Origin of the sequence: Flavobacterium zhoui (genome assembly GCF_042787235.1) — a bacterium.
Taxonomy (GTDB): domain Bacteria; phylum Bacteroidota; class Bacteroidia; order Flavobacteriales; family Flavobacteriaceae; genus Flavobacterium; species Flavobacterium zhoui.
Map to the genome: position 1 here is coordinate 1 of NZ_JBHZPY010000010.1, position 115343 is coordinate 115343.

Sequence of the window (115343 nt, forward strand, 5' to 3'; positions counted from 1 at the left end):
TCAAAGCAAACAATTTCATTTTGAATTCAGAACGCCTAAATATTACGGATCATATTCCCCTCTTCAGAGGGGTTAGGGGTGTGTCCTTTTTTCAAAGCAAACAATTTCATTTTGAATCCTAAAACACCATTAATTCCGGGACCGTATTCCCCTCTTCAGAGGGGTTAGGGGTGTGTGAATCGAAGATTCAACGACTCCAAAATTAAATAACAACTGGAGTTATAGGGGTTAAGCGTGTGTTTTTTTAGTCCTAAAAACAGCTGTAACTTGCAATTTTGATTAAATGATGATGGGAATGCGTTTCGTGTTTTGAATGGCCAGTCTCACTAATAATACAGTACTTGTAATTACAAGAGGCAATACAATCCATAAATGCGCTTTGTTTATCAGGATCACCAGATAAATAGCTAACGATACAAGGTTGAATAAAGCCAAATTGTAAAGACCTTTGGTGTTCTTGCTATGGTAAAAATACAGTAGTAACAACAAGCTTGGATTAAACAGCAATATGTTATAATTGTATGCCAGTTCTTTATGAAAGGAATAAAAGCCTGCAAAGACGAAGAAGAGACCCAATATAGCCATAATGGTAAGATAAAAAGCGGCAACAGACTTCTTGTTTATTGCGATAATGAATCCTAGGAATAAAATATAGGTATAAACATTATTCCACCAGGATCCCGGAACTTCTGTGGAAAACTCCAATATCGTTTTGTTTTCCCCAGCCAACGGGTGGTTCTGGTAGAAAACCTTTTTTAGACTTTTCTGTAATTCAAAAGGCAGGAAGATTTGCGTTCCCAGGCCATCTACTTTTTTTCCAAAAATGATACTGGTGCCTAATTTCTCATAAAAATGATGGTCGAAATAAGGAAAAAGGATCGTTCTGTAGGTGATATCAGTATCTGCGTTTTTTACAATTGCTGTGGTGTCCAAAGTTTTATTGATCATATCGACAACCATGGATGTACAGTTTTTATCGATAAATTTATAGGTATAGTGGCTTTCTCCCGAAGCTAAAGAAGTATTCAAATTATCAAATAATTTTTGTTTTAGCGGGTACGAAATATTTAATTCTTGTTCGTAAACGGATCTCCTGTCGTACTGATATTCATTGATGAAATCACCGTACGAATGAGCCACTGCAAAATACTGCAAATCTCCTTTGATGAATTTCAAAACAAAATTAGGCGTGTTAAAGTCAAAAGCACCATAATTGTATACGACATCTATATTATTGAAAGGATCGCTGATTCGGATTGCGGTATGTCCAAAAAGCGAGTAGGATTCATTGCCTGTTCCGCAAGTCAAGACACTGACTTTTGCTTCTTTGGATAAAAGAAGGTTTTGGGCAAAACTTACAGGTATAGTTAAAAACAAGAATAGAAAAAAGGAAAATTTCTTTAAAGAAGATGTATTCATTTAGGATACTATTAAAATATGGAACACCGATTGTACAGATTGAACAAATTTACACGGATTTTTTTGTTCAGCATATAAAAGTGAAAAGGAATTGTATTAATTTTCTTTTTTAGCTCACTTAACAATTGTGTTTGCTTCAGCTGTTCACTTCGAAAAAGCAGCAAAAATAGTCCGTGAGCTCTTTTGTTTTTTGAATAATCCAGAATAGTGACGAAGTCTAATACGAAATCTGCGTTGAATTGTTACTGTGATTTTCTACTCTAAGAATAGAAGTGCGGTTGTAGCTTGTCATTTCGACGAAGGAGAGATCACACATGTAGTCATAATTGGAGGTAATTTGATTTATTTCTTCTAGAAAATTTCTTATTTTACCTTGATTATTGATGAATCACCGATTTCAAGCCGCCATATTTTCATTCCAAAAATCATTGGTCGTATTTCGCAATCTAAACCCAATCTGCTCCTGAATAGATCTTTACTTTTTTCCTTAATGAAAACAGCAATAAAAAATATTCATGGTTTTTAGTGTTTTAATCTGAATAGCAGTTTAATTTCTAAAAAGACTCAAATCTACTTTTAACGAAAAAATATTAGAGTATAAAGCAGCACTTTGATTGCCTAAATCAGTCAGGGCATAATCTACCTGAATACCTTTGTATTTAAAACCTAATCCGATATTAGGTTGGAATCCTACTTTTTCGCTGTTGTCTAACTGTTGCACGTTTTGAAAATTCCCCACACCAGCGCGTAGGAAAACCAAGTCGGTGTAGCCAAATTCAAACCCTATGGCGGGATCGATACTCACAAAATCAGTCGAAATCACATCATTGGTTTTAGTGAAACGCATATTCATATTCGCTGCAGCCAAAATACTGTAGTCGTAATGAATAATGATTTTTTTTGCAATTCCCAGCTGTGCTTTTGGAGCGGTAATCTCCGTGCTTTCCGGTAATTCCTGATTTTGATTTGGATTGGCGTTGGCTATTTTTTTGTATTCTTCCTCATCAATGTTCCACACATTATAGGTGGTGGTAATATCACGAAGCATCAACCCGAATTGCCAGTTGTTTTTTTCGAATTGCAATCCTGCATCAAAACCAAATCCCCAAGAATTAGCAAACTTTCCTATAATTCTTCGGATGACCTTAGCATTTACGCCATATTGAAATCCCGGAACCGGCAATTTGCGGGCATAGGAAAAGGTAAAACCATAATCAGCAGTAGAAAAAAGACTGATTCTATTATAGTCAATATTGCCCTGGCTGTCAATTAATTCCGTCGTATTTAAAATATCATCCACCCCAAAACGGATTAAAGAAATCCCCCAGGCACTTCGGTCGTCTATTGGACTTGCATAAGCCATGTAATCGTATTGCGCAATATTGGCAAAATAGTTAGCATGCATTAACGAAACCTGGTTGTCTTCCAGATGGATTAGGCCCGCTGGATTCCAATAGCCGGAATTGACATCATTGGTAGATGCCACCACTGTATTTGACATGCCTAATGCAGCAGCATCAACGCCAATATTCATAAACTCGTTGGAGTACTTTCTAACGGCCTGACTGTAATTAAAAGTACAAACCGAAAGTAATAGAAATAAGAAAGCTTTTTTCAAATGGACTTTTTTTACAAACCGAACGTCTGTTTAATTTTTATCAAAAATATAATTTTTTACTGAGGTTATTTCTTCCTTGGACTAAATAAATTTAGTAATGGAATAACACCTATTATAGTGAATGCGATTTACTTTATTCTATTATTACTATTATTTCGACTTATTTACTTAATAAACAATTAAAAGTTAAATGTTAACGGGGGGAGAATTCCCCTCTTTAAATCGAAGATTCAACGACTCCACAATTAAATAGCAACTGGCGCTATAGGCGCCCGGGGTGTGCTCCCTCGATTCCTAAAAACAACATCGATTCCACAATCACATTCCCCTCTTAAGAGGGGTTAGGGGTGTGTTTTTTTTTTTTAAATGCAAATGTTTCATTTTTTTAATCCTACCCTAAAGTATTCACTGTCGTTAAAAACTACAACAAACTTTGAATTTATTAGACTTACTATTGGTATTTAAGTAAATAACTCGATTATTATTAATTTGAACAACCCTTTAAGGATTTTAAACCCGCAAAGGCTTATGCAAACCGTAGCTGTTAAAATCTCTAGTAGAAAACGTACATTTCCTTCACATATTATACTAAATTTGCCAACTTAAGATCACTAAACGTTATACCTATGAATATCAAAAAACACATTCCGAATTTAATTACCCTACTCAATCTCTTCTGTGGCTGTATAGCAATCGTTTTTGCCGCTAAACTGGATTTCGAAATGGCTTTTTATTTTGTTTGTCTGGGGATATTTTTAGATTTTTTCGATGGTTTTTTTGCCCGGTTATTTAAAGTGTCCAGTCCGCTGGGTTTGCAATTGGATTCTTTGGCCGATATGGTAACCAGTGGCGTAGTACCTGGATTTGCTATGTATTTTTTGTTGTCAAGTAGTCAACACGAGCTGTCCGCTAGCCCTATGATTCCTTATCTGGGATTCATTATTACGCTGGGCTCTTGTTATCGTTTGGCTAATTTTAATATTGATACGCGTCAAACGGATTCTTTTATAGGCTTGCCAACACCTGCCAATGCACTGTTTATTTTGAGTTTGCCTTTGGTTTTAAAATATTCAGATTCCCTATTCACGCTGGAGATTTTGACTAATCAGTTTATATTACTTGCCATAACGGTTTTAAGCGCTTATATCCTTAATGCCGAAATTCCATTGTTTTCATTAAAATTAAAGAAGTTTAACTTTAAAGACAATGCACTTCAGATTGTCTTTTTATCGCTTTCAGTATTGTTATTGGTTTTCTTCCAATATTTAGGAATTCCTTTGCTGATAATTCTATATGTATTGTTGTCGGTGGTGAATAACAAAAGGTTAATAAAGTAGTATTTGAATGAGAAAAAAAGTGGTAAGGCGAAGAACGACTATGGTTCGTAAACCCAAAAAGAAAGCGAGTATTTTCTCTGGGAAGTTTTTGCGCTATTTACTGGTTGCTTTTTTTGTCGTACTTTTTCTTGGTGTTGGTTATCATTATCGCAACGGATTAGCCTATTATTTCAGTTTCAAATCAGATAAAGCTTTAAAAGAAAAAGCCGAAGCCAAGCGTATTTCTGACGTTCGTAATTTTCAAGTTTTAGAAAATCATGAAGGGAAAAGTATCGGTTTGGATGTTTCTGAGTATCAGGGAAAAATTCAGTGGTCTTATGTAGATACTTTAGAAAAAAAATATCCTTTAGACTATGTGTTCATTCGGGCAACTGTAGGAAAGGACAGGAAAGACCGTCAGTTTAAACGGAATTGGCTTGGCGCCAAAGAAAATAAAATGATTCGGGGGGCTTACCATTACTACCGTCCCAACGAAAACTCACTCGAGCAGGCAGAACTTTTCATTAAAACCGTTACACTCCAAAAGGGAGATTTACCGCCCATTTTAGATATTGAAAAACTGCCTAAAAATCAGTCGTTAGACAGCCTGAAAGTCGGCTTGAAACGATGGTTGAAGGCTGTGGAATCCCATTATAAAGTGAAGCCTATTATCTACACCGGCGAAAAATATTACGATGATTTTTTAAAGGACGAGTTCAGCGATTATCTCTTTTGGATAGCCAATTATAATTTTTATCGAGAAAAAATGGATGCCGACTGGCTATTCTGGCAATTCACAGAAAAAGCTTCCGTTCCGGGGATAAAAGGGAATGTAGACATCAATATTTACAATGGCGATTTACAACAATTGCAGTTCATTACTGTGGAATAATTTGCAGTGGTCAGTGTTCAGTGATCAGTATGCACAGTAGTCAGTGGTCAGTGATCAGTTTCAGATATCTTTATAGTAATAAGTTTGCAGGTTTCATTCGCATTCTCAGTATTTAGTCTCAGTTTTCGGTCTCAGTTTACAGTTTTCGGTCTCAGTTTACATAATTCTGACTTAGAAATGCTAGCCTGTTAGGAATTTAGTTACCTTTCAATAATTTCTCGATTTCGATTTTTAATTTTGGTAAGTGATTGGTGAGGATAGCCCAAATGGTTTCATCTGATATATTGTCGTACGCATGAATAACTTGGTTTCTTAAACCAACAATTGCAGTTGCATCAGTAATTTTTGAAGTATAAGAATTATCAATTTTTAAAATTCTATTTATGGCTTCTCCTATGATTTCAAGATTTCGTTCTACCGCTCTTTTTCTCATTAAGTTTTTTCTATATTCAAAAAAATCCATTCTTTCATCAATAAAATAACTGTTAATCTCATCGATTGATACTTTAACATCGTAAAGCCATTTTAGGATTTTTTTATCCATAAATCAATTCTTTATTTTCTTCAATAGCACTAATTAAATAGGGGTTTTTTAACGTTTGCTCTTCCACTAAGTCAATTTCTCTGTGCAGTAAATTTTTGAGTTTGTTTTTAAGATCGATATAATTTATGAAGTATAGTTTAAGATCAAAAGATTTAAATTTTACTAAAAAATCAATATCACTATCTTTATTAAATTTTGTTGTAGCAGCAGAGCCAAAAAGATATAATTTTTCAACATTATGTGTTTCACATAAATTTCTGATTATTTCTTTATTTTGGTTTATTAAATACATAAAAACAAAGATATAGATTTTTTCTTTAGATGTTGTACGTTTCTGGAAATGGTTGTTTTTAGAAATATACTTTAAATCTATTAGGTGTTATCAGTAAATTGAGACTAATCACTGTGATTTTTTTTTGATATTGAACACTTCTTTTAAAACTAATCACTGTCAGCTTTTTTCGAAACTGAACACTGACCACTTCTTTTATATCTGAACACTGATCACTGAACACTGACCACTTCTTTTATATCTGATCACTGAACACTAAAAAAGACTGAACACTGACCACTGAACACTGATCACTCTTTTAGAACTGACCACTGAACACTGAACACTGAACACTGAACACTAAAAAGACTGACCACTGACCACTGATCACTGAATACTAAAAAACCTGAACACTGACCACTGACCACTAAAAACTTCCTACACCCCTGCACCAAATTTCTGAGGATTTAAAATCATATAATTAATTAGCTTCCCAACCTCATTACTTTCGTTTAATAATTCGTTGTAAACACTTTCGTTTATATAGTTGCATTTAAGTGAAAACTCAAGCCAAACCTGAGTCTCTGAATTTTCAGCATCTGAATCGGTTAATTTGCTATGAAAATTTTTGGGATAGACTCTTTTTCTATAGGATTCTGATATATTAGCCGATACACTTCTGGAAGAACGTCTAATTTGATCCGTTAGTGAATACATTTCTTCTTTTGGAAACCGTTTTGTTATTTCAAAAATTTTCATAGCTAATGAAAATGATTTTTGATACGCTAATAAATCTTGGAATTTCATATTTACTAATTTAAAGCTGATTACTAAAAAACCTGAACACTGACCACTAATCACTGACCACTGATCACTGAATACTGATCACTAAAAAACCTGAACACTGACCACTTTTTTTAGAACTGAACACTGAACACTGAACACTGACCACTGACCACTCTTTTAGAACTGACCACTGAACACTGATCACTGAACACTGAACACTGAACACTGACCACTTCTTTTATATCTGACCACTGACCACTGATTACTCTTTTAGAACTGACCACTGATTACTCTTTTAGAACTGACCACTGAACACTGACCACTTCTTTTATATCTGAACACTGACCACTGACCACTGACCACTTCTTTTATATCTGACCACTGACCACTGATCACTTCTTTTATATCTGACCACTGACCACTGACCACTCTTTTAGAACTGAACACTGACCACTGATCACTGATCACTTCTTTTATATCTGACCACTGACCACTGACCACTCTTTTAGAACTGAACACTGAACACTGAACACTGACCACTCTTTTAGAACTGACCACTGAACACTCTTTTATATCTGAACACTGATCACTGAACACTGAACACTGAACACTGAACACTGAACACTGAACACTGACCACTGATCACTGAATACTAAAAAACCTGAACACTGACCACTGACCACTAAAAAGACTGACCACTCAACACTGATCACTGATCACTAAAAAAGACTGATCACTCTTTTATAACTGACCATTACTCATCCTTCTTAACTCTATTAGCACTCCCCAGCTGCACATTCAACAACGACAACGAATACACAAAGGCAGGCGCCGCTGTCCGCATAGCGGCGTGGTTGATGGTCAACAACCAGAACAGTACAAAACACAACAAGTACATATTAAATTTATTATCTAAATACAATACTAGCGGGGTAAAAAACAAAATCAGTAAGGCTATGATACCTAATGTACCATGCTCTGCCAGCATCCGGGTAATTTCATCATGGGACAACACCTTAACACCCGTTTCGTCTTCTCGAATCTCAGCCCCTTTCCCTACTCCCACCCCAAAAATAGGGCTTTTTAAAAAAGTATTAATTTCATCCTCCGCTATTTCTGCTCTACCCGTCAACTGACTTTCTCTAACCTTTCCCTTTGCATCTTTATTGGCATAACGCTTATCGATTAATCCGCCGGTTTGAAAAGAAGTGTAAGCCCAAGTTGTTACCATAGCTAAAGTGACAAATGCAACAATATAATTGAGTTTTACTCGGCCTCTATAATTAGATTTAAAATAAAGGAACAACAATAACAAAATAATCATCAGAAAACCAGTGACCATTCCTCCTCTGGAAAAGGTAAGCATCCCCCTATAGCTGATGTTAAGCGCAATAATCAGATTGGTTAGTAACAAAAATTTTGTTGGAGACTCTAAGATAACCCTCGAAAAAAAAATAAACATCCCCAACCCCATAAAAGTGGCTACCTGATTCGGCCCATAGCCTCCCGAGGTTTCAAAATTAGATTGCGTACTGGTAATCACATCCCGAACGTTAGGCGTATATAAGGTTAAATAAACCATACAGGCAATTATAGGAAGCCCCATACTAAGTATGATATTATTGATCTGATCCAAGCCGATTTTGCGCCTGTAAGTATACAAGGAAGCTATCCCTAAACAGACGGGGCCTGATATATTAAAAGCAATAGCTTTTCTGATGTTAGTATCAAAATTCAAAACAAAAGTGGAAAGTATGACCCCTGGAACCAATAATAATAAAAAAATCCAATAGGGCGCAGCACCCTTGGAAAATCCGCTAAAATACATACCCATAAAAAGAAAAACCATTACCCCATATTTAGAGATTTCGTATAAAGGGTTCCCTCCTGTCATTCTCAAAAAAACTTCACTGCCCACCACATAGGCAGCAACGACGAGGGCTTCGTTATTCCGGTTTTGTTTTTTTATAATGTAATAGGCTCCGAATATAAAAATGGAATACCCATATATTTTAGTGGTAAAAGGCAATATATATCCCAATGCTCCAATAACAACATGAGACAGTATTAAATAAAGATAAAATTGCTCTTCTTTTTTCATTTTAAATAGTTTGTAACCAATCCAAATAATTTTTTAGCACTATTTCTTCTGAATAATTTTCGCTAATGGTATGGTAAAGTAAATTCCCAAAATCAATTTGTAAGGTATCATTTTTTATTAATGTAACTAGTGCTTCATAAAATAATTGTTCCTGATTGGCAAGGATGATAAAACCATTTTTTCCATTTTGGATTACAGACGAAATTTCCCCTACATTAGTTACTACAGCAGGTTTTTTATGCAATCCATATTCTAAAATGGCCATGGGTAAACCTTCGGATTGAGAAGTTAGTATGGCGATGGTGGATTGATCGAGAATATTTTTTACGTCTTGTTTCGTGCCGTAAAGAAACACATTTTTTTCAAGATTATTTCCAACTATAAAAGACTTAATCTGTCTGGAATAAGCATCTTCAAAATCCTTTCCAACCAAATGAAAAGTCCATTCAGCATGCGACACTTTTAACTTTTTAGCCACTTCCAACAATAAAAAATGATCTTTTTGTACTCTAAGATTTGCTAGAGACACAATCCGTTTTCCGGTACTCCCTTCCAATACCGTATGTTCGGTAATATTTTTTTCCTCAGATGGAAAGTTCGGCAAATAAATAGCGTTCCCAAAAAGTAAATTTTCCTGTGCCCAAACTTTTAGCTTTTGATTGACCGCTATAATCCCACTAAAAAAAGGAGCAATCAGTCGCAAAGTCAATAAGGGCCTTTTATTTAAAAATTCACTATCCCCGTAGTGGTCGTGCCAAATTATTTTAATCGAAGTACAAAGCAACTTCAGAAGAAAGGCAAGAAAAAAAGAAGTACTATGCGCATGAACTAGAGTAACTTTATGCAGTAATACATAGTTTCGCAACGTAAAAAGAGCTTTAAAATCAAAGACACTTTTTCTATTCAAAAACAAATAGGAAACACCCTCATCAATCTGATTGACAAGCGGCCCTTCTTTACGACTAACCACTAATCCGGAAAACTCAATTTGTTTAGCCAAGGCATTCGCATAATTGACCGCCATGCGTTCGGCACCACCTGCTTCTAAACTATCTATTAATTGCAGTATCCTCATTTCTTTAATATCCAATTTTTTAAATCCAAATAACTCCATTTTAGTGGTCCTCTAACATTCAGATGTTTAGTAGTATTCTTTAACCGATTCCCATCATAAACATAATAGTAATGATTGGCATCTAAACGCTGTATATCCAACTGATGCATTCCCGCATTAAAAGCGGCTATATTTTCATTTGCCTTTAAATAAAAAGGACTTTCTCTTTTCACATCATAACTTCCGCTATGAAAGGAAAAACGATACAAAGACAACCCATAGCCATAGCCGTTGGTGCAATTTTGTACCGGTAAAAGCAATCCTTTTTTGTCGGCAAAAAAACGGCCGCCCGCTCGTGCCTCAGTTCCTATCAAAGCTATTGGTTTTTGATGTAATTTCCATTTCCCAAACAGAGAGTCGGCTTGATAGAGGTACATATTTTTTTCATAGTCTGTCGCTACTAAAATATTTAAGGAGTCTGACAAATAGATAGAAGGATCTACGAGCACAACATTAGCAATCAAAGTATCACAAATCCGCCAGTCAAAAGGAAAACGATGCGCTTTATACAGCAACACCGCATTTGCCTGTTTGGACTCCGGTACCATATAATAAGCATCCTTATATTTAAAAACTTGGGGATAGGACAAATGAAATTTTTGAGTTAAAACAGTGCCCCGATACTGATACTCTTTTCCGTCTGTCGAAGTCAATAAACCAACATCCGCGCTGGTTTTATTTTTTTTATGTTCAAAAAACAGATAAAAAGTATCTTTTTCTTTAACAAAAAAGGGATCGGCAAGAAATACGGTACTGTCATTTTGAGCCTTCAATTTTTCGATAGAATAAATAGAGTTTTTACTGACATCGATACGTTGAGGATAACTAACTGACTCGCCATAACCTACAGACCATCCACCTCCTTCTTGTTGAAAAAAAGGAGTTCGATAGTTGATTATAGCTAGCAATGCAACCACACCAAAAAGAAACCCAAATAGGTAGTACTTTTTCATTTATTTTTTGAATTTGGAATCATGTTGTAATAAATCCCCAATTTCTCTTTCAAAAACATCCATTGTATAGTTCCGGGACCAATCCGAGGCATTTCGACTTTTAGTATCAAAATCAGTTTGCGTATTCAAAAGCGATTCTAACTTTACAACATCTTTTTCCAAATCCATAGCTAGCAAAATACCTCTACTTCCTTGGTCAAGCATAAAGGGCACGCAAGAAACTGCCATTGCTAGTGGTATACAGCCCCAAAACATTCCCTCTGCAATCGCTTTGGGCCAGCCTTCACTCTCGGAAGGCAGAACCACGAAATGACTGTTTTGATAGGCTTTTTTAACCGTATCTTTGGATTGATTACCTTGTAATTCAATTACGGCTTCTAATTGATTGGCTATAATATATTGCTCTAACCTAATGCGTTCTATTCCTTCTCCATACAAGCAAAGGTGTACATCATATCCTTTTTCAGACAAGAATTCTACTAACTGAATCGCGTACAAAGGATTTTTACCCTTCGCTAAAGTTCCCACAAAAACAAAAGCAATACGTCCTTTCAACTCTTTTTTAGAAATAGGTAATTTATCTATTTCTTGATAGGTCGCAGTAAAAAAAGGCTTAATATTTTTGGAACTCCCCTCCCAATCACCATACACCAACACCTGCATATTTCGGGTCAGAAACGTATTGTTGAGTATCCACTGTTGCAATTTATACGTCCAGGGCTGTTTAGACATAGGATCCCAATTACCGGCGTATTTAGCAGTTTTGGGAGTATTAGGGAAAAGTATCTGAATTAAACATCCTAATAGTCCCATGTTCCCAGGGCAACGCAAATGAATGTGATCCGCATTTTGCATCGCTTTAAAAATTGTCCGGCTTATTTTGGGCATTTTTAAAACGGTACCAAAGAAACCTTTTAAATTCAAAACATCAAAGCCCTCAATAGGTATAAATTGAATATTTTGATGTTGATACGGTTTATCTACAGGAGTTATTTCTGTCGTTACTGCAGGAGCCACCACTACCAATTCCTCTGCATACTTTGCCCATACATTTATTTCGCTAACATAGGGAGCATAAGCAAAATAGTTATTATCCTTAATGATATGAGGTACATGAGTTATGATTGCAAATTTCATAGTATCAAATTAGAGATAGCATTACAGTAGGTATCTATACCAAATTTATCTAAAAAAGTAGCTCTCGCATCAAAACTCATTTGTTGATAGAGATTGAAATTATTTTCAATTTTATCAAATAAGGACACCATTGAATCTACATTGGGTTCAAATTTAAAACATTCCTTTCCATCAATTAAATAAGAGGCCAAACCAACAGTATTAGAAAGTAACAAAGGGGTCTGATTCATCATAGATTCTAAACCAACAGTTGGCAGGTTATCAAATTTAGACGGTATTATTACAAAATGACTGCTATTCAAATAGTCATCAATAGCATCATAAGGCAATCCTCCAAGGTAATTTATGGCCAAATTATCCTTTATCATTTCTTTTATTTCTAATTCTTGACTCCCGGTTCCGGCAATATTTAAAATAATTTTTGAATTGGGCACTTTATTTTTATATACTGTAAAAGCATCAATTAAATCAACCACCCCTTTAGAAGGATCCAATCGTCCAAGGTAACAAATAGTGATTATCTCTTTATCAATAGCTATTTTATTTTTAAATCGATCTTTAATCGGATTGAGCAGTACCAATCCCTTATCAATGAAATAAAAGTCTTCTAAATCTTTTTTTGCTAATGCGGAGGGACAAATAATCACATCACAGAATAATTTGTAAAATGACTTTTTTCTAAAAAACAACATCTTTTGTTTTTTAGAAGTCTTTCTTAAGTCAGCCAAAAGCTGATCGGTCAATGTGTGATAATATTCGAATGTTTTTACTTTTCCAAAGGACAATACTTTTGAAATACTAAGTGAAATATTGCTTCCTACAAAATGACCAATAATAACATCCGGTTTATACTTAAAATAGATCGAAACATACCAAATAAAATCTCTTATTAAAGTCGGCCGTTCCGTTGTAGGCCAGGAACAAATACTAATTTTACCTTTTCCTTTATTTATAACTTTTTCTTCCAAAAAATAAGGATGATGAGAAACAAAAATAACCTGATGACCTAAATCAGCCAAGTGATGGGCTAAATGATAACTCATTGCTGAAAACGAGACTTCACTGTAATTATGTGCAATAAGAATTGTTTTCATTAAGCTAATTTTGTTTTATGCTTTTGTTACTTCTAAATAAATAGTAGAACCATGATAATTATTAAATAAAGATTAAAAAAATAAATATTTTTTATTGCTTCTAATCCCTAAACATGAAAATTCATTTACCGTAGCCTTACATTTAGCACTTGAAGATTCTAAATAATTTTCATAAATTTATGAAGGATACTATAAATACCTAAAAAAGAAAAACAAATTAAAACTAAATAATTAGCAATAATAAAATTGTAATTAATCTTTTTCTCGACTTGATATTGATTGTAAAATACAATGGCACTTATAAAAACTGCAATATACCATCTAGGCTCAATAAAAGAAATTATAATAAGTGAAAAAACACAAAGCATTACTATTAAAGAATATGGAATGAACATTTCTGGATTCAAAATATTCTTCTTTTTTAAATTTGTTAGAATAAAATAAAATGGAAATATCAGTATTAATCCTAACTGTCTTAATCCAAAAAACATGGAATAATAGAAATCTTTTAAAAACTCCTTTATAGTCAAGGAATAATCAAAAGTTAACCCCTCAACTATTCCATCAGGTAGTGACTTTGTTCCATTTACAATTAAATATTCCTGGGTTTGTTCCCAACTTGGATGACTGAAATTTTGAAGTTCACCTTTATTCACCAGTAATTGTGCTAAATATTGACGCTGTGACCAACTTGCTTTAATTTCAGTAGGCGGTGTTTTAGCATCATACGATAATTTGTTATTCAATTTCAGACTGGGAATATTAACTGTCAAAAAAAAGAAAAATAATAGCATAGGAAATACCATTTTTTTATTAAGAAAAGAAAACCCTTTTATATAAAGAAAATAAAGCCCTAACATCACAACTGGCAAGTAAACCACAAACATTTCCCGGGTAAAAAACGATACAATCAAGCCTGAAAAAGCAAGTACCTGGCTATTCATTTTCTTTTTCTCAATAAAATAAAAAACCTCTGTCATGAAAATAACCAGTCCCGTAAAGAAAAGTGCATCATTAGTCCCTGCAAAAAAATATTTGGATGTGGCCAGGAAAAAAAACAAATAAAAATAAAATAGAGATGTTTTTATTTTTACAATTTTAAAAAAATACAGCAGTAACAAGAATAGTAATAAAATATTTACTGTTCTTAATGCCACGTATCCTTTGAAAAAAAACGAAAACGGATAGACCAATATCATATAAGGTATCGAAATGCTTTTTTCAATTGCTGCAATCCAACCATACGTTTTAATAAAAATCAAATCATTAACAAATAAGAATTCATCACCTCCGCCTCCATTAGAAAGGAAGAAAAAATAATAAAATGAAAACAGGAAATAAACCGAAGCCAAAATTTTGAAAGTCTTTTCAATATTTGGACTGTATCGTAAATATAAATTCTTCATAATGCGTTTATTATTTCTTGAACATCCAATTCATAAAACATCGGTAATCGCAACAAACGATCAGAGTATCTGTCAGATTCTGATAAATCTCGGCCAATGTAACTGTTTTTGTAAAAAGGGCTTCCATGAAGGCTTATATAATGAAAGACCGAAAGTATTTTTTTACTTTTCAACTTTTCAATAATGCTTTGTCGCTGCTCAATCGACTTACATACAATATAAAACATATGCCCGTTATTGGTAGCAAATGACGGTAGTATTGGCAATTGGATTTCATTTTCCAATGCCCAATTTTGCAATTTATTATTGTAATATTCCCAATGTGATTTACGAACCTGCTGAATATCAACAATATTTTCTAATTGAGCCCAGAGAAAAGCAGCAATAATTTCGGAAGGCAAAAAACTGGAACCCACATCTACCCATCCATATTTATCAACTTCTCCTCTAAAGAAGGCAGAACGGTTCGTTCCTTTTTCCCAAATAACTTCAGCTCTTTCTGAAAATCGCGTATCATTAATGGCAAGCATTCCCCCTTCTCCAGATATAATATTTTTAGTCTCATGGAATGAAAAAGCTGCCAAATGGCCAATAGAACCTAAGGCTCTCTTTACACCATCTTTCCCTATGTAAAAACTATCAATCGCTTGGGCGGCATCTTCTATCACATAGAGATTGTATTTAGCAGCCAAGGCCATGATTTTATCCATATCACAAGCAACACCGGCATAATGAACCGGAACAATGGCTTTGGTTTTTTTAGTGATCAATGCTTCAATATGATCTTCATCTATCCCCGGATGATCGGTTCTGCTATCTGCAAAAATTATGGTAGCGCCACGCAGTACAAAAGCATTGGCAGTAGAGACGAAAGTATAAGAAGGCATGATAACCTCATCCCCTTCTTTTATATCAATCAATAGCGTAGCCATCTCCAGCGCATCCGTACAGGAAGTAGTCAACAAACATTTATTGAATCCATAGCGACGTTCAAAAAAATCATGACACAAATGGGTATAATAGCCGTTTCCTGAAATTTTACCTTTCTTAACAGCATCTTCAATATAAACTAATTCTTTACCTGTGAGATAAGGCTTATTAAATGGAATATCCATAATAATTAATTATTCGTAAATTGGCGTAAATTTACCTTTAGCAGGAAGCAAATATTTCATAAAACTAATCTCATCATTAGTTCCTCTTTTGGTATAGGTTCTATCTGACACATTAAAATAAGTAACATTTTCATAACTAAAATCTATTTCTGAAATATCTGATACAATTTTTATTGATTTGGAACTTTTATTCCAATCATTAAGATAAAGGTTCATTTTAATAAGTTTATCTTGAATACTCACTTCTTTGAATTGAAATCCTACTTTATCTGAGATTGATTTTGCTGGTGATCCTGCATAAATCTCATTATATTTCATGTCTTTAGTTATAACCGAACCAACCATTGCCATAGATTTATCCTCTGCAACAATAGGAGAAACTATACAGTGTCCTACGAACCAGACATCGTTACCAATAAGCATTCGTTTTTCAGTCAAAAATCGACAACCTTCAAGCGTATCTCCAAATTTAATATGACTCCATACTTGAGAATGTGCACCAATTCCAAAATTATTACCAATTGTTGTACCTCCAATAGAATCAATTATAGTATACTGACCTATCCAGGCATTATGACCAATACTACAAGGAAGATAACCATGTACATTTGTGTCATGCTGAATTTTAGAATAATCTCCTAAAGAAAAATCATCACAAATTATTTGAACATTTTCTCCTATATAACAATTATCGCCAATTACAATTTTTTTTGCTTTTCCATTTATTCCCCTAATTTTTGCAGATGGCTCTATAATCGTATTTTTACCTATATAAAACTCCTCGGCATCAATATTACTATATATCATAATTTGTATTTTTATCAATAATATATGCTTTTCTCCCTTTGGACTGATCAAAAATTTTCCCAATATAAATTCCAACCAAACCTGTTGTTGTAATTATTACCCCTGATAAAAACCATATCGAAACCATCAAAGAACTATATCCAAGTACTAGTATTTCTCCTTTTAAATAGCGATAAATTGTAAGCAACCCTACTATAAATGATATAATTGAGACTACTAAACCAAATTTTACGAAAAGTTTTAAAGGTTTATTAGAAAAAGAGATTATTGTATTAAAAGCCAAACTTATCAATTTTGAAAGACTATAACTGGAACTTCCTTCTTGTCGTTTCGCATGTTCTACTTCAATTGAAGTTGTATTATACCCGACCCAACTAACAAACAAGGGAAATGATTTGATATAATCATTCATTTTGACAATCTCTACAATCACCTTTTTATTATAAATTCCAAAATTAGCAATAGTACTATCAAATTTTGTTTCTGTCAAGTAACTGTAAATGACAGAAAATAGTTTTGAATTCATTTTTTTGAAAAAACTGTCTTGTCTATTTCTTCTTTTTGCCAAAACAACATCAAACCCTTCTTGAGCTTTATTATATAGTTTCAACACTTCTTTAGGTTGATCCTGTAAATCACAATCTAAGACCACTATCCATTCTCCTTTTGCCAGTGTTAAACCAGCCATAATTGCAGGATGCTGTCCAAAGTTTCGACTCAATCGAACACTCTTCACTTCCGGAAATTTACAGGATATCACTTTCATAACATCCCAACTTTTATCTGGGCTTCTGTCATCAATCAGAATAATTTCATAAGGCTGGTCGAGAACCAACATGGTCTTTTGAATTTCATCAACCAATTTGTCAAGTATCTTTTCTGCTTTATAAACAGGGCTTACAAATGAAATAATAGGATTTAAATTTTGCATTATTTTTTAACATTTAACATTAACAATAATCCCTAAAAGTATCAATAATAATCCAACTTCTTTCCCCGTTGCAAAAGTTTCCCCTAAAAAAAGGATTCCAATAATAAAAACTAAGGCTGGCGCCAAACTCATAACAGGATAAGCTTTTGTAATTTCAAAATGAGTAATGGCTGCCATCCAGCAAAGAGACGCGGCAAAAGCAGCAACAAATCCAGAGAAAATAAAAGGATCAAAAAGTGCGTCTATCAGAAACAGTAATTTGTGCTTTATTCCTGCAGGCAAAATACCAAACTGACTCAATCTCCATTTCCGGATAATTTACCAATAGACGGTAAATAATAAGGTTCCGAAAATATAAAAATAGGGATTTATAAAATTAACATTTATTGTAACTTTTAAAAAAATACTTTGAGATTACTATATATTAGCCTATCGTAATTTTTGACTATAAATCTTCTATTTTGGCCTACTCAACCACAATCCCCACCAGCCCACTGTTCTTCCTAACGCTTCGGTAAAAGCTTCCTTTCTTGTAGTAGTGGTAAAAATATTACTATATCTTATAATAGTTAAAAGTATTGTAATGCAATGCCATTTCAGTTTTGCTTCAAGAAGTGGTTTCGGATTCTTTGTTCGCCAAACATACCATCCATTTCGCACTACCATTTTTCCATATTGATACTGGTTCGGTCTTCCGGAGCTGTCATGATAATGATTGAGTTTTGCAGCTGTGTTCAAATACAGTTTCCCAAGCTTAGCAACTCGCAACGTAAAATCAGCATCTTCATACAAACCATATCCTTCAAAATAAGTCGAAAAATTTAGTGATTCAAAAACCTTTTTCCGAAAAGAGGAAACGCCCCCCATCAGCATTTCCACTTCATAGATTTTACCACTCGGAGGCAAAAAACCTACACTACGCCCGTGAGAATACAGCGATGAGTATCCCGGTGGACAATTACTATCCAATCCTAATTTCTTTCTTAGAACAAATCGACTGCCGTCTTTGCGCTTCCAGCCGTCATAATAGTACTCTTCTATTTTGGGAGAATAATCCTTCCCAACAAATTCACATTCTGACTCATTTATGATATAACCTCCAGCTCCCAAAGCTTCGGGATAAATTTCGTACGTTTTTAAGAGCTGTTCAAAATAATCATTATCTAAAACGGTGTCATCATCCAGAAAACAAACTATTTCCATCTCGTTTCCCACTCGCTCGATTCCATAATTCCGTTGTTTGGTCAGCCCACGCTGTTGAGCTGGCACCATAAAATAACTTAAATTTTCAAATCGATTTTCTTTTAAAACAACACCTGTTTCCTCATTTGTTGAGCCATCTATGATTAAAATCTCATTAGGATATACTGTTTGTGCCTCAACCGATTGTAACAATTGGATTAAGGGTTCTGGTCGCATATACGTGCAAATAATTAGAGAAAACTTCACGATGTCTTTTTTAATTGATTAGCCCAAAAAACGCTTTGATTCCATTGTTTTTGAAACATTTTAAAATAACGGAATGGGTTTTTAATATTCTGATGTTTATAAAACTTAAAAAAAAGAGTCGTTTTATACCCCTTAAGTTGTTCTTGACTATTATGCGAAATGATATATAACATGACTGTTGGCGATGGCTTGGGTTGAATATTGTCATTTTTCCAAAGCAATCCCGGTTTTGTTCGAAAACCTCCAATTGGGGCCTTCAAATGAATTATTTCAGGTTCGGGTAAATACAACACATCATACCCTTTATTTCGCAACTGCATCCCAAAATCGCTGTCTTCGCCATACCCGAATTCCAATGAATCATTGAATCTAATTTCATCTAAAAGGATTCTTTTTACAAAACTATTTCCTGCTCCGAAAGTAGGCCACTGAATCACTTTCCTATATTTCTTGACTTCGTTTTTCTGAGGATAAGATGTTGTCGCTACTTCATTACCATATTTTTTTATATTTTTAAAAACTTCCTGAATTAAATCAGTATCAAAACGGTTATCATCATCAGCCAAAAACACCCATTCGCTCTCTGTATTATTCAACGCTAAATTCCTTGCATTGCAAACCCCCGTTTGATGAATGAAAATATGCTTGATTGCAAAAGGCCATTTTTCGCCATGAATATAATCCAATTCTGTTTTACTTCCTTCTTGCGGATTTTGCTCTACAATAATTATTTTAGTAGGAAGAAATGTTTGTCTCGAGAAATCTTTCAATACGTCATACAAATAGTCTTTTCTTCCAATGGTTGGAATAATGACATCTACAGTTCCTTTATCTATAACATTCACCGATGATTGTACTTTTATAGTATCCAGATTTATAGCGCCATTTTTTCTATTTTTATAAAAAAACGAGACTAGTAGAGGTAATACGGGAAATTTTCTCTCATACAAACCCAAATTCAACAACAACAAAAACACCCATCGGGTCTTATAATGCTGTTTTACAAATCGAAAAAGATCATAGATACTAGGTCTAGGGATATTTCTATGTTCTCCTTTTTTTAATAGTTTAGGTTCCGAGTAACAAAGTAACCCTAAAGGCATGCATAATTTTGCCACAGAATTCAAATAATAATCAAAATCAGCATCGCAAAATATTTTGTCCCTAAGTGCATTTAAAATGGATGCATGAATAATACCAACTAAACTGCTCATTTGCCAGGTAGGATAGGATACTTTTTTATTGACATTAATAAATAAGGACTCCTCAACATAGCCTATTGTCGTCTCAAAAAAATTATGTTGTGAGGAGGAAAAAGATAACATCATTTTATCATGATGAAACAACTTTTTTATAGTCTCTAAATCTAGCTGTTCTTTTACAGCTGAATGACACCAAACTATTTTTTTATCTGGAAATTGGCATGCCAATTCGTGTAAACCACTCGCAATAGTTTTTTTATAGTCAAATTCAATTTTTTGATTATCTGAAGTAATTACATCTGTAATTTTTCCATTTATATGGTGTACAATAATCAAAATTTATGGTATTAAAGAGTTATAAAACGACAAACTTTCTTGCGCAACGACTGCTATGCTAAATTTTTCAGTCACTTTTTTTCTCGCTTCAACACCAAATTCTTTTTGCAACTGTACATTTTCCAATAATTGAATAATTCGTTTGGCATATTCCAAATGATCAGTTGGATGCACTAAAAAACCATTTATTCCGTCATCTATCACTTCAGTGGCCCAACCGACATTAGAAGCCACAATTGGTTTTTGCATCGCCATTGCTTCTATCCACGAAACCGGCAGCGCTTCCGCAAATGATGGAAACACGCAAATAGTTGCTTCGTTAATCTGCTTTTTTATATCCTGATAGGATACACTTCCTAAATAGCTGACATTTTCTATAGCTTTAGTTGTAAACAGTTCCTGCATCATTCCCCAAGTCGAAGGATTCCCTGATATAATATCAGAAACATCTTTTCCCACTAGAACAAGTTTTGCATTAGGGTATTTATTAATCACTTCATTAAAAATAAAGGGCAATTCCAACAATCCTTTTTTCCGTATTAAACTGCCAAAATATAAAATAATATCAGTACTATGGTCATTACTATTCGCATTAAACAAACTCATATCAATTGAATTTGGTATGATTGTGAATTCCTTATCTAAACCAAAAACTTCATTCGTTTTATCGGCCGTAAACCGACTTACAGACAACAATGCATCGGCTTTTTTTAAGGCTCGTTTTTCATGAAATTTATTATTCCACTTTACAGGACGATTATCCAGATGACAAAAATAAGTATCCGAACCGTTCAAACGAATAACGATAGGACATTTAGCAGCTATAAAAGAAGTAATTCCCGTCCAATCTGGCGCTTCAACCAAATCAATTTCTTTTTGTTGATATAAAGAATTAATTATTTTCTCAAGTTTTTTCCGGGTAAGATACCATGACAATCCTTTGAACTTTACATTTCTTATTTGTTGGATACAAATACCATTATCATCAAAAACACCTTCTTCGTTCTGACCGTATACCAAAACTCGAACAGAACAACCTGCTGCCAAAAGTCCTGTAGCCAGATTTTTGATACTGGTACCTATACCACCAGAGTTACCTGTTTTCGGGTGTGGATATTCGGGGGTTAAAAAGGCTATTTTCATTATTTATTTATTAAAAAAATCATGTAAAATTATGGATGTAAACTTGCGCGCACCGGTATCGTTCATATGACCGCAGGAGGAAAAATACTGATCCCCTTCCACCGCATTTTCATAATTGTGAATTTCAGGATATACTTTACTTACCTTCTGAAAATAATCCAATCCTTTAACGTTGGAACACATAGGCGTCATGATTGCAATCAACTTTATATTATTCGCTGCACAAATTTGTTTTATTTCTTCGTAATATTTATTGTGCAATGGCTTTAGATTTCTCAGATCATTTTTCATGTTTGCATTTGGATTTTTACCTAAAGGATAATATCCCAAATTACCCAGCAGTTTTGTTGGTTGTCCAGTCGCCGTATTATACATTTCTCGAAAACCAATTTGTGGCTCAAAACCAATATATCTGTAAAAAGGAATATAATAGTTAACCCAAAAATTTGGCTGTTGGGCATAATGGTCTTCAATCAATTTAGAATGGTGTATATAGGGTAAAAACTTAGAAGCCACACTCTCAGACTCCTGCTCATTAGCTAAATTCAAATCAGCTTCCACTATCACATTTTTTATTTTATACTGGCGTTCTACCATTAATTTTAACAATAAAGAAGCTTCAAACAAATGCGCACCACTCATCCCATAATTAAACGTTTTCAATCCTTTTTCTTCAAATAGCGGCGCCACAAAATGATTATTCGCTCGAGAAGATCCTAAAATCACCACATCATAATTCAGAGCCTTTGAGTTGTAAACATACTCTATTTTCCCTCTATTGGAAGATTGCAAATAAACTTGAGTGTAGGCTACATCCAAAACTATCAACAAAACAAGCAGTATTATCAGAGTTTTAAATACAAAAAAAAAGAAATCCTTCATTATTAATTATCGATTAGAATATTTTTAATTATGTATTTAGTAAAATAATTTGCTCCATTTTGATTTAAATGCGAGCAATTTGCAAACATTTTATCATCATTTACTACCCCTGAAAAATCATACAATCCAGGTATTTTTAGCTTTAATTTTTTCATGAACTTTAAATTTTTTGTATGCTTACAAAAAGGGGCACAAAAAAAAACTACCGGCATATTATTAATTTTAGCAAATTCAATTATTTTATTGTAATACTTGTTGGTATCATTAATTTGGAGAGGCAGGGCATTTATATGTTCCGATGAATTCCCATGTAAAGCAACAAATCCTTTACTTTTTATAATATCTGTTTCTTTATTAGCAATATTTAAAACGAACTCTCGTAAACCAATTTTTGGATCAAAATGAATGTACCTATAAAAAGGACAATAGTACATCTCTTTTTCATCTTTGAAATGTCTTTCAAAATATTCCTTTGTGATGTCATTTTCTCTAATAAAAGGCATCAATTCATACTGCATAACATTTGAATACCCGTCTTCACTATTAAAAATATAATCAACTTGTATAAAAATCTTGTCAGATTGAATATTGTACTTTTTTACAAGCTTAAGCATCGTATACAAATCTCCTAATTTTACAGCTTGAAACCCTAGATTCGCAGCACTTTTCCCAGTTTGTTTTTCAATTACACCAGTCACAATTGTATTCTCTACTCGGGAAGAACCTAAAAAAATATAATTGATTTTTCTGTTCTCTAAACTTCTAAAATATTGAAACTTTGTCCTTGGATTTGAATTTTCATACACCTTTGTATAAGAATAATCTAAAAATAATAGTATCACTACAACAACAAAAAAAATAGACCCTAAGTATTTTAAAAATCTGATCATCAAAATTGAAAATAGATAAATTCTTTGTAATCAGAATAGGTTCCTAAAGCAATAATAGCCATGATACACAACGCTACTTTTACCCAACTGTATTTTCCTGAAATGGGCTCAATTTGAGTTCTGCTATTCCATTCAACGAGAATAAAAATAAAAATAAGCAATAGAATTTCATAACTATAACGTTCATTTTCAATATATTGTACCTTAAAATTTCGATCTGTAAAAATACGAAGGATATAATCGAAAGCATCTCCTATCGATTTTGCCCGGAAAAACACCCACGCAAAACAGGTCAGGGCAAAAGTACCCAACATACTGAAGAAAACTTTTACTGATGTTAAATCCCATCCTAGTTCCACCGTTTCTATATTAGAACGATTGGTATCACGAAGCAATAATGGTAAAAAATACAGTGCATTAATAAATCCCCAAGCGATAAAGGTCCAATTCGCTCCATGCCAAAAACCACTCAATAAGAAAATAACAAATACATTTCGTACCTGTTTCAATTTGCTGCCTCTGCTTCCTCCCAATGGAATATAAACATAATCACGGAACCAAGAAGACAAGGATATATGCCAGCGACGCCAGAACTCGGCTATATCCCTGGAGAAATAAGGGTAATTGAAATTCCGCAACAAGTCCAATCCAAATAATTTAGACATTCCCAATGCCATATCCGAATAGCCTGAAAAATCCCCATAAATCTGAAAGGCAAAATAAAAGGCTCCTAATAACAAGGATAACGAATTCATGGATTCATAATGGTCAAAAATAGCATTGGCATAGGTGGCACAAGTATCTGCAATAACTACTTTTTTAAACAGTCCCCAAATGATTTGATAGATTCCTTCCTTGGCTTTTTCAAAATCAAACGTCCGTCTTACTTTTACTTGCGGTAATAAATGCGTGGCTCTTTCGATCGGACCTGCGACTAGCAATGGAAAATAACTGACAAATAAGGAATAATCAACAAAGTTATATTCGGCTTTAATTCTTTTTAAATAGATATCGATAACGTATGATAATCCGTGAAAGGTATAAAAGGAAATTCCAACCGGCAGTATGACATTCAACAATAATGGACTGGTCTGCAATCCAAAACCGTTTACTAATTCCGAAAAGGAAGCCGCAAAAAAATTATAGTATTTAAAAATACCCAAAAATCCCAAATTAACACTTATACTCAGCCAAAACCAAAACTTACGAGCGGTTTCAGTTTTTGCTTTTTCAATTCGAATACCAGTATAATAATCCAAAAAAGTGGAGAAAACCAACAAAAACAAAAAACGCCAATCCCAGCAGGAATAAAAATAATAACTCGCAATGATTAGAAGTGCATTTTGCGTGCTCTTCGTTTTATTAAATACAAACCAATACAACACGAATACAATCGGCAAGAAAACGGCAAAAGATAAGGAATTAAAGAACATATTAAATATCGCTATTGTGAATGTAAAAAGAAGATAGGTCTTTATTTATTAGTATAGGTTTAGGGCTCAAAACGGTTTGAAAATCGGGCACATCATTCGTAACCACTGCATTCGCACCAATAGTTACGTTATTCCCAATGGTTATGTTTCCGAAAACGCAAGCTCCGGGACCTACAAAAACATTATTACCAATTTTAGGGACTCCAATAGTTGCGCCTGCATTACTGACCCCAAAAGTTATCCCTTGAGAAATATTACAATTATCGCCAATAACGGTATCGCCATGTATCACTATATTTCCAAAATGTCCGATATAGAATCCTTTTCCAATTTGAGTTCTATAGGAAATATCATATCCGTACTTCACTTTTAAGTTACGTAACCAAAGAAAGAAAAAATAGAACATAAGCCTGTTTCTTCTCCTAAAGTACTGAGTCAAACGAAAAATAGTCAGGAACTTTAATCCTGGATTGGGCATGATAATAAAGGTTTTGACTAGTGCCATGAAACTTATCTTTTTGATGCCGCATCTTTTATAATCCGATAAAATAGTTTGTTTTAACATATTTCCTTTTTACAAATTTTGGCAATACCCGCCCAAATGCGTTTAGAAGACTCTTCGGCAGGATGCTGATTGATTTTTTCAAACCATTCTTGTGCATTTCCAACTACTTCCTGAGCTTCATCACGCAATATCATTTCAATTTTGTCTGCAATTTCATCCGGAGAATTCAACCAAACTACTGCATCCGTAGGCATATTACGAAAATGAACATAATTGTAAATCTTTTCAACTGACCAATTGTGATCTTTTCTTCCCGGATTATAGTTCATATAAGCACATGGCTTCTTATGAGCCACATAATCAAAAACCATCGATGAACCCAAATTGACAACAAGTTCCGTATGTGTAATGATATTCAACTGCAAAATCGAATCTTCTTTAGTAGGCAGGATAGTATTCCACCCTTCTCCAACTTTATCCCATTTCGGAATAATTGCAGTGACAATATCACTATTCGCCTCTAATATTGTATTGAATCTAGATGAAAAATCTACGGGACATCTGCGGAAAATAATGCCCAAGTGCCAACCTTTTTTATTTAAAATTCTTACCGCTTTAATCAAATCTGATAAATAATGGGGATCATAAGGTGATGTTGTTATATCGTCTCCAGAATAACATATATACTCCTTATGAATATCCAAACCATTTTGATTAAAAAATGTCTCTCTATCAACTATATTATCCAACTGAAAATGATTTTCGAATTGCGGAGTCCCGGTTATTACAATTTGGTTTTCTGTAATATACGGATAATAATATAAAAGTTCTTTTTTCATATGAGAACTCCACACAAAATAATAATCAGTTTCTACAACCATAGTCCCTTTTGGTAGGTTATCCCACGAGAAAATAAAAGTTGCCGTTGGTATTTCTAAATCTTGGGCAGCTAATAATGGTGCTATAGCCAAACTGATTCTCTGATTGGTACAGAAAACAAGAGCTGGTTTCTGAATTTTCAAAAGCTCGTAGGATTCAGAGTAAAAATTGGTTTTTCTTTCTTTCTTTTCTATGAGATTCCTAACTGTTTTAAGCCCTTTTTCCGAATCAAATAATTGAATTAGAAAGCGTATGATAGAACTTTTTACAGAAGATTTTATAGTCGTATAAGAAAAAGGAAATCGATACGAATCATAAACGATATCTTTAGATTTTCTGATATTACAATTGAGTTCAATTTCTTTTCGGGCACTTTTTAAAACTTCTGAAAAAAAGCTTAATCGATTTTGCTTCAGTCTTATTTCATCAAAACCCATTTTAGCCAAATCAAATGGCGTATTATTCAAAAAAACCAAATCCATTCCTTCAGATTTTCCTTTTTTGTAAAAGTCTGTAAAGGCAAAATTACGAAGCCCTACTCCATCGGGTAGTAAAATAAAAATTTTTGTGTTCGCCATTAATTATCTCTAAACTGTTTTTGTTGATTTATTTTCCAAATATCGCTATTCTGCATGGAGTTTAGAAATAAAGCAGTACTATTTCCTTGTCCAAAATCCGTTGTTGTGATTTGTACTTTGTGCGAATCAATCGATTGCAATGCTTTGTTGATACTTTTAATATTATAATCAACATTTATTATATCAGCATGCACAACTCTGTTTTGTTGACGAGTCCCAATATTAATAATTGGAATACCATAGTAGGGAGCTTCTCTAATTCCCGCACTACTATTGCCAATAATGAATTGCGAATTTTTCAGTAAGGTCAAAAAATATTCGAAGCGTAGGGAAGGAAAAATTCTAAAACGAGTATTATTTTTTAACCGTTCATATTCTTTAATAATACATTGACTGCCTAAATCATTGTTAGGATAAATTACAATATAATTATGGGTATCATTCAACAGACTACTTACAAAATCCTTTACATAATGTTGCATTTCAGCAGACTCAGTCGTCACCGGATGAAACATTACGATGGCAAATTTTTCGAAATTTATCTCATAATACAATTTCACGATTTCTAAACTAGGTAGCGAATCCGAAAACATAATGTCAATATCTGGCGAACCGATGTTAAAAATAGAAGTTTCCATTTCTCCCATTTGAAGCAATCGTTTTGCTGCATCAGCATTAGAAACAAAATGAACATGACTTAATTTACTGACACTATGTCGAATCAATTCATCAACAGTTCCTGATAATTCCCCACCTTCAATATGTGCCACTAAAATATTGTTTAAAGAGCCCACAATTGCTCCAGCAAGTGTCTCTACTCGATCACCATGAATTACAATTAAATCAGGATTTACTTTTTTGCAATAACCGGATAAACCTTCAATGGTTTTGGCTAATGTTAAATCCATCGTGGTCTCATGTGTATGATTTTCAAACGTGTACACGTTTCTAAAATTACATCTTTCGATTTCGATAAGGGTATAGCCATATTCTCTCAGCAAATGCATTCCGGTTACAAAAACAAAAACTTCAAAATCCGGATGGTCATCCAGAATTGAAATCAAAGATTTAATTTTGCCAAAATCGGCACGCGTTCCAGTTAAGAACAGGATTTTTTTTATATTCATTTCTTCTTTATAACAACGAATCTCTACCATTCGGCGACTTAGCTCCCTATATACTTCCCGATGGCAAAGTATATACCTTGCTATTTCATCATGTCAACCGCACCCCAAAAAATTTTCACGAGAGATACTATTAATCTATATCTTCCAATCTTAATTGCTCATCATTTGCAATATCTCTAACAGCTACTCTCCCAATTAAATCATTAAAATGTTCTGCCAGAATTTCACCCGTTCCGGGACGTTTAACCCAAATATTTTCTTTGGTAAACGCTTCTCCTTGCTTAATTGCGGCAATAGTACAAACCGTGGCAAAGGCAAAGTCAATGGTGACCTGCTCCTCTTTGGCGGGTTTTTTCGTTCCTCCCCGCATTTGCCACATTTCATCGGAGTTTACAATCAATTCTTTTGTGGCCTGTTCGTCCATACTGCACACAATATCCGGACCTGTTCGTTGCATCGTATCCGTGAAATGACGCTCCAGAATACTGGCACCCAAAGCCACTGCACCCAAACAGGCATTATTATTCAGGGTATGATCGGACAAACCAAAAACTTTGTCCGGAAAAGCTTGGTGCATTTCCATCATCGCGCCAAAACGTACTAAATGTATTGGGGTGGGATATAAATTGGTAGTATGCAGTAGTGCGACGGGCACTTTAAATTTATCAAAAATAGCCACTGCTTTGGTAATGCTTTCAATCGTATTCATTCCCGTGCTTAAAATCACCGGCTTCCCAAAAGAAGCGATGTGTTCCAATAAAGGATAATTGTTGCATTCACCTGAACCAATTTTATAGGCCGGAATATCAAATTTTTGCAATCGATTGGCGGCGGCACGTGAAAAAGGGGTTGAAATGAAAATCATCCCTTTACTCTCGACATAGTTTTTTAACTCGAATTCATCGGTTTCGTCTAATGCACAACGTTCCATAATTTCATAAATGGAAACATCTGAATTACCGGGAATTACTTTTTTAGCAGCACCGCTCATTTCGTCTTCAACAATGTGTGTTTGATGTTTGACTACCTCTACACCTGCCCTTTGGGCAGCATCAACCATTTCTTTGGCCACCTGCAAAGAACCTTCATGATTAATACCGATTTCGGCAATGACCAAAGGTGGATAATCTGGACCTATTTTTCTTCCTGCTACTACTATAAATGGATTCATTATGTGTTTTTAAAAATTTACCATGCAGTCCAACCGCCATCGATGATTAAGTTGTGTCCCACTACGTGACTACTTGCTTCACTGGCAAGGAAGACTATACCACCTCTTAACTCTGATTTATCGCTCATTCTCCCTATGGGATTTAAGTTTTTAAATCGTTCCAGGAATAACCCATCGTGGCCATTCCAAATTCCTCCCGGAGTTAAACTGTTCACTCTGATCCCTTTTTCGGCCCACAATGTCGCCAAGTACTTTGTCAACGCTATTACGCCGTGTTTGCTAACGCTATAGGCTACAGGCTGTGAAATTCCTGTTCCGGGATACATTTTATGATTTGGACTGACCACTCCATACAAAGATGCAATGTTAATTATCGAACCAGATTGTTGTTTGAGCATTTGGCTGCCTATCACCTGACACCCTAAAAAAGCACCTGTTAAATTAACATTCATGATAGCATTCCAATCCTCCAAAGGAAAATTCTCAAAAGTGGCATCAAAATTTTCGGATTTACTTTGGTTGGTAAAACCGGCATTGTTTATTAAAATATCTATTTTTTTGTATTTATCTAAAACATACTGCAATGCGCCTTCCCAGCTTTCTTTTGAAGTAACATCACACTTTATAAAATCAACCTCGCATTGTTGCTCTTGCAAATAACAGGTTATTTCGTTGGCTTTATCTAAGTTGATATCGGCCAAAATAACTTTCGCACCATATTCATTTAAAGCTAAGGCATGCTCGGTTGCAAGCAGCCCTGCGCCTCCGGTAATGAAAGCAACTTTCCCCGTCAAATCAAATAAATTATTTATCATTTAGTAAAAATTCTATTAGTTTAAAATCAAGTTCGGTATCAATATCAATGGCTCTTTCTCTGGGCATTTCACTAATCATGCATTTTGCCTCACTCCAATGTTGGTATTGATACAAGGCTTCTTTTTTAATGACATAAGCCGCAGGGGTCAAACTAAAAACTTTGGGAGCATCCTGCCTTCTAACGATGGGTGTTTCTGTTTTTTTTACCATCTCGGCAAATCCGGAATTATTGATTTCCATCATATTAAAATAAGGATTACGTTCTGGTTCGTAACCCGTTATGACAACATCAATTTCAGGTGATTGCAAAGCTAAAACAATAGCATTATCAATATCTTGAGTTGTTTTTAGTGGTACGGTAACATCCATATCCACAATATAACGAACAGTTTTCCCTGTCAGTTTTTCATACTTTTCGATTGCATGAATAAAAACAGGCCACTTACTGGCAGTATCTGTGGATAAATCATCCGGTCTGACAAAAGTAATGGCAACGCCGTTATTCTTGGAAATATCCAGTATTTCCTGACTATCCGATGAAACGATTAAATCATTTAAATACTTACTTTGTTGAGCAGCATTAATCGTATATGTGAGCAATGGCATACCATTCAAAAGACGGGTATTTTTGCCCAAGACTCCTTTTGACCCCCCTCTGCAACAAATGGTTCCTAATATCATATATTCAATTTATTGCTGTGAATTGTTTAGAAATGGAGGATTCTTTGGCGGCCACAACCATTTTTAAACTCACCAATGCTTCTTCAAAAGTGGTTAAGCTATCGTGAAATTTTGATTCGTCCAAAAAAGCCTTAATGCTATCCATATACCGCTGATTTCTCTCGAAACCAAGATAAGAGAACAGTTCGTCTTCGTGGTCGTGTCGGATAATTTTCACTTCAGACTTCGTTAAATTCCAAAATACAGTACCCTTTTCACAAGTGATCATACAATTTCGCACCAACTTTTTCTGATGATAGTCTAAGTGAATGGTTCCAGAGGAATTACCCTCGAAATGAATCAGTACATCTGCCACGTCTTCTGTTTCTATTGCCAAACTAGGATTATTTTGAAAAATACAGGCAATACTTTTAGGCTTTCCAACCAACCATCGCACATAGTCAAATTCATGAACCAAATCCAACATCACCCCACCCCCTTTATCAATTCGTGCACTCATCCCTTTCAAATAATCCTGATTGGGCCTCCAGTCAGGCAAATATTGCCCGACACTGGCATTGATTGAAAACACTTTACCCATTTTATTTTCGCTGAGCAACTCTTTAATTTTTATCAGACCAGGATCAAAATGCAAATCATATCCCACAACAAGCCGTTTGCAGTTGTTTGTCAAACTACTTATCTCGTTTAAATGAGTAAGATTATGGCTTATGGGTTTTTCCAGATAGATGTTTGCAATATCATTTTTCAATAAAATTTTCAAATCGTCAAGGTGACTGGATGTCGGAGTACAAATAAACCCATGTGAAATTGAATTTTCAGTAAGTGCTTTTTGAGTATCGGTATAAACGGCAAATCGCTTGAATTCAGATGGAATACTCCCAGATTTACTGACTATAATAATGTTGGTGTAACCCAAATTAATAAGATTATTCAAGTGTCTTTCACCAATGGAACCCAATCCAATTATTAAAATAAAATCCATTTATTTGAAAGCTTTTGGTATTTAAAGTAAAAGTAAACAAATAATCGAAATTTCCTTTTCATAGTATTTATGATTCTACTTTCATGTAACGTGTTGAATCTTAAAACACTCATTTTTCTGGTTTCCAATATATTTTTTGTTGCTGCAGTTTTTTGATTGCTGAAGATCAGTTAAAACATCTGTAATAGAGTTTTGTTTAATTCTACCGACGGTGTTAATTCTATTATTTTAAAATTTTAATCCAGACAAACTTCTCATTTTTTTTATTACTTCTTTATCTATTGGTTCTCTATACTTCATGATTCTAGGAAGATTGATTGAAACTTCAAAAATAATTTTAAAAAATATTTTGAAACATCGGTAGTCTGTTAAAGCATATTTTCTAAAGTTATGCCAATATAACTTCACAATGCTAATTAAAGGACATTGGTAATATACCAAAAAATAGTAGGTACTATTTTTTAGTTGTTTTCCAAATCTAAAATAATTCTGTCCCGTGATTTTTCGGACTTCCCTATTTACCCGATGATTCACTTTAATTTTATTGGAATACAGTATTTCAAAACCTTTAGCGATAACCTCTATAGCAACGCAGGACTCTTCACCATAAATATCAATCCAAACCGGAAAACCATTAATAATTTTATATACCTCTTTCCGCATTGCGAAACCACAGCCTATAAAATCGTTAGTAAAATAATCTTCTTGTCGAGATTCACATTTAAGTAATGCTTCTGTATCTGAAGTATAAATCCCTTTGACTTCCTGAAAAGCAATAATACCAACATTAGAATATTTGTCAAAAAGACCAACAGTTTGCTCTATAAAATCGGAATGCAGAGGATGCGCATCATCATCTAAACCAATTAAGAATTCGCCCTGAGCCTTAGGATAAAGAGTATGCCTGGCAGCTGAAGCACCAATGCTTTTGCTTAAGACTGTCCAAATAACCCAATTGAATTGATGGACTAACTCCTCTGAACCATCACTACAACCGTCAAGTAGAACTAATACTTCATAAATCGAAATATCGACTAAAGTTCCTATTCTGTTTAAAGTAACACTTAATTCTTCCTTTCTATTTTTTGATATAATGAGTATAGAAGCTTTCATTTTGGAATAATATTATTATAATTATTTACCATTAATTTTGGTAATTTTTTCCAATTATAGAACAACTTTGAAATTGAGTCGTTAAATAAAAACTTGGTAAATATTCTATTCTTTAATGAAACTTTAAAAGTGCTAGCTAGTTTATAGTGGGCAAAATCACAATCCATTTCAACTCTTTTTTTTGTGTCATACTTTATTTCAGACATCCAATCTTCATATACATTCCCCATATGAAAGGCATAGTTATCATAGGTAGTCACTCTCCAATAATCATATTTCAAAGGCAAAGTATCAAGATAGTCTTCTGAATCTCCTCCTAGTTTAAAAAGTAAGTACGATTTCATTTCCTGAAACATTTGCTTTTTATACGTTGCTACAAAATGCCCAGAACCTATATAAACGGTGCTATTATTCTTTTCTAAGCCTAAACTGTATTTCAAATAATTTTTATTATAACTACTATCCCAACCAATACTGTCATAAAAATGGACTAATGCTTGAGGTGTCTTTACTGGAATGAATTTTAGATTTTTACTAAACAGATTATCAAAAATAGTGTTCCCGCACTTATTTTTAAACATATTAAATTGAGGCACTATACCCACAACTCCTACTTTTGGCAATGCTCTAAATACTTTTGTGGTTTCAATTTGCCAATTATCTAAAAACAAAACATCGGCATCTGTTATGGTTACTAACTCTATAGAATTTCCTGCTAATCCTTTTAGAATTGCATTTAGTTTCCCGATGTTGTTGGTGTGAATGACTTCGTGAATTTTATTTTGAGTATGGAGTTCATTTAGATAATTTTTAATCACATCGCAACTTCCGTTGTTTACAATAGTTATGAAAGTTTTATTGTGAATGGTATTGAAAACAGATTGCAAACATAATTTTAAAATGTCAAAACTATCTTTAAAATAACCTTCAAAATGTGGTATATAAACTGGAATAATTATCTGGTGTAAATACTCAGAACCTTGAATGGGTTGATTTTTATGTGGGTTGTTGCCTATTCGCATTTATTTTTTAATTTTTTGCCAGAATGACTTTAAAAAATTTAAATATTCTTTGGTAGAAAAATATTTTAAATGTAGGAATGAAATCTTAAAAAAATTCATTGCACTTTTTTTTCTGTGAAAGTAACTATTATTTAGTTTCTGAAGCAAAATTTGCCTTTGATTTTCTGTGAAAAACTCATTTTTACAATATAGTAAATAGTAATAAAATTGAAAACTAGCTTTTATTTTTTTTGACATATTATCTGAATTTCCAGAAATACTTTCATCAGAAATTCTAATTTTAACAACTGCTTCATTTATTGAATAAATTTCTTTGAAATCTGACACTTCCAAGACGGCTAAAACATCCGAATACCAAGCTAAAGGAAACTTTTTTATAGTAGTTTTTATTAAATCATCTTTTCTAAAAACATATTCACTCAAAGAACTTCTTGTTTCGCGAAAAAGAAAATCTGCAGAGTTTTCAGTTATCGGATTATAATATATATCTGAAATAAAGTCACCTTTTTGATTAATTTTAATCGTTGAAAATCGCACAACATTAATTGAATCTTCAAATTTATTTCTTTGATTATGAAATTCTTCGACTACATTTTTATCTAAAACATCATCATCCCCCAAAATCATTAACCATTTGTTTTCAGAATTATCTAATTCAATACAACGATTCCACTGTTGAACTAAATCGTTCGAACCAAAATTTTCATCAAATTTAGTATATTGAAATTGGAATTTACCTTTATACTTTTCTAATAATTCTGACGGATTATTTTGACTATTATCATCACCAATAAAAACTTTAAAATTCTTGTTCGTTTGATTGGCCAGCGATTGGATAGTCTTATCAAAGAACGTAATTTTATAATATGGGATAATTATTGAAAGCATTATTTGAGTAAACTTTTAATTTTCTTTATTGGATATAATAACAAATTTCCTAATTTGAATGAATTACTATTATAAATTACACTGCTAACTTGTTCAGAAATAATTTGTGAACCTTCAAAAAGTGATACATCTTGTAAAACATAATCAGCTTCGGATGCAATTGCAATAAGATATAATGCATCAACATTTGTTTGTTGAACATCATTATAATTACCTAAAAAAACATTCAATTCATTTTTATCAGATTCATCTTGAATTATAGAAACACTGCCTAAGTATTTTTGGGTTAAAAATTGACTTTTAGAAAAATAACTATTTACCAATTTAAAAAAATCCTCTTTATAAAGTTCTTTTACATGGTATTCATTTTTGAAATTGGCTTTGTCTGTGTAATACAATTTATCTGGAGTTGACAAAAACATGAGTCCGTCTTTTTTTAAAACTCTTTTAATTTCAATCATCATTTCGTGATGTTTATCGTGATGCTCCAATGTCTCAAAACTTACAACAACATCAATAGAATCATTTTCGAATGGAATTTTAGTTACATCACCAACTTGATAACTTAAATTGTTTTTGGTATATTTTTTTGTTGCCAAGTCAACAGCCTCATTATCAATATCAACACCATAAACACGTTCTGCAGATTGAGCCATTAGATTACTTCCATAACCTTCACCACAAGCAATATCTAATACTATTTTATTTGAAATATAGTTATTTACAATTGAATATCTATGCAAATGCTCAATCGCATCTCTTGAAAAAATATGCGGTTCTAAACGTTCTCCTGTCCAAGTTTTTTTCATAATTAAGCTATATTAAAATAAAAACCGTTTCTATTTGGTTTACTCTTTCAAAATTTTATCCAGCATTCTTTTAAAGCTCTCATCACTAAAATAATCTCCTAATGGATAAACTGGTTCATCTGAATATATTCTATTAATAATTAAATTTTCCAGTTTTTGTTTAATATCCTTCTTATCTAAGCAACTGGCAATATATTTATCGTCAGTTATTATCCTTCGAATTTCACTTTTTTCCGGTGAAACAGAAAGAATCGGCTTTCGTATTGCGGCCAAAAAGGGGGCTTTCCCGACCAAAATATTACAATACAAAGGCCCATTTTCTAAAATGATATTAATATCGGCTTCATGCACCTGTTCATTGCACGAATTGGAGAAGTTCAAGGTTCCCAAAATTATTATATTGGGCGTTTTTGAATATTTTTTTGCTAATTTTTGCAAATCAATTCCTTTTACCCTTATGGCAAACTCGGTGTTTTCTTTATATAAAGAATTTTCCACCATTAATTCTTGATAAGCATCCAATACAATTTCTATGTTTCTACCAAATTGAATTGCGCCGTGATAGGAAATCATAATTTTCTTCTTCTTTTTTAAAATGCTGCTAACATCCGATAAATCAAAAACACTTTCGTCGTACTGATGTGGTAAAGAATGGAACTTTGTTCTAGAACCATATAAATATTGCATATCTTCCGCCAATAATGCTGTCGCCATACAAGATTTTGCTTGAGAAACTACCTCAAACATTTCTTTCAATTTAAAAAGTTCTAAATTTGTCATTGGGCTTTTGGAGCCCGTACACCAAAAAGTGGGATATGGCTCATTGAAGGTAACAATTGCTTTTTTAAGAATGGGCAGATCTTTGGCCCCTAATATAGTTTCGCAATCCAATCCAGCACTTCTTATAAAAATATGATCATACTGATGATAATCTATCTTGGCTATATAAGAACCATATACCTTATATATATACCTTTGTTTTAAGGAAATATGAAACAATCTCCAATAAACTTTATTTAGCCACTTGGTAAAAAAAGGAATTTTTAAATCCAGCACAAATGAATCTATAGAATCTACAGGTAATAAATCTAATCTGTCTTCGCTATCATATTGCTTTAGATAAACTACATCAATAACTGAATTGGGATACGCTATTCTTAATTTGGCCAAAAAGGATCGTGAAATAATTCCTTGACTCGTTCCCGATACTCTTAAATCTTGTTCTATTATTAAAAATTTCATTAAATTTTATTATTGTTTAAATATTCACTGATTTTTTTAGCCGAATCTCCTTTACCATACGGATTTTGTTGAATTTAAAAACCCTTAAAAATATCAAAAAAATTAATTTAACTTCTTAATGCGTTCAAGCCATTTTTATAGTTTCAGTACACGTGCCAAAATAGAGAAGAATTTTAATTAGCTAAATATTTTTTTTAATTACTTTTTTTATTCGATAGAGCAATAACCGGGTAGGTAATGTTTTATAAAACAAATTCCATTTCAATTTTTCAAACCTATTTAATTGAACAGCTGCCAAAATATTTTCATATAACTTGTATTGCTTGTAGCCTATTGATAAAGAAATAAAATAACGTATTAAAGAATTAGAAAGTAATTGTTTTTCCTTCAAATTTTTAATTGCTAACAAAATACAATCCGCATAGGAGGAAGTTTGAACCGCATTATAATTGTAAAACTCTCCCGTAAGTGAGTAACGGTGCTTACGTCCATAAAACAAGCATTTTTCAATTGAGATTCCTTTAAATCCTGCAGATATAATTCTAGAATATAATTCCCATTCTTCGGCATACATCAAATGTTCTACAAATCGATTTTTGACAAAACATTCTCTTTTCCACATCACAGCGCACGAATTAAAAAAAAGCTCATATCTTAGAATCTTTTCCACATCATTTATACCAATGTTAAAAGAAGTATAAGTTGTTGAATAATCAAACTTATAATGAAAATCATCAAAAAAAACATCCCTAATGTACCTACAAAACGAAATGTCGTTTTTTGATAACTCAAGAACACACAATTCTAAATTTTGGGGATGCGCAATATCATCATCATCAAAAAATATTATGTAATCCCCTTGAGCAAGGTCTAAACCGTAATTCCTGCTTCCCGGCAAACCTTTTTGATAATTTTCGGTTCGTGTAAAATATTTAAATCTAGAGTCTTGTTCTAAAATTGGCGCTAAAATTTCCTTTGTATCATCAGTTCCACCATCATCAATAATAAGGCACTCCCAATCCTTGAATGTTTGAGCCTGGATTGATTGAAGAGATTCAAGTATATATTCCGCCCGGTTATAGGTCGCCATTATTATGGATACTTGTGGCATTTCGCTCATCGTATTAAAGATTTGACCCATCGTAAAGGCTTTAGCATCATTTTCCCAATTATAAATTCTAACCGTTGTGTATTTTTAATCTTTTCTATTTCCTCTTTTTCTATTCTAGACAACAAATGTTGCACAAATACATCAAAATATGCAATATTTAAATCTCGATGCTTTCCATAAATATAGTTTAATAATTCATATTTAATTGAATTAGCTTTTGATGTTGTAGAGTCTGTTCTCATTCTATAATTAAACAATGGCTCTTTTATAATATGCAACAACCCTCCATTTTTTAATAATCGAATATAATACTCCCAATCTTCAAACCCTTTTCTCATAGATTCATCATAGCCCCCAATTTTAAAAAAATCTTCTTTACGGAACATTACACTTCCTGTTGCTTGATTGCTCAACATTAATACTTTTAAATCTCCTCCTTTATTATGGTATTCATCAATTTTTTTTTCATCTACCCAACGAACTATGTGGCATGCAACTATCTTTCTATTAATATCTTCTAAAGCCAAAACGGCCTTTTCACAGAAAGAGGGTTCAAAAAAATCATCGCTGTCCAATACTAAAATATACTCGCCTTTAGACTCACTAATACCCGCATTTCTCGCAACACTTTGTCCTTGATTTTCTTGTGTAATCAGTTTTGTTATCGTTGGTCGTAACTTTTGTAGAACAGCTTTCGTTTCTATATTAGAACCGTCATCTACAACAATAATCTCTTTATAAGCGTAAGTTTGGTTTAATGCCGAATTAACTGCTTGCTCAATATATTTTGCGTCGTTAAAACACGGAATTATTATGGATACAAGAATATTGTTTTGCATTAAAGATCTTTTAAAGTTGCTTTTACATTTTTTACGGCTTCTAACCACTGCAATCCATACCTACTGTCTGGCTCCAAATGATTTCCTTCTGCCCACTCATTCCATGATTTGATAATTAAAAAAGGGGGGTTTTTAGGATTTTTTAAAGATTCATTTGTAGCAATTTGCAAATGTTCTTGCCAGGCTTTCGGCGTTGCATTTTTAAAAATTAGGGATTTTTTACCACTTCGTGCAGAATTGTCCCAATTAGGAAAAACACAAGAAATGTATTTCGTGTTGGGAAATTGTATATTGAAATTAGAAGCACCTTTTTTATAATCAAATACTAGTGGTTTAGTACGCACACCTATTTTGTAGGAACCATTTAAATGCATACGGATTCTATTCTCAATTTTTCCCAAAAAGCTTCTATTAACAAAAAAAGGTTTTTTGCTGTAACGCATCTTGAAAAAAATATCTAAACCGACTTGACCGTAAAAATCGTTATTAGCAATAATAAAATTTGGATTTGAAGTTACTGTGGAAATTAAACACATCCCGCCAAAACCTGCTTTAATAGCTAACGAATTAAATGTATTTGTAAATACCTCTAAATCGGGGATATCTTCTATTCTATAAATATGAAACATCAGTTTGTTGTCCACTTTAATGTATCTTTCATCCTTAAAAAAGGGGAGCAAATAATTAAAATAGGTTTTATATCCTGCCTCACCCTGATACGTTTGTTCTATTAAAACTTCAGGATTATCTAATCCATGCCAAATCCCTTTCCAAGTTTCATTAGCCCAACAGAAACAAAATGGTAAGGTAACATCTTTATTTTTCAACATTTGTTCAGCTGGTTGTTGTAATAACATTTTCCCGTTACCAAACCAATATTGATAGTAAATAAATCCATCTATACCATACTCTTGTGCCAATTGTGCTTGTTGACGTTGGACTTCTGGCACCCGTAAATCATAAAAACCTAAATCAGCTGGCAGAATAGGTTGGTAATGTCCTTTAAAAAGTGGTCTTGCTTTCACTACGTTGGTCCACTCCGTAAAACCTTTTCCCCACCAAGCATCATTCTCAGGAATAGGATGATATTGTGGAAGATAATAAGCTAAAAATTTTATTTTGCTTTCAGACATTTGTAATTTTATTGATAAAATAGTTCCATGTAGGAATATTTAAGAATACTATTTTGTAAAATAAATGATAAAATAATTTGCAAAAATATATTAATCTAAATAATTATTTACAATGTTGTTATTTCAATATTATCTATACTTCCCAAAAATTGTAAAACCAAAAAACCTCTTGCAGAAAACATCAATTACAAATTTTTCGCTTTTAAGATTTACTTCATTATTATTTTTCTCTTCCATTAATGCATGATTCATTGAAGCAAATGATCCATACTGTTTCACAAAAAAATCAGCATGTTTTACGCTCAAATAACTTAACATCTTTTTCTCATTTTCTTGATTAATTATCCTAAGCATTGAATTTGATTTTATTCTGTAATAAAACCCGACTTCATTTAACTGTTTAACATTACCTCCATTTTTTAAAATAGCAATCCAAAATTCCCAGTCTTCCCAGCCATAAAGCATATTAATATCATAACCACCTACTAATTCCCAATCCTTTTTTTTAAAAAAAGCAGAACAAAAAATTAAATTATTTCTACTTAGGTTATAAAGTGTGAAAGATGGTAACTCCCATAATCCAGTTTCAATTCCAAATTTCTCCGCTCTACAATATATAACTTTTAAGGAATTATCTTTAGCGAAAGATTGCACAGCTAAATTAAGATAATGCTTTGCAATAATATCATCAGCATCTAATGGCAAAATAAACTCCCCTTGAGCATGACTTATCCCCATATTACGCGCACTGCATAGTCCTGAATTTTCTTGAAATAAATACTTAAAACGTAAGTCTTTAACCATCCAAATCTTAGCTATTTCTTCGGTATTATCTGGGCTACCATCATTTACAATAATACATTCCCAATTATTGTAGGTTTGATCTAAAACAGATTGCAACGCCTCATCCAGATATTCCGCTTGATTGTAACAAGGAACTATGATGGAGACTTTAGCCATTTAGGAAATGATTTAAAAATTTCTTGGTTATATTTATTCCAAGAAAAAAATTTATGAGTTTATAACATGGGGCAGATAATTGCTTATCCAGATAACGACAATTTTCATCTATAACAAAATAAAAATCTGATTTTGTATAAGTTCGTCCACTATATTGTTTTCGCAATATTTTTTTTAAGGCTATCAAAATTATATGTTTTACTTCAGGATTATTTTGGATTAAATCAAAAAAGACCTCAGGAAGTTGTTTACTGGCTATTTTATCTTCACTAGTTGATGATTTATCATGTAGTCTATAAGAGGCCAATGTTTTTTCAGAGCCATAAAAAACACATTCATTAATTATCATCTTCAACCACAAATGATAATCTTCGGCATTTTGAATAAACATTTTTTCAGTAAAACCGCTAACTAAATCTATTTTTTCTTTCTTGGCAAGCACGGTAAGAATTGGAATTCTGTTTCCTTCAAGAAACAATTTCAATGCTTCAACATCTTTTAAACTAAGGTGAAGCGTATTCATCTTCCTTGTTTTGTCTGAAACATTGGAATCCGAAAAAATATAAGAATCCGAAAAAACTAAATCTACATTTTTCTCTTTTATTTCCTGTAATTGAATCTCCAACTTTTCAGGCATCCATAAATCATCTGCATCCAAAAATGCTATATAGATTCCTTGAGCATGGGCTATCCCTAAATTTCTTGCCTTGCCTTGTTTTCCGTTTTCTTGGTGAAAAACCTTTATACGATGATTTTGATTCCTATTGTTCTCTATTATGGACCAAGTATTATCTATAGAACCATCATCAATAATAATGAGTTCCCAGTTAGAAAATGTTTGCGCAATTACAGAATTAATAGACTCCTGAATATAACTCGAAGCGTTGTATGCAGGCATAATTACCGAAACTACTGGCCTATTTATAATTTGATCCATTCTTGAGGCAATAATGTTCGAGTGTTCAACTCTTTTGTTTTAAACCATTTTTTGGGTGCTATTACTGTTTTTTCAGGATTTTCATTCAACCAGGCTGCCCACCAGCTAAAGGAACTATTGGCAATTATATTATGACTGCAAGAACTCATCAGCATCATGTCTTTCCAACTATCTTCTCCATTATTATGGTCAACAACTATTTTTGAATAAGACAAATCATCGAATTGTTCTTTGACCCAATCACTATCATCAGAGAAGAACACTAAAGTAAAATCCTTATTTTTGGAAGCTAATAGTTTTATGGCATCCAAATAATACTCCACACTGCAACTCCCATGATATTCTGCTGTGATTTTGTCACTCACATAATCACCTCTTCTGATGTGGATTGCAATTGTTTTTGAACTCTTGATTGTAATTAATAATTCTTTACTAATTACGTCTAATGTATCGACAGGAAAAGAAAATAGTTTCCTTATAAAATCCTCGTAAGCAATAAAATATTTATAACTCTGAAAATAACCTTTTAGGTACACAGGAGATTTAATGGCCAAAGCATCAGTTTGAAAATCAAAAGAAGGTTCTTCATATATTTTAGGATAATGAAATCCCAGTTTTCTTTTAACTTTATTTATATTCGACAAATGATGAAAGGAAATAACATCTAAATCTGAAGCCATAAAATAAGGATTGTCAAAAATGTCTAGCTCAAATTTTCTTGGCGTAAATCCGGGAGTTTTTTCAATGCGCTTAAAGAAACTACCATCTATTAAGAGCTTTGTCTTATTCTTTTTCGCAAGAATACTTGCAAATGCGTATTGAAACATTTGATTACCAACACCTCCTTGTAATTGTATAATCAGCATTTTATTTCTTTTCGCCACAAACTTTTTCTAACAAAAATTGTATTGATGTTAGTGTCTGCATATGATAAATATCCTTTGCTTTCAATATATTCAATTAGCTTAGTATTTTTAATTCCATTTCCACTTGTGGAAAATGAAATTGTTTCAATGCATATTACAATTGGATAATTATTTTCAAAATCAATATCTCTAATAATAATCTCATCTATACCTTCAGCATCAATACTTAAGTATTGCGGGAAAATACCATTTGAACACTCATCTAGTATACTCTTCAATGTTTTAACCTTTATTTTTTCAATACTTTTAATTTCAAAATCACCTTCTTGAGCGTACTTCACAGCTTCTTCCTCTGAAAAGGTATTCAATGTGGGAGAAGAAATAATATAAAAATCCAATTCGCTATCCCAGTCACTAATGCCAATGTTTAGATTTTTATCCTCTTTTCTATATTTTAAAAACTCCTTGAAAAGTGTGGGATCAGGCTCAATGTTTATTCCTCTGCAACCATTTTTATAAAATAAAGCTGTATTACTAATATAGTGAGGGTGATGTGCTCCAATATCAATATAAGTTGGATTATTTACCCCCAGACAATCAAAAATAAATTTAACAATCAAATCTTCGCCACATTGAGAAAAAGATATATTTTTAAACTTATCATCAGCAGATCTAAGTAATATTGTAATCAATTTATTTTTTATTTTTTTTAATAACATTTTTATATCTCTTAATTTATAAAGCAATAATCTATGATTTTGATGAAATGTTTTTACTTTATCTTAAAAAAGAACATTCTTGAAAAGAATGAAAATATTTTAAAATAATTTTTATTGATATAGAACTGATCTCCAAAACCTCCTTCAACATCCGATTTTACAATTTGAAAATCATTCTTTTTCATATAATTTTCAACATCTACTCTTAATGGCTGATTTTTATATAATTCTATATCTGCAACTTCTAACCAAATAGTCTTAATGTTTTTAACAGCATCCTTTGCTCCCATTAAAACTTTTAATTCTGCCCCTTGAACATCCATATGAACAAAATCAACTTCATTGATTTTATTTTGACGAAAAAAGGAATCTAGTGTAATGGTCTGAACATTTATTTTTTTATCAAAGATTAACCAAGAAGCAAGGCTAGTATTTTTAGGAGGTAATAATGAACTTGATTTATTTCCAAAATCCCAATCTAAATCTATTGGTTGATCTTCTGGATGACCCGATGAAATATAAAATTGAGAAAATCCTTCTTCATCAGAAACGGCCACTGGTACAAGTTCAATATTTCCAGCTTTATATTTTATAATATTCTCTTCAACGAGTTTTTGATTTTTGAGTAAAGGTTCAAATGTATAGATAGACGAAAATGGAAAAATTCTAGAGTATCTGATGGATTCTTCACCTTCACAACCACCAATATCTAAAATGGTTAATTTATCATTTTTCTTAAATAATTTTAAAAGTTCTTTTTTTAATGGTGACTCGGCAAGAATATAATTATCCCTATTGTAAATGGTCATAGTTGTTAAATTTGTTCAATTAATGTTTTCATTTGGTCAACTATTAATCCACTTTTATTATTGATAATAGATTCTTCTTGTTCGTAAACCACGTCAGAAATTGTTAAAATAATATCTTTATCAATATATTCAATCGACTCAGTGCCTCTGGAAATACCTATAATTAATTTATACTGACCTTGATTGAATTTTATTTTGTTTTCAATGAATGTAGCAACAAAATTTCCTGGTTCTAAATCATTAGGTAGTGACCAAGATGTTCTAATGGGCGTATCTATTATATCCGTCATACCCAAACCAATGACTAAATTCTTAATGGCTTCGCTTACCGTAAAATGAATTTTTACTTGCCAGTGTTTACCAATTGGTATTTCATTCATCAAATTCCCGTCAACATCTTCAATATTTAACTTGGTGGCATAAGCTACCTTTGCAACGGGCAATTTTGAATTAAATACATATTCAGAATCATTTAAAACAGACTGGCTTAAATAAAAATTTATGACATCCGTAGTCTTGCCTTTCATCACGAATTTTCCATTGTGTAACAATATCGCATTTGCACATAATTTTTGTATAACTGCCATATTATGACTCACGAACAAAACGGTTCTACCGCCTTCTCTTGAAATATCCTGCATCTTTCCAATAGCCTTCTTCTGGAACTCGGCATCACCCACGGCTAAAACCTCATCTACAATCAAAATATCAGGTTCTAGAAATGCGGCAACAGCAAAAGCCAAACGAACATACATCCCACTGCTATAACGCTTTACAGGTGTGTCAATATAACGTTCGCAACCAGAGAAATCAATGATTTCATCAATCTTAGAGCCTATTTCTTTTTTTGTCATTCCTAAAATGGCACCATTCAGGTATATATTTTCACGACCCGTCATTTCACCATTAAAACCGGTACCTACCTCGAGTAAAGAAGCCACACGTCCTCCAAACTTTATACTTCCAGTAGTAGGTGCTGTAACTCGGGATAATATCTTGAGCAAGGTAGATTTTCCCGCCCCATTCTTTCCTATAATCCCTAAAATCTCACCACGCTCGACTTCAAAATTAATATCCTGCAAGGCCCAAACATAATCACTCTCGCCTTTAGTACTTCGGTCATTGGTATCCCCAATTTTCAAGTATGGGTTTTCCTTACCGCGAATCTGATGCCACCAACGGTTCAAATCGTGTGTTAACGTTCCGGTACCTACCTGTCCCAAGCGATATTGCTTAGAAATATTTTCGGCTTTTAATATAATGTCTTTTTTCAAAGTTAAAATGGATTAATCGTGTAATCGGTTAATTGACAATGTCAATAATAATAATAATAATAATAATTTCAATAATAATGGCGATATCAATTTTTAATCTGTAATTTGATTACTTTCATTCTAAATTTTTCGGAATCACATTTTCTGAAAGCTGTTTGAAATTTTCTTTACTCACAATTTTCTTACCTGACTTTTGTTCCAAATCCTTTCTTGCTTTTCCAGCTACACTTCCGCCGGCTTTGGCAGCTTTATGATTTTCAATAAACCCTTTGGCATTTTTGTTCTTTGCGATTTCTGTCGTAGAGGCTTCGCCAAGCATGGTAAAGATGAGTTCTAAGTCAGTCATGTGATCTCTAGGTTTTCAGATGATTTTGTTAACCATTTTAGCCACTTGGTATAACGCCAAATGTTGCTTTACTGATTTCTGCCGTTAAAATCGAATACTCTTTCCCTTCTTTAACGCCTCTTTGTTTCCATTCATTGGTAAGTTCATCACGAACTAAAATACCACGATTTCGTTTTTCTATCCATTCATCACTATAGCCTTTGGCCTTATAAGTGGCTCTAACACGAGCTTGTGCCAACTCAGGATTTTCAATTTCGGCAATTCTTTCGGCGCCAACTTGTACCAACCATTGTTTGAAAGGTTCAGCTTTTGGAGATGGAATGGATTGAATAATTCTTAATGGATCTTGTTTATTTGCACAATCTGTGCTATCCTTTTTTCCATCCGTAGCTTCTATTTTCAGTTGTCGACAAACTGTCGATAACTCGTAACCCGATAATTTTTCTCGTTTTTTCATCCGATACCAATAATCTTTTGGATCCGAACTGTCTATTAAAATATCAACTACAACAAAAAACCACTCTTGTTCTTTCTCGTCCCATTGACTTCTAATTTGTTTACTTTCGAATAATTTTATTAGACTCTTTTTTTATGTTTTTTACAAAATTATAATTGCAAACGTATCTATAACTTTAGCCTATTTTGTCATTTTCTATAGATACATCTATAACTTTTTTATGTTTTTTAGTAAAAAAGAAGCTGAGTCCAGCACATCATCTATATAATATATTCCCAATCTGTTTTTCATTTTCTAATTTTTCAATGCCAATTTCTAATCTGCCATCTAAAACCTAATTCCTATTTTCGGTTGCAGAGATTTTAAAACTGAATAACTGACACTGGGCACTGATCAGGGTAGTAAAGACCCCTGAATACTGATCACTAAAAACTGATCCTGATCACTGACCACTGAATACTGAACACTAAAAACTGAACACAGACCACTGAATACTGATCACTAAAAACTGATCACTAAAAACTGATCACTGAATACTGAACACTGACCACTGAATACTGATCACTAAAAGCTGAACACTGAACACTGAACACTGAACACTGAATACTGAATACTGATCACTTTTTTTAGAACTGAACACTAAAAACTGATCACTAAACCGTATCTATAAAACTCTTCTCCGTCTTATTAAAAATCAATACACCCACTAAAAATACGATTACAGTCACTAAAAAAGTATAACCCAATCCCCAAATGGAAATGTGCCCTACATCCAACAACATATACCTCGCAGTTTCTATGATATAAGCCAAAGGATTGTATTGAACTAGCCAGCCATAGGAAGGTAATTTTTCTTTTATTAATGCCATGGGATACATCACAGCCGACAGATACATCAATAATTGTACGCCAAACCCAATCAAATTACTAAAATCTCGGTATTTAGTAACCAAGGAAGAGATAAACATCCCTAACCCCAATCCTAAAACGCCCATTAATACAATTAAAAAAGGAAAGAATACAACGGAACCATTCAGCCCAACGGTAGCTCCTTTTAGATAATAGAAAATATAAAAGGCTATAAATATCAGAAACTGAATTCCAAATTTAATCAAATTAGAAATCACGATGGAGATAGGTACAATCAGTCTGGGAAAATAGACTTTTCCAAAAATCCCGGCATTAGCACCAAAGGTATTTGAGGTCCCCGTAAGACAGGCCGTAAAATAATTCCAAACGGTAATTCCTGCCAAATTAAACAAAAATGGAGGTACCGTCCCGGTATCAATACCCGCTAAATTATTAAATATTATCGTAAAAGTAATAGAGGTAAACAAGGGCTGTATTAGATACCACAACGGTCCTAAAACGGTTTGTTTATAAACGGTAACCACATCTCTCTTTACAAAAAGCATTAGCAAATCTCTGTATTGCCAAACTTCCTTAAGATTAAGTGTAAAGAATTTATTTTTAGGTGTTATTTCAAACAGCCACGTGGTATTGGTTTGTTCGGGTTGGTTCATTCGTTTATGCTAAAATTCTATTTCATTGCCCTATCAAAACGCAGTTGAGACAATCTCTTTTATTTATCTAAGAAATGATATCGTAATGAGGCAAATATAAATAATTTGCACTTAGTTTTTCCTTTAAAAAAATGGCGCCGTATTGTATTTATTTTGAACTAAAATATTCTATTTAATTACTGTATAGAATCAGATCCATCATAAAAAACGAAACTTTCGGGTGCGCTTCGCGACTCTAACTAACAGTAATAAGGCGAAGCCCGTTTGTTAATAAGAGTAGTTTGTGAGCGAATATACTATTCCTTAATAAATAATAACAAATAATTAACAATCAATCGACAATATTGATAGATTAGAAGCGTATTCATCTGTTTTTACCTTAATTTAGTAATCCTCATATACAGCATATAGGTTCTGGATTTTCGACTCCGTTTAGTCCTGAAGCTTCGGGAGGGATAAAACTAAAATTATGCGGTTAATTCAATAAATAGCGAATTCTTAAAGTCAATATCATACTTGATTTTTCTACTAATAAAAAAGCCCCAAAAAAGTGAAATTCTTTTTGGGGGCATTTCATGCTCTGTATATTTTATCTCTTTTACGCCTCCACCTACTATTTTTATTATAATCCCTTCTAAACTCATAAATCTTCCTTCTCAGGCAAAGACCTAAAATCCAAAACAAATTAAATCCTATTATTTTATACCATTCCATACTTCAGATATAGAAAGGTAGAGAAATTCAACTTTCATCATAAAGTAGGTTACTCCGTTTTTGACAAGTAATAATCCCGAATTGACATCTTGAAAAGCCAAAAAAAAAAAAACATGTTAGCATCTTTAAATTACTTTTACTAATTATTAAAACATTAATAACTAACAATATAATGTTTTTTTTAGCTAATTTACTACTGAATCAGTCACTATTTATATGGAATCGCGATTTTTTGGATGTATTTTCAGTTCTATGATTTCTTTTTCCAGTTCTTCAATTTTTTCTTTTTGCAATATTAAAAGTTCTGTTTTTACATTAAAATTAGGGATATTATTTTTTTTAATTTCTATACTACCCTCTTCTAAAACCAACCAATTCAAAGATATCTCGGGGTATGTTTTTATGAAACTTCTAAGATTGTCAATAGAAACTTTCTGTTTTTCATTTTTTAAATCATTTAGCTCTGCCTTATCAATACCAAGTACTTCAGCGAGGTCAGCATATGTCCTGATATGTCCCTTTCCTTTTAGAAAATTATAGGCTGCAAAAAAGCGCTCATTATCTGTCATTTTAAAAAAGTATAAAAGTTTAGTACTTATCTTTTATTGTGTTCTACAAGACTTTATCTATTGTTAAATATATTTATTTTTTCTTACAAATCATCCAAGGAATTGCTATTTATTAGAAGCATTTCCAATTTACTTAGATGTAACTTCAAGTAGTTTTACAATAAATTCCTAATTGTAAGGCTATAAAAAAGACACCATCAAAGCATCTTTCATTTCTTTCTCTTGCAACTATCATTGAGATGCCTGGTTCTCATACATTCATAAAATCTCCCTCTCAAATAAAGACCTAAAAACCACACCACAACTCCCCCTATTATCTCATACCATTTCATATATCAAATATAGACAGTACAGCAACTTGGCTATTATCACAACAACAGAAACTCCTTTATTGACAAATAATAATCCCGAATTGACAACTACTAAAAAGCAAAAAAAGATGCTTAGGCATCTTTTTTTGTGTTCGTTTTCAAAACAAAATCATCATTGATTTTAGAACCATATTGTTTTTCAATTAATTTGAAAAAATCGGATAATTCAATTTTTTTGTAGAAGCAAATAATTGCTAGTGTGGATAATGGTATTCGGTAACCATCATCATTTTTAATCTTAGTTAGAACATGAGGATGTATCCCGAGTTCTTGGCTTTGAGATAGATTTGATTTAGCATCTGAAATCCATTCTTTTTTAATGTAGTTACAAACAAATCTATCGAGCAAAAATATTTTTGCTTCATTACTTTTGTTGCTATTACTATTATTATTATTAACCATCACGGCAAAAGAAAATATTATTTACGAATTTTATTGGCACGATAGTGCTAGTTTTGAATAATTTTGTTATATTTGTAACATAATTTATATATTTGCGATTCTTCATACAAAATATTTGAAGCATTCGCTTAGAATCTCGTATCAGAAAATTGGCGTTTTATAACCACGAGATGATAAGTAAGATGCTCACGTCCCATGGCGTGGGCTCACTTATTTGTGGTTAAGGTATGCCAATGCCTCTGATGCAGTAAGCTGAGTTCCATGCCATTTTTTTTGGCCACTATTTAAACAATACTCAACTTACATTCTCAGCACCGCTTCTTCATTTTTCATAGTCTCGCAGCAGTTTAACACGCTAAAACCCGCATGCCTATGAGTAAAATAAAAACACACATTTAAAACAGCTTAAGCTAAACCTTAGCAGTGGTTTCAATCACTAAACCGCATAAAATATCAGTTAAGAAAACGCTCTTTTCGTAACTGGCACAAGATTCCTACGCCTAACTAAAAACTAAGACTGAAAACTTTAAAAAAACGCCTATGACTAAATAAAGACACAACCCCAGACTTTATGACTTTCGACTTTAAGACTAAATAAAAGACACCTGCACCGAAAGGTCCTTTGAATAAAACACCTAGTTAATTTAATTTGAATTTGTTAATAAAAGGTGCAGGCTATTTAGCCGCAACAGCAACTCATAACCCTTAACCCTTAACCCTTAACCCACAACCAATAACTAAAAAAAATGCCTATGAAATACTATAAACAAATACAAATAGGAATAATTATACTTTTTATAGTAACGATGTGCCTGTGGCTTTATAGTTGCCATTGTTTCACCGAAATAGATCTTCCTAAGTAGAACAAAAAAAAGGCCCTCTAACTCTTCTTGGCGGACGAATAGAGGACCATCGCTAACAAAACTAACGTTTCATTTAACTAAACCAATATTATGAAAATTATTTCATTAAACAATGGCTTAGGAGCACTTTGGTATTCGCTTATTTTTGGCCTGTACTTCTGCTGTACCCCTGCTATAGCCAACAAGGTACTGAGGCAAAACCAGCCCCTAATACTACTAACGCAAATAAAAGGCACTATAACCGATGGAAATAACTCCTTACCAGGAGTAACCATTTCCGTAAAAGGGAAACTTACAACAACCATCTCGGATTACTACGGGCAATACACAATTGCGGCATCACCTGACGATACGTTAGTTTTCTCTTTTATGGGATTCAAAACAGTCCTGGTGCAAATAGACGGACGGGAAACAATCAACGTCCAACTAAAAGAAGATGCAACAACCCTAAAAGAAGTACTGGTCAATACCGGTTACTATTCCGTAAAAGAAAGTGAACGCACCGGAAGTATTGCAAAAATAACAGCGGCAGCCATCGAAAAGCAACCCGTTACTAATGTGCTGGCGGTGCTGCAGGGTCGCATGGCCGGTGTTAATATCACCCAGACCACAGGAGTGCCCGGAGGTGGTTTTGACATCCAAATTAGGGGAAGAAACAGCTTAAGAACAGATGGAAATAACCCATTATATATTATTGATGGTATGCCGTATGCATCCGAAAACGTAAGCAACACTCTACTTTCCGGTACAATCCTTTCTGGCACGGGTATTAACCCCCTCAATGGCATCAATCCTTCCGACATAGAAAATATAGAAATCCTGAAAGATGCCGATGCCACAGCCATATATGGTTCTCGTGGTGCCAATGGTGTCGTCCTGATTACCACCAAAAAAGGCAAATCAGGTAAAACAACGTTTACACTAAATGCCTACAGCGGAACGGGTAAAGTCACCCGAACGCTGAATTTAATGAATACCGCCCAATATCTCGAAATGCGCAGGGAGGCATTTGCTAATGATGCCTTCACCCAATACCCTGATTGGGCTTATGATATTAACGGTACCTGGGATCAAAACCGATACACCAATTGGCAAAAAGAACTCATTGGCGGAACAGCGTTGACCCAAAATATCGAGACCGCCGTTTCCGGTGGTACCAGCAATACACAATTTCTCATACGTGGAACACGCTTCAAAGAAACGACCGTATTCCCGGGTAATTTTGGCTATGGGAAAACTGCGCTCCATTTCAACATCAACCATATCGCAGACAATAATAAATTCAGCATCAGTCTTTCCGGTAACTATGTGGCTGATAAAAACAACCTGTTGGGTACAGATCTTACACGGGAAGCAAGTGTCCTGTCCCCCAATGCACCTGAATTATACGATCCAAATGGCAATCTGAATTGGGAGAACTCGACCTGGGATAACCCGCTGCGTCTTTTGGAGGAGAAATACCTCGCCAAAACCAACAATCTTATGGCAAGCAGCGCCATCGGTTATAAAATCATGCCTGGCTTAGAGATAAAAACTACTTTAGGGTTTACAGACAACCGCTTAGAAGAGTCTAAAAAATCCCCTTCAACGGCCTACAATCCAGCTTGGGGTCTCAACAGTTCTGCATCCTATTTCCTATTGAACCAAGCCAAAAAACAGTCCTGGAGCATCGAACCACAACTGACCTATCAACAAGAAGTGGGCTTGGGCACATTCAAAATACTGGCAGGAGCCACTTTTCAAGAGCAGACCAGAGAACAACAGGCCCTCTATGCTTCCGGTTTCTCCAGCAATAGTCTGCTAACCAACATTGCTTCGGCTGCCAATATAGCCATACTCAACAACGACAACAGCACCTATCGTTACAATGCTGTTTTTGGACGTGTAAATTACAACTTGCAACAAAAATACATCCTTAACCTAACCGGACGTCGAGATGGTTCCAGTCGTTTTGGCGCGGATAAGCACTTTGCTAATTTTGGTGCTGTAGGCGCTGCTTGGTTGTTTGGCAAAGAAGACTTTATCGGCGAAGCCCTCCCCTTCTTAAGTTTCGGGAAATTAAGAGCCAGCTACGGAACCACGGGGAACGACCAAATAGGTGACTACCAGTTTTTAAATACCTACAGTTCTTCGGGGATAAGTTATCAAGGAATCACCGGCCTGCAGCCCACCCGTTTGTACAATCCTGATTTTAGTTGGGAAACCAATAAAAAACTGGAATTAGCTTTAGAAATGGGCTTTTTAAGGGATCGTATCTTTCTGAGCACGGCATACTATAGCAATTGCTCTTCGAACCAGCTGGTAGGCATTCCGTTGCCCGGCACAACAGGATTCACTTCTATCCAAGCCAATCTAAACGCCACTGTGGAAAATACAGGGTGGGAACTGGAATTGAGAACCGTGAATTTCCAGAACAGGCAATTCAAATGGAGCACTATGGCTAACGCTACAATAGCCCGTACTAAATTAATCGCGTTTCCTGGATTAGCTGCCTCTACTTATGCTAATCAGTATGAAATAGGCCAGCCGCTGGACATCCGAAAAGTATACCGTTTCACAGGTATAAATCCGCAAACAGGAATATATCAATTTGAAGATTACAATCATGACGGAGCCATAACAGCACCAGAGGACCGTCAGAATATAGTCCACACCAATCCTGATTTCTTTGGTGGGCTGCAAAACAGCCTGACCTATAAAAATTGGCAGTTGGATTTTCTTTTTCAATTCGTGAAGCAGTTGGGAATCAACTTCAATTACACAGGGGTGCTTCCGGGTGTTGGAAATAACCAACCCGTTTCAGTACTGGATCGCTGGCAACAGCCAGGCGACACCAGTGCATTTCAGCAATATACTGCTGGCTTTAATAATGATGCCGTAAATGCATTTTACAATTACAGCAGCAGTGATGCGGTCTTCACCGATGCCTCTTTTATAAGGCTAAAAAACCTTTCGATTAGCTATACTCTTCCTGATTCCTGGTCAAAAATAGGCCGATGCCGTCTGTATTTGCAGGGTCAAAATTTGCTCACGATAACCCGTTTCAAAGGACCTGATCCAGAAAATCAATCGCAAGGCAGCCTGCCTCCTTTGCGTGTGTTGACTATGGGAATACAATTGAATTTTTAAACTTAAAAACAAAATAACATGAAATTCATACGAAATAATTTTATCAATATAGTTGAAATACTATGGCTTATAAGTTTCTTTATAACGTTGACCATATTCTTTTCCAGTTGTGAGAGTTTTGTCGAGGTTGACGTGCCTGACTCACAGTTTACCGGCGAAAGTGTTTTTCAGGATAAGGCCACCGCTGAAGCGGCTTTAGTAAACATCTATGGTAGATTTCGGAACAATGTTCTCGTGACAGGAGATTTGAATGGACTTTCAATCTTACTGGGAAGTTACGGGGATGAACTGGCTTATTACAGTAACGGTAGTCTTCCCGAAGAAGCTTTTTTTAAAAACAACCTATTGCCTTCCAATACAACAGTTACGGGCACCTGGAACGACAGCTACAATTTAGTATTTGCTGCCAATGCAGTACTGGAAGGCGTTGGCAGGTCGACGGGAATTTCACAGAACGATAAAAATCAATTAAAGGGAGAAGCCTTGTTTGTGCGATCGTACATCCACTTTTATCTACTGAACCTCTTTGGAGAAATCCCATATATCACCTCAACGGCCTATCAAGTCAACGCTAAAGCAAAAAAATTGAGCCCGGAAATACTGTACCCATTGCTAATTACTGATCTGAAAACAGCAGAAACACTGCTACCGAAAAATTATATCGGTGGAGAGCGGGTACGCCCCAATCGAACTGTAGCCGAAGCTTTCCTTGCAAGAATACAACTGTATGCTAGCAACTGGGAAGCAGCAGAAACAGCATCCAATTTAGTGATCAACAATACTGCAACATACGCATTAGAATATGATTTGGATAAGGTTTTTCTAAAAAACGGTACAAGCACACTCTGGCAACTAAAACCACAAGGAGATGGACAAAATACTTTAGAAGGGCAAAATTTCATCTTTGCATCCGGCCCCCCTCCCAACAGAGCCTTAACTGTGGATTTAAGCAATGCATTTGAAACAGGAGACCAGAGAAAAAACCATTGGATAGGTACTGTTTCTGATGGAACGCAAAACTGGTATTACCCGAATAAATACAAGCAAAATAATAATACAGGCTCCTCTGCCGAATATTCCATTTTGTTTCGCTTGGAAGAGGTCTATTTAATCCGGGCAGAAGCCCGAGCACAGCAAGGAAACAGCATTGGGGCAAAAGAAGACCTCAACAAAATCAGGAATCGTGCGGGCCTGGCAAATACCACTGCCAACACAAAGCAAGAAATTCTGGAAGCTATATTGCAAGAGCGCCGTGTGGAACTGTTCACCGAACAAGGTCAACGCTGGTTTGACCTCAAAAGAAGCGGGCAATCTAATCCAGTATTATCAGCTATAAAACCAGGCTGGAATCCAACAGACTTATTATGGCCACTGCCAGAAACAGAACTTTTGTTGAACAGTAATCTGCTTCCACAAAATCCCGGATATTAAAGCAATTTCTAAAGTATGGTTATTAAAAACGGTAAAATCTTGAAAGTAATCCCGAACGGAGTCGAAGACGAAATATTTTTTCGTTCCAACATCTCAGGTTTTTAAAATGAAATGAACCAAAAAAGGGATTGAGCGTAAATTTTTAATACTAGACAATCTTGAATCCAATTCATTCTTCGCTCCCTCTTCTAGGAGAGGGCTGGGAAGAGGAAAAACAACACTTATGAAACTACTATACAGAATAAATACGATTACAGTACTCTTTATTGTATTGCAAATATTGCCACTAAAGTGTCATTCGCAACAAAAACGGAAATTGACCCATGATGACTATAAATTATGGAACACGTTAGCATCCGGTAAATTAGCGGACGATGGCAGTTGGATATCCTACACCATCAGTCATGCGGATGATAAAGACACGCTCTATCTGAAGAATACGACAACCAACTTCAAGTACAGTTTTCCATCAGGACATGGCGAAAATTTTACGTCCGACAGCAATTGGTTTTCGTTTATAAAAAATGATAGTCTAAACCTTTTAAACCTAAATACTGGAAAAATGCAGCGATTTGAAGGGCTTTCCCAAGGTACCTTTACACCAAATAGCCGATACGTGCTATTGTACAATGAAGCTTTGAAAACATTTAAGTTTCATAATCTGAAAACCTTTATAACAATCACTATTGAAAACGTAAAGGAAAAAAACCTAAACCCAAACGGCAATATGTTGGCAATTATTACCGAGGAAAAAGGATTAAAAACAGTACAAACAATTGATCTTTCCAACACACTTCGAGCAACAACAATCGCAGAGAACTCCCAAAACAGCTACTCGGGCTTAGCATGGAACAAGTCTGGGAAGGCATTAGCTTTCTTTGAAGAATGCAAAAATGAAAATCCAGAATTAAGCTGCAACAAAGTTCATTTCTGCTCCAATATGGATAGCACACCGAAAAGTAAAATACTTGATCCATTGACAACAGCTTCCTTCGCAAAAGACTGTTGGATACCCCTATCAAAAATCTACCTCTCTGACGACAGCAAACAATTGTTCTTAAACATCCGTGCCGTAGCGAATGAAAAAGAAATAGTACAAACGGAGACCCAGAAAAAACTTTCCGAAATTAGCATTTGGAACGCCAATGACAAACAAGTACCACCACCAAAAAAAGAAGAAAAACCGTGGGTAAGTATAGAAAAATGGTCCGTCTGGTGGCCAGAAAACAATAAAATTGTAGCTGTAGAAGATGACCAGCATCCGAATGCCGTGCTAACGGGTGACCAAAAAAATGCGTTAGTATATAACACTATAGAATACCTTCCCCAATTTGAATATGTGGGAGAGTACATCGATCTCTATCTGAAAGATTTAAAGACAGGGAATAAAAAATTGATTGTAAAAAAAATAATCAACGAATTTAAGCACACAGTGGTCTCCCCTTCTGGAAAATACATAGCTTATTTTAAATTAAACAATTGGTGGGTATACAATATTGCCACGGGAAAAAGCAATTGTATTACTGCTGAAATGAACATTCCTTTTTATGATGTAGAGTGCGATCAGGCGGGTGCCATTCCTCCTTATGATCTTCCCGGTTGGACTTCAAATGATGAAAAAATCATTCTCTACGACCAGTTTGATATTTGGCTGATGACAAATGATGGCAGTAAAAAAGAGAAAATAACGGACGGCAGAAAAAGACAAATCACTTACCGTATTTACGACTGCCAAATTCAGCGCTTGGTTCGAAATAATTTTTATGGCTTCGTGGCAAAATCATATACTGACAAAGAGGGATTATTACTTGAAACTATGGACAATACTACACTGCAACAAACCTACTCCATTTGGAATAAATCATCAGGAATAAAAGAATTGATTCGCAAGGACATGAAGTTGTTTGCGCTTCAAAAGGCAAAAAACAGTCCTGTGTTTCAGTTTATGGAAAGTCGATTTGACGTTTCTCCAAAACTAATACTGCTGACCGCTTCCGGAAAAGAAAAACAAATAGCACAAGCCAATGGGCAACAAAAAGACTTTTTTTGGGGAAAACCAGAATTGATTCATTACCTAAATGCCGATGGAAAGCCATTAAAAGGGGCACTATTTTATCCTGCAGATTATGTTCTGGGAAGGAAATATCCAATGATCGTAAACATTTACCAAAAAAAATCGGATGAGGTATATAATTACGTAGCACCCTCTTTGAAATTAATCAATGGTTTTAATCCAACCAACTTCACGACAGAAGGGTATTTTGTACTGATGCCAGACTTAGCATACAAGTTAAACGAGCCCGGAAATTCGGCACTTAATTGTGTGGAGGCAGCAGTAGCTAAAGTTATAGAAATGGGCTCGGTAGACAAAAACAATATAGGACTGATAGGACATTCTTATGGTGGCGTAGAAACAACTTATATTATCGGTCATACCAATATATTTAAAACTGCTGTGGCGGGCGCTCCGGCAACGGACTTACTAAGCTTCTATTTGTCATACGGTGGCTATGGGCAATCAAATATTTGGCGTTTTGAAAACCAGCAATTCCGAATACAAGCTCCATTTTACTCCGAGGAATTTTTAAAAAATTCTCCTATTGGGAGCGTTCAAAACATCAATACCCCTTTACTAATATGGACTGGGAATGAGGATAAGTCCGTAGACTGGTCAAATAGTACGAAACTGCAAACTGCGTTGTGGAGGTTACATAAAAAAAGTACTCTTATTGTTTATCCCGGACAAGAGCATGTCCTCACAGATCAGACCTATCAAGAAGATCTTTATTTCCGCGTCAAAAACTGGTTTGACTACTATTTAAAAGGAGTACCACCAGCGGGCTGGATGGCTAATAATTAAAATAAAAAAGGTGTCCGATCTCCGGACACCTTTAATCATTAATTTAAAAGTTCTTAATTATTTCTGTAAAGAACCTTCGGACAGTTTGAATCCTGAGGATTAATCTTGCCGTAGGCCTGACGTTGAACTCCATTGACCAACAGGGTGCACAGTGGTCCGACATTGGTGTTACAGGTTACAGCTTCACTACATGGTGATGGAGCATCAATATAACCCGTTTGTACTGCCAAAACTCCCTTACCTGAAGTTTGTGAGGCAAAAGCACCTGCAATGGCAAACATAATCACTGCCACAGGTAGAACTGTTTTTAAAATTCTCGTTTTCATAATACTAAAATTTAAACATGAGGATCTACTCTATTTTACAGGTTTTCGATCTTCCCCTGATACTGGCCGGTATATCATATATATTTTTATTTGTTGAATCTGATTATAAGCTGTCGTGAGTCATCATTCCAAGCATGTACTCCAGCAATTTATCCTTTCAAAAGAGATACCCTCAAACTTACTCCGTGCTTTTTGCAGCGTGAAAAAACACAAAAATGGATAGAATTACGTTTCAGTTAAATCATTAATCCTGAAGTGTAAAATCAAAATTCTTGGCTTTTAATTTATAAGTAACAATATAGTGTTCTGTCAGGCCTATGAGCAAATTCCCATAAACTTTAAAACTTTTTACTTTCTCGTTCTTGTAATTATATAAATAGAAACTGAATTCATAGGTTTGCTTTTGCAAATTATAAACGTCAATTATAGAAGCATCTTTTAGCATTGCTTCAGGCTCATAACGACCAAGACGATTCGATATGACGAAAAGATATTTCCCTGCAGAAGTACTAAACAATTGAATCATTGGTGGCTGTATCGCAAGCTTTTTTTCCTTCTTGGTATGCAGATATGCGACCTTAATAGAAGCGTGACTAACGGTATCAATAGTTTTACCACGATACACTGTCTGCAAATTCCGGTCGGCAACAACAAATGCATTGCGATAATAATACACATAAATCAGTTGCTGGAGCTGCTTATTATAAGTAAGCATACCATCAGTATCAAAGGTACCATCAACTTGTTTTTGAAGTAAATGAGGTGCCAATTTCAGATGAAAACTATCATTAGTAAAGAGTGTCCCCAGTACATACTCATTGGTAAACGGATTCATACTTCTTAAAGCAAAATGATTAGAATCCATAGGCTCCAATAGGGAAAAATATTTTTTCTCTTTAACTAAAGGTCTGCCAAACCACTCAGAGATGGTGCCCTTAAAAATAATTGGTACCGTTCCATCAATAAGGTAAAAATAGGGGGCATTTATGCGTATCTGAACAGCCGAAAAAGTATAATTATGTCGTCTCTCCAATCGAAGACGGATTGGTTTCACATCATGGAGGCTGGTATCGATACTTAACAGGTGTAACGGTGCAGTGACATTTCCAAGATAAATACGATCATTTGCGACACCCGCGATATAATAAGAGTTATACGTAATAGGTAAGCCGTTTAACTGAGTTACGGGATGATGTGGATACCTGCGCAAAAAACTGTTATTACGGTGTATGGAATGCTCCGATAAAGCATACAATAAAACGACTAGCGATACGCTGGATAAAAAACAAATGGACAGAATTAAAGCATTACGTTTCTTAAAAAAAAACAAGAAATTTACAGGTTCCTTTTGGACAGAATTAACCTCAAAATAAACCGACTCTCCGCTTAAAACTAATCCAAAAATAGCTAGAACTATAAAGCCAATATTAAAAATTAAGTGCTGTGTCCAGTTCATTTTTTCAAGAATACCACCGCAAGAACAAGGAATAAAAGCACTAAAATATAAAATGATAATGATATAAGTAGTAAACATCACCATGAGGCTAAAGGAAGCAAAAAGTCCCGCAAGACGAAATTTAGGAAAAATCAAAAGTAAGGAAATAAAAAGTTCAACTATCGGCACACCCACTGCGGCCCAACCCGCAAAAACACTCAGCAAAGGTGATTGTCCCAATTGCAAACGAAATTGCTCAAAATCCAGCAATTTACTCACTGCCGCATAAATAAACAATACAACATATAGCAGACAGATACTGTTAAGAAGAATGATTTGAGTTGTTGCACGTAGTTTCATATCGATAAACATTTAAATTTAATCCGATATAAAATTCCGATAAACAAAAGACTAAGGCTTTGCAAATCGGTAGTATTTAGTTGTCAAAAAGGTATTATTTACACACCCATTATAAAACAGCATCGTATTTAAGGCAGTAGAAAAGGCTGTCGCTATTGCTTTCTTGTAATTTTATTAGGTGCATAGCCATACGATTTCCTAAATGCTTTTGAAAAATTAGAGTAATCTATAAACCCGCTCATTGCGGCAATTTCTTTAAGTGGTATGCCAGTATTCTCAATTAACAAATGTGCTTTTTTTAAGCGTTCTACATTATAAAATTGATAAATAGTGGTTTTAAATAAATGTTTAAAACCATATTTTAACTTATACTCATTTGTACCAAAAATATGAGATAGCTCTTTTAAATTTGGTAAAGGACTATCAATATGAATTAAAATATAATCGTAAACCTGCTGAATTAATTGTACATCGGACAAACGATAAACGAACTCTTTTCTTGGAATCACAGGGACAGCAGAAGAATCATCGGCAATAACATTATCCTTAACTGCTGTAGTAACTATTGTAGTAACTAAGCTAATTAATATTTTAGTACTATCCATAAAACGGCAAATGTTACAAAAAGCAGGCACAAGCAATTGGTTTTGGCTTACAAAAACCAACTCCAAGTTTTCTGAATAACTACTATTCTTTGACAATTTCTCCTTGATGCTATTAAAAGACACAGCGGATTCTTCTGATAAAATAATTTCAAAACCGGCTCCATAAAGCATTTTTGGACTGTATCCCAATAAAACAGATACATCTGTACTTATCTTTTTTACTATCCAACTGGAATCTACAATAAAACTGGCCTGAACATAGGAACTATAGCTGTTGTGTGGATTTACATAACTCAGATGAGAAAAAGAGGACTTTAATTCTTCGGCTACCATATTCAACAGCAATATTAAGGATTCCACTTCATCATCAGCTGTACTCCGCTGAATACGATAGCTGAAATTCCCTACTGCCATTTCAAGCAACATTTGGCGAATAGGCCTAATACGTTCATGATTAATTTTATCTTCCATGAAATACCATAGCATTTAAAAAGAGTTTTTAATACAACTAAATATAATTGGAAACAAATGCTATCGCGGCCAATTGATCTGTAAATAGTCGGGTAGGAACACTGGGTTTATTAATTTTAAGATAAAAATAACTTACCATCACAGAAACTTGTTCGTTGACCAGTAAACCAACTGCTTTAATAAGCAACGAACCCGATTGTGCTAAATAATCTCGTGCTGGTTTATCCATGGATATAATGCCTCGGGCATCACAAAAAATAGGATAAGCCACATCATTTTGAAACTGAATCCTATCAGCTACAATACATTCTGCAGCCTCTAAATTAATGCTGACATTATCTTTATATATAAAAAAAAGAATAGTCCCATCAATCCAAAAACGGGCAAATTCATTCTCAAAGCCGTCTATATCCATTTGGTAATATTAAGTAAAACAGCACAAATAAATGAAATATTATTCATAAATAATTAACAATTACTAATAATTTTATACAAAAAGCAACAATTATTCATTATTGTTGTCAATTCGGGAGTATTACATGTCATATAGGGATTTTCGCATAAAAAAGCCAAAATATCTAATTTTTTATACTCACTTTTATAAAAATAATCAAAACCTTACACTATGGCAAAAATTAAGCACAACAACTTTATTGATACCGTTGATGAAGTATTTTCAGGAGCGAAAAAAGAGGGCGTAATGCATCTTTATGCAGAGGATAAATCCTTAAATGGGAGAACAATTCAAATAAAAGGCAAAGAAATGTTCCATTTTGGAACTACAGGTTACCTTGGATTAGAGCAAGATAGCAGATTGAAAGAAGCAGCAATTGATGCCATAAAAAAATTTGGAACCCAATTTCCATTATCTAAATCCTACATATCAAATCCACTATATGCAGAACTAGAAGCTAAAATGGAGGCTATGTACGGTATTCCTACTATTATCGCCAAGAACAGTACCCTCGGTCATATGGCGGTAATTCCAACAGCGGTGAGAGATGAAGACGGAGTCATTCTCGATCATCAGGTCCACTGGAGTGTTCAAACTGCTTGCCAATTACTCAAATTAAGAGGTATTCCAGTCGAAATGATTAAGCACAGCAATATGGTTTTGCTAGAAGATAAAATCAAACAATTGATGTCAAAATGCAAAAAAATTTGGTATATGGCTGACGGAGTCTATTCCATGTTTGGTGACTATGCTCCTATTGCAGCACTAATGGAACTTAGTAAAAAATATCCACAACTGCATTTGTATTTTGATGACGTCCACGGGATGAGTTGGAAGGGTAAAAACGGCACGGGCTACGTGTTAAGCGTACTAAAAGAAATACCGGATAACGTGATGATTATGGGGACATTAAGCAAAACATTTGGAGCCAGTGGCGCCGTTTTACTTTGTCCAAATGCAAAGCTTCGCGAAAAAATAAAAGTTTTTGGTGGCCCGCTAACTTTCTCCGCACAACTGGAGCCAGCTTCGGTAGCTGCTGCCATAGCTGCTGCAGATATCCACCTGTCTGTAGAGATCACCATTTTACAATCGGAACTAGCCGAAAAAATAGCCTATTTTAATGAATTAATTTCTAAAACGGCTTTACCAATAATAGTCAAAAACGATTCACCGGTGTTTTTCCTTGGTACGGCAATACCAATAACTTCTTATAAATTAGTTCAAAACCTATTCGAAGAAGGATTCTTTGTCAATCCTGCAATATATCCAGCGGTTCCTGTTCAAAACACAGGGATTCGCATCACACTTTCGAGACACAACCAAAAAGAAGAAATAAAAGCATTAGTCGAAGCAATAGAAAAGTATTTACCCATCGTGCTCAAAGAAACAGGAAATAGCTTAAGCAAAATACAAAGTGCATTTGGTTTGGTCGAGACCCATACTACTATAGACACAATAGTTGACAAATCCTCGTTACAACTGAAATATGAAACATCGATATCAAAAATGGACAAACCTACTTGGAATGAATTACTAGGACAACAAAGCACATTTGATTGGGATGGCCTTCATTTTTTAGAAGCTGCTTTTGCCAATTCTGATGAACCTGCAAACAAATGGGACTTCCACTACTACATAATCAAGGACAAAAATGAAATTCCTTTAATAGCCACTTTTTTTACTTATGGACTTTGGAAAGACGACATGATGGCAACAGAATCAATATCAAAGCATTTAGAAGAGGAAAGAATAAAAAATCCTTTATATCTAACCTCTAAAGTGTTAGGAATGGGGTCTTTATTCACCGAAGGAAATCATTGCTATCTTAATACATCACATCCATTAATAGAAGAAGCTATTCTAATGCTATTGCAAGAGATAGAAACTCTTTACAATCATTTAAATGCTGATATGTTAGTATTAAGGGACTTTGAAGAAAATGAACAATTAAATCGCATATTCCATAATCAAGGTTACTTAAAAGCTAATATGCCCGACTCCTGTGTGGTTGAAAATCTGGAATGGGACACTCCACAAGCCTTTACCAACAAACTTTCCCCACGTTCTAAACGCCATTTTATCGAAGAAGTGCTTCCCTTTGAAAAGGCTTTTGATGTAGTAATAAAAAATGAACTAACTATAATAGAAACGGAACAGATCTATCAACTCTATAAAAACGTAAAAAACAATAATCTCGCCTTTAACACTTTTACCTATCCTCCTAACGTATTTATAGCCATGGTCACCGACCCAAATTGGGAATTTATAATGCTATATTTGAAAGATGAAGACAATGAGCAACAACAGGGGCAATTAGTGGGCACGCTTTTTTGTTATAAAAACAGCAACTATACCTATTCTCCCTCTTTGATAGGAATGGATTATAACTATGTTAGAGAATTTCAGATTTACAGACAACTTTTGTATCAAGGAATTAAACGCGCCAAGGAACTAAATTTTAAAAAAATAGATTTTGGTTTTTCAGCCACTTTTGAAAAGAAAAAACTGGGTGCCACAGTAATTCCGAAAGTAGCCTACGTTCAAGCAAGAGATAATTTTTCAATGGAATTGATGGGAACGCTTCAAAACGATGATAAAACACACAAAAAATAACAAACCACAATATATCATAATTCGTCGATATCCTCCATTTTGTAATTCCAACAAAGGAGGACACGACGCCTTGAGCCAACTGACCACTGAAAACTAATCACTGAATACTGATCACTGAACACTGAACACTGACCACTGAACACTGACCACTGAATACTGACCACTGATCACTAAATACTGAACACTGAACACTAAAAACTGATCACTAAAAACTGAACACTGATCACTGACCACTGAACACTGACCACTGAACACTGACCACTGATCACTGACCACTGACCACTAAATACTGAACACTGATTACTAAAAACTGAACACTGAACACTGACCACTGATCACTAAAAACTGAACACTGACCACTGATCACTGACCACTGACCACTAAAAACTGAATACTGACCACTGAACACTGAACACTGATCACTGAACACTGAACACTAAAAACTGATCACTAAAAACTGACCACTGACCACTGAATACTGATCACTAAAAACTGAACACTAAAAACTGATCACTGACCACTGACCACTAAATACTGACCACTAAACACTAAATACTGATCACTGACCACTGAACACTGACCACTGAAAACTGACCACTAAAAACTGAATACTGATCACTGAACACTGAACACTGACCACTGATCACTGACCACTGATTACTAAAAACTGAACACTGATCACTGACCACTGACCACTGAAAATTGAAAATTGACCATTAAAAACCAAATACTAAAAAACCGAACACTACCAAATGAATTACATGAAACACCATCTCACTGGTTTCTTTGACCGCATCATACAAGATCAGAACCTCAACCCTACTCACATCAGTCTATACATTACATTATTCCAGTATTGGAATATAAACCATTTCCAAAACCCAATAAGCATAACTAGAGAAGAAGTGATGCGTATCAGTAAAATTTGTTCCACAGCAACCTATCACAAATGCATAAAAGAACTAAACGAAAAAGGGTATATAAAATACGAGCCCTCGTTCAATCCATTCAAAGGCAGCATGGTAATTCTATTTAATTTTTCAGAAGATCAAAACCAGTTGAAAAAAGACTAAAGAAAAAAGAAAAGATGCTTAATCGGCATCTTTTTTGTTTTTTAGAAACACTCCCAAATTGAATATCGAAATTCCCAAATTGCATATCATGTAAAAAATATAAATACATATTTTGAACTTAATTAAAGATTCAAAATATGGAATGGTATGAAATTATAGGGTTAATTGTAGTATGGCTTTTAGGTCTTTATGTGACAGGGAAGTTTTATGAATACATCAAGGATTATTTTTATAAAAATAGTTGGAAAAAAAGAAAAGAGAAATAGAAAGATGCTGGGTATTTTTTTTATTCTTATCTTTTTTAAGATAAAAGGAAAACCGTAAAGAATAATAGAAATGGTTTTGTAGGTTTGGTATTGCAAAGTAAAAAGCAATTTTGTGACACAATTTGTGAAAGTATATGAATTACAACAAAGAATATTGGAGAATTTTGATAAGTTGTAATAGCTATCCTTATAATATTGCCTAAAAGCATTAAAATAAATCATAGGTAAAATAATGAAATCAGAATTTATAGAAGATACATTAGCGAAAATAAAGCAATCCATCCAAAGTGATGTGTTTATTGATGTTGAAAAATCTAAAGTGGAATTAAAAGATCTATCAACCAAAGGCGATTGGAAATCACTCCTTGAAACGATTTGTGCTTTTTTAAATACAGACGGAGGAATAGTTATTTGTGGGGTTCGTGAAAGAAATAAAAAATATTCGCTTACCAATTTTAACAGAAATAACGAAAGCAATCTGATAGACCTTCAATCTAAATTCTTTTATGATGATGCAGATAAGTTTATTGATTTATCAGATCATATTTATTTTGATTATGAAACTTTTCTTGACGGAGAAATTGCAGTTATTGCCGTTTACCCCCTTTCGGATGAAGAAAAATTTTTGCGATATGACACTGTTTATTATGAACGAAAACTAACTCAAGATAAAGTAATACCTGCATCAAAAATACTTCAACAAAAAGAGTATAAAATTGAAATTGAATATGCCAAAGAATTGGCGAAAGTGGCTGATGCTACAATTGAGGATTTAAGTTTAGATAAAATAAATTATTACATTAATCTACTCAATAAAGAAATCAGAAACGAAACCCTAAAACCAAGTCACGAACAGGCCAAATCGTTTTTAAGTAAACAACATTTTATAAAAGAAGAAGCAGTTACTACTTTGGGTATGTTGGTTTGTGGTGATGACCCATTTCATTTTCTTTCTTCACGTGTTGAGGTCAATTGTTATTATGATACTAGTGATGATATTGGTAAAGACAAAAAACTGTTTCGTTCTGATGTAATCAACCTCATGGAAGATACGTTCCGATACATTTGGGGACACATTAAAATTAATAGAACCATTAGGGAGGGTGGCAAAAGCGAACCTGAATACCCTGAAAAGCTCCTCCGTGAAACCATCAATAATGCTTTGGCACATAGAGATTATACCATTGACAATTTTGTAACGGTCAACGTAGAGCCCAATCAATATATTGAAATTAAAAACCCAGGGTCTTTCAAAGAAAAAATAAAATTGGTACATACCGAGACAGATATTGTCATTCGTAGATTAATTCCAAGTATTCCCGAAAGTAAAAACCCAAAATTAGCCTCGGTTTTAAAAGTATTTGACAAAATAGAAAGTCAAGGTCGTGGTATGGCTTCCTTAGTCAATGCGGCTTTAGATAATGTAATCGATTTACCCACTTATGAAATCAAAGAAGGAAATATCAGTCTGAAAATCAATACTGGTAAATTAGTAGATGAAACTATAGAAACGTGGCTGGAAGGTTTTGGAGTTTACATTATTACTAAATTAAAAAGCGAATTGACATTTGAACACAAAGCCGTTTTGGCCTATTTCTACAAATCGGAACTGGCAAACCGTCAACGCTTGTTTTCTGTTTTATTAACCGAAAGCAATAATCATTTCATTGTCATCGACGCCTTAAAAAAAGCTGGTTTAATTGTCGAGCACCCGTCAACTACAGAGGAAAACCCTGTATATGTATTAGACAGAGTACTCATAAAAACCGATTTCACAGATGAATTCATTCAATTGCTAGGTAACGAATACATTCATTATGACGTTGCAGCCAAGCAAATTTTAAACATCATCTATCTTTACAGTAAACACAACCGAAAAGCGCTCAAGGCAGCCGAAATTACTCCCGAAGTGTATCGAAGGTTACACGGCAAAGAAATTGTAGGTAAAATTTACGAAACCCTTGGGCGAAAAGTGCGAAACCTTTGCAACAAATTCGAAAAAGAAGGCGTTTTGACTAAAGGTGCGAAAAACGACTATTCCTTTAACTTTGATTACAAATCAGAAAACACTCTTTTTTAATAAATATCCAACAACTGGAAAACATATAACCCGTTGGCGCGGAATTGTATTCCGTGACTGTCTATGAGAAGATCTCTCAAAAAAATAAGAGTCATTTTTTTATAAAACCCTAGAGTACAAATATTTTATCACTCAAATTGAAGTGTTCAATTCTCGAATCACACACTATACTGTTTGTCACTAACTAAATAAAATTATAGGTTTGAGATCTTAATCAAATCTATAATCACAATGCAGTGGTACGAAACTCTAATAGCAATACCAGTTATAATTATCGGTGCATACATCCGGGGTAAAATTTATTAGTATAAAAAGAACTGGTTTAAAAACGATAGTTGGAGGGCTAGACGAAAGAAATGAAAGGTTTCTATCTTCAATTCCTCCTGATTTTATGAGAACAGACAAGAGTCTATTTTAGCCTTATAAAATTTTCTACTTCAATTTTAATTCAAAAAAGAAAGTCTATAATAAATCTGATCGTAATGAATATGGAAAGCAGTTTGTAATAACGATAAAACTGATTCCGAAAACTTCAACGATTCTGAATAGATATAGATTTTCAGTATATTTGTATTATGAACATTGAAAGTATCATAGCAACAATAGCTTCTGTAGCAACAATTTATTCGTTTGCCAAAAACGACACGTCGCTATTTTCCCTTTTAAAAAAAAACTTTTTTTGACACAAATTTGACACATTAATTTTTTGTGGGACACAGAAAACCTATATATAGCAAGCGATTGAACTAAAAAAGGATTCGAACCTCTGACTCTCTATTTGAGAAATAAACTTGATTTTTTATAGAAAATAGATTTTAGATTATACTTCTTTTTAACCCAGTGACTCGGAATTATTCAGTGATTGTCAATAAGAAATGTCGAAATTCTCAAAATAAAAATGCTTCTATTAAAAAATTACTTCTTCAGTAAAAGTTTTCGTCCAACAAAACTATCGAAGTATCCATTCCCAAAATCATCACCTATTATTGCAATATCAATGATACCATCTTTTTTAATTATGCCTTTATCAAACATAGACATCTTGTTATAATTCGATACATTAAAATGATACATAATTTCATTGATATGATATCCATAAATAGTATTACCATTATCTTTTATCCGTCTTGGTTGAACAATAGATTGAGTAGGTTTGGTTCCATTATTTTCAATCTTAACCAAAATAACTTCAAATTCATCCTCTGCCCCTGCATCAAGATCCAAAATCATTTTTCTCACTCTCTCTGAATATGCTGTACCAAGATCAATCTCTTTAAAAAATGGATTCTTTGAGAGATGCGATTTCCAAAGAATAGAAAGAAAAAACAATTTGAGTTTTGTATAATCTAAGTTCTTATATCTAATACAAGAAACGTGTATAGCATCACCTGCCATGATTTCAGTCTCAATGCTGTCATGGCTATTATATAAGTAATTACAAGCATAGCGCTCTAACTTTCCAATGACTGCGTTATCACAATCAGCACACAATATATCCCTATCCTTAAATCCCGTCTGTTGATAGGTAACTTTAGTAACATCCTGAATATTTATATTGGCAAGTTTATGTTTTACGCCAAAAAGTCCCTTATACATAAAGTTAGGGATAATATGTGAATTTTCGATCAATTGCTTATCCTCTAGACAAAGTTGACAAATCATATCTATTAGTTTATTAGTTTCAATAAGCCCTAAAACTTTATTATTATCTATCGTTGCTTCTTCCGTAAGCCCTTTAAAATGTAATAACTCATCTTCTTTAGACTTACATAAATCTACAAATTTGCAATAATTATTTTTTGACTTATAAAAACCAATAAATAACATCATTAAAATCAAGTGAATCATTACATTAATACAAATATATAAAATATCTTATTGTACATTTCAAATTAATTTTAAAAAATTATATATCTTTGTAACAAATAAAAAAGTTACATTCACCTTTTTAAAAAATGAAGCCATGACAAATATAACAGGATTAATAATAAAAGGCTTACGGGATAAATATGGATATACACAAGATAAAGTTGCAGATTTTCTGGAAATAAAAAGGGAAATGATCAGTTTTTACGAAACTGGAGAAAGAGAAGTCCCTTTAGAAATTTTAGAAAAATTATCAGATTTATTTGGAGTAAACTTGGATGTCTTTTTTGTGGACAATGTTGATGAAGCGGTAGCAGAAGTTGTTTTTGCATTCAGAAAAAATGATTTTGATAATGACGATATGGAGGCTATGGCAGCTTTTGGTAAGATTGTAAAAAATTATCTAAAAATTAATAATTTGTATGGTAACCGTTAATGATAAAATACTGGAGGTAAGAGCCAATAAATTCCGCCGTGAAAACGGTATAGGAAACGAGAATGCCATTGACTTTGAAAAATTATTAAGATCACTGGATGTTCTTACCTATTTCAGACCGTTAAATGGGGAATTTTCAGGTATGGCATTAAAAACAAAGAACAGTAATTTCATGTTGGTAAATACCTGCCATTCTGTTGGTCGCCAACATTTCACTATTGGACATGAACTGTATCATTTATTTATTCAGGAAGGATTCAGTTTCCAAATGTGCAAAGCCGGAAAATTTGATAAGAAAGACCGCGAAGAATACAATGCCGATATTTTTAGTTCGTATTTTTTAATGCCCGAAGCAGGAATCATCAAACAAATACCGGAAGAAGAATTAGCATGGGGTGGAGAAATATCATTGGCAACAATCATTAAACTGGAGCAGTATTTTGGAGTTTCCAGAACCGCTTTATTGATACGTTTGGACAAAATTGGACTGTTGCGTTCTGATTATTCGCAATATAAAAAAGATATCAAAAAAAGTGCTGTGGAACACGGTTACTCCACATTATTATACAATGCAACGGATAAAGAGGCACCTATTGTTGTTGGCAATTATGGAACAAAAGCAAAAGAATTATTTGACAAGGATAAAATTTCGGAAAGTCACTATCATTCATTGATGTTTGATATTGGAATAGATGTGGATGATCCAAATATTGATGAGGATGGCAAAGAGATCTAACGATCCAAAAATATTGCTGGATTGTGATGTCATTATCCATTTTATCAAAGCAGGTAAACAACTGCTGTTACCGAAAATATTCCCGGAGCAATTTGTTATATTGGACCGGGTAAAAGCGGAACTGGACAAACACAAAAGTAGTCAAACATCCATCAGTAATTTTATAACATGGTCTAAGATTCCAATAATTCCAATGCCACGGAATATTGAAATCATTAAGGAATATAGCATACTAAAAAAGACATTAGGCGATGGAGAGGCGGCTTGCATGGCAGTAGCAAGACATACAAATGACTATATTGCCAGTAGTAACTTAAGAGACATAGAGCAGTATTGCCAATTACATGGCATTATTTACCTCACAACAATGGATATTCTTTTGCAAGCTTATACATCTGGTATTATGGATGAAGCAGAATGCGATGGTTTTATCAAAGAAGTAAAAGATAAAAAAAGCCGACTTATCCATAATATAGATAGCATAAAAATTTACGAAAAACATAAAAAAACAAATAAAACTTAGTGCATAAAAAAGAGGCCCTGCGAGTCTCTGTTTTTGAAAAGTAAATTTTGTTTTCCAACTATAAATAAATAACCATTTGTGACAAAACGTTTGAATTCAGCAATTATTAAATAACATCATAACTATACAAGCCATAATAAAGCATCGAAACGCCATGAAACAAAAAGCACATTACACCACCCTTCTATTTTTTTTACCTACCCTACAAAGATTAATTACTACCAAATCACAAATCCAAAAAGCTGGCATTAGATTAGCCACTTACTTTTTCTTTTCTTCGTCAACAATTAGTTTCAAAGAATTGATATAATCAGTATCAAATTCTATAACTCTTATTTTGTTTTGCTTAAAACTGATTTCACCCTCAAATTTCCCTTCGGTTCCCAAAAAATCTATTACTAGCTCTTCCTCATTTAGTTCTATAAGTTTACCTAGATAAACAGCTTTATCTGACTTTTTTGCAATCTGAAAAATCTCATATTTATTAGCCAGAAAATTTATAATTAAAAACAAATTTTTAAGCGGAATTATTTCGGCTGCGCTTGTTTTTAAACCTTTCAGTTTAATTACTCTTTCTGTGAATTCATGATCCTTGTCTTGAATAATTGACTTTACATTTGTATTTTTTAAAATCGTATAGCCATCAATTATAAAATCAAAAGGATTATTTTTTAATAAAATCCAATCTTCTGTCCAATCAATGAGAAAACCACTAAAGATTTCTTTTTTGTCGTCAAATTCTATTGTAATTAATTGTCTTAAGTATTTTTCCATTATGCTTTTTTAAGTTTCGAGAACAGTTTGCTACTAACGTCAGTTCTCCTGAAGCATCGGGACAAAAACCTCTAAACAAACTTTATTTTGTTAATTATAAAGTAAATATAGGTGATCAAACAACAATTATTCCTCTTTTTGACAGGCATTCGTGATGGAAACACCCTAAAACTGACCTCCGATGGCATATAGTCGCTGTCGGTTTCCATTTACTTGAGTTTGTTTAAAGAATTGCTACTGAATAACATACAAAAACGTCTATTCCCTATACATTTATTTTTTTATTCTTAGCCATACTTACTCTTTAATTTTAGCTTTCTAAATCCATCGAATTCGATGGAATTAAAAATTGTTGCTTCTCTGAACAATTTTCTTGATCTCAGGAAAATTGTTTTTACATTAAAATCATACTTCGAAATAATTACCGTTTTCCTGAAGTCAGCAAGTAAATATACAGGATTTAAACTGCCTCTAGTTTCCGTTCAACACAGGCTTCATTGTTGGCTTTTCAAGCCCAACGAAGCCTTAGCTGTTGTAGGCAATGCTTTATTTTGATCTTTTAGACTTCTTAATGTTAAAAGTTTTCTGCTTTATCCATTGAATTGAAATATCAACAGGTACTCTATCATTGTCAAAAGCAGTATTGTGTCCTAATTTAGAAAACAAAGTATATTCGAAAGGTTTACCTTGAGCTTTCAATGTATTTAATTGCTCCATACACAACTTTACTGGAATCTGTATATCTTTCTCACCAAAAAGCCAAAGTCCTGGAATTGAAAGAGTATTCAGAGAAATTTTTGGGTCAGTAGCCACGAATTGATACCTGTCTGGGTCATTTTTAGTATGTTCACGAACATCTGATTCTGTATGATTTTCCCAAAAATTATTGTTTCCATTAGTATAAAACTGAAATCGAAGTTGTTCTAGAGTAGTAATTGTAGGGCAACTAAATAAAACCATAAATTCTATTTGTGGATTTTTGCTTGCAGCAATTGGGATTATCCATCCAGCTTGACTGAAGCCAACTAATCCAATTGGTATTTTTTTATCTTTCAAATAGGTTCGAAATGTGTTTACTGCTGAACTTGCATCGTGAGATAATAAATTAAGATTAATAGTGTCAATATTATTAGTACCAACAGATGGCCCTACATATACACCGCCCGATTCCCCAACTCCTCGTTTATCATATGTCAATACAGCAATACCTTCTTTGGCAAGACGTATTGCGAAGTCCATTTCTCTTTTTACAGGATCAGACCCGTGAACAATTACAACTGCTGCAAATGTTTTTTTAGGCGTTAAAATTGAGCCTGCAAGAGTAACGCCCTGACTTTCAAATTTTACATCTTGAATAATAAAGTCGGCCGATTGACAAAATACAATTTCTGGTAAAGTTATTAATAATAACCAAATAAATAAGTTAGAAAAAAAGCTAATGTTCATTTTGATTTAATATAAAAAAATGTTTTAAATGGTCTGCGTTAGCATTGCCTACAACGTCAATTCGTCTAGAAACCTTCAAACGAACTCAATTTGGTTAATCCGTGAGTAAATATATGGGATTAAAATACAATTATTTTTCTTTTTGAAACTACTTCCAGTTCCGTTCAACACGGGTTCACTGCTCGTGTTACGCACGCAAAGAAGCCCTTCCTGTTATGTGACGTTTTCATTTAACTTTTTAAAAATTAGTTTTTTCAACTCTGATAAAGACACATTGTATTTTTCAAAATTATCATCTAACATTTTGAGATATTCTTCATGAGTGCAGCTTACATATTTTATCGCCTGTTTATAAATGACAATATCAATTAACAGCCAGAGATAATAATCTGCTTTACTTCCACCTTTAGCTTTTATAAAAAATCTTTTTCCTGACAACGGGATTATATAGTCATCTTGATACACATCTGGAAAATCGTCTTTTCCAAAAATGATTGGGTTGTCGGAACATAAATAAGGAAGGTCTTCATGCTTTTGAATGATTGTGTAAGGAGTTCTGCAGTGCAAGCCTCGAACTGTATCAAATAATGAAGTAAGAAATCTATAGGATTTTAAAAATTCAGAATCATTCTTCAATTCTTCGGAAGCTCCAATGTTAATTGAGCCGTTTTTATTGTGAACGTTGAAACCTAATTCTTTCGTTGGACTAATGTTTACAATAGTTTCTAATTCATTTTTATTTTTTGGAAGCCTCCAGTAATTAAGACTTACAAATGTGTTGAGCATCGGCATATCATTTTCATTTACATCGAATTTAGTTACATTGTCCGATGCATTTATTTTTGCAATAAGTTTAGAAATTTTACCCTCTAATTCTGAATAAGCATTTTCAATAAAATCGCTATTCCCATGAGGTTTAAAAACAGTATTGGCATTTTTTTCAAAGAAATATGATTCAGGAGAAAACTCTTTCCCATTTTGAACGAACTTTTTATTCTTAACATTGTAAATTTTAAATTTACCTGATTCCTTTGTAAAACCTTTAAGATAAAAAACTGGTAAATAATGATGTCTCCAAGAAATATTATTCATCGATGTAGTTTAAAAATGTCACATAACGTCAGTTTTGTCTAAAAACCCCAGACATCGCTTTTTAGGTTTCGTTATTTTGTAAATATAGACGATTTAAACTACAATAATATCATTTTCGAGACAAAAACTTTGGAGTATAACAATAAAAAAAACTCGCTTAAAAATAACTTAAACGAGGGGCTCTTTTGTTGCATTGTTCTGAAAATTTAGATTTTATGGAAGTTGTTCAACAGCAATAGATATAATTGGCTTCGTTCAACACGGGCTCCATTGTTCGTGCTGCTCACGCAACGAAACCTTGCTGTTACCTACAGATTAAATATTCATGATTTGGTCTATTTTACTTTGTGTATTATCCACTGCTTTTAAAAATAGTATTAAATCCGGATTAATCCATTCGACTAGATTGTACAGTTTTGTTCTTATATCAATAGCTTCAGAACAATCTATATTATGCCCATGAAAACAAATTGGCTCACAATGATTTCCTCGATTTCGAAAACTTCTTAAATCATCAAGTTTAGAATAAAGACTTGCTCTATCTTCTATTGCAGGTTTATTTGGGAAAATATAGATAGGCCAATGAAACTGTGGGATAATTAAGTCGTCATTTTTACCAATACTTGTTATATTAAAACCTCTTGATTTAAGAATATGGTGCACTGAAAATAATTCACGTAAATCTATTTGGCTCGGATTTAAAATTGTTTTCATTGTATATTAATTATTGATGATGTTAATATGAGTTAAGGTTATAGATTTACGATGTTTAATATGCATTATATGAAGTGTATGGATAAAAAAAATCCGAACTGAGGACAGTTCGGACTAGGAGTTTTTTTTAAACTATTATTTTTTTATTAAATCATTTGTATTAATAACGATATCTTCTTTAACTAAATCATTTACATTGAGAGTAGGGACTAAAAATCTATTAAAAAAAGTACTTTCTGTTTTTGCATGTAAAACACCTCTTAATGTACCAATACTCAACATGACAAGGTGTAAAGCGATATTTTTGGGTAATTTAATTTCATTACTGTCTTTATGGTATAAATTATCCCAATGTTCTTTAATTATTTCAAAATGACATCCTATTTCTAATAAAAGAAACGGGTTCTTATTTTGACTAAAGTTGATTGATAAAAGAGGAGTTATCATTCTTTTTTCAATATTTAAGCCAAAACGCAAATTTGTAACTAATTCAATATTGTCATTTTTTTCGTCAAAAGCACTCTCTATAACAGCAAATTGTTCTGTAGTGATTTTGCGTAATCCAAAACTGATTTGATCTTTATTTTCCATTAGGCAACTTGTAATTGATGATATTCTTGTTTTAAATTTGAGTTTTCAAATTCATTAACTTGATAGGAAAATGAACGCTGAGAAGACCAATGACTCAATTCGACCTTGTTCGTTAAAACTTTAGAAACCTCATAATCGATAGTGTTTTTGATTGCTGATTTAGGAACTTCAATTAAATTGATATTTAAAATGCTTTGTATTTTACAAATTGTTTCTATTTGTAAATTTTCTTTTCCTTTCAATAGTTTGTTTACATATTGAGCGGAACATCCCATAGCTTCAGCCAATTCTTTTTGGTTTCTAGGGAATATCTTCGCTTTTTTATTTGAGTTCAAAGCAGAAAGCATCTTTACAGCAATGCTAAAAGAAATGTCTAGCCAATCTTCGTTTTCTTGACGCCATTTGGCCTTTTCAAGCCAACCCGATTCCCTGTTAGAAACTAAGTCAAGAAATTTTTGTGTGTTTTTGTTTTCCATAATTAAAAGAAAATTTCAATAAAAGAATCAGTATCATAAACACCCTTATCTTTTAAATAATCACTGCATTGATTTATTTTGTTCCTTTCATATAATCCGTGTGGTCTGTCTTCCATTAAGGCAGTGAGTTTTATCATGCCACCTGTAATTACATAAAAAGTCTGATCGTCATCCATTATTTTCAAAGCATACAGCCTAAGCCAATTTTGCCTCGCTTTTTGTTTGGGTAATATTGTTTTTTTGTATTCTTGATTGTGTAAATTTTGAAAAAATTCATTAAGTCTGCTTGGTGTGGCACTTGCTAAATCCAACATTCTCTTTCTGAATTTTTTGACTTCATTTCTAGTTTTTTCAATGGCTTCTTCAATTGTATAGCCCCCATTTAAATCTGCTTCATTATCAGAAAAGAATTCAAACAAAAATAAAGGATTCTCCCATTCATCCAACACACGTTCTAATTCATCGAATTCCATATTTGGAAGATGAAACGCATATAAATCTGGTACAAATGTAATAACTATTTCCATAAAATCAACCTGTAAGTTTATTATTTAACAAAAATATACCTTTTTATAATAGTATCAAATCAAAGTTATTAACACAAAAATAGGATATATAGTACTTTCAAAATTTGATTTATCTTAATAAGGAAATTCTTTTACTGATTTATCATCATAACTATCTAACTACTTATGTGATCTCTCCTTTCGTCGAGATGACAAACTACAACCCGCCCTTATATTTTTACACCAAAAAATCACGGTAAGAATTTCAGCGCTGGCAGTAGGGAGTGACCCCCGAGTCGAGTGTGAAACACGAGCGGCTGGGGTCGCGATAGGGAAATACGTCCGATGATTTTTGGGATAAAAATATTGAGGCTTGATCTTTTGTTTCTTTTGCATCAAGGCAAAAGAAAAAATAACCCATGAATATCTTTTGTTTCTTTTGAAATCGAAGATTCACGAACTCTAATAAATCATTAACTCGTGAGTAATCAAGACAAAAGAAAAAAATGTTATTCAAATAAAAAATCCGTTTTATTACCACTATCTAACTACTTATGTGATCTCTCCTTTCGTCGAGATGACAAACTACAACCCGCCCTTATATTTTTACACCAAAAAATCACGGTAAGAATTTTAGCGCTGGCAGCAGGGAGTGACCCCCGAGTCGAGTGTGAAACACGAGCGGCTGGGGTCGCGATAGGGAAATTTGTCCGATGATTTTGGTGTAAAAATATTGAGGCTTGATTTTTTGTTTCTTTTGCATCAAGGCAAATCGAAGATTCAGCAAACACCACTTAAAATAAAATTTTAGTGAGCTAAAAGAAAAAATTGTCTTCAAATAAAAAATAGCAATCGCAACAATTCGCTCGAGTCGCCCTTATATTTTTACACTAAAAAATCACGGTAAGAATTTTAGCCTTGGCCGCAGGGAGTGACCCCCGAGTCGAGTGCGGAGCATGAGCGGCTGGGGTCGCGATAGGGAAATACGTCCGATGATTTTTGGGATAAAAATATTGAGGCTTGATCTTTTGTTTCTTTTGCATCAAGGCAAAAGAAAAAATTACCCATGAATATTTTTTGTTTCTTTTGAAATCGAAGATTCACGAACTCCAATAAATCATTAACCCGTGAGTAATCAAGACAAAAGAAAAGATTATCTTCAAATAAAAAATAGCAATCGCAACCAACTCGCTCCACTCGCCCTTATAGTTGCCATACCAAAAAATCACGGTAAGAATTTTAGCCTTGGCCGCAGGGAGTGACCCCCGAGTCGAGTGTGAAACACGAGCGGCTGGGGTTGCGCTAGGGAAATTTGTCCGATGATTTTTGGTTTAAAAATATTGAGGTTGAAATCGCAGATTCATGAATACAAAAAAAACAATATTAACCCATGAATATTTTTTGTTTCTTTTGAAATCATAGATTCACGAACTCCAATAAATTATTAAATCGTGAGTAATCAAGACAAAAGAAAAAATAACCCATGAATATCTTTTGTTTCTTTTGAAATCATAGATTCACGAACTCCAATAAATTATTAAATCGTGAGTAATCAAGACAAAAGAAAAAATAACCCATGAATATTTTTTGTTTCTTTTGAAATCATCGATTCATGAACTCCAAAATAAAAAGAAGATAGAAAAAGAAATAACTAAACGAGCCCTAAATCTTTTGCAATAGCGACTAAGTGAGTCGGATTGTTTGCATTGAAGTAAATTTTGAGTTTTGTAATGCGTTTTTCAATTGTGCTTTTACTACTGGGGTTAATACCAACTTCTTTGAATTTGGCTTCCATGCTTTCTTGAGATACTCCAATCGAAAGATACTTGATTAATTGTACGTCGTAATTATCAATTTCTTGAACCGCTTTATTCTGAAGTACAAAGTTTAATTCAGGTGATATGTATTTTTCATCATTTTGAAAAGTGTTCAAAATTGCCTTCTTTAGTTCTGGAATACTATTGCGTCCTTTCATGACGAAAGCATTAATATCTAATTTTTCAAAAAGTGACTTTATAAGAAAGGATTTATTTTCTATAGAAAAGGCAATTACTTTTATTTCTGGATATAAATGTTTTACAGCGGCAATTAATTCTTCTCCAGAATCAAGTTTGTTTACTCTGTAATCAGCTTTAAAAGATAAATCGGTAATTAATAGTTGATACGGCTCTTGATCGAGATGTGCTTTTTTGATTTTTGTCAAAGCATCATCACAATATTTCGCATAGTCAATTTTTGAAACCGCCAATTCTTCAAGCACCTGCACTACAGCAATATTGTTGAAATCGATATCTTCAGCTATTAAGACTTTTGTAAACATATTTAAATTATTTTGGAAATAAAATTTTTGCTTTTATTCCTTTGTTAAGTTCTGAGTCAAAAGTAAATGTTCCTTTTATAGCTTTTATGCGGTTTTCCGCATTTTGTAGTCCATTTTTATGTTTTATGATTTTATTAAACCCAACTCCATTATCTGAATAACTAATTTGAATACACTTTTCTAATGTCTCAAAGCCAATAATAACATAAGTACATTGACTGTGTTTTTTCATATTAACCATTAATTCCTGCAAAACACGGTATACTGCAATTTTTTTTTCAGGCTGAATTTTTAGCCAATTGATATCATGATTATCTTTAAGAATAATATTTATGGTATCTCCAGTATAATTTGACAGCATAGCTTTGAGATTTATTTCAAATTTATCTCCGGTATCAATATTGCTATTCTCTCCTGAAATATTACGAGTTCGTTTGTATATAGCATCAAGATTTACAAGTAATTGTTCCTTGTTTTCAGCCAGCATTAAATCTTTTGTTTCGGCGAATGACATGGTATGATACACATCGTTGGCAAGTTCATCATGCAATTTTTTTGCAATTCGTATTTCTGTACTATAGGAAGCCTTTATTTTTTCAATCCTATTTTTGTTGCGATAATACCTTATTATAAAAAGTATTAAAACCACAAGAAAAAGAATCCCAATTACAAATACGATTCTTTGATACTTCGCTTTTTGCACATACAATAAGTTCTCCGCTTTCTCTAAACGAAGTTTCTGATTTTCATCTTTCTCCTTCTTAGCATCGTATTTAATTTTGGCAAACTTGTTTTTAAAATTGTTTCTAATTTTTATGATACTATCATTTAAGAAAATATATTTTTGGGCATATTGAACATTTTTAGAACCAAAATCGTTTGAAATTAAAAAGGATAATGCTTTTAATCTTTCATCAATACTCTTGAATTTTGTAGCGGTTTGATAGGCAGTTTTTGCATATTGATTCGATTTTTGAAAATCAATTTTTGCATAATATTCCGCTAAATGCAGATTACTCTCGATGCCTCCATAAGAATCATCGATTAGATTTCGCATTTTTATCCCTTCATTCATTAATGCAAGCCCTTTTTCAGCCATTCCCTTTTTGAAGTATGCAAAACCAAGATTATCAACAACTCTAGCTTTACTTTCTAAGAGCAATTCACTATCTAATATTTTTTTATTTAAGATTGATTTTAAAACGTTTATAGCCTTATCGTATTTTTTTTGTTGAATATAAACAACGGCAATATTGTTTAAAGGGGCTTGTTTGGATAATAAATCTTTTGAACCATTTATGGCTTCGTTATAATAAAAAATAGCGTCATTATAATTGGAAAGTTCTTTATCTGCAATTCCAAAAAAATTATTTGCAGCGGTAAGATAATTATTGTCATTTTTTATATAAGGTAATGCATCAGTCAAAGTTTCTTTACTTCCATAATAGTCTCCATTTATTTGTTGTATAGAAGCCATTTGAATAAGGTTATAGGCGATATTGGCGCTATCTTTTATTGTTTCAAATGCTATTTTTGATTTATTAAAGTAATAAAAAGCACCATTAAAATTTTTCTTTTTAAAATTAGTCAAGGCATTTTCCCGTAAATTGGACGCTTCTTTTTTGATAGGATTTGGTGTAACCGATACCGTTTTCTTCTCTTTACAGGAGAGGATAAAAAGAAAAATAAGTAAACTAAAAAACGGGGATCGCAGCATGAATGGTACTTTCCCCGAAAAATAGTAATTAATTATCTATTATGTACTTTAAATTACTATTATTTTGGAGGAGTAATAATTACGGGTTGATCTCCAGGTCCTTCTTCAGCATTTACTGGTCCTGTTCCAACAGTTGCTGGATTTGTACTCTTTTTTGCCTCTGTTATTCCAGTGGTTTTATTATCTGTTTGAATAGCATCTGCTGTGCAGGAAAAAATTGTAGAACTTAATAGCACAAACGCTCCCAATAGAAATATTTTTTTCATTTTGATATGAATTTAAAATTAGACGTAAGTATTGCTCTCCAGATAGTTTCTGAATTTTATTAATGGCAATACCAAATTTTGTTGGGAAGTGTAGTGCGCCTAAACCGTAAAGAATGTTTTATACTTCCCGGATAAATTATCAGTGCGATTCGGCTACACTATTATGAACTAGTTTTGTACATTTGTTCCTATCGCGAAATAGAACAGTAACTAATTCTGAGGCAAAGTAAAGATGCTTTTTCGCATAGATTAAGCGGGAATTCCTAGAATTCCTGCAATGCCGTAACATTCCTTTATATTCCTAAAAATTCCCAAAAGCTTATGGAGAACAATACTTTAGAAGATTATAAAATAGCCGTTAAAGCAAAATATGAGATAGAAAAAAGGGGGACGCATTCAAGTGTTTTAATTAGTCCTTCTCGGGCAAGATTAAGAAGTTTGTGTTTAGAAATCTTTAAATCGAATCAAAATCAAAACGATTTAAATGTTTTTTCTTCATTTTTTAGATTTGATTTTAGTCCAAGTTGTAGTGGTAAATTAAAAGCGCAAACAGATAAATTTAGACCTATTGAAACCTTCCTTAAAGGAGACACTAATTTGGTAGATGTTGAAGCTATAAACCTAGCAGCAATTTTGGTAGATTTTCAACCAAGGCCATTTTTAAAATTTTCGAAAAGTGATTGGAATAAAGATGCTGCGAAAATGAAAGAGTTTCCAGGATTACATAAAAAAAATGAAGAAATTCATACTCTTAAACATACGGAGCAATCGCATAAGAATACGTTTTTAGAAAAAATATCCAAAAAAATGGTATTGATTGTCTTAATAGTTTTAAGTTTCGCACTCACCTCTTATTTTGTTTTTCAAAAAAAACAATGCATGCAATGGTCTGATGATCATTATGAATTGGTAGATTGCGAGTTATCCACTAATGATCTTGTAAATTTTAATACAATAAAACCTTTAGATAAAAACCTCATAGATCTTAAGAAAATTAATGTTTGTGATACTACCGTATTTTTTAAAAATGGTGAAGCTATTATTTGGTATACGAAAACAGAAAATGGAATTGAGTTTTTCAATACTCATGGAAGACATCCTGAAAATGACAATGCTTTAAAACCGGTTACACATTATATTTTAAACAAATATGTAAAGTGATTTGTATTTGATTTTCATGTGTAATTTCATTACAAAACCTGATGAGTTGATGGTATTCTGTGACTTTCAATGAGAAACTTACAATGCGAGTCGAGCGAAACACGAGCGGCTGGGGTTGCGATAGGGAAATTTGTCCGATGATTTTTGGTTTAAAAATATTGAGGCTTGATCTTTTGTTTCTTTTGCATCAAGGCAAAAGAAAAAAATTACTTGCTAATAAAAAATAGCAATCGCAACAACTCGCTCCACTCGCCCTTATATTTTTACACCAAAAAATCACGGTAAGAATTTTAGCCTTGGCCGCAGGGAGTGACCCCCGAGTCGAGTGCGGAGCATGAGCGGCTGGGGTCGTGATAGGGAAATTTGTCCGATGATTTTTGTTGTAAAAATATTGAGGCTTGATCTTTTGTTTCTTTTGTATCAAGACAAAAGAAAAGATTACCCATGAATATCTTTTGTTTCTTTTGAAATCGAAGATTCACGAACTCCATAAATTATTAACCCGTGAGTAATCAAGGCAAAAGAAAAAATTATCTTCAAATAAAAAATAGCAATAGCAACCAACTCGCTCCACTCGCCCTTATAGTTGCCATACCAAAAAATCACGGTAAGAATTTTAGCCTTGGCCGCAGGGAGTGACCCCCGAGTCGAGTGCGGAGCATGAGCGGCTGGGGTTGCGATAGGGAAATTTGTCCGATGATTTTTGGGATAAAAATATTGAGGCTTGATCTTTTGTTTCTTTTGCATCAAGGCAAAAGAAAAAATTATCTTCAATAAATAATAATAATAATAGCAGCAATAAACTTATTTCCTAACATCCCTTATGAACAAAAAAAAGCCCATTCCTTTCGGTTTGGGCCTTAATCCTGCTTAATTCTTATTTACAAAAACTAAACTACTCCTTATACTTCTTAATTACAAATTTAAGCACCATCGATATTCCAAAACTGACCACCGCTCCAACGGCAGCTAATAAAACAGTTTTCAAAATATCTTCCGAATTCAAATTCGGAACAATACTCAAAAATGTACCACCAGCAGTACCCATCAAGGTAGGATTACTCGCCGTCATGCTGCACTAGATTTGGGTCTTCATCGTAGGGCGTAGTAAGCTGACTAACTGCCGACAGTACACCTCCGACAACCGCCAGATACCCCCCAACCGAACCGATAACGGCGGGCAGGCCAATGGGTGCTGTCAATATAATACCCCCAACAGCAGCCAATGCCAATCCGATACTGCGCAACACTTTAAAAAATTTCGGAGTTTGAGCTTTCGCTCTTTTTACAATATTCATAAGTATAAATTTTAAGATTGAACAATTAATGAAACTATCGCAGATCGCTCCAAAGCTTCGTAAACTAATTTTTTTACTTTAACAAAAGCCTGTCGCGACTGCAAACCGACACCTGCCCCGGAAACTTGCGTTACAGGAGCAATACAACCATTCAATTCCCTCATGGCATTATTAGCAGGATGCACCAAAATAGAACTTCTGTTTTTTACGGCAACCACTTCAATATGCCATTGAAATTTCCGGCTGTATCGCTTTCGCAATAAATAGTACCCTTCCGGAATACAGGAAATGCACTTTTCATTTTCTCTCCAGGGCAATTCAATGGTACAACAGATGAATTGACCATCACAAGCAAGTTTTCCATTAGTTCCCCCAGGGAAATAAGTTCTGGATAATACTAAAACCACCTTACAGTCCACTAACTTGTACCAATGCCAACGGATTATAGGAGCCATTTTTCAATGGATACATTCTGCCATTGACCTCTTGATAAAATTCAACTCCAAGAGCCAAAAACAAAGGTTTTGTACTGTCTGCTGTTACCACATTCGAATGATTGATAGCTGCCGTTGGAGTCATATCCCAAGGAAGAATCCCCGTTTCTGAAGTGGCAGTAACAAACACTTCTGCTTCAAAATCAATTTCAGCACCGGCTGATATAATTTTGAAATGGGTGGTTCCACCTGGAGCTGCAATCATATTGGCAGGTATAAAGGAATCCAAATCAACAGTAATAGAACCACTAACCCGATCAATTTCGCCAACGAATGGCACAAATAAAGAAGTACCTAGTTTTCCAGCAATATTGAACTCAAATCCCAAAAGCAATTCTGCCTCGCCGTCAATCACATTACGTAAACCACGCTCGTTGGTTAAATCCGCCTGAATAACCTTAATCATACTTTTAGTAAGGCGACTCACCATTCTGCTGTCCGCAGAATTCAGGAGTAAAGTTCGTAAAGCCGTTCGCAAAGTTTTACCTGCCTTTCCGGCTCGGCCAAATTCAGAGCCATTTTCACGTGTTCTCTGAAACGCTGGATCGCTGGCAATTCTGCTCGCTTCAACACCCCCTTTTTCACGTGCCAAATGACCATCTTTGGTTTTGTAAAAAGTAATATCACCAATAGTACCTTTCAATTTAATTATTCCTTTCTGTCTTGCCATAATCACTAAAATTTAAGTTTGAAAATAATTTTACTACTCGTTCATCCTGAATATTCGTTGCAACTAAATCGGGAATGATTTCAACAAAGGTTCAATCAATTAAATCACTTTTCAAAAAGCCGATGTCAATAATGGTACTAAAAGGCCTACAATTACCTATTTTAGTCAATCCATAAGTGATTAATTTTCATAACTTTACACCCATCCGCAGAATAAAAACCCTTAGACGGGTTTAACAAGAACAAAGTCCACCGACTTTGGTAAGCTATTAAAAATAAAAAATGTGATTGCAAGTAACATCAGGGTATGTATTTATCCAAAAGATGTACAACGTATTACCGGTAAAACATACAGACAAGCAAGGTTGTATCTGCATAAGATCAAAACCAACTTGAATAAAGAGCCACATCAACTACTCTCAATAGAGGAGTTTTGTGACTATTCAGGGCTTCAAATGGAACATGTTTTGCGTTGTATAATCGGCTAGGATTTAAAGCAGCAAAATTGGGCTGATGTACTTTTCTAACATAGCAACACCTGTTCAACAAGCAGTTCAAATTTCAAATAATGATATAAGAACGAAAAACGAATCACGAAAAACGAACAACGAAAAAAAACATGGCAAAAGTAGTAGCGCCCTTCTTAATCAAAGGAACATTAGACGACATAAACTTTGTAGTGACAGCAGACGGTAATAACTATGCAAGAGCCAAAGGAAAAACAGGCGTAACGTCCACAGAATTTAAAAACAATCCTATTTTCGACAGGATCCGAAATCAAGGACAGGAATTTGGTCACTGCTCAAAAAAATCAGTCCTGTTTCGTCAACTGGCAGCTCGTTTCAACAAACTGGCAAAAGACGGAAGTGTCGCTGGCAGGACTAATAAACTACTTTTCGAAATTCTCCAAGAAGACAATACCCAACCGCAGGGACAACGAACACTGGCAGAAGGATTGAAAACAACTGATGGTAAGGAATTTTTATTGTTTTTTGAAAGCAACAAACTAAGACCATTGGAAAAAGTTCTTAAAATAAAGCAGCATCACAGTCCTAAAAACCAATCAGTCACCTTCACTGATTTCATCGCTAAGGAACATTTAGACTGGCCTAATGAAGCCACCCATGTACATTTGGCATCAGCCACAGCCAACTGGGATTACGAGAACGACAGTTTCGATACCTGTTACAGCGATGAAATAATACTGAATAAAGAATCTGAAAAACAAACCATAACACTAACAACCACTAAGCCAATAGGAAACCACCTGCACCTGACATTCCTATTCATCGGCTTTGCAATACAAGTACGAAAAAACCACAAGTTCCTACACCGCAAAAACAACACAGCAACCCTAATTGCCTATCACAAGCCAATCAATAAACCCCGAACTTTTAATCTGATCACTGAAAACTGAAAATTGATCACTGATCACTGAAAACTGATCACTGAACACTGATCACTGAACACTGAACACTGAACACTGAACACTAAAATCTAAACACTGACCACTGAACACTGAACACTGACCACTGATTACTGATCACTAAAATCTAAACACTGAACACTGACCACTGAACACTGAACACTGATCACTGAACACTGATCACTGAACACTGAACACTGAATACTGAATACTGATCACTGAACACTGACCACTGACCACTGACCACTGAAATCTGAACACTGATCACTGATCCCTGAACACTGATCAAAAGGAATAAATATAACTTAAAGTAAGTTAAAAATGAGTAACTTTAATACGCTCCAAAACAACACATAAAATACTCATAATAAAACAAGTATCGTTAAAAATTAATCTAAAAAAGGGCCATGAACAATCAAAACATCAGCCAAAAATTGATTAGCAGTCATCTTCTTTCAGGCGAAATGAAACCGGGAAGCGAAATTGGATTAAAGATAGATCATGTGTTGCAGCAGGACGCGACCGGAACCTTAATTATGCTTGAATTGGAAGCTTTTCAATTAGAAAGAACCAAAGCGGAAGTCGCCGTTCAATATGTCGATCATAATCTACTCCAGACCGATTACAAAAATATGGACGATCATCTTTTTCTGCAATCGGCTGCTGCCCGCTTTGGGTATTGGTTTAGCAGACCGGGGAATGGAATCAGTCATGCCGTGCATATGGAACGATTTGGCAAACCCGGCAGTACGCTGCTAGGTTCTGACAGCCATACTTGCGCAGGTGGTGGGATAGGAATGCTGGCCATTGGTACCGGTGGATTGGATGTAGCTCTTGCAGCTTCCGGCGAGCCGTATTTTGTGAAGATGCCAAAAATCATGGGCATTAAACTCACAGGCAAGTTGCCCGACTGGGTCAGTGCAAAAGATGTAATTTTAGAAATGTTAAGACGTTACGATGTAAATGGTGGTCGAGGATATATTTTAGAATATTATGGTCCGGGACTGAAACACCTGAGTGCTTGGGACCGACACGTAATTGCCAACATGGGGGCCGAAATGGGGGCCACTTCTTCGGTATTCCCATCTGATGAAGTCACAAAAGAGTTTCTTCGAAAAGAAGGACGGGAAGACCAATGGATGGAATTGAAAGCAGACGAAGGAGCTACTTATGATCATAATGAAGAAATTAATTTATCGGAACTAGAACCTTTAATTGCAATTCCCAGTAGCCCCGGGAATGTAGTTCCTGTTAGAGAAGTAAGTGGCAGACCGGTAGCACAAGTGGTATTGGGTTCATCAGCCAATCCGGGACTACGTGATTTCTGGATTGTTTCCCAAATTGTAAAAGGACAATTCTCATCTCCGGAGGTTTCCTTTGATGTCAACCCTTCCACACGTCAGATATTACAAAATCTGACCGAGATAGGCGCCCTTGCCGACTTGATTGCTGCCGGTGCCCGCGTTCATCAATCAGGTTGTATGGGTTGCATTGGTATGGGGCAGGCGCCAGCCACCAATAGCATTAGTCTCCGAACAATGCCTCGCAATTTCCCGGGACGCTCCGGAACACTTGATGATCAGGTATATCTGTGTAGCCCGGAAACCCTTGCGGCGGCGGCACTTACAGGGAAGATTACTGATCCCAGAGATCTGGAGAAACTATTCAATATTGGATATCCGCAATGGAAAGAACTGCATACTATTACAGTGAATCAGCAAATGCTAATTGCCCCGAATGGAAAATCGGTCGAATTAATCAAAGGGCCGAATATTAAAACCCTACCCGAATTTGGAGAACTTCCAGACGAATTGGAAATACCCATTCTTTTAAAAATGGGAGACGATATTTCTACCGATGAAATACTAAAAGCGGGTGCCGATGTATTGCCGCTGCGCTCCAATATTCCCGAAATCAGCAAATATTCCTATTATGTGATTGACCAGCACTTTTACGATCGGGCTATAGAAAACCAAAATAAGTACGAAGGTTTTTGTGTGATAGCGGGCGAAAATTATGCGCAGGGTTCCAGTAGAGAGCATGCGGCCTTAGCCCCACGCTATTTAGGTCAGCTGTTTACAATTTCAAAATCGTATGCCCGAATCGGTTGGCAGAACCTGATTAACTTTGGCATTATTCCTTTCGAATTCCAAAATAAAGATGATTTTGACAAACTGGAACAGGGGGATTTGCTAAGAGTCGAAGGAATTAGGTCAGCAATAAAAAATAGAGAAGTTCTAAATGCGAAAGTAATTGCAAAGCAAATAGAAATTCCGCTCGTCTTAAACATAAGTGACCGCCAAATTGAACTAATCTTAAAAGGTGGCGCTATAAATTACGTAAAGGATAAGAAACACTTAAATAGGTGAAAAATCTGAAATTTTTATTATTCGTAGTTATAAGCAGGTTGTGGTAGTTAGTGATACACAAATCACAAATCTAATTAAATTATAAATCCTCAATAAATAAAGTCCATACGAGACATTTATAATAATAATTACCTGAAAATCAAAAAAACTTAATAATTTTAAAACTTCAAAACTCCGACTACTAATTAACTTAAAACCATTTAAATTAAACAGAAATCACAATCTTGACAAACCGTTTATGATAGGTAGCTGAGACTGATTACTAAAAACTGATCACTAAATACTGAAAACTGATTACTGAACACTGATTACTGAACACTGATCACTGAATACTGACCACTGAACACTGATCACTGAACACTGACCACTGACCACTGAATACTGACCACTGAACACTGATCACTGACCACTGAACACTGATTACTGAACACTGATTACTGAACACTGACCACTGAACACTGATCACTGACCACTGATTACTGACCACTGAACACTGAACACTGATTACTGACCACTGATCACTGAACACTGACCACTGAACACTGAACACTGAACACTGACCACTGAATACTGATCACTGAATACTGATCACTGACCACTGAACACTGACCACTGAACACTAAACATTTTTTTCTACCTTTGCCACATGTTTACATTATTCAAATCAAAACCCGTACTTAAAGATTTAATTCCTGATGGACATATAGACATTCATTCCCATCTTTTGCCGGGTATTGATGACGGTGCTCGAACTTTTGAGGATACGTTACGGCTTACACAAGCACTTCAGGGTTTTGGAGTTTCCCAGTTTATTACTACACCTCATATTATCCAATATGTTTGGGACAACACGCATGATCAAATTCTTTCCAATAAAGAAACTACTGTTTTAGAATTAGAAAAAAACAAAATCACTGTTCCCTTTAATGCTGCTGCCGAGTATTTGATGGACGATCAGTTTGTACAACTTTTTCAATCACACGAATTATTAACATTAAAAGCTAATTACGTATTAGTAGAAATGTCCTATATCAATGCCCCGATCCAATTGTATTCCATACTTTTTGACTTGCAGGTGGCAGGCTATATTCCTGTTTTAGCCCATCCTGAGCGTTATCTCTTTTACCATAATAATTTCAGTGAATACGAAAAACTAAAAAGAGCGGGTTGTTTATTTCAATTGAATTTATTGTCAGTAGTGGGTTATTATGGTGTTGAAATTACAAAAATAGCAGAACAACTTCTGGCAAAAGGAATGTATACTTATGTAGGCTCCGATGTGCACCACGACAATCACATTGCTTCTTTTGAACAAAAAGTAAAAATAAAAGACTTGGCACCGCTAAAAGAAGCGATCGCCAACAATCAGTTTTTCAAGTTAGTGTAAATTAAAGTTGAACTACTATTGCTTTTAATGCAAGTTTCACAATACATCTTAATTATAATTACTATTTCGAATCTCATAATAAGAACTAAGTAGTTTAAAAATAGGAAAAAAGTTATTTCCAAAAAATATTTTTGAGCTTTTTGAATGAGCTCAAATATTTTTTAGAATAACTTTTCAACGCACACAATTAGCAAGACACTACCAATTTCAGCACTGGCAGCAGACCCTTGAGTCGAGTGTGAAATACGAACGGCTGTGGTCTGGATAGAGAAATACGTCCGATGATTTTTGTTGTAAAAATATTGAGGTTGAAATCGAAGATTCATGAATAACATAAAGCAATAACAACCCATAAATATTTTTATGCAACTTTTTTAATCTAAAGAAAAATTAGTCTTCAAATAAAAAATAGCAATCGCAACAACTTGCATTAATCGTCCTTATATTTTTGAACCAAAAAATCACGGTAAGGATTTCAGCGCTGGCAGAAGGGAGTGACCCCCGAGTCGAATGATAAAGTACTATCCATCTAAACGTCCACTTTTAACTCGCCCTTAAATAAAAAGCATAGAAAAACAACGATGAAGTGAAGTGGCAGCACTCCGCGAGTTGAGTCCGCAGGACGAACGGCTCGGGGTGTGGAGCGGAACTTCAAGGTAGTTTTCAAGCTTTTTATTTTCAGGCTTGATCTTTTTGTTACTTTTTTCATCAAGGGAAAAAGTAAAGATTCCTTCAGGAGCAGATTAGGTTTCGATAGGGAAATACGCCCGATGATTTTTGTTGCAAAAATATTGAGGCTTGATTTTTTGTTTCTTTTGTATCAAGACAAAAGAAAAAATAACCCATGAATATTTTTTGTTTCTTTTGAAATCATAGATTCACGAACTCCAATAAATTATTAACTCGTGAGTAATCAAGACAAAAGAAAAAATAACCCATCAATATCTTTTGTTTCTTTTGAAATCATCGATTCACGAACTCCAATAAAATATTAACTCGTGAGTAATCAAGACAAAAGAAAAATTAGTCTTCAAATAAAAAATAGTAATCGCAACAACTCGCTCCACTCGCCCTTATATTTTTACACCAAAAAATCACGGTAAGGATTTCAGCGCTGGCAGAAGGGAGTGACCCCCGAGTCGAGTGTGAAACACGAGCGGCTGGGGTCGCGATAGGGAAATACGCCCGATGATTTTGGTGTAAAAATATTGAGGCTTGATTTTTTGTTTCTTTTGTATCAAGACAAAAGAAAAAATAACCCATGAATATTTTTTGTTTCTTTTGAAATCATAGATTCACGAACTCCAATAAAATATTAACTCGTGAGTAATCAAGACAAAAGAAAAATTAGTCTTCAAATAAAAAATAGTAATCGCAACAACTCGCTCCACTCGCCCTTATATTTTTACACCAAAAAATCACGGTAAGGATTTCAGCGCTGGCAGCAGGGAGTGACCCCCGAGTCGAATGATAAAGTACTATCCATCTAAACGCCCACTTTTAACTCGCCCTTAAATAAAAAGCATAGAAAAACAACGATGAAGTGAAGTGGCAGCACTCCGCGAGTTGAGTCCGCAGGACGAACGGCTCGGGGTGTGGAGCGGAACTTCAAGGTAGTTTTCAAGCTTTTTATTTTCAGGCTTGATCTTTTTGTTACTTTTTTCATCAAGGGAAAAAGTAAAGATTCCTTCAGGAGCAGATTAGGTTTCGATAGAGAAATACCTCCGATGATTTTGGTGTAAAAATATTGAGGCTTGAAATCGAAGATTCATGAATACCAAAAAACAATATTAACCCATGATATCTTTTGTTTCTTTTGAAATCATAGATTCACGAACTCCAATAAAATATTAACTCGTGAGTAATCAAGACAAAAGAAAAATTAGTCTTCAAATAAAAAACAGCAATCGCAACCAACTCGCTCCACTCGCCCTTATATTTTTACACCAGAAAATCACGGTAAGGATTTCAGCGCTGGCCGCAGGGAGTGACCCCCGAGTCGAGTGTGAAACACGAGCGGCTGGGGTCGCGATAGGGAAATTTGTCCGATGATTTTTGGTTTAAAAATATTGAGGCTTGATCTTTTGTTTCTTTTGCATCAAGGCAAAAGAAAAGATTGTCTTCAAATAAAAAACAGCAATCGCAACCAACTCGCTCCACTCGCCCTTATAGTTGCCATACCAAAAAACCACGGTAAGAATTTTAGCCTTGGCCGCAGGGAGTGACCCCCGAGTCGAGTGTGAAACACGAGCGGCTGGGGTCGTGATAGGGAAATACGCCCGATGATTTTGGTGTAAAAATATTGAGGTTGAAATCGCAGATTCATGAATACAAAAAAAACAATATTAACCCATGATATCTTTTGTTTCTTTTGAAATCATCGATTCACGAACTCCAATAAAATATTAACTCGTGAGTAATCAAGACAAAAGAAAAAATAACCCATGATATCTTTTGTTTCTTTTGAAATCATAGATTCACGAACTCCAATAAATTATTAACTCGTAAGTAATCAATCCAAAAAAAAAATATTGAATAGCAAAAAACAATAACAACACCCTTTAGGGATGGTGTAAACAAAAAAAAGTCTGCAAAGAACTAATTCTTTGCAGACTTTTTATCAAAACCTTTGTTTTATATTACTTATCCAATAATTGAAATGTAGAATTCATACTTATAAATTCCGGCACAATTTTTTTCATTTGCATTACAATTTCATCATTGCCAAAAGAATTTGCTTTTTCTATCAGTTCTTCGATATCATTATGTAAGGTTTCAAACTCATCTTGAATTTCCTCGGCAATCATAATTTTTTCGTGATGCGTAGCTAATGTTTTTGAAGTGTCATTAAGCAATTCCTCAAATAATTTTTCCCCTGGTCTTAAGCCAACAATTTGGATTTTAATATCTTTATCCGGTACAAATCCGGCCAACTTGATCATCTTTTTAGCCAAATCAATAATTTTAACCGGTTTCCCCATGTCAAAAATATAAATCTCCCCTCCGTTACCCATAGACCCAGCCTCCAAAACCAATTGACACGCTTCAGGTATAGTCATAAAATACCGAATAATATCAGGATGAGTAATCGTCACAGGACCTCCTGCAGCGATTTGTTTGGTAAACAAAGGCACTACAGATCCGTTCGAACCTAAAACATTTCCAAAACGGGTGGTGATAAATTTGGTAACATTTTTCTCTCCTTCATTTTGAACCTTCAACTGCAACGACTGCACGTATTTTTCAGCTATTCTTTTACTGGCCCCCATTACATTACTTGGGTTTACTGCTTTATCAGTAGAGACCATTACAAATTTCTTAACCCTATACAAACAGGACAAATCAGCAAGATTTTTAGTCCCTTCTATATTGGTAAGAATAGCTTGTGAGGGATTCTCTTCCATCAAAGGCACATGTTTATAGGCGGCAGCATGGTAAACCACCTGAGGAAGATGCGCTTTGAAAACCATATTCATGGCACTTTTATTCCTTACATCCGCAATTACAGTATGTATTTTTGAATTGGAACCTGTATTTTGCATTTCTAAATACATATGATGCAACGGTGTTTCAGCCTGATCTAAGATAATGATTGTTTTAGGATTGAAACTCAATACCTGACGCACAATCTCACTCCCAATAGACCCTGCAGCACCGGTAATCAGGACAGTTTTATCTTTCAACTGCTTAGATATCGATTTATTATCTAACACAATGGGTTTTCGCTCCAGTAAATCTTCAATTTGGATACTCTTTACTTTTTGTGATATCTCTTTTTGATTTTGCCAATCTGAAATAAGAGGCACTGTAAACACACTGTAATTGAATTCTAAACACTGATCAACAATAGTTAACTGTTCTTCTTTAGACATGCTTTTATCTGCAATGATAACTGCCTGAGCATTTACAGAACGCATTAGTGGTGGTAATTTTTTCTTTTTAATTAATATCGGAAGATCCAACATTCTTTTTGTCGCGTTCTGATTATTTTTATCGACAAATCCAACAATTTTAAAACGAGAAGGGGTTTCAAATTTTAGGGCATTCGCTACCGATATGGCATTGGCATCCGTACCATAAATAATAGTCCGTATTAATTTTTCTTTTCCAATTTCAGAGAAATAAGCCTCAAAAGTTTGTTTAATTATGACCCGATACAAGAACAAGCCGCAAAAGGAAAGGACAATATTGATAAAAAAAGCAGTATTTAAAAATGCTTTTACACCGTATAAAAATTCGTATGCAAAGTTAAACAAAAGAAATAGCACCAAAACAGCCATTTGTGAAAACAAAAGCTTTACCGCATCAATGTAAGAAGAATGTCTTATAATTCCGGAATAGGTTCGAAACAACCAGAAAAAGAAAAGGTTAACACCAAAAAAAGCGCCTATAAACCTACCCGTATACGGTGTAATAACATAGTCTAATCCAGTTCCCCTAAATATCAGTATAGTAAAAAAAAAGGACAATACTAACACGGAGAAATCCATCAGAACAATTACCCACCTGGGCAGATAACTTAAGTTGTAAATGTTAAATTTCAAATTTGCTCTTGAAAAAAAATTTGACTTTACCGATGACGAACTAGTATTTTCAGTGGTACCCAAAATTTATTTTTTTAAAAGATTAATGCCTTTATCTCAACAAAAATAAGATTAATTAAGTTACAAAAGGAAAATGACTCAATCCAATTCACTATTTTCGGTTAAAAACAAAAAAGCACAATGAATATCACCCCTTTATGAACTGTTAAAATTTATGTTTTATTTAAAAATAAATTTCTTATTTATTAAATAATCCATTGTGACACTCAATCTAGCAATCCAAATGAAATCAAATACTTCTTATATCTGCTTTTGCTACCACCCATATTCGGAATCAAAAGCAAATTCTATTTTAGAATATTCAAAATCCACTTTCCCATACCTGTTGAAAAATCTAACCCTAAGGAAACGGAGCCGAATAATCTATTTTATAAATGCATTACAAATCTTAAAGGACCATTTTAGAAAACTAATTTTTATAACCAATAATAATTAAAAACTGACCATTGAATACTGCGAGGGAACACTAAACCTACAACTTGTTTTTCAAAAGCCCTAAAAGATACTCCCCATAACCTGATTTTTTCAAAGGCTCTGCTAAATCTTTCAGTTGTTGTTCTGAAATAAAACCCTGTCTCCAGGCAATTTCTTCAATGCAACCCACTTTCAATCCCTGACGCTCTTCAATAACCTGTACAAATTGTCCCGCTTGCATCAGGCTATTAAATGTTCCAGTATCTAGCCAGGCCGTACCCCTGCTTAAAATTCCTACTTTCAAGGCTCCTTTTTCAAGATACACTTTATTAATATCGGTGATTTCGTATTCCCCTCGAGCACTTGGTTTAATGTTTTTGGCAATTTCTACCACCGAATTATCATAAAAGTACAAACCGGGCACCGCATAATTTGATTTGGGTTCCAATGGTTTTTCTTCTATAGAGAGCGCTTTAAAATTAGCATCAAACTCAACTACGCCATAGCGTTCTGGATCAGAAACGTGATAGGCGAAAACAACTCCTCCTTCAGGATTGGTGTTAGATTGTAATAACTCATCCATAGTAGAACCAAAGAAAATATTATCTCCTAAAACTAATGCTACGCTGTCTTTTCCAATGAATTCTTCTCCAATAACAAAAGCCTGAGCCAAACCATTCGGAATCGCTTGCTCCGCATAACTGAATTGACATCCTATTGATACGCCATCCCCCAATAATTTCTTGAAATTAGGTAAATCATGTGGCGTCGAAATAATTAATATTTCATTGATTCCCGCCATCATCAAAGTAGACAATGGATAATAAATCATCGGTTTGTCATAAACCGGCATCATTTGTTTGCTCATAGCGAGCGTTAACGGATGCAAACGCGTGCCAGAACCTCCGGCTAATATAATTCCTTTCATTAATATTTTATATTTTCAAATTAGTATGGAATGAATTGATAAAATTCATTGGCTCTCCTCACGCCAAATATTGTTAAAGCGAAAATTGCCCATTTCGGCTCTCTTTAGGGTCGGGGTAAAACGAAAATCATATCACTTTTGACTTTCGACTTTTGACTTTCGACTTTAAAATTTCAAACTCTTTTCCAAACTTTCCTTATAATCCGGTACACTAACCCCATACACCCGTTTAATTTTTGTTTTATCTAATAAAGAATAAGCAGGACGCTTTGCTGGAGTAGGATAAGCCGATGAAGGAATACCTTTCACTTCACAACTATAACCTCCAATTTCCTTAATAGCCAAAACGAATTCATACCAGCTGATTTCGCCTTCATTAGAATAATTGTAGATCCCCGAAATCCACTCTTTTGCTGTCACTATGGTCATAATGGCCTGTGCTAAATCAACCGCATAGGTTGGAGATCCAATCTGATCGTTGACCACCCCAATGCTATCGCGTTCCTGCAGCAATCGTTGCATAGTTTTCACAAAATTGTTTCCAAACCTGCTATAAACCCATGACGTTCTGATGATAATAGCATTCGCATTTGCTGCTAAACAAGCCAACTCACCCGCTCTTTTACTGGCTCCATAGACATTAATAGGTTTAGTTAAGGCTTCCTCTGTCAATGCTATAGATGATGTTCCGTCAAAAACATAATCGGTGGAAATATGAATTAGTTTTACAGAATGATCTTCAGCATATTGGGCAATAATCCCAACAGCCGAATGATTAACAATATCCGCTAATTCTTGTTCTGTTTCCGCTTTATCAACGGCAGTATAGGCCCCACAATTCAAAATGATATTTGGAGAAATTGCCTCCAATTGACTTTGTAAAACTGACAAATTATCCAAGGAAACTTGTACTCTATCCGCAAAAACCCATTCGAATTGAGTATAATTTTTGGATAACACTTTCAATTCCGAACCCAATTGTCCGGTTGCTCCAGTTACTAAAATTTTTTTCATTCTATTTTAATTAATCATTTATGCGAAATATACCATTAATATAAAAAGCCAAACAGCCATAATGGGATTTTGTTCTGAAAACCATACTCAATATCGTCGGCTGCGATGAAGGCGTTTTCAATACCTTCAATTTGTTTCATCGACTTATCCTTTCCTCCTATTTCGAAAACATACTTCTCATTTATCAAAAAATCACCCTTGTCTGAATACATGATTTTATGGGTATACCCGAGCTGATTTGCGAAAAAAGTCTCTCTTATATTTCCAGTATTAGCGGCCCTCGAAGTTAAAGCATACATCAAATTTGAGTTTTCCAAATACACTTTAAGCGGTTTCTGTAGTTTACTGATACCACCAGACTCTTTAAACAAGTTGATAGTAAGACCAATTTCATCCAAATAATGAAAGTACAAAAGCAAAGTACTCCTGGCAATTCCAATTTTCGTACTCAATTTACTCACATTAGGGATAAAAGGCACCGATTCCGAAATAATAAGCAATAATTGCTTTATTTTATGAACATAAGCCAAATCTAAACCTCGCAACAAAGGCAACTCAAATTCAAGCATCATATTAATAACATCTTCCAAACGAAGAACATATAAATCTAACTCCTCTTTATAAAATGGATAATACCCCTGTTTGAGATAAGCATCAAAATATTGCAAAGGTTTTACCTTGGCATTAATCAAAGTCGATTCTTTTGAGTGATTTTTCAAAATGGAATCTAAAGTCAATTTATCAAAATGTTGTCCCGTTTCTATGCTTAGATACTCCCGAAAAGAAAGTCCTTGCATGGTATAAATAGTCGCCCTGCGACTCAAATCGGTACTGGCATTCAATATCTCAAGCAACGAAGAACCTGTAAACACGACTTTTAACATCGGGTAATCATCATAGATATTTTTTAATTCTTGCGACCAATTGGAATATTTATGCACCTCATCTAAGAATAGATACTCCCCTCCTTTTTTTACAAAATCATCAGCTAAATCAACCAAAGTGTGATTACTAAACCAAATTGAATCTAAGGTCACATACAATGTCTTGTCTAACTCATCTGCGAGACTCAATTTAATATGTTGCAGGAGCATTGTTGTTTTCCCAACACCTCTTGCCCCTTTAACCCCTATTAATCTTGCGTTCCAATTAATATCACTCCCCAAACTCCTTACGAAATCCGTTGAAGTGAGACTTAACTTAAAACGAAATTTCTCAACTAACTCTTCCATATTGTTTTATTTACAATACAAAAATACTTATTTTTGTTCGGCAGACAATACAAAATAATAAATTATTGTTCACTCTATCTAACAAAGTATCACTATTTACGTTTGTTTAACCACTAAGAAATCAAATAATAGTGCCGTAAAGACACAAAGGAAAATAACACTACGCTTTGCGCCTTTGCGAGAAAATAATACAAAATATATTTTGCCTTTAAACTTAATCAGACATCATGATATAGAGTACAAAAACACTTCCAAATTCATTATACACGATACAATATTCGAATTATTTTATACACCCCAATAGACATATTCTGAAATCTAAAACTCCCAATCAATATCCGCAAAACTCGGCAAAACCAAATCCTTTTCAGAAACAATAACTTCCTCCGGGCTCAATTGCCAATCTATAGCCAAAGTAGGATCGTCATACCGAATCCCTCTTTCGCTCTCTTTATGATACAACTGATCTACTTTGTAGAGTACGGAAGCTATTTCACTCAAAACCGAAAAACCATGAGCAAATCCGTGGGGAACCATCAATTGTTTTTTATTATCCGCACTTAAAACTACACTGAAATGCTGCCCGTAAGTGTTTGAATTTTTTCTTAAATCAACTACTACATCCAGGATTTCTCCTTCTAACACACGAACCAATTTAGCTTGGGCAAAAGGGTTAATTTGCAAATGCAATCCTCGAATCACACCACGTTTAGAGAAAGACTGATTATCCTGTATAAATTGATAATCAATCCCATTTTCATGAAATTTAGCTTGATTGTAGGCTTCAAAAAAATACCCTCTTAAGTCTTCAAAAACTCTGGGAGTAATGATTACTAAATCCTGTATAAAGGTTTGTTCTATGTTCATCTGATAAAAAAAAATAACGATGGATTACCACCATAATTATTATATAATTAAAATTATTTTAAGTTGTTTTAAAAAAAAAAGTCACAACTGATTCAATTCGGTTTCTATCTTCATCAGTAAGGTTAGAACCTGATGGCAAACACAATCCTTTTTCAAACAATGTTTCCGCTACTCTTGTCCCATAATAGGGGTATATCTCAAATACAGGTTGCAAGTGCATCGGCTTCCATAAAGGACGACATTCTATATTAGCAGCTTCAAAAGCCAATCGCAAAGTTTCTCTGTTTATATCATCAAATAAGTTAGGTTCCACAATAATAGCACTCAACCAATAATTAGCATAATAATCGTCATTAGGAGTTGTAAAAACGGTGACATTTTGAATGTCTTTGAATAAAGCAACATAGAAGGCATTCATATTTCTTCGCAACGCAACATGATCGTCTAAAACTTCCATTTGTCCACGGCCAATACCAGCACAAATATTACTCATTCTATAATTATACCCTATTTCACTGTGCTGATAATGGGGTGCAATATCTCTGGATTGGGTGGCATAAAAAACAGCTCTGTCTTTTAGAGCCTTTGTTGGAGTAACTATGGCTCCTCCTCCAGAGGTAGTGATAATTTTATTTCCATTAAAGGACAAAACTCCTATATCCCCAAAAGTTCCACATTGTTGACCTTTGTAACTGCTACCCAATGCCTCAGCACTATCTTCCAAAACTGGAATAGCATACTTATTAGAGATCGCTTTAATTGCTTCAATCTTATACGGAACCCCATATAAATGTACCGCTATAATTACTTTGGGTTTCTTGCCATTGGCAATTCTATCAATAATTGCTTCTTCTAAAGCAATTGGACAAATATTCCAAGTTTCGGGCTCACTATCAATAAAAACTGGCGTAGCGCCTAAATAAAGAATAGGATTAGCAGAAGCCGAAAAAGTCATACTCTGACAGATTACCTCGTCACCTGCTTTTACCCCTAATAATATCAACCCTAAATGGATGGCGGCAGTTCCAGAACTAAGAGCTCCGACAAAAGACTGATTGCGAAGGTAACTCTCTAAGTCTTCTTCTAAACCATTTACGTTAGGGCCTAATGGAGCAACCCAGTTCGTGTCAAAAGCTTCTTGTACGTAGTTGCGTTCATTTCCTCCCATGTGTGGAGAAGAAAGCCATATTTTTGTGTTATTCATTTTCTTTGTTATTAATGGAATTTAATGGGTTTTGCTGGAATCCCTACGGCAGTACAATTTTCTGGAAGGGATTTTGAGACAACCGCACCTGCTCCAACAATTGTATCTCGGCCAATTTCAAGTTGATTAATGATTTTGGCACCAGTGCCAACATATACTCTTTCTTGGATCAAAACTTCTCCAGAAATATTGACTGAAGGCATAAATGAAGCAAATGAAGATATTATTGTGTCATGTCCAACTGTGCACATCAAATTAAGTATTACAAAATCTTTAATGACAATATTACAAGTAATTATGCAGGCAGCACAAATTATATTTCCAACTCCAATTTCCACAAAATCATCTGATATTGCAACGCTTGGATGGATAATATTTGGAAAAGCAACATACTTGTTGTTAATTTTATTAAGGTTAGCTTGTTTTATTTGCGGATTGGCAATTGCCATCACCATACAGCAACTTTCAGAAATATTATTAATATCTTTAACACTTCCCAAAATGGGATAGTTATTCACAATTTCGCCTACTTTAAATCCATCATCATAAAAACCAATAAATTTATATGTAGGAGTAATTTTGTTGATTGAATCAAGGATCGTTTTTACTTCTCTTCCAAATCCTCCTGCTCCTATAATCGCAATATTTTTCATTAATTTATTTTTTAGTTCTTGTAAAAGCTTCAGTGGTCATTAGCCCTTCTTGCGATATACCTTCTCTCGCATAGACTTTTTTGACGGTAAGTAGCAGTATTTTCAAATCTATCAAAAAAGAAAGGTTATCCACATACCAAACATCATATTCAAATTTCTTTTCCCAAGATATGGCATTGCGTCCATTGACTTGTGCCCAACCAGTAATCCCAGGCTTAACTTCATGGCGTCTACTTTGAAATTCATTATAAAGCTTTAGATACTCTGGTAACAGTGGCCTTGGCCCTATTAAACTCATGTCTCCTATAAGAACATTTAATAATTGAGGAATCTCATCTAACGACGTTTTTCGAACAAAAACCCCAATCTCAGTCAGTCGTTCCGAATCTGGCAAAAGTTTTCCGAGGGAATCTTTCCTATCATTCATAGTCTTAAACTTGATGATCTTAAAAATTACTCCATTCAATCCCGGGCGTAATTGAAAGAAAAAAGGTTTCCCTTGATTAGCAAAATATAATCCTATTGTAACCATTATAAATAATGGACTTAATAACAATAGACCTATTAGGGCTAAAGCAAAATCAATTATTCTTTTTAAGAAAAATTTATACATTTTTAATTTTATTTTTGATAAGAGAATAAGAGTGATCCACTGTATATTCCTTATGTAATAAATCCATGGCGTTTTTGCACATTATTTCATACATCTCTTCGTTAGAACAAATTTCATCAATTACTTTATGCATATTTACAATATCACCTGACAAAACCTTATAACCACATTGATTCCTTTCCAATACATCCCCTATATCCGTATTAGAATCTGTTGCCGCAATCACGGGCATTTTCATTTCCAAATAAGACAGCAATCTAGAAGGGAAATTGGGTATTGTAAAATCTTTATGTAAAAAGATCATTCCAACATCACAAGCCTTCAAAAGCAAATCATAATCTTGTTTAGGTAATCCCGCTAGCAATATTGCATTTTTCGGCTGTTTACTTTGGAACCATTTATAAACTCGGTCATATTCAGTACCAGAACCTACCACTAAAAAAAAAATATTTGGGTTTTTAGTTGAACTTATTGTTTCTAAAAGAAAATCAATTCCTTGTGGCTTCCCTAAGTTTCCACCGTAAACAAAGACTTTAGTATTCAGGGGCAATCCATATTTTTTTCTTATGACTAGTTTTTCTTCTAAAGTACGAACCTGCTCTATTGGCGTAATGGAATTAGGATTTACCTCCACTTTTCCAGCAACTATCGTTGGGTTATGTGTTAAAATATATTCCTTGTTGGCTTCCGACATACAGCCTACTGTATCAGATATCTCATACAATCTGCGCTCTTTATTTAAAAAAAACTTATGTAGCACACCGCCTCCCTTTAACATTTTCATATCCACTGCATTCTGTGGAAAAATGTCTTTGAGCAATAGGTAAGAATAGGCGTTATCTCTTCGTTTTATATAATTTATTACTTTTGAAAATGTGATCGGAGGTGTAGAATACATTATTAAATCAAACTTTATGTTTGAACAAAATTTCTTTATGGCATTTAAATACTGATATTCAATAGCTAAAGTTCCAACTCCTTTTTCAATTATATTTGTTTTTTGCATATTGAGAGTGCGTACATTCAATATATGTACTCCAACTTCTTTCAAAAGATGCGTTTGCTTTTTGTCTCTGCGTTCAGAAGGGCAGAGGACAAACACCTCATACCCTTCATCTCTAAACTTGCGTAGTAAATCAGTATAAATTCCTCGTTCATCTAGCGTGTTTATTTTAACTAAGGTCAAAAAAAGAATATTCATAGAAACTTAAATTAAATAGATTCACTCCAAACTACACGCTTTATATAATCCGTATAACTCAAAATGATTCGGACCATTTTCTCCGATACATTAGGCATAGAATAATCTGCTACTGCTCTAAAATTACGATCTAATCCTCTCTTCTGAGATTGAAGTTGAACCAGTCCCTGCATTATTCTTTCCGGATTTAAACCTACCATCATAACTGATGCTTCTTCCATCGCCTCAGGTCTTTCATGAGTTTCACGAATATTCAACGCGGGAAAATTTAATGTTGATGATTCTTCCGAAATTGTACCACTATCTGACAAAACAGCGAAAGATTTCATTTGCAACGCATTGTAATCATTAAAACCCATTGGTTTCAAAAACTGGACTTCTGGTCTCATGACAATTTGTTTGGAGTCAATCATCTTTTGTGTTCGTGGGTGTGTACTTACAATAATTGGATATCCATACTTTTCGGCTATCAGATTCAAACTGTTCATTAAGCCAGTAAAGTTCTTTTCGCTAGTAATATTTTCTTCTCTATGAGCTGAAACCACAAAATATTGATTTTCCACCAAATTTAACTTAGTCAAAACAGCAGAAGACTCAATTGCAGGCAGATAATGATGCAACACTTCAAACATTGGCGAACCTGTTTTAATGATTCGATCAGCAGCTAACCCCTCTTTTAATAAATATTCACGGGCAATATCACTATAAGTCAAATTCACATCTGAAACATGATCCACAATTTTACGATTTGTTTCTTCTGGCACTCTCTGATCAAAACAACGGTTTCCGGCTTCCATATGAAAAATTGGAATGTGACGTTTCTTAGCGGGAATAGCACACAGACAACTGTTTGTGTCACCTAAAACCAAAAAGGCATCTGGCTTTTCACTCTCAAGTAATGGATCTATTTTAATTAGTATTTGGCCGACAGTCTCAATTGCAGAAACTCCAGCTGCATTAAGAAAAAAGTCTGGTTTACGAATTTTTAAATCATCAAAAAAAATCTGATTCAATTCATAATCATAATTTTGGCCAGTATGGACAATGATGTGCTCAATAGCTTCCGAAGCGTCTAAAGCCGCCATAACTCGGGATAATCTTATTATTTCTGGTCTAGTGCCGACCACTGTCATTACTTTTAATTGTGCTTTCATCTCGATTTTTATTTTTTTTCGAAAAATTTATTTTAAATATTTATTATACGTTTTCAAAAAAAGTATCTGGATCATTTGGGTCATAAAACTCATTAATCCAAAAATTAGTATATAACTCTTCGTCTCCAATGTTTTTAATATTATGTGTATACCAAATTGGCATATCAACATAAGCCGGTTCATTACCATCCAATTCAAAATTTAAAACTATATCGGTTCCTATTTTACGCAATTGGATTAATGCTTTTCCTTTGATAACTGCAAAGCGTTCAATTTTACGGGTATGATAATGGTTGCCCCTAGTGATTCCAACAGCGGTTGTAGAAAAAGAAATTTGCCCGCCTATATTCAGTCGAATGATTTCCACAAAAGACCCTCTTGTATCCGTGTTTTTAACAAATTTTACTGGAAAATGATTCTCAATATCCATATAGCAACGAAAAGTATTGAATAAATTCAGCTCGAATGAATTGTTTATTGAAGGAATGATTCCGAAATCATGATATTGTGTTTTATAAGATTCGAGAAGCGATAACAATTGAGACACCTTAGACTCTGAAGTATGACCAACCATTACCTCCAGCTTCCCTTCATTATTTCTAATTTCGGCAAGAATTACATTGACTAATTCTCCCACATAAATTAACTTCATATCGCCATCAACTTCAATGATAGGAATTTCATTATGAGATAATTTATGACAAAAAGTTGCAACGACAGAATTGTAATTTGGATGGCCGAACGGACCAAATACATTTGGAATTATCATGCCTGTGAATTTCCCTTCAGATCTTATCGCCCAATCTGTCATTAACTCACGACCTATTTTTTTAGATTTTCCATACAAGTTATCCCTTTCTTCTTGCGTCGAAGAGGAAAATATAACATGTGCTTTAGAATGGGTAGCTTCAAGAGCCTGCACTAATTTCTGAACCAAAGAAATATTTGTGTCAAAAATTACTTGAGGCTCATTATGACGATTCAGAGCTGCCAAATGAACAATTACATCGCATTGCCCAACAAAATCATTTAATTTACTTTGATCAGTAAAATACTCTTTTTTAAATTCAATTCTTTCAAACTCATCTGGGAACAATCCTAAATTATTATAGAAATGTGTACCGATAAATCCAGCCTGTCCCGTAACTCCTATTTTCAACATAATTAATTATACTTTAAAATAATCAATATCAAATCGATATTCATCTTTAACTGTCCCCAATAAATAATCAGACATTACCAATAATTTAGCTCCTTTTTCGAGTGCTTGAATACTACTCACATATCCTGAAGGGACACAGAGAACATCAAGAGATTCCGCATTTAAAATAAAATCGACTGATTTTAAATCTGCAGAAGGATTCTCCCAATTATCGATAGCTATCAATTCAATATTAAAACTGCCTTGTAAAACCGAAAACCATCTTTGTTCTATACGGTGGCCTTGCCACCCACGTATAAATGAGGCGTCTATATTTTCTACAAAATAAATCCTTTTGATTGCCGAAAAATCAAAATCATTATTAAAAAACAAACTTCCTCTTGAATCGGTATGACGTCCTCCTCTTATTATTTCTGGGACCACTTTCTACATATTAAAATAAACAAATCTCTATCTTCCTACTATCATCTAGGCATTTGAGTGATGTCTTCTCCGAAAACTTCTTTTCGAATCAACGGCAACGTAACTAATAATTTTTTCATTCCTTCTACCCCCTGTTGCTCCGTATTATGAGAATGATAATCTTCAATCTCTGAAACATCTTGTTCGCCTTCAGAGAAATATTGCGCATAATTTAAATCACGATTATCAGCTGGGATACGATAAAAATCTCCCATATCCTCCGCCTTTACCATTTCCTCACGAGTACACAATGTTTCGTATAACTTTTCGCCATGGCGCGTTCCTATTATTTTGATTTCGTTATTAGCATGACAGATTTCCTTAAGAGCTTGCGCTAAATCACCAATAGTTCCAGCTGGCGCTTTGTTTACAAATAAATCGCCAGGATTACCGTGCTCAAAAGCAAACAAAACTAATTCTACCGCTTCATCTAGTGACATTAAGAAACGCGTCATTTTAGGATCTGTTATCGTTATGGCTTTCCCCTCTTGAATTTGTTTTAAAAATAAGGGAATAACAGAACCTCTCGAGGCCATTACATTTCCATATCTAGTTAAGCAAACTGTTGTGTCGCTTAAATTCCTTGAGGCTGCCACAGCAACTTTCTCCATCAAAGCTTTAGAAATTCCCATGGCATTAATGGGATAAGCGGCTTTGTCAGTACTCAAACAGATTACTTTCTTAACTTTATTTGCTCCTGCTGCATCAATTACATTTTGAGTTCCAAAAACATTGGTTTTTGTTGCTTCCAAAGGAAAAAACTCACAAGAGGGCACTTGTTTTAACGCAGCGGCATGAAATACATAATCTACTCCACGCATGGCACGCTCCACACTGCTATAGTCTCTAACATCACCAATATAAAACTTAAGTTTATCATTTTTTAATTGATTACGCATATCGTCTTGTTTTTTCTCGTCACGAGAAAAAATACGAATTTCATTAAAGTGATCTGTATTTAGAAAACGATTTAATACTGCATTACCAAAAGAACCGGTCCCACCAGTAATTAAAAGAATCTTTCCTGTTATTGATTGTGTCATTTTATAAATATTTCTTGTAAATTTTATATGAACTTTGTATTATTTTATATTTGTATTTGGTCTCCATTTTAGAAGTAGTTGCTGATTCATTATGATTACATTTTAACATTGGCTCATACACTATCTTTCCCGCAACGCTACAAATTTGCCCTGCTAAAATAGCTTCCTCACCGTATAGAAAAACATCATCCCATAATTTATCGAAATTTAAAAAAAAATTAGGAGTAAGCACATATAGAGCTCCTATTCCCATATAAATATGTTTCCGTTCTGAATCAAAAGATTTTGGTTTCCGTTCTGAAGAATAAAATCGTGTTATAAGTTTTGCTAGGTAATAATTACTGAAATAAATTTCACTCTTTAATTTTCTTAAGAATGACATTTTATTGATCACATGAGGGTTTTCATGAATTCCTTCAATTGTAATAACATCCGGTGCCAAAATCAATTCATAATCCTTAATTTCAATTCTTTCAAGAACATCTAAAAAATCGTTGTAAAATTCTAAGTCGTTATTTCCTATAACTTGAAATTGATTATAACCATTCTCTAACGCACATTTGATCCCTAGATTTAAACCTTTGAAATAACCCAAATTATGTTCTGACTTTAATAATAAAACCGCATTAGTTTTTAGATTTTCAATATCAGTTTCTAATTGATTTACGTCCTTTATATCGGATGCATTATCAACTACAATAATTTTCACCCTATGATTTTGCTTAATTCTTATTACATTTAAAATGTATTCTAAAGTAATTTTTGAATTGTTGTAATTAACACAAATAAATGCTATTTCCATTTTGTTATAGTTTTCTTAGAAATTATAAAACTCTTTTTTATAATTGACTTAATTCCCTTTCGAAATTTTGACACATATTTTCCCAAGTAAACTTTTCAGCTGTTAATATCCCTTCTTGAACTATATTATCATATAAACTAGGATTATCAAGTAATCTTTCAAGTGCAACAACTAATGCATCTACATCTTCTACGTCAAACACCAAAGAATTAACTTCATTTACCGCGTATTGCGTTACCCCGCCAGAATTACTTGTGACTAAAGCTGCCCCACATCCCATAGCTTCTAAACCAGGTAAACCAAAACCTTCCAAATGAGAAGCAGAAACAAAAATATCGCATTTCTGCAAACATTCAACGATTTCCAGATCATTAGAAGGAAATATTATAGAATACGGGAAAGATAAATCAAGTTTAATATCATGTTGACTACTAAACAACAATATTTCAAAATCATTTCTCTTATTCTTTAAAATCTCTATTGCTTTAATAAAATCGTAAAAACCCTTTCGTTTTATATCAAGAGCAATAGTGCAAATTACCATTTCAGAGGAACTTCTCTCCTTGTCAATATTCTTTCTAAATATTTTGGGATCTATACCGTCATTAATGATTATTAAATCGTTCTTCCCAATCTTATTTTTAATAAACTGCGATATGGTTATTCTTAAATCTGGCTTTATTACATAAGTAAGCTTTGCGAAATTACTTTTAATTCTATTGCTAAAACTTTGTTTTAAATCAAAAAAGTCAGGTTCATAGCCTTGTATAAAGTAAACATGTTTCTTCCCCTTAAAAAATTTAAGCATCCAGCCCAGAAAAAATGTAGTGTAATAGTTACTTAAAACTATATCACCTGAAATTCCTGCATTTTCATAAATAAACAAATAATCTTTAAACTTCCCTAAAAACCTATTTTTGCTCTTATATTTATCTCTACTAATTAACTTTACTTGTTTGTCTAAAGGAAATGGAAAACAAATAATAGGGGGTGTAATTAGAACTATACTATGACCTCGTTGCGCTAATCCGTTAGCTAATTCTGCTATAACACGAATCCCGCCTCCTCGCGACACTCCAAATAAAGGAATTACAACGTTTAATTTTTTGAATTGTAAATGGCTATTCATATATTTCATTATATTTCAAAGTTGCGCTACGCTTGTATCCATAAAAAAAACCTGCAATAATTAGAAAAGGGCCCCAAACTTTTTGACTAAATAATGTTCCTCCTGTCATATTTACAAAACACAAAGCAATTATGATAGCCTGAAAAGTCAATCCAAAGTATTTATCGAATAAATTATTTATTGTGTACTTTTCTGTGCTCGTATATAAAGTATAAATAAAATTCATAAACAGGAAAAATCCAATTATGCCAGTTTCAGCTAAAATCTGCAAAAATAAATTTTCTGGATAACGAGTACTTTGAGTAAGAAACAAATCAAAACCACAACCAAAAAAAGGATAAAGTAGAAAAACTCTTATGGCTTCTGTAAAAGTATATATACGAATTACTGCACCTAAGGTGTCACCTGAAAATCCCATTTTTGAATTCCAAACACTATTTTCCATAGCATATGGAAGTACTTCATTAAAATGTGTAATAATATCTGTAAAATTTTTTATTAAAGCAAAATCCCGGAATAAATATCCAACAACTAGTGTTAGAACACTTATAATTAACATTTTTTTTAAGGAAGAAAGTATTCTTTTAAAACTAAAGTTCATTGAAATTAAACCTACAATAATTGCTAATGCGGCAGAACGGGAACTCGAAATATACATTCCTATAATTAAAATACACAGATATATTACTATTTTTTTTTTGTCATAAGCAAGTACTTCGTTCTTGGTATACCATAATAAAATAGCTAAAAAAACAGGAATTAATAAAAACGCAGCGTAAATATTATAATTTCCGGAGCCAGCATAACTACCTGCTTCAGTTACCTGATCAATCTCTCGAAAAACAGGCATGGTAAATGATGGCATCCCTTTCATATAAAAATAATTCCCGCTCAACAATTGATAAACGGCTAAAAAAGATGCCGATAATCCTGTGATAATAAATACTTTTATTGCTTTTATTGAACTTGCAAGGTCAATATCTATATTACACAATAAAATAAAAACGGGAACATATTGAATCAATCTAACACAAGCTAAAATACCGGACAACGAAAAACCAGCAGGTCCAACAAATGAACTCACAAAAGAATTCAACAAGAAATAAACAAAACATAATAATAAAGCAAAACTAGATTTATTAAGATTCATATTAAATTTATTTCTCTTTCCTTTAGCTAGTTCCACTATTACAAAAATAAAAATGTAAATAGTATCCATCCCTAAATTAATACCTCTCTCTCCGATGCTTACCACCAAAGACGACTGTGAATAAATAGATAAAGGAATCAAAAACAATAGAGCATATAATCTACTATAAGTAGATAAACCTACAGCAATTACAGCTACTAAAAGAAGGGAAATTAAAAACATATTACATTAAATCTTGTCAAACAATGTCAAAACATCGAAGTCTCTTTTAATAATATACTGCTTGAATAAGTCTGTAGCTTTTTCTATGTTTTCAATATTCGCATAGTGTATCCTGTTTTCTTTCTTTTTATGAAAAATAGATACTAACTTATTGAATCTTCGTCTTACAATAACTAGCATTAAATAAAAAGCAACTTTTGCGTGAAACAAGATAATAGACTTTTTTTCAGATTTAACAACAAGTTTAGATTGTTCCATTATTAACTTCTTAATATTGGGATTGATTAGTATACTCTGGGCTACCAAAAATTCTAAATTAAAATATTTAATTAAATAACTTTTTTCGGAACTTTTTAGTGCTTTAATTCCTGTTTCTGCCCATATAGTTTGTATGCTATAATATTTTGGAATCATACTATCCCATAAGTAGTTATTTCTACTTCTAAAATGGGGAGCATCTTCTAGTTTTCCATTATGCTCTCCGTTTACACTTGCCGCCGAGGTACTACTAGCGCAAGTTCCAGCTATTGTCATTGGATAATCAATTAAAACATGCTTTTTAACGAGCGTAGTTAAGGAAATAGTCGAATAAATATCAGGGCTTAATCCATCAAAATAATTTCCGTTATTTTCCTTAATTTGCTCCAAAAGACTTCTCTTTACTAAACCATGATAAACTCTTGGAAGGTTAAATGGAATGTAGTTTACAATTCCTGTCATCAATAAAGGAATAAGTCTCTTAGATGGATCAAACACTAATGAGGTACCGATGAATTCAGGAATTGACAAATTTCCTTCTTTATATTTTTCAATGGCATTAGGCCAATAATATTCAGCTATTTGAGAAGACCCTAGTGATTCTATCCCGTTCTTTTGTGCGTATCTGGCAATCTTTATAAATTCAGGATTTATACCATCGTCATCCCCTATCATACATAAATACTCACCCGTGGCGAAACCAACACAAGCGTTAAAATTATCAATAGATGAAAATGGTGGTGGTGTATAATTATAGATTAGCCTTGAATCTGAAAAATTATTTAAAACATATTCTTTAAGTTCGAGAGTGTCTGTATTATCTTGAACTATGACCTGCAAATCTTCGTCCTCTAACTTCAACAAAGATTCCACTGTATTAATACAATAGGGTACTCGATTCTTTGTTGCTATTACTATGCTTAAAAGTGGTTTCATTTAATTATTATAATATTTTTAAAATTGGGAAGTGGGAAACAGATAATTTACAATTTTTTGGGAAATCTGATATTATGATTTGTATCATAGAGTTCTGAACAAATAGAAATACTTGCTTCAAAGAATTATTCAATGATTTTATTAATCAATCCTTTTTAATTAGAATTTAATATCTCTTTCAACTTTTCAACTTGACTCTTTGCATATACTGTTTCAAGAAATAATTCTGATTCCTTAAGATAATCTATATTACCATTACTTATGCAGCAAATAAGTAATTTGTTAAATTCCTCATATGAAGCTACACTTGGTGAAATTTTATTCAAATTAAAGAAATCAGTTTCGAAATTTTTTGGATATCGAGCAATAATTTGGCAACCTGCTGAAATAAACTCAAACAAACTAGGAGTCACGTGGTTCATAAACCTTTGTGAACTATCATCAAAACCAGGAGTTGCATATAAAGCCACTTTGGATGTTTTAAGCAAATCAAGGTAAGCATTTCTATCTGAAAATTCTCCCAAAACACCTCTCTTATTCGAATAATATACATTATTTTTATATAACTGACTACCTTCCCATCTACGTTCTACATATTCAAAATTTGGATTTTCTTTAGAGAATTTATCCAGATACTCCATAAAAACTTTATTGGAACGAACTATAATTAAATCAATCTCCTTATCCTGAGTTGATTTTAGGCTAAGCTTATGATTATTAGAAAGGCTTAAAGGTAAGTGTGCGATATTTAGCGGACAATTATTTGTTTTTAAATAATTATATGCTTCTAAACTAGATATTAAAACTAACTTACAATTTTTATATATTTTGTAAAAGGATTCTAAATCTACATTATAATCAAAATCAATAATGTGCGGCACTTTATTTGAAAACACTTGAAAAGAAAAATAGTTTCGAGGATATAGTTCAAAAATAAGAGAAAAGGATTTCGGTTTTCTTAAACTATCAATTTTTTGTATTATTCCTCCAAGCTTAAACTTCTGACATATTTTAAAAAAATAACGAAGCAATTTATCTTTTTTAAAATTAAAGGAATAAATAGGGATTTTAAGAAATTTTGAATAATCATCTTCCCATTCGTAAATTAGGTGTGAGTATACTTCGCTATTACTATTACGAGTTGAATAAATTTTTGAGATTTTCATTAAATTATAAAATTTTGGCTAAAACTTAAATATAGATTGTAATTTATTTTGAGTTGTGTTCTTTAGCTCGACCATAATTGAATTTTTCAATATTAGTATTTGAATTGTTAGGTAGTATACAATTGAAATCGTAACTGAAAAAAACAAAACAAGAAATGCAGAAGATAAAAGCTGCCTTGAAATTAATACAAAACCCAAAAAAGGCAAACAAAGAATAGTATTGATAATTATCTGTTTAAAAGGAATACTTATTTGCATATATTTCTTAACATAATAATAGCAAGCAAATAACACGACAAGTTCAGCAAATAAATTTGAGAAAGCCGCTCCATTATGTTGAAATAAAGGAATTAAAATAAAATTGAGGACAACACTTGTGACAGTGCCGTATATTACAGCATATAATAGCTGCCTATCTTTACCTAGTGGAACCAAAAACTGAGTACTGAAATTTGTTGTAATCCCTATTATAAGAACTATTGGACTCATTATACGAATTGTATCAACTGAGGGTGCGAATTCAGCACCTGAAAAAAGACTAATTATTTCGGGAGCGGTTACAAATAACCCAACCATAATGGGGACGCCTAATAAAATGACAAATTGAATTGTTTTTGAAATTAATCGATTTATTTCTATATAATTCTCCTTCTTGAATTCCATAGCAATACGGGGTAACATAACAGGAACTAATACCATAATAAGTGACAATGGAATCTTATTTATTTTAGATGCCACGGAATAATAACCTACAGATGAATTTCCAGATAAAAAACCAAGCAAGGTGACATCTAGTAGATTATAAACACTAGTAAAGACCATTACTGAAAACAATAAAAAGAGAGGCTTTATATGGCTCCTTAATTGTAATTTACTTTTGATAACACTAAAATCAATGAACTTAAAAATATACTTTGTATTGACTAAAGTATTTAGTAAGCTTATAATAATTGGAATACAAAAATATATCAAAGAATCATCCTTTGTTTTAATTAATACAAAGGTTGCTATTATAGAAACTATTTGAAAAAAAACAGATCGTAAAGTTATGTACTTGAAATCCTCGAGAGCTGAAAAAAAATAATTAAGGTCAAAAATTCCTATAACTATCGTTCCTAAACCTAATAGATAGTAAGCCAAATAATCATTGAACTTATCAACAGAAAAAATCAGAAATAAGTAGATCACAATTGCTATCAAGGAGCAAATAAATTTTATTGAAAATAACTCAAATAAAATTGTTGTTCGTTGAGCAGTATTGTCTCTCACTTTAGCAATTTCTCTTATCCCGTAAAATGGAATTCCTAATGAAGATATGATGACAAAATATTGTATAAAAGAATTTGCAAAATTTATTTGACCAATTCCTTCAGGTTCTAATACTCTTGTAATATATGGGAAAATAATAAATGGAAGTATCAGGTTTGAGCCTGTAAGTACCCCATTGTACAAAACATTTTTTTTTAATTTTGACATATATATATATATAACTATCGACAATTCGATATTAATCTATTACTTATAGCTCGTAAAAAACGTTAAAAAAACTAAATGCTTTTTAAACTAACTTATTTTCTTCAAACATATCAAACACAGACAATATTCTATACTTAATTCAAACAAATGCTAATTTGTTGCACTTATCAAAAACAATTTTTTTAAATTCAATGATTAAACAACTAATAAAATAAAGGCTTTAGAATGTTTTATTTTTAATAAAGAGTGAATGAACCAAAATTTAATTAAAACTTCTCATCTATTTATAGATTACAAACCTAAATTTTTAACTATTATAAACATTAAAAATTACGTCCACTATATTTAAAGTCTGTTATTTCATCTTCATAATTAAAGAGCATAAAATTTATATTTTTATATGAATTTTGATCCCTAATTGAGTCATCTACCAAAACCCAGTTAACTTTGCTATAGAATCCCATTAAATCATTTTTACAAAGCAAAATCCCATTTAGTGAATTAATAATTAAATAATTATTAATGGCGGTTAATAAATCTTTTCCATACCCTTTGCCCTTATTTCTAGTACAAACATTACCTATTCCTAGAAAAGGATGTGTCTTACTATTTATTATTACTTGGGTTTTTATTAAGTTTAAATAACCAATTAGCTCATTATTTTCTACCATTAAAACGTGAATATCATCCGCCTGAATATTAGCTTTAATCCAATTGATATGTTCTTCGATAGAATAATCCCAATGAAGTTTCTTCAAACTTACGATACTTTCTAGTTCAATCGCTGTAATTTGAGATTGCAAGAGAAATTTAAATTCCATATTTTATTTTAATTTATTATCAAACCACCATCCACAAGGCAATGCAACAAAATGATTCATAAATTCATTTACTCCTTTTAAATTAATTTTACTATTAAAGACTGAATAAATATTGTTGTTTATATGAACTCCCGAAGCATAAAACCCCGCCTCCCTAAATTGTTTAATAGTTTCCGCCTTGTTTTTAGCAAGGGCTCCATAAACCCAATAATTGGGAAAAACATCTGCTGTTATGATAGGATTTATATCTGCATTGTTATTTAACTTTTCATCCCAAATTACTGCATTTTTTCTTTGTTTTTCAATTAGACGATCAACATTATCCATTTGTTGGGTACCTATATATGTGTTAAGTTCCATTGGAGTAGCACTATGAGCAACTAATTTTATATCGCAGTCTGCACTAATTTCACCAATACTATCCCTAAACAATTTTCTATCGATTCCAGCATCTCTAATTAGCTTACTTTTTTCAAAAAGAACAGAATCCCTAAAAATAATTGCACCACCATCTAAGGTGTTAGGAATTCTTACTGGATTAAATGAAAAAACGGTGACATCTGATCCTAAATTACCTAATTTTAATCCTCTATACTCACTCCCAAATGCCTCTATACCATCATCAATTATGGGAACTCCAAATTCTTTTCCAATACTATTAATAGCATCTATATGTCCCAGGTGTCCGCAGTAATGATTATGAATAATCGCTTTGGGACCTAGGTGCATTAAATTTCTAACACTATCTGGACACAATGTTCCTGTTTGAGGATCAACATCTGCCCATTGAATTTTTATACCAACTGATACTAGTGGTTGTGTTGATGCCAGACAAGCCATTGGAGAAACAATCACGGTATCACCAAATTTAATATCTAATGTTGTCAGCGCAACCAAAATAGCCATGTTAAATG

Annotated in this window: 105 protein-coding genes (1 of these 105 running past the window's edge); 16 read left to right on the top strand and 89 right to left on the bottom strand. The window is 33.7% G+C overall.

All coding sequences use genetic code 11. The features are described from left to right. Positions 1 to 279: 279 nt before the first annotated feature. The gene (locus ACFX5F_RS11595; RefSeq protein ID WP_379852193.1) at positions 280 to 1419 is read right to left on the bottom strand and encodes a lipoprotein N-acyltransferase Lnb domain-containing protein; all 1140 of its coding nucleotides are present in this window, start codon (positions 1417 to 1419) and stop codon (positions 280 to 282) included. Between the two features lie 547 nt (positions 1420 to 1966). Beyond that, complete coding sequence (locus tag ACFX5F_RS11600; protein WP_489753080.1) at positions 1967 to 3037, bottom strand: putative type IX sorting system protein PorV2; 1071 nt, start codon at positions 3035 to 3037, stop codon at positions 1967 to 1969. A 626-nt stretch (positions 3038 to 3663) separates the two neighbouring features. On the opposite strand from ACFX5F_RS11600, the gene ACFX5F_RS11605 reads away from it, so the two are divergent. Both ACFX5F_RS11605 and ACFX5F_RS11610 read left to right on the top strand, forming a co-directional pair. After that, positions 3664 to 4374, top strand: coding sequence for a CDP-alcohol phosphatidyltransferase family protein (locus ACFX5F_RS11605; protein WP_379852194.1), 711 nt, complete (start codon positions 3664 to 3666; stop codon positions 4372 to 4374). 7 nt (positions 4375 to 4381) lie between these two features. After that, the gene (locus ACFX5F_RS11610; protein ID WP_379852195.1) at positions 4382 to 5245 is read left to right on the top strand and encodes a glycoside hydrolase family 25 protein; all 864 of its coding nucleotides are present in this window, start codon (positions 4382 to 4384) and stop codon (positions 5243 to 5245) included. A 196-nt stretch (positions 5246 to 5441) separates the two neighbouring features. On the opposite strand, the gene ACFX5F_RS11615 is transcribed toward ACFX5F_RS11610, so the two are convergent. The 46 genes from ACFX5F_RS11615 to ACFX5F_RS11840 form a co-directional block, all read right to left on the bottom strand. Further along, a complete protein-coding gene (locus ACFX5F_RS11615; RefSeq protein WP_379852196.1) occupies positions 5442 to 5789 on the bottom strand; it encodes a HepT-like ribonuclease domain-containing protein in 348 nt (115 codons plus the stop codon). Continuing rightward, positions 5782 to 6081: a nucleotidyltransferase family protein gene (locus tag ACFX5F_RS11620; RefSeq protein WP_379852197.1), complete on the bottom strand. Its 300-nt coding sequence runs from the start codon at positions 6079 to 6081 to the stop codon at positions 5782 to 5784. Before ACFX5F_RS11620 ends, ACFX5F_RS11615 begins: the two co-directional genes overlap by 8 nt. 417 nt (positions 6082 to 6498) lie before the next feature. Next, positions 6499 to 6867 carry a four helix bundle protein gene (locus ACFX5F_RS11625; protein WP_379852198.1) on the bottom strand — a complete coding sequence of 123 codons (369 nt, stop codon included), beginning with the start codon at positions 6865 to 6867 and terminating at the stop codon, positions 6499 to 6501. Between the two features lie 733 nt (positions 6868 to 7600). Beyond that, entirely contained in the window at positions 7601 to 8947 is a 1347-nt protein-coding gene (locus ACFX5F_RS11630) for an O-antigen ligase family protein (protein ID WP_379852199.1), read from the bottom strand. 1 nt (position 8948) lies between these two features. Continuing rightward, positions 8949 to 10037 carry a glycosyltransferase gene (locus ACFX5F_RS11635; protein ID WP_379852200.1) on the bottom strand — a complete coding sequence of 363 codons (1089 nt, stop codon included), beginning with the start codon at positions 10035 to 10037 and terminating at the stop codon, positions 8949 to 8951. After that, positions 10019 to 11014 (bottom strand): glucosamine inositolphosphorylceramide transferase family protein, encoded by a 996-nt coding sequence (locus ACFX5F_RS11640; RefSeq protein ID WP_379852201.1) that lies wholly within the window; start codon positions 11012 to 11014, stop codon positions 10019 to 10021. Before ACFX5F_RS11640 ends, ACFX5F_RS11635 begins: the two co-directional genes overlap by 19 nt. Continuing rightward, positions 11015 to 12151, bottom strand: a complete 1137-nt coding sequence (locus ACFX5F_RS11645) for a glycosyltransferase (protein ID WP_379852202.1) — start codon at positions 12149 to 12151, stop codon at positions 11015 to 11017. It lies immediately after the preceding gene. Next, positions 12148 to 13245 (bottom strand): glycosyltransferase family 4 protein, encoded by a 1098-nt coding sequence (locus ACFX5F_RS11650; protein WP_379852203.1) that lies wholly within the window; start codon positions 13243 to 13245, stop codon positions 12148 to 12150. Before ACFX5F_RS11650 ends, ACFX5F_RS11645 begins: the two co-directional genes overlap by 4 nt. 158 nt (positions 13246 to 13403) lie before the next feature. Next, the gene (locus ACFX5F_RS11655; RefSeq protein WP_379852204.1) at positions 13404 to 14651 is read right to left on the bottom strand and encodes a hypothetical protein; all 1248 of its coding nucleotides are present in this window, start codon (positions 14649 to 14651) and stop codon (positions 13404 to 13406) included. Further along, positions 14648 to 15766, bottom strand: a complete 1119-nt coding sequence (rffA, locus tag ACFX5F_RS11660; protein WP_379852205.1) for a dTDP-4-amino-4,6-dideoxygalactose transaminase — start codon at positions 15764 to 15766, stop codon at positions 14648 to 14650. The genes ACFX5F_RS11655 and rffA overlap by 4 nt, the downstream gene beginning before the upstream one ends. Positions 15767 to 15775: 9 nt before the next feature. After that, positions 15776 to 16573, bottom strand: coding sequence for an acyltransferase (locus ACFX5F_RS11665; RefSeq protein ID WP_379852206.1), 798 nt, complete (start codon positions 16571 to 16573; stop codon positions 15776 to 15778). After that, positions 16563 to 17504: a glycosyltransferase family 2 protein gene (locus tag ACFX5F_RS11670; RefSeq protein ID WP_379852207.1), complete on the bottom strand. Its 942-nt coding sequence runs from the start codon at positions 17502 to 17504 to the stop codon at positions 16563 to 16565. Before ACFX5F_RS11670 ends, ACFX5F_RS11665 begins: the two co-directional genes overlap by 11 nt. A 6-nt stretch (positions 17505 to 17510) precedes the next feature. Then, entirely contained in the window at positions 17511 to 17804 is a 294-nt protein-coding gene (locus tag ACFX5F_RS11675; protein ID WP_379852208.1) for an EamA family transporter, read from the bottom strand. 156 nt (positions 17805 to 17960) lie between these two features. Beyond that, on the bottom strand, positions 17961 to 18953 hold the full coding sequence (locus tag ACFX5F_RS11680; RefSeq protein ID WP_379852209.1) for a glycosyltransferase family 2 protein: 993 nt from the start codon (positions 18951 to 18953) through the stop codon (positions 17961 to 17963). Continuing rightward, positions 18950 to 20491: a glycosyltransferase family 2 protein gene (locus ACFX5F_RS11685; protein WP_379852210.1), complete on the bottom strand. Its 1542-nt coding sequence runs from the start codon at positions 20489 to 20491 to the stop codon at positions 18950 to 18952. Before ACFX5F_RS11685 ends, ACFX5F_RS11680 begins: the two co-directional genes overlap by 4 nt. A 3-nt stretch (positions 20492 to 20494) precedes the next feature. Beyond that, positions 20495 to 21634, bottom strand: a complete 1140-nt coding sequence (locus ACFX5F_RS11690; protein ID WP_379852211.1) for a glycosyltransferase family 4 protein — start codon at positions 21632 to 21634, stop codon at positions 20495 to 20497. A gap of 3 nt (positions 21635 to 21637) precedes the next feature. Next, positions 21638 to 22465 (bottom strand): hypothetical protein, encoded by an 828-nt coding sequence (locus tag ACFX5F_RS11695; RefSeq protein WP_379852212.1) that lies wholly within the window; start codon positions 22463 to 22465, stop codon positions 21638 to 21640. A gap of 53 nt (positions 22466 to 22518) precedes the next feature. After that, on the bottom strand, positions 22519 to 23406 hold the full coding sequence (locus ACFX5F_RS11700) for a hypothetical protein (RefSeq protein ID WP_379852213.1): 888 nt from the start codon (positions 23404 to 23406) through the stop codon (positions 22519 to 22521). After that, positions 23406 to 24839 (bottom strand): MBOAT family O-acyltransferase, encoded by a 1434-nt coding sequence (locus ACFX5F_RS11705; protein ID WP_379852214.1) that lies wholly within the window; start codon positions 24837 to 24839, stop codon positions 23406 to 23408. Before ACFX5F_RS11705 ends, ACFX5F_RS11700 begins: the two co-directional genes overlap by 1 nt. A gap of 1 nt (position 24840) precedes the next feature. Continuing rightward, positions 24841 to 25344: a serine O-acetyltransferase gene (locus ACFX5F_RS11710; RefSeq protein WP_379852215.1), complete on the bottom strand. Its 504-nt coding sequence runs from the start codon at positions 25342 to 25344 to the stop codon at positions 24841 to 24843. A gap of 53 nt (positions 25345 to 25397) precedes the next feature. Beyond that, complete coding sequence (locus tag ACFX5F_RS11715; protein ID WP_379852216.1) at positions 25398 to 26801, bottom strand: UDP-glycosyltransferase; 1404 nt, start codon at positions 26799 to 26801, stop codon at positions 25398 to 25400. Continuing rightward, positions 26801 to 27928, bottom strand: a complete 1128-nt coding sequence (gene neuC / locus ACFX5F_RS11720) for a UDP-N-acetylglucosamine 2-epimerase (protein WP_379852217.1) — start codon at positions 27926 to 27928, stop codon at positions 26801 to 26803. Before neuC ends, ACFX5F_RS11715 begins: the two co-directional genes overlap by 1 nt. 130 nt (positions 27929 to 28058) lie before the next feature. Beyond that, complete coding sequence (locus ACFX5F_RS11725; RefSeq protein WP_379852218.1) at positions 28059 to 29099, bottom strand: N-acetylneuraminate synthase family protein; 1041 nt, start codon at positions 29097 to 29099, stop codon at positions 28059 to 28061. Between the two features lie 17 nt (positions 29100 to 29116). Continuing rightward, positions 29117 to 29914, bottom strand: coding sequence for an SDR family oxidoreductase (locus ACFX5F_RS11730; RefSeq protein ID WP_379852219.1), 798 nt, complete (start codon positions 29912 to 29914; stop codon positions 29117 to 29119). After that, on the bottom strand, positions 29904 to 30596 hold the full coding sequence (locus tag ACFX5F_RS11735; RefSeq protein WP_379852220.1) for an acylneuraminate cytidylyltransferase family protein: 693 nt from the start codon (positions 30594 to 30596) through the stop codon (positions 29904 to 29906). The genes ACFX5F_RS11730 and ACFX5F_RS11735 overlap by 11 nt, the downstream gene beginning before the upstream one ends. Before the next feature lie 4 nt (positions 30597 to 30600). Beyond that, positions 30601 to 31581, bottom strand: a complete 981-nt coding sequence (locus tag ACFX5F_RS11740; RefSeq protein WP_379852221.1) for a Gfo/Idh/MocA family protein — start codon at positions 31579 to 31581, stop codon at positions 30601 to 30603. Between the two features lie 228 nt (positions 31582 to 31809). Beyond that, entirely contained in the window at positions 31810 to 32694 is an 885-nt protein-coding gene (locus ACFX5F_RS11745; RefSeq protein WP_379852222.1) for a glycosyltransferase family 2 protein, read from the bottom strand. After that, complete coding sequence (locus tag ACFX5F_RS11750) at positions 32691 to 33716, bottom strand: glycosyltransferase family A protein (protein ID WP_379852223.1); 1026 nt, start codon at positions 33714 to 33716, stop codon at positions 32691 to 32693. Before ACFX5F_RS11750 ends, ACFX5F_RS11745 begins: the two co-directional genes overlap by 4 nt. Continuing rightward, positions 33717 to 34604 carry a glycosyltransferase family 2 protein gene (locus ACFX5F_RS11755; RefSeq protein WP_379852224.1) on the bottom strand — a complete coding sequence of 296 codons (888 nt, stop codon included), beginning with the start codon at positions 34602 to 34604 and terminating at the stop codon, positions 33717 to 33719. It lies immediately after the preceding gene. Continuing rightward, positions 34604 to 35413 (bottom strand): class I SAM-dependent methyltransferase, encoded by an 810-nt coding sequence (locus ACFX5F_RS11760; protein ID WP_379852225.1) that lies wholly within the window; start codon positions 35411 to 35413, stop codon positions 34604 to 34606. The genes ACFX5F_RS11755 and ACFX5F_RS11760 overlap by 1 nt, the downstream gene beginning before the upstream one ends. A 39-nt stretch (positions 35414 to 35452) precedes the next feature. Continuing rightward, a complete protein-coding gene (locus ACFX5F_RS11765; protein WP_379852226.1) occupies positions 35453 to 36655 on the bottom strand; it encodes a hypothetical protein in 1203 nt (400 codons plus the stop codon). A 181-nt stretch (positions 36656 to 36836) separates the two neighbouring features. Beyond that, complete coding sequence (locus ACFX5F_RS11770) at positions 36837 to 37796, bottom strand: glycosyltransferase family 2 protein (protein ID WP_379852227.1); 960 nt, start codon at positions 37794 to 37796, stop codon at positions 36837 to 36839. Continuing rightward, positions 37772 to 38605, bottom strand: coding sequence for a glycosyltransferase (locus ACFX5F_RS11775; RefSeq protein ID WP_379852228.1), 834 nt, complete (start codon positions 38603 to 38605; stop codon positions 37772 to 37774). The genes ACFX5F_RS11770 and ACFX5F_RS11775 overlap by 25 nt, the downstream gene beginning before the upstream one ends. Continuing rightward, positions 38605 to 39738, bottom strand: a complete 1134-nt coding sequence (locus ACFX5F_RS11780) for a glycosyltransferase WbsX family protein (protein WP_379852229.1) — start codon at positions 39736 to 39738, stop codon at positions 38605 to 38607. The genes ACFX5F_RS11775 and ACFX5F_RS11780 overlap by 1 nt, the downstream gene beginning before the upstream one ends. Positions 39739 to 39867: 129 nt before the next feature. After that, complete coding sequence (locus ACFX5F_RS11785; RefSeq protein WP_379852230.1) at positions 39868 to 40698, bottom strand: glycosyltransferase family 2 protein; 831 nt, start codon at positions 40696 to 40698, stop codon at positions 39868 to 39870. Beyond that, the gene (locus tag ACFX5F_RS11790) at positions 40691 to 41635 is read right to left on the bottom strand and encodes a glycosyltransferase family 2 protein (protein ID WP_379852231.1); all 945 of its coding nucleotides are present in this window, start codon (positions 41633 to 41635) and stop codon (positions 40691 to 40693) included. The genes ACFX5F_RS11785 and ACFX5F_RS11790 overlap by 8 nt, the downstream gene beginning before the upstream one ends. Then, entirely contained in the window at positions 41620 to 42501 is an 882-nt protein-coding gene (locus ACFX5F_RS11795; RefSeq protein WP_379852232.1) for an alpha-1,2-fucosyltransferase, read from the bottom strand. Before ACFX5F_RS11795 ends, ACFX5F_RS11790 begins: the two co-directional genes overlap by 16 nt. Then, on the bottom strand, positions 42495 to 43247 hold the full coding sequence (locus tag ACFX5F_RS11800) for an FkbM family methyltransferase (RefSeq protein ID WP_379852233.1): 753 nt from the start codon (positions 43245 to 43247) through the stop codon (positions 42495 to 42497). Before ACFX5F_RS11800 ends, ACFX5F_RS11795 begins: the two co-directional genes overlap by 7 nt. A gap of 26 nt (positions 43248 to 43273) precedes the next feature. Continuing rightward, a complete protein-coding gene (locus ACFX5F_RS11805) occupies positions 43274 to 44029 on the bottom strand; it encodes an FkbM family methyltransferase (RefSeq protein ID WP_379852234.1) in 756 nt (251 codons plus the stop codon). Positions 44030 to 44034: 5 nt separating this feature from the next. Continuing rightward, on the bottom strand, positions 44035 to 45303 hold the full coding sequence (locus tag ACFX5F_RS11810; protein ID WP_379852235.1) for an ABC transporter ATP-binding protein: 1269 nt from the start codon (positions 45301 to 45303) through the stop codon (positions 44035 to 44037). A 115-nt stretch (positions 45304 to 45418) separates the two neighbouring features. Next, positions 45419 to 45649 (bottom strand): hypothetical protein, encoded by a 231-nt coding sequence (locus ACFX5F_RS11815; RefSeq protein ID WP_379852236.1) that lies wholly within the window; start codon positions 45647 to 45649, stop codon positions 45419 to 45421. A gap of 37 nt (positions 45650 to 45686) precedes the next feature. Then, positions 45687 to 46226, bottom strand: a complete 540-nt coding sequence (locus ACFX5F_RS11820) for a BRO family protein (protein ID WP_379852327.1) — start codon at positions 46224 to 46226, stop codon at positions 45687 to 45689. Between the two features lie 533 nt (positions 46227 to 46759). Further along, complete coding sequence (locus ACFX5F_RS11825) at positions 46760 to 47629, bottom strand: ABC transporter permease (protein ID WP_379852237.1); 870 nt, start codon at positions 47627 to 47629, stop codon at positions 46760 to 46762. Positions 47630 to 48096: 467 nt separating this feature from the next. After that, entirely contained in the window at positions 48097 to 48273 is a 177-nt protein-coding gene (locus ACFX5F_RS11830) for a hypothetical protein (protein ID WP_379852238.1), read from the bottom strand. Between the two features lie 282 nt (positions 48274 to 48555). After that, positions 48556 to 48912, bottom strand: coding sequence for a helix-turn-helix domain-containing protein (locus ACFX5F_RS11835; protein ID WP_379852239.1), 357 nt, complete (start codon positions 48910 to 48912; stop codon positions 48556 to 48558). 443 nt (positions 48913 to 49355) lie between these two features. Continuing rightward, entirely contained in the window at positions 49356 to 49631 is a 276-nt protein-coding gene (locus tag ACFX5F_RS11840) for a helix-turn-helix domain-containing protein (protein ID WP_146059568.1), read from the bottom strand. Between the two features lie 1007 nt (positions 49632 to 50638). On the opposite strand from ACFX5F_RS11840, the gene ACFX5F_RS11845 reads away from it, so the two are divergent. The 3 genes from ACFX5F_RS11845 (at position 50639) to ACFX5F_RS11855 (ending at position 57968) form a co-directional block, all read left to right on the top strand. Then, entirely contained in the window at positions 50639 to 53677 is a 3039-nt protein-coding gene (locus ACFX5F_RS11845) for a SusC/RagA family TonB-linked outer membrane protein (RefSeq protein ID WP_379852240.1), read from the top strand. Positions 53678 to 53695: 18 nt separating this feature from the next. Next, positions 53696 to 55108 carry a RagB/SusD family nutrient uptake outer membrane protein gene (locus ACFX5F_RS11850; RefSeq protein WP_379852241.1) on the top strand — a complete coding sequence of 471 codons (1413 nt, stop codon included), beginning with the start codon at positions 53696 to 53698 and terminating at the stop codon, positions 55106 to 55108. Between the two features lie 223 nt (positions 55109 to 55331). Next, entirely contained in the window at positions 55332 to 57968 is a 2637-nt protein-coding gene (locus ACFX5F_RS11855) for a S9 family peptidase (RefSeq protein ID WP_379852242.1), read from the top strand. A 53-nt stretch (positions 57969 to 58021) separates the two neighbouring features. On the opposite strand, the gene ACFX5F_RS11860 is transcribed toward ACFX5F_RS11855, so the two are convergent. From ACFX5F_RS11860 to ACFX5F_RS11875, 4 genes are all read right to left on the bottom strand, one after another. Continuing rightward, on the bottom strand, positions 58022 to 58294 hold the full coding sequence (locus tag ACFX5F_RS11860; protein WP_379852243.1) for a DUF6520 family protein: 273 nt from the start codon (positions 58292 to 58294) through the stop codon (positions 58022 to 58024). A gap of 244 nt (positions 58295 to 58538) precedes the next feature. Then, complete coding sequence (locus tag ACFX5F_RS11865; protein ID WP_379852244.1) at positions 58539 to 60089, bottom strand: DoxX family protein; 1551 nt, start codon at positions 60087 to 60089, stop codon at positions 58539 to 58541. Between the two features lie 152 nt (positions 60090 to 60241). Continuing rightward, the gene (locus ACFX5F_RS11870; protein ID WP_379852245.1) at positions 60242 to 61180 is read right to left on the bottom strand and encodes a helix-turn-helix domain-containing protein; all 939 of its coding nucleotides are present in this window, start codon (positions 61178 to 61180) and stop codon (positions 60242 to 60244) included. A 22-nt stretch (positions 61181 to 61202) separates the two neighbouring features. Then, positions 61203 to 61580, bottom strand: coding sequence for a DUF7793 family protein (locus tag ACFX5F_RS11875; protein ID WP_379852246.1), 378 nt, complete (start codon positions 61578 to 61580; stop codon positions 61203 to 61205). Between the two features lie 210 nt (positions 61581 to 61790). Between ACFX5F_RS11875 and ACFX5F_RS11880 the strand changes: the two genes are divergently transcribed. From ACFX5F_RS11880 to ACFX5F_RS11895, 4 genes are all read left to right on the top strand, one after another. Further along, positions 61791 to 64232, top strand: coding sequence for an aminotransferase class I/II-fold pyridoxal phosphate-dependent enzyme (locus ACFX5F_RS11880; RefSeq protein ID WP_379852247.1), 2442 nt, complete (start codon positions 61791 to 61793; stop codon positions 64230 to 64232). A 761-nt stretch (positions 64233 to 64993) separates the two neighbouring features. Then, entirely contained in the window at positions 64994 to 65305 is a 312-nt protein-coding gene (locus ACFX5F_RS11885; protein ID WP_379852248.1) for a hypothetical protein, read from the top strand. Positions 65306 to 65442: 137 nt separating this feature from the next. Beyond that, positions 65443 to 65571 carry a hypothetical protein gene (locus tag ACFX5F_RS11890; RefSeq protein ID WP_379852249.1) on the top strand — a complete coding sequence of 43 codons (129 nt, stop codon included), beginning with the start codon at positions 65443 to 65445 and terminating at the stop codon, positions 65569 to 65571. 232 nt (positions 65572 to 65803) lie between these two features. Beyond that, positions 65804 to 67651, top strand: a complete 1848-nt coding sequence (locus ACFX5F_RS11895; protein WP_379852250.1) for an AlbA family DNA-binding domain-containing protein — start codon at positions 65804 to 65806, stop codon at positions 67649 to 67651. A gap of 915 nt (positions 67652 to 68566) precedes the next feature. Here the strand turns inward: ACFX5F_RS11895 and ACFX5F_RS11900 are convergent. Continuing rightward, positions 68567 to 69481 carry a hypothetical protein gene (locus ACFX5F_RS11900; RefSeq protein WP_379852251.1) on the bottom strand — a complete coding sequence of 305 codons (915 nt, stop codon included), beginning with the start codon at positions 69479 to 69481 and terminating at the stop codon, positions 68567 to 68569. Positions 69482 to 69614: 133 nt separating this feature from the next. On the opposite strand from ACFX5F_RS11900, the gene ACFX5F_RS11905 reads away from it, so the two are divergent. From ACFX5F_RS11905 to ACFX5F_RS11915, 3 genes are read left to right on the top strand one after another with little or no spacing between them, the layout of a single operon-like run. Then, entirely contained in the window at positions 69615 to 69953 is a 339-nt protein-coding gene (locus ACFX5F_RS11905) for a helix-turn-helix domain-containing protein (RefSeq protein WP_379852252.1), read from the top strand. Then, positions 69940 to 70689, top strand: coding sequence for an ImmA/IrrE family metallo-endopeptidase (locus ACFX5F_RS11910; RefSeq protein ID WP_379852253.1), 750 nt, complete (start codon positions 69940 to 69942; stop codon positions 70687 to 70689). The genes ACFX5F_RS11905 and ACFX5F_RS11910 overlap by 14 nt, the downstream gene beginning before the upstream one ends. Beyond that, positions 70673 to 71212 (top strand): PIN domain-containing protein, encoded by a 540-nt coding sequence (locus ACFX5F_RS11915; protein ID WP_379852254.1) that lies wholly within the window; start codon positions 70673 to 70675, stop codon positions 71210 to 71212. Before ACFX5F_RS11910 ends, ACFX5F_RS11915 begins: the two co-directional genes overlap by 17 nt. Positions 71213 to 71473: 261 nt before the next feature. Here ACFX5F_RS11915 and ACFX5F_RS11920 read toward each other — a convergent pair whose 3' ends face one another. From ACFX5F_RS11920 to ACFX5F_RS11965, 10 genes are all read right to left on the bottom strand, one after another. After that, positions 71474 to 71986: a hypothetical protein gene (locus ACFX5F_RS11920; RefSeq protein WP_379852255.1), complete on the bottom strand. Its 513-nt coding sequence runs from the start codon at positions 71984 to 71986 to the stop codon at positions 71474 to 71476. A gap of 546 nt (positions 71987 to 72532) precedes the next feature. After that, a complete protein-coding gene (locus ACFX5F_RS11925; RefSeq protein ID WP_379852256.1) occupies positions 72533 to 73432 on the bottom strand; it encodes an alpha/beta hydrolase family protein in 900 nt (299 codons plus the stop codon). A gap of 213 nt (positions 73433 to 73645) precedes the next feature. Continuing rightward, positions 73646 to 74524 (bottom strand): DUF4238 domain-containing protein, encoded by an 879-nt coding sequence (locus ACFX5F_RS11930; protein ID WP_379852257.1) that lies wholly within the window; start codon positions 74522 to 74524, stop codon positions 73646 to 73648. Positions 74525 to 74839: 315 nt separating this feature from the next. After that, positions 74840 to 75238 (bottom strand): hypothetical protein, encoded by a 399-nt coding sequence (locus ACFX5F_RS11935; protein ID WP_379852258.1) that lies wholly within the window; start codon positions 75236 to 75238, stop codon positions 74840 to 74842. Positions 75239 to 75373: 135 nt separating this feature from the next. Continuing rightward, positions 75374 to 75829: a hypothetical protein gene (locus ACFX5F_RS11940; protein WP_379852259.1), complete on the bottom strand. Its 456-nt coding sequence runs from the start codon at positions 75827 to 75829 to the stop codon at positions 75374 to 75376. Then, complete coding sequence (locus ACFX5F_RS11945) at positions 75829 to 76305, bottom strand: helix-turn-helix domain-containing protein (protein ID WP_379852260.1); 477 nt, start codon at positions 76303 to 76305, stop codon at positions 75829 to 75831. The genes ACFX5F_RS11940 and ACFX5F_RS11945 overlap by 1 nt, the downstream gene beginning before the upstream one ends. Before the next feature lie 2 nt (positions 76306 to 76307). Then, positions 76308 to 76832 carry a hypothetical protein gene (locus ACFX5F_RS11950; RefSeq protein ID WP_379852261.1) on the bottom strand — a complete coding sequence of 175 codons (525 nt, stop codon included), beginning with the start codon at positions 76830 to 76832 and terminating at the stop codon, positions 76308 to 76310. 1630 nt (positions 76833 to 78462) lie between these two features. Next, positions 78463 to 79131: a response regulator transcription factor gene (locus tag ACFX5F_RS11955; protein ID WP_379852262.1), complete on the bottom strand. Its 669-nt coding sequence runs from the start codon at positions 79129 to 79131 to the stop codon at positions 78463 to 78465. 7 nt (positions 79132 to 79138) lie between these two features. Next, positions 79139 to 80848 carry a tetratricopeptide repeat-containing sensor histidine kinase gene (locus ACFX5F_RS11960; protein ID WP_379852263.1) on the bottom strand — a complete coding sequence of 570 codons (1710 nt, stop codon included), beginning with the start codon at positions 80846 to 80848 and terminating at the stop codon, positions 79139 to 79141. A gap of 59 nt (positions 80849 to 80907) precedes the next feature. Then, the gene (locus tag ACFX5F_RS11965; RefSeq protein ID WP_379852264.1) at positions 80908 to 81114 is read right to left on the bottom strand and encodes a hypothetical protein; all 207 of its coding nucleotides are present in this window, start codon (positions 81112 to 81114) and stop codon (positions 80908 to 80910) included. A 321-nt stretch (positions 81115 to 81435) separates the two neighbouring features. On the opposite strand from ACFX5F_RS11965, the gene ACFX5F_RS11970 reads away from it, so the two are divergent. Next, a complete protein-coding gene (locus ACFX5F_RS11970; RefSeq protein WP_379852265.1) occupies positions 81436 to 82275 on the top strand; it encodes a hypothetical protein in 840 nt (279 codons plus the stop codon). A 438-nt stretch (positions 82276 to 82713) separates the two neighbouring features. Here the strand turns inward: ACFX5F_RS11970 and ACFX5F_RS11975 are convergent, their stop codons facing one another. The 5 genes from ACFX5F_RS11975 to ACFX5F_RS11995 all read right to left on the bottom strand — a co-directional run bounded on the left by ACFX5F_RS11975 (position 82714) and on the right by ACFX5F_RS11995 (position 84737). Further along, positions 82714 to 83022 (bottom strand): hypothetical protein, encoded by a 309-nt coding sequence (locus ACFX5F_RS11975; RefSeq protein WP_379852266.1) that lies wholly within the window; start codon positions 83020 to 83022, stop codon positions 82714 to 82716. A gap of 148 nt (positions 83023 to 83170) precedes the next feature. Beyond that, complete coding sequence (locus ACFX5F_RS11980) at positions 83171 to 83347, bottom strand: hypothetical protein (RefSeq protein WP_379852267.1); 177 nt, start codon at positions 83345 to 83347, stop codon at positions 83171 to 83173. Further along, positions 83334 to 83573 (bottom strand): hypothetical protein, encoded by a 240-nt coding sequence (locus ACFX5F_RS11985; RefSeq protein WP_379852268.1) that lies wholly within the window; start codon positions 83571 to 83573, stop codon positions 83334 to 83336. The genes ACFX5F_RS11980 and ACFX5F_RS11985 overlap by 14 nt, the downstream gene beginning before the upstream one ends. 11 nt (positions 83574 to 83584) lie before the next feature. Continuing rightward, a complete protein-coding gene (locus ACFX5F_RS11990) occupies positions 83585 to 83980 on the bottom strand; it encodes a DUF5675 family protein (protein ID WP_379852328.1) in 396 nt (131 codons plus the stop codon). A 1-nt stretch (position 83981) separates the two neighbouring features. Then, the gene (locus ACFX5F_RS11995; protein ID WP_379852269.1) at positions 83982 to 84737 is read right to left on the bottom strand and encodes a hypothetical protein; all 756 of its coding nucleotides are present in this window, start codon (positions 84735 to 84737) and stop codon (positions 83982 to 83984) included. A 618-nt stretch (positions 84738 to 85355) separates the two neighbouring features. Here ACFX5F_RS11995 and ACFX5F_RS12000 point away from each other — a divergent pair. The 3 genes from ACFX5F_RS12000 (at position 85356) to ACFX5F_RS12010 (ending at position 89918) form a co-directional block, all read left to right on the top strand. Further along, entirely contained in the window at positions 85356 to 86153 is a 798-nt protein-coding gene (locus tag ACFX5F_RS12000; RefSeq protein ID WP_379852270.1) for a hypothetical protein, read from the top strand. 416 nt (positions 86154 to 86569) lie between these two features. Beyond that, positions 86570 to 88531 carry an aconitate hydratase gene (locus ACFX5F_RS12005; protein ID WP_379852271.1) on the top strand — a complete coding sequence of 654 codons (1962 nt, stop codon included), beginning with the start codon at positions 86570 to 86572 and terminating at the stop codon, positions 88529 to 88531. A 646-nt stretch (positions 88532 to 89177) separates the two neighbouring features. Further along, positions 89178 to 89918: a tyrosine-protein phosphatase gene (locus tag ACFX5F_RS12010; protein ID WP_379852272.1), complete on the top strand. Its 741-nt coding sequence runs from the start codon at positions 89178 to 89180 to the stop codon at positions 89916 to 89918. A 2639-nt stretch (positions 89919 to 92557) separates the two neighbouring features. Here ACFX5F_RS12010 and ACFX5F_RS12015 read toward each other — a convergent pair. The 21 genes from ACFX5F_RS12015 to ACFX5F_RS12115 all read right to left on the bottom strand — a co-directional run. Next, the gene (locus tag ACFX5F_RS12015; protein ID WP_379852273.1) at positions 92558 to 94408 is read right to left on the bottom strand and encodes a polysaccharide biosynthesis protein; all 1851 of its coding nucleotides are present in this window, start codon (positions 94406 to 94408) and stop codon (positions 92558 to 92560) included. A 586-nt stretch (positions 94409 to 94994) separates the two neighbouring features. Beyond that, complete coding sequence (gene rfbA, locus ACFX5F_RS12020) at positions 94995 to 95864, bottom strand: glucose-1-phosphate thymidylyltransferase RfbA (protein WP_379852274.1); 870 nt, start codon at positions 95862 to 95864, stop codon at positions 94995 to 94997. 165 nt (positions 95865 to 96029) lie between these two features. Then, positions 96030 to 96878 (bottom strand): dTDP-4-dehydrorhamnose reductase, encoded by an 849-nt coding sequence (gene rfbD / locus ACFX5F_RS12025; RefSeq protein WP_379852275.1) that lies wholly within the window; start codon positions 96876 to 96878, stop codon positions 96030 to 96032. Between the two features lie 35 nt (positions 96879 to 96913). After that, positions 96914 to 98110 carry an ATP-binding protein gene (locus ACFX5F_RS12030; RefSeq protein ID WP_379852276.1) on the bottom strand — a complete coding sequence of 399 codons (1197 nt, stop codon included), beginning with the start codon at positions 98108 to 98110 and terminating at the stop codon, positions 96914 to 96916. 318 nt (positions 98111 to 98428) lie between these two features. Continuing rightward, on the bottom strand, positions 98429 to 98977 hold the full coding sequence (rfbC, locus tag ACFX5F_RS12035) for a dTDP-4-dehydrorhamnose 3,5-epimerase (protein WP_379852277.1): 549 nt from the start codon (positions 98975 to 98977) through the stop codon (positions 98429 to 98431). Between the two features lie 58 nt (positions 98978 to 99035). Beyond that, the gene (locus ACFX5F_RS12040; RefSeq protein ID WP_379852278.1) at positions 99036 to 100181 is read right to left on the bottom strand and encodes a DegT/DnrJ/EryC1/StrS family aminotransferase; all 1146 of its coding nucleotides are present in this window, start codon (positions 100179 to 100181) and stop codon (positions 99036 to 99038) included. A gap of 11 nt (positions 100182 to 100192) precedes the next feature. After that, positions 100193 to 100834: an acetyltransferase gene (locus ACFX5F_RS12045; RefSeq protein WP_379852279.1), complete on the bottom strand. Its 642-nt coding sequence runs from the start codon at positions 100832 to 100834 to the stop codon at positions 100193 to 100195. Between the two features lie 4 nt (positions 100835 to 100838). Continuing rightward, a complete protein-coding gene (locus ACFX5F_RS12050; RefSeq protein ID WP_379852280.1) occupies positions 100839 to 101447 on the bottom strand; it encodes a sugar transferase in 609 nt (202 codons plus the stop codon). Further along, complete coding sequence (locus tag ACFX5F_RS12055) at positions 101440 to 102648, bottom strand: glycosyltransferase family 4 protein (protein WP_379852281.1); 1209 nt, start codon at positions 102646 to 102648, stop codon at positions 101440 to 101442. The genes ACFX5F_RS12050 and ACFX5F_RS12055 overlap by 8 nt, the downstream gene beginning before the upstream one ends. Before the next feature lie 11 nt (positions 102649 to 102659). Continuing rightward, on the bottom strand, positions 102660 to 103802 hold the full coding sequence (gene wecB / locus ACFX5F_RS12060) for a non-hydrolyzing UDP-N-acetylglucosamine 2-epimerase (RefSeq protein WP_379852282.1): 1143 nt from the start codon (positions 103800 to 103802) through the stop codon (positions 102660 to 102662). A gap of 43 nt (positions 103803 to 103845) precedes the next feature. After that, positions 103846 to 104964 carry a polysaccharide biosynthesis C-terminal domain-containing protein gene (locus ACFX5F_RS12065; RefSeq protein ID WP_379852283.1) on the bottom strand — a complete coding sequence of 373 codons (1119 nt, stop codon included), beginning with the start codon at positions 104962 to 104964 and terminating at the stop codon, positions 103846 to 103848. Positions 104965 to 104970: 6 nt separating this feature from the next. Continuing rightward, positions 104971 to 105387, bottom strand: a complete 417-nt coding sequence (locus ACFX5F_RS12070; protein WP_379852284.1) for a WxcM-like domain-containing protein — start codon at positions 105385 to 105387, stop codon at positions 104971 to 104973. Positions 105388 to 105428: 41 nt separating this feature from the next. Further along, positions 105429 to 106469, bottom strand: coding sequence for a polysaccharide biosynthesis protein (locus tag ACFX5F_RS12075; protein ID WP_379852285.1), 1041 nt, complete (start codon positions 106467 to 106469; stop codon positions 105429 to 105431). Between the two features lies 1 nt (position 106470). After that, the gene (locus ACFX5F_RS12080; protein ID WP_379852286.1) at positions 106471 to 107271 is read right to left on the bottom strand and encodes a glycosyltransferase; all 801 of its coding nucleotides are present in this window, start codon (positions 107269 to 107271) and stop codon (positions 106471 to 106473) included. 37 nt (positions 107272 to 107308) lie between these two features. Further along, positions 107309 to 108400, bottom strand: a complete 1092-nt coding sequence (locus ACFX5F_RS12085) for a glycosyltransferase family 4 protein (protein ID WP_379852287.1) — start codon at positions 108398 to 108400, stop codon at positions 107309 to 107311. Continuing rightward, on the bottom strand, positions 108393 to 109772 hold the full coding sequence (locus tag ACFX5F_RS12090) for an O-antigen ligase family protein (RefSeq protein WP_379852288.1): 1380 nt from the start codon (positions 109770 to 109772) through the stop codon (positions 108393 to 108395). Before ACFX5F_RS12090 ends, ACFX5F_RS12085 begins: the two co-directional genes overlap by 8 nt. 6 nt (positions 109773 to 109778) lie before the next feature. Continuing rightward, complete coding sequence (locus tag ACFX5F_RS12095) at positions 109779 to 110966, bottom strand: glycosyltransferase family 2 protein (protein ID WP_379852289.1); 1188 nt, start codon at positions 110964 to 110966, stop codon at positions 109779 to 109781. Positions 110967 to 111121: 155 nt separating this feature from the next. Beyond that, positions 111122 to 112132, bottom strand: coding sequence for a hypothetical protein (locus ACFX5F_RS12100; protein WP_379852290.1), 1011 nt, complete (start codon positions 112130 to 112132; stop codon positions 111122 to 111124). An 18-nt stretch (positions 112133 to 112150) separates the two neighbouring features. Next, complete coding sequence (locus ACFX5F_RS12105) at positions 112151 to 113608, bottom strand: flippase (protein WP_379852291.1); 1458 nt, start codon at positions 113606 to 113608, stop codon at positions 112151 to 112153. Positions 113609 to 113931: 323 nt separating this feature from the next. Continuing rightward, entirely contained in the window at positions 113932 to 114429 is a 498-nt protein-coding gene (locus ACFX5F_RS12110; RefSeq protein ID WP_379852292.1) for a GNAT family protein, read from the bottom strand. A 3-nt stretch (positions 114430 to 114432) separates the two neighbouring features. Then, positions 114433 to 115343: the 3' portion of a DegT/DnrJ/EryC1/StrS family aminotransferase gene (locus tag ACFX5F_RS12115; RefSeq protein ID WP_379852293.1), read on the bottom strand. Its footprint extends 151 nt past the window's final position; only the last 911 of its 1062 coding nucleotides appear in the window; the start codon falls outside the window, past its right edge; its stop codon occupies positions 114433 to 114435.

What these genes read in the sequence shown, in the direction of transcription:
- ACFX5F_RS11595 (WP_379852193.1), bottom strand. Translation starts at nt 1,419, where the DNA reads ATGAATACATCTTCTTTAAAGAAATTTTCCTTTTTTCTATTCTTGTTT.
- ACFX5F_RS11605 (WP_379852194.1), top strand. Translation starts at nt 3,664, where the DNA reads ATGAATATCAAAAAACACATTCCGAATTTAATTACCCTACTCAATCTC.
- ACFX5F_RS11610 (WP_379852195.1), top strand. Translation starts at nt 4,382, where the DNA reads ATGAGAAAAAAAGTGGTAAGGCGAAGAACGACTATGGTTCGTAAACCC.
- ACFX5F_RS11615 (WP_379852196.1), bottom strand. Translation starts at nt 5,789, where the DNA reads ATGGATAAAAAAATCCTAAAATGGCTTTACGATGTTAAAGTATCAATC.
- ACFX5F_RS11620 (WP_379852197.1), bottom strand. Translation starts at nt 6,081, where the DNA reads ATGTATTTAATAAACCAAAATAAAGAAATAATCAGAAATTTATGTGAA.
- ACFX5F_RS11625 (WP_379852198.1), bottom strand. Translation starts at nt 6,867, where the DNA reads ATGAAATTCCAAGATTTATTAGCGTATCAAAAATCATTTTCATTAGCT.
- ACFX5F_RS11630 (WP_379852199.1), bottom strand. Translation starts at nt 8,947, where the DNA reads ATGAAAAAAGAAGAGCAATTTTATCTTTATTTAATACTGTCTCATGTT.
- ACFX5F_RS11640 (WP_379852201.1), bottom strand. Translation starts at nt 11,014, where the DNA reads ATGAAAAAGTACTACCTATTTGGGTTTCTTTTTGGTGTGGTTGCATTG.
- ACFX5F_RS11645 (WP_379852202.1), bottom strand. Translation starts at nt 12,151, where the DNA reads ATGAAATTTGCAATCATAACTCATGTACCTCATATCATTAAGGATAAT.
- ACFX5F_RS11650 (WP_379852203.1), bottom strand. Translation starts at nt 13,245, where the DNA reads ATGAAAACAATTCTTATTGCACATAATTACAGTGAAGTCTCGTTTTCA.
- ACFX5F_RS11655 (WP_379852204.1), bottom strand. Translation starts at nt 14,651, where the DNA reads ATGAAGAATTTATATTTACGATACAGTCCAAATATTGAAAAGACTTTC.
- rffA (WP_379852205.1), bottom strand. Translation starts at nt 15,766, where the DNA reads ATGGATATTCCATTTAATAAGCCTTATCTCACAGGTAAAGAATTAGTT.
- ACFX5F_RS11665 (WP_379852206.1), bottom strand. Translation starts at nt 16,573, where the DNA reads ATGATATATAGTAATATTGATGCCGAGGAGTTTTATATAGGTAAAAAT.
- ACFX5F_RS11670 (WP_379852207.1), bottom strand. Translation starts at nt 17,504, where the DNA reads ATGCAAAATTTAAATCCTATTATTTCATTTGTAAGCCCTGTTTATAAA.
- ACFX5F_RS11690 (WP_379852211.1), bottom strand. Translation starts at nt 21,634, where the DNA reads ATGAAAATAGCCTTTTTAACCCCCGAATATCCACACCCGAAAACAGGT.
- ACFX5F_RS11700 (WP_379852213.1), bottom strand. Translation starts at nt 23,406, where the DNA reads ATGATCAGATTTTTAAAATACTTAGGGTCTATTTTTTTTGTTGTTGTA.
- ACFX5F_RS11705 (WP_379852214.1), bottom strand. Translation starts at nt 24,839, where the DNA reads ATGTTCTTTAATTCCTTATCTTTTGCCGTTTTCTTGCCGATTGTATTC.
- ACFX5F_RS11710 (WP_379852215.1), bottom strand. Translation starts at nt 25,344, where the DNA reads ATGGCACTAGTCAAAACCTTTATTATCATGCCCAATCCAGGATTAAAG.
- ACFX5F_RS11715 (WP_379852216.1), bottom strand. Translation starts at nt 26,801, where the DNA reads ATGGCGAACACAAAAATTTTTATTTTACTACCCGATGGAGTAGGGCTT.
- neuC (WP_379852217.1), bottom strand. Translation starts at nt 27,928, where the DNA reads ATGAATATAAAAAAAATCCTGTTCTTAACTGGAACGCGTGCCGATTTT.
- ACFX5F_RS11725 (WP_379852218.1), bottom strand. Translation starts at nt 29,099, where the DNA reads ATGAATCCATTTATAGTAGTAGCAGGAAGAAAAATAGGTCCAGATTAT.
- ACFX5F_RS11730 (WP_379852219.1), bottom strand. Translation starts at nt 29,914, where the DNA reads ATGATAAATAATTTATTTGATTTGACGGGGAAAGTTGCTTTCATTACC.
- ACFX5F_RS11735 (WP_379852220.1), bottom strand. Translation starts at nt 30,596, where the DNA reads ATGATATTAGGAACCATTTGTTGCAGAGGGGGGTCAAAAGGAGTCTTG.
- ACFX5F_RS11740 (WP_379852221.1), bottom strand. Translation starts at nt 31,581, where the DNA reads ATGGATTTTATTTTAATAATTGGATTGGGTTCCATTGGTGAAAGACAC.
- ACFX5F_RS11745 (WP_379852222.1), bottom strand. Translation starts at nt 32,694, where the DNA reads ATGAAAGCTTCTATACTCATTATATCAAAAAATAGAAAGGAAGAATTA.
- ACFX5F_RS11750 (WP_379852223.1), bottom strand. Translation starts at nt 33,716, where the DNA reads ATGCGAATAGGCAACAACCCACATAAAAATCAACCCATTCAAGGTTCT.
- ACFX5F_RS11755 (WP_379852224.1), bottom strand. Translation starts at nt 34,604, where the DNA reads ATGCTTTCAATAATTATCCCATATTATAAAATTACGTTCTTTGATAAG.
- ACFX5F_RS11760 (WP_379852225.1), bottom strand. Translation starts at nt 35,413, where the DNA reads ATGAAAAAAACTTGGACAGGAGAACGTTTAGAACCGCATATTTTTTCA.
- ACFX5F_RS11765 (WP_379852226.1), bottom strand. Translation starts at nt 36,655, where the DNA reads ATGAAATTTTTAATAATAGAACAAGATTTAAGAGTATCGGGAACGAGT.
- ACFX5F_RS11770 (WP_379852227.1), bottom strand. Translation starts at nt 37,796, where the DNA reads ATGGGTCAAATCTTTAATACGATGAGCGAAATGCCACAAGTATCCATA.
- ACFX5F_RS11775 (WP_379852228.1), bottom strand. Translation starts at nt 38,605, where the DNA reads ATGCAAAACAATATTCTTGTATCCATAATAATTCCGTGTTTTAACGAC.
- ACFX5F_RS11780 (WP_379852229.1), bottom strand. Translation starts at nt 39,738, where the DNA reads ATGTCTGAAAGCAAAATAAAATTTTTAGCTTATTATCTTCCACAATAT.
- ACFX5F_RS11785 (WP_379852230.1), bottom strand. Translation starts at nt 40,698, where the DNA reads ATGGCTAAAGTCTCCATCATAGTTCCTTGTTACAATCAAGCGGAATAT.
- ACFX5F_RS11790 (WP_379852231.1), bottom strand. Translation starts at nt 41,635, where the DNA reads ATGGATCAAATTATAAATAGGCCAGTAGTTTCGGTAATTATGCCTGCA.
- ACFX5F_RS11795 (WP_379852232.1), bottom strand. Translation starts at nt 42,501, where the DNA reads ATGCTGATTATACAATTACAAGGAGGTGTTGGTAATCAAATGTTTCAA.
- ACFX5F_RS11805 (WP_379852234.1), bottom strand. Translation starts at nt 44,029, where the DNA reads ATGACCATTTACAATAGGGATAATTATATTCTTGCCGAGTCACCATTA.
- ACFX5F_RS11815 (WP_379852236.1), bottom strand. Translation starts at nt 45,649, where the DNA reads ATGACTGACTTAGAACTCATCTTTACCATGCTTGGCGAAGCCTCTACG.
- ACFX5F_RS11825 (WP_379852237.1), bottom strand. Translation starts at nt 47,629, where the DNA reads ATGAACCAACCCGAACAAACCAATACCACGTGGCTGTTTGAAATAACA.
- ACFX5F_RS11830 (WP_379852238.1), bottom strand. Translation starts at nt 48,273, where the DNA reads ATGAGTTTAGAAGGGATTATAATAAAAATAGTAGGTGGAGGCGTAAAA.
- ACFX5F_RS11835 (WP_379852239.1), bottom strand. Translation starts at nt 48,912, where the DNA reads ATGACAGATAATGAGCGCTTTTTTGCAGCCTATAATTTTCTAAAAGGA.
- ACFX5F_RS11845 (WP_379852240.1), top strand. Translation starts at nt 50,639, where the DNA reads ATGAAAATTATTTCATTAAACAATGGCTTAGGAGCACTTTGGTATTCG.
- ACFX5F_RS11850 (WP_379852241.1), top strand. Translation starts at nt 53,696, where the DNA reads ATGAAATTCATACGAAATAATTTTATCAATATAGTTGAAATACTATGG.
- ACFX5F_RS11855 (WP_379852242.1), top strand. Translation starts at nt 55,332, where the DNA reads ATGAAACTACTATACAGAATAAATACGATTACAGTACTCTTTATTGTA.
- ACFX5F_RS11860 (WP_379852243.1), bottom strand. Translation starts at nt 58,294, where the DNA reads ATGAAAACGAGAATTTTAAAAACAGTTCTACCTGTGGCAGTGATTATG.
- ACFX5F_RS11865 (WP_379852244.1), bottom strand. Translation starts at nt 60,089, where the DNA reads ATGAAACTACGTGCAACAACTCAAATCATTCTTCTTAACAGTATCTGT.
- ACFX5F_RS11870 (WP_379852245.1), bottom strand. Translation starts at nt 61,180, where the DNA reads ATGCTATGGTATTTCATGGAAGATAAAATTAATCATGAACGTATTAGG.
- ACFX5F_RS11875 (WP_379852246.1), bottom strand. Translation starts at nt 61,580, where the DNA reads ATGGATATAGACGGCTTTGAGAATGAATTTGCCCGTTTTTGGATTGAT.
- ACFX5F_RS11880 (WP_379852247.1), top strand. Translation starts at nt 61,791, where the DNA reads ATGGCAAAAATTAAGCACAACAACTTTATTGATACCGTTGATGAAGTA.
- ACFX5F_RS11885 (WP_379852248.1), top strand. Translation starts at nt 64,994, where the DNA reads ATGAAACACCATCTCACTGGTTTCTTTGACCGCATCATACAAGATCAG.
- ACFX5F_RS11890 (WP_379852249.1), top strand. Translation starts at nt 65,443, where the DNA reads ATGGAATGGTATGAAATTATAGGGTTAATTGTAGTATGGCTTTTAGGT.
- ACFX5F_RS11895 (WP_379852250.1), top strand. Translation starts at nt 65,804, where the DNA reads ATGAAATCAGAATTTATAGAAGATACATTAGCGAAAATAAAGCAATCC.
- ACFX5F_RS11900 (WP_379852251.1), bottom strand. Translation starts at nt 69,481, where the DNA reads ATGATGTTATTTATTGGTTTTTATAAGTCAAAAAATAATTATTGCAAA.
- ACFX5F_RS11905 (WP_379852252.1), top strand. Translation starts at nt 69,615, where the DNA reads ATGACAAATATAACAGGATTAATAATAAAAGGCTTACGGGATAAATAT.
- ACFX5F_RS11910 (WP_379852253.1), top strand. Translation starts at nt 69,940, where the DNA reads ATGGTAACCGTTAATGATAAAATACTGGAGGTAAGAGCCAATAAATTC.
- ACFX5F_RS11915 (WP_379852254.1), top strand. Translation starts at nt 70,673, where the DNA reads ATGGCAAAGAGATCTAACGATCCAAAAATATTGCTGGATTGTGATGTC.
- ACFX5F_RS11920 (WP_379852255.1), bottom strand. Translation starts at nt 71,986, where the DNA reads ATGGAAAAATACTTAAGACAATTAATTACAATAGAATTTGACGACAAA.
- ACFX5F_RS11925 (WP_379852256.1), bottom strand. Translation starts at nt 73,432, where the DNA reads ATGAACATTAGCTTTTTTTCTAACTTATTTATTTGGTTATTATTAATA.
- ACFX5F_RS11930 (WP_379852257.1), bottom strand. Translation starts at nt 74,524, where the DNA reads ATGAATAATATTTCTTGGAGACATCATTATTTACCAGTTTTTTATCTT.
- ACFX5F_RS11935 (WP_379852258.1), bottom strand. Translation starts at nt 75,238, where the DNA reads ATGAAAACAATTTTAAATCCGAGCCAAATAGATTTACGTGAATTATTT.
- ACFX5F_RS11940 (WP_379852259.1), bottom strand. Translation starts at nt 75,829, where the DNA reads ATGGAAAATAAAGATCAAATCAGTTTTGGATTACGCAAAATCACTACA.
- ACFX5F_RS11945 (WP_379852260.1), bottom strand. Translation starts at nt 76,305, where the DNA reads ATGGAAAACAAAAACACACAAAAATTTCTTGACTTAGTTTCTAACAGG.
- ACFX5F_RS11950 (WP_379852261.1), bottom strand. Translation starts at nt 76,832, where the DNA reads ATGGAAATAGTTATTACATTTGTACCAGATTTATATGCGTTTCATCTT.
- ACFX5F_RS11955 (WP_379852262.1), bottom strand. Translation starts at nt 79,131, where the DNA reads ATGTTTACAAAAGTCTTAATAGCTGAAGATATCGATTTCAACAATATT.
- ACFX5F_RS11960 (WP_379852263.1), bottom strand. Translation starts at nt 80,848, where the DNA reads ATGCTGCGATCCCCGTTTTTTAGTTTACTTATTTTTCTTTTTATCCTC.
- ACFX5F_RS11965 (WP_379852264.1), bottom strand. Translation starts at nt 81,114, where the DNA reads ATGAAAAAAATATTTCTATTGGGAGCGTTTGTGCTATTAAGTTCTACA.
- ACFX5F_RS11970 (WP_379852265.1), top strand. Translation starts at nt 81,436, where the DNA reads ATGGAGAACAATACTTTAGAAGATTATAAAATAGCCGTTAAAGCAAAA.
- ACFX5F_RS11975 (WP_379852266.1), bottom strand. Translation starts at nt 83,022, where the DNA reads ATGCAAAAGAAACAAAAGATCAAGCCTCAATATTTTTATCCCAAAAAT.
- ACFX5F_RS11980 (WP_379852267.1), bottom strand. Translation starts at nt 83,347, where the DNA reads ATGACGGCGAGTAATCCTACCTTGATGGGTACTGCTGGTGGTACATTT.
- ACFX5F_RS11985 (WP_379852268.1), bottom strand. Translation starts at nt 83,573, where the DNA reads ATGAATATTGTAAAAAGAGCGAAAGCTCAAACTCCGAAATTTTTTAAA.
- ACFX5F_RS11995 (WP_379852269.1), bottom strand. Translation starts at nt 84,737, where the DNA reads ATGGCAAGACAGAAAGGAATAATTAAATTGAAAGGTACTATTGGTGAT.
- ACFX5F_RS12000 (WP_379852270.1), top strand. Translation starts at nt 85,356, where the DNA reads ATGGCAAAAGTAGTAGCGCCCTTCTTAATCAAAGGAACATTAGACGAC.
- ACFX5F_RS12005 (WP_379852271.1), top strand. Translation starts at nt 86,570, where the DNA reads ATGAACAATCAAAACATCAGCCAAAAATTGATTAGCAGTCATCTTCTT.
- ACFX5F_RS12010 (WP_379852272.1), top strand. Translation starts at nt 89,178, where the DNA reads ATGTTTACATTATTCAAATCAAAACCCGTACTTAAAGATTTAATTCCT.
- ACFX5F_RS12015 (WP_379852273.1), bottom strand. Translation starts at nt 94,408, where the DNA reads ATGGATTTCTCCGTGTTAGTATTGTCCTTTTTTTTTACTATACTGATA.
- rfbA (WP_379852274.1), bottom strand. Translation starts at nt 95,864, where the DNA reads ATGAAAGGAATTATATTAGCCGGAGGTTCTGGCACGCGTTTGCATCCG.
- rfbD (WP_379852275.1), bottom strand. Translation starts at nt 96,878, where the DNA reads ATGAAAAAAATTTTAGTAACTGGAGCAACCGGACAATTGGGTTCGGAA.
- ACFX5F_RS12030 (WP_379852276.1), bottom strand. Translation starts at nt 98,110, where the DNA reads ATGGAAGAGTTAGTTGAGAAATTTCGTTTTAAGTTAAGTCTCACTTCA.
- rfbC (WP_379852277.1), bottom strand. Translation starts at nt 98,977, where the DNA reads ATGAACATAGAACAAACCTTTATACAGGATTTAGTAATCATTACTCCC.
- ACFX5F_RS12040 (WP_379852278.1), bottom strand. Translation starts at nt 100,181, where the DNA reads ATGAATAACACAAAAATATGGCTTTCTTCTCCACACATGGGAGGAAAT.
- ACFX5F_RS12045 (WP_379852279.1), bottom strand. Translation starts at nt 100,834, where the DNA reads ATGAAAAATATTGCGATTATAGGAGCAGGAGGATTTGGAAGAGAAGTA.
- ACFX5F_RS12050 (WP_379852280.1), bottom strand. Translation starts at nt 101,447, where the DNA reads ATGTATAAATTTTTCTTAAAAAGAATAATTGATTTTGCTTTAGCCCTA.
- ACFX5F_RS12055 (WP_379852281.1), bottom strand. Translation starts at nt 102,648, where the DNA reads ATGAATATTCTTTTTTTGACCTTAGTTAAAATAAACACGCTAGATGAA.
- wecB (WP_379852282.1), bottom strand. Translation starts at nt 103,802, where the DNA reads ATGAAAGCACAATTAAAAGTAATGACAGTGGTCGGCACTAGACCAGAA.
- ACFX5F_RS12065 (WP_379852283.1), bottom strand. Translation starts at nt 104,964, where the DNA reads ATGTTGAAAATAGGAGTTACGGGACAGGCTGGATTTATCGGTACACAT.
- ACFX5F_RS12075 (WP_379852285.1), bottom strand. Translation starts at nt 106,469, where the DNA reads ATGACACAATCAATAACAGGAAAGATTCTTTTAATTACTGGTGGGACC.
- ACFX5F_RS12080 (WP_379852286.1), bottom strand. Translation starts at nt 107,271, where the DNA reads ATGGAAATAGCATTTATTTGTGTTAATTACAACAATTCAAAAATTACT.
- ACFX5F_RS12085 (WP_379852287.1), bottom strand. Translation starts at nt 108,400, where the DNA reads ATGAATAGCCATTTACAATTCAAAAAATTAAACGTTGTAATTCCTTTA.
- ACFX5F_RS12090 (WP_379852288.1), bottom strand. Translation starts at nt 109,772, where the DNA reads ATGTTTTTAATTTCCCTTCTTTTAGTAGCTGTAATTGCTGTAGGTTTA.
- ACFX5F_RS12095 (WP_379852289.1), bottom strand. Translation starts at nt 110,966, where the DNA reads ATGAAACCACTTTTAAGCATAGTAATAGCAACAAAGAATCGAGTACCC.
- ACFX5F_RS12100 (WP_379852290.1), bottom strand. Translation starts at nt 112,132, where the DNA reads ATGAAAATCTCAAAAATTTATTCAACTCGTAATAGTAATAGCGAAGTA.
- ACFX5F_RS12105 (WP_379852291.1), bottom strand. Translation starts at nt 113,608, where the DNA reads ATGTCAAAATTAAAAAAAAATGTTTTGTACAATGGGGTACTTACAGGC.
- ACFX5F_RS12110 (WP_379852292.1), bottom strand. Translation starts at nt 114,429, where the DNA reads ATGGAATTTAAATTTCTCTTGCAATCTCAAATTACAGCGATTGAACTA.